At 55.2% G+C, this 115,343-nt stretch carries 93 protein-coding genes and 2 pseudogenes (1 of these 95 cut by a window edge); 44 read left to right on the top strand and 51 right to left on the bottom strand.

Annotated elements, in window-relative coordinates; translation table 11 throughout:
- Both AB5Y86_RS13960 and AB5Y86_RS13955 read right to left on the bottom strand, forming a co-directional pair.
- Nucleotides 1–708, bottom strand: partial view of a DUF58 domain-containing protein gene (locus AB5Y86_RS13960; RefSeq protein ID WP_368193086.1) — the 5' portion only. Its footprint begins 288 nt before the window's first position; only the first 708 of its 996 coding nucleotides appear in the window; the start codon lies at nt 706–708; its stop codon lies beyond the left edge, outside the window.
- Nucleotides 708–1,628 carry an AAA family ATPase gene (locus tag AB5Y86_RS13955; protein WP_368193118.1) on the bottom strand — a complete coding sequence of 307 codons (921 nt, stop codon included), beginning with the start codon at nt 1,626–1,628 and terminating at the stop codon, nt 708–710. Before AB5Y86_RS13955 ends, AB5Y86_RS13960 begins: the two co-directional genes overlap by 1 nt.
- A gap of 365 nt (nt 1,629–1,993) precedes the next feature.
- Here AB5Y86_RS13955 and AB5Y86_RS13950 point away from each other — a divergent pair, with 365 nt between their 5' ends.
- The 3 genes from AB5Y86_RS13950 (at nt 1,994) to dtpB (ending at nt 6,353) form a co-directional block, all read left to right on the top strand.
- The gene (locus AB5Y86_RS13950; protein WP_368193085.1) at nt 1,994–3,166 is read left to right on the top strand and encodes an MFS transporter; all 1,173 of its coding nucleotides are present in this window, start codon (nt 1,994–1,996) and stop codon (nt 3,164–3,166) included.
- 18 nt (nt 3,167–3,184) lie between these two features.
- Nucleotides 3,185–4,147 carry an HTH-type transcriptional regulator YidZ gene (gene yidZ / locus AB5Y86_RS13945; protein ID WP_139735835.1) on the top strand — a complete coding sequence of 321 codons (963 nt, stop codon included), beginning with the start codon at nt 3,185–3,187 and terminating at the stop codon, nt 4,145–4,147.
- A 700-nt stretch (nt 4,148–4,847) separates the two neighbouring features.
- Entirely contained in the window at nt 4,848–6,353 is a 1,506-nt protein-coding gene (gene dtpB, locus AB5Y86_RS13940; RefSeq protein ID WP_368193083.1) for a dipeptide/tripeptide permease DtpB, read from the top strand.
- Between the two features lie 57 nt (nt 6,354–6,410).
- Here the strand turns inward: dtpB and ruvX are convergent, their stop codons facing one another.
- The 7 genes from ruvX to metK all read right to left on the bottom strand — a co-directional run bounded on the left by ruvX (nt 6,411) and on the right by metK (nt 12,074).
- Nucleotides 6,411–6,833: a Holliday junction resolvase RuvX gene (gene ruvX / locus AB5Y86_RS13935; RefSeq protein ID WP_005343821.1), complete on the bottom strand. Its 423-nt coding sequence runs from the start codon at nt 6,831–6,833 to the stop codon at nt 6,411–6,413.
- A gap of 43 nt (nt 6,834–6,876) precedes the next feature.
- Entirely contained in the window at nt 6,877–7,431 is a 555-nt protein-coding gene (locus AB5Y86_RS13930; protein ID WP_005349793.1) for a YqgE/AlgH family protein, read from the bottom strand.
- Nucleotides 7,432–7,624: 193 nt separating this feature from the next.
- Nucleotides 7,625–8,575: a glutathione synthase gene (gene gshB / locus AB5Y86_RS13925; protein WP_302246420.1), complete on the bottom strand. Its 951-nt coding sequence runs from the start codon at nt 8,573–8,575 to the stop codon at nt 7,625–7,627.
- Between the two features lie 114 nt (nt 8,576–8,689).
- Entirely contained in the window at nt 8,690–9,421 is a 732-nt protein-coding gene (rsmE, locus tag AB5Y86_RS13920; RefSeq protein ID WP_069556423.1) for a 16S rRNA (uracil(1498)-N(3))-methyltransferase, read from the bottom strand.
- A gap of 127 nt (nt 9,422–9,548) precedes the next feature.
- Nucleotides 9,549–10,253, bottom strand: a complete 705-nt coding sequence (locus AB5Y86_RS13915) for an endonuclease (RefSeq protein WP_199427484.1) — start codon at nt 10,251–10,253, stop codon at nt 9,549–9,551.
- A 73-nt stretch (nt 10,254–10,326) separates the two neighbouring features.
- Nucleotides 10,327–10,854, bottom strand: a complete 528-nt coding sequence (locus AB5Y86_RS13910) for a SprT family zinc-dependent metalloprotease (protein ID WP_368193082.1) — start codon at nt 10,852–10,854, stop codon at nt 10,327–10,329.
- Nucleotides 10,855–10,922: 68 nt separating this feature from the next.
- The gene (gene metK, locus AB5Y86_RS13905; protein WP_005338519.1) at nt 10,923–12,074 is read right to left on the bottom strand and encodes a methionine adenosyltransferase; all 1,152 of its coding nucleotides are present in this window, start codon (nt 12,072–12,074) and stop codon (nt 10,923–10,925) included.
- 349 nt (nt 12,075–12,423) lie between these two features.
- Here metK and tkt point away from each other — a divergent pair, with 349 nt between their 5' ends.
- Nucleotides 12,424–14,415 carry a transketolase gene (tkt, locus tag AB5Y86_RS13900; protein WP_005338517.1) on the top strand — a complete coding sequence of 664 codons (1,992 nt, stop codon included), beginning with the start codon at nt 12,424–12,426 and terminating at the stop codon, nt 14,413–14,415.
- A 158-nt stretch (nt 14,416–14,573) separates the two neighbouring features.
- On the top strand, nt 14,574–15,707 hold the full coding sequence (locus AB5Y86_RS13895) for an FRG domain-containing protein (RefSeq protein ID WP_368193081.1): 1,134 nt from the start codon (nt 14,574–14,576) through the stop codon (nt 15,705–15,707).
- Nucleotides 15,708–15,786: 79 nt separating this feature from the next.
- Here AB5Y86_RS13895 and AB5Y86_RS13890 read toward each other — a convergent pair whose 3' ends face one another.
- Nucleotides 15,787–17,052 (bottom strand): RidA family protein, encoded by a 1,266-nt coding sequence (locus AB5Y86_RS13890; protein ID WP_368193080.1) that lies wholly within the window; start codon nt 17,050–17,052, stop codon nt 15,787–15,789.
- Between the two features lie 1,163 nt (nt 17,053–18,215).
- On the opposite strand from AB5Y86_RS13890, the gene AB5Y86_RS13885 reads away from it, so the two are divergent.
- Nucleotides 18,216–19,088 (top strand): hypothetical protein, encoded by an 873-nt coding sequence (locus tag AB5Y86_RS13885; protein ID WP_103251484.1) that lies wholly within the window; start codon nt 18,216–18,218, stop codon nt 19,086–19,088.
- A 22-nt stretch (nt 19,089–19,110) separates the two neighbouring features.
- On the opposite strand, the gene AB5Y86_RS13880 is transcribed toward AB5Y86_RS13885, so the two are convergent.
- Together AB5Y86_RS13880 and AB5Y86_RS13875 are read right to left on the bottom strand one after the other, a co-directional pair.
- The gene (locus AB5Y86_RS13880; RefSeq protein WP_103251485.1) at nt 19,111–20,232 is read right to left on the bottom strand and encodes an anhydro-N-acetylmuramic acid kinase; all 1,122 of its coding nucleotides are present in this window, start codon (nt 20,230–20,232) and stop codon (nt 19,111–19,113) included.
- Between the two features lie 313 nt (nt 20,233–20,545).
- Entirely contained in the window at nt 20,546–21,871 is a 1,326-nt protein-coding gene (locus AB5Y86_RS13875) for a peptidoglycan DD-metalloendopeptidase family protein (RefSeq protein WP_368193079.1), read from the bottom strand.
- Between the two features lie 109 nt (nt 21,872–21,980).
- Here AB5Y86_RS13875 and tyrS point away from each other — a divergent pair, with 109 nt between their 5' ends.
- Nucleotides 21,981–23,180, top strand: coding sequence for a tyrosine--tRNA ligase (gene tyrS / locus AB5Y86_RS13870; protein WP_368193078.1), 1,200 nt, complete (start codon nt 21,981–21,983; stop codon nt 23,178–23,180).
- A gap of 25 nt (nt 23,181–23,205) precedes the next feature.
- Here the strand turns inward: tyrS and AB5Y86_RS13865 are convergent, their stop codons facing one another.
- Nucleotides 23,206–24,141, bottom strand: a complete 936-nt coding sequence (locus tag AB5Y86_RS13865; protein WP_368193077.1) for a LysR family transcriptional regulator — start codon at nt 24,139–24,141, stop codon at nt 23,206–23,208.
- Between the two features lie 108 nt (nt 24,142–24,249).
- Here AB5Y86_RS13865 and budA point away from each other — a divergent pair, with 108 nt between their 5' ends.
- Together budA and alsS are read left to right on the top strand one after the other, a co-directional pair.
- Nucleotides 24,250–25,044 (top strand): acetolactate decarboxylase, encoded by a 795-nt coding sequence (budA, locus tag AB5Y86_RS13860; protein WP_005338506.1) that lies wholly within the window; start codon nt 24,250–24,252, stop codon nt 25,042–25,044.
- A gap of 18 nt (nt 25,045–25,062) precedes the next feature.
- Nucleotides 25,063–26,733, top strand: a complete 1,671-nt coding sequence (gene alsS, locus AB5Y86_RS13855) for an acetolactate synthase AlsS (RefSeq protein ID WP_368193076.1) — start codon at nt 25,063–25,065, stop codon at nt 26,731–26,733.
- 114 nt (nt 26,734–26,847) lie between these two features.
- On the opposite strand, the gene AB5Y86_RS13850 is transcribed toward alsS, so the two are convergent.
- Both AB5Y86_RS13850 and AB5Y86_RS13845 read right to left on the bottom strand, forming a co-directional pair.
- The gene (locus AB5Y86_RS13850) at nt 26,848–28,260 is read right to left on the bottom strand and encodes an MATE family efflux transporter (RefSeq protein WP_368193075.1); all 1,413 of its coding nucleotides are present in this window, start codon (nt 28,258–28,260) and stop codon (nt 26,848–26,850) included.
- Nucleotides 28,261–28,333: 73 nt separating this feature from the next.
- On the bottom strand, nt 28,334–29,272 hold the full coding sequence (locus AB5Y86_RS13845; RefSeq protein ID WP_368193116.1) for a LysR substrate-binding domain-containing protein: 939 nt from the start codon (nt 29,270–29,272) through the stop codon (nt 28,334–28,336).
- A gap of 498 nt (nt 29,273–29,770) precedes the next feature.
- Between AB5Y86_RS13845 and AB5Y86_RS13840 the strand changes: the two genes are divergently transcribed.
- Nucleotides 29,771–31,063 (top strand): HAAAP family serine/threonine permease, encoded by a 1,293-nt coding sequence (locus AB5Y86_RS13840; RefSeq protein ID WP_005338498.1) that lies wholly within the window; start codon nt 29,771–29,773, stop codon nt 31,061–31,063.
- Nucleotides 31,064–31,154: 91 nt separating this feature from the next.
- On the opposite strand, the gene AB5Y86_RS13835 is transcribed toward AB5Y86_RS13840, so the two are convergent.
- Both AB5Y86_RS13835 and AB5Y86_RS13830 read right to left on the bottom strand, forming a co-directional pair.
- Nucleotides 31,155–31,874 (bottom strand): ABC transporter substrate-binding protein, encoded by a 720-nt coding sequence (locus AB5Y86_RS13835; RefSeq protein ID WP_101530649.1) that lies wholly within the window; start codon nt 31,872–31,874, stop codon nt 31,155–31,157.
- Between the two features lie 91 nt (nt 31,875–31,965).
- Nucleotides 31,966–32,988, bottom strand: a complete 1,023-nt coding sequence (locus AB5Y86_RS13830; protein ID WP_201952162.1) for an MBL fold metallo-hydrolase — start codon at nt 32,986–32,988, stop codon at nt 31,966–31,968.
- Nucleotides 32,989–33,140: 152 nt separating this feature from the next.
- Between AB5Y86_RS13830 and AB5Y86_RS13825 the strand changes: the two genes are divergently transcribed.
- The 6 genes from AB5Y86_RS13825 to pdxY all read left to right on the top strand — a co-directional run bounded on the left by AB5Y86_RS13825 (nt 33,141) and on the right by pdxY (nt 42,609).
- The gene (locus AB5Y86_RS13825; protein ID WP_368193074.1) at nt 33,141–34,040 is read left to right on the top strand and encodes a LysR family transcriptional regulator; all 900 of its coding nucleotides are present in this window, start codon (nt 33,141–33,143) and stop codon (nt 34,038–34,040) included.
- An 88-nt stretch (nt 34,041–34,128) separates the two neighbouring features.
- The gene (gene yjeH, locus AB5Y86_RS13820; RefSeq protein WP_368193073.1) at nt 34,129–35,409 is read left to right on the top strand and encodes an L-methionine/branched-chain amino acid transporter; all 1,281 of its coding nucleotides are present in this window, start codon (nt 34,129–34,131) and stop codon (nt 35,407–35,409) included.
- A gap of 392 nt (nt 35,410–35,801) precedes the next feature.
- Nucleotides 35,802–37,355, top strand: coding sequence for a lysine decarboxylation/transport transcriptional activator CadC (gene cadC, locus AB5Y86_RS13815; protein WP_368193072.1), 1,554 nt, complete (start codon nt 35,802–35,804; stop codon nt 37,353–37,355).
- Nucleotides 37,356–38,110: 755 nt separating this feature from the next.
- Complete coding sequence (gene cadB, locus AB5Y86_RS13810; RefSeq protein ID WP_042657978.1) at nt 38,111–39,445, top strand: cadaverine/lysine antiporter; 1,335 nt, start codon at nt 38,111–38,113, stop codon at nt 39,443–39,445.
- A 77-nt stretch (nt 39,446–39,522) separates the two neighbouring features.
- A complete protein-coding gene (locus tag AB5Y86_RS13805) occupies nt 39,523–41,655 on the top strand; it encodes a lysine decarboxylase CadA (RefSeq protein ID WP_042079860.1) in 2,133 nt (710 codons plus the stop codon).
- Between the two features lie 93 nt (nt 41,656–41,748).
- The gene (pdxY, locus tag AB5Y86_RS13800; protein ID WP_368193071.1) at nt 41,749–42,609 is read left to right on the top strand and encodes a pyridoxal kinase PdxY; all 861 of its coding nucleotides are present in this window, start codon (nt 41,749–41,751) and stop codon (nt 42,607–42,609) included.
- Nucleotides 42,610–42,685: 76 nt separating this feature from the next.
- Here pdxY and AB5Y86_RS13795 read toward each other — a convergent pair whose 3' ends face one another.
- Nucleotides 42,686–43,129 carry a PliI family lysozyme inhibitor of I-type lysozyme gene (locus tag AB5Y86_RS13795; protein ID WP_101530656.1) on the bottom strand — a complete coding sequence of 148 codons (444 nt, stop codon included), beginning with the start codon at nt 43,127–43,129 and terminating at the stop codon, nt 42,686–42,688.
- Nucleotides 43,130–43,187: 58 nt separating this feature from the next.
- The gene (locus tag AB5Y86_RS13790) at nt 43,188–45,221 is read right to left on the bottom strand and encodes a M13 family metallopeptidase (RefSeq protein ID WP_368193070.1); all 2,034 of its coding nucleotides are present in this window, start codon (nt 45,219–45,221) and stop codon (nt 43,188–43,190) included.
- Nucleotides 45,222–45,401: 180 nt separating this feature from the next.
- On the opposite strand from AB5Y86_RS13790, the gene tilS reads away from it, so the two are divergent.
- Nucleotides 45,402–46,760, top strand: coding sequence for a tRNA lysidine(34) synthetase TilS (tilS, locus tag AB5Y86_RS13785; protein ID WP_368193069.1), 1,359 nt, complete (start codon nt 45,402–45,404; stop codon nt 46,758–46,760).
- 80 nt (nt 46,761–46,840) lie between these two features.
- Here the strand turns inward: tilS and AB5Y86_RS13780 are convergent, their stop codons facing one another.
- Nucleotides 46,841–47,743, bottom strand: a complete 903-nt coding sequence (locus tag AB5Y86_RS13780; RefSeq protein ID WP_005347848.1) for a GGDEF domain-containing protein — start codon at nt 47,741–47,743, stop codon at nt 46,841–46,843.
- Between the two features lie 118 nt (nt 47,744–47,861).
- Between AB5Y86_RS13780 and AB5Y86_RS13775 the strand changes: the two genes are divergently transcribed.
- Complete coding sequence (locus tag AB5Y86_RS13775) at nt 47,862–49,814, top strand: cation:proton antiporter (protein ID WP_368193068.1); 1,953 nt, start codon at nt 47,862–47,864, stop codon at nt 49,812–49,814.
- Between the two features lie 28 nt (nt 49,815–49,842).
- Here the strand turns inward: AB5Y86_RS13775 and AB5Y86_RS13770 are convergent, their stop codons facing one another.
- The 4 genes from AB5Y86_RS13770 to AB5Y86_RS13755 form a co-directional block, all read right to left on the bottom strand.
- Nucleotides 49,843–50,988: a patatin-like phospholipase family protein gene (locus AB5Y86_RS13770; RefSeq protein ID WP_368193067.1), complete on the bottom strand. Its 1,146-nt coding sequence runs from the start codon at nt 50,986–50,988 to the stop codon at nt 49,843–49,845.
- A 112-nt stretch (nt 50,989–51,100) separates the two neighbouring features.
- The gene (locus AB5Y86_RS13765) at nt 51,101–51,979 is read right to left on the bottom strand and encodes an alpha/beta hydrolase (RefSeq protein ID WP_368193066.1); all 879 of its coding nucleotides are present in this window, start codon (nt 51,977–51,979) and stop codon (nt 51,101–51,103) included.
- 82 nt (nt 51,980–52,061) lie between these two features.
- Entirely contained in the window at nt 52,062–52,658 is a 597-nt protein-coding gene (locus AB5Y86_RS13760; protein ID WP_127008187.1) for a TetR/AcrR family transcriptional regulator, read from the bottom strand.
- A 113-nt stretch (nt 52,659–52,771) separates the two neighbouring features.
- On the bottom strand, nt 52,772–53,416 hold the full coding sequence (locus AB5Y86_RS13755; protein ID WP_005338467.1) for a response regulator transcription factor: 645 nt from the start codon (nt 53,414–53,416) through the stop codon (nt 52,772–52,774).
- 171 nt (nt 53,417–53,587) lie between these two features.
- On the opposite strand from AB5Y86_RS13755, the gene AB5Y86_RS13750 reads away from it, so the two are divergent.
- Nucleotides 53,588–54,214 carry a glutathione S-transferase N-terminal domain-containing protein gene (locus tag AB5Y86_RS13750; RefSeq protein ID WP_368193065.1) on the top strand — a complete coding sequence of 209 codons (627 nt, stop codon included), beginning with the start codon at nt 53,588–53,590 and terminating at the stop codon, nt 54,212–54,214.
- A gap of 75 nt (nt 54,215–54,289) precedes the next feature.
- Here the strand turns inward: AB5Y86_RS13750 and AB5Y86_RS13745 are convergent, their stop codons facing one another.
- The 5 genes from AB5Y86_RS13745 to AB5Y86_RS13725 form a co-directional block, all read right to left on the bottom strand.
- Nucleotides 54,290–56,401, bottom strand: a complete 2,112-nt coding sequence (locus tag AB5Y86_RS13745; protein WP_368193064.1) for an alpha-amylase — start codon at nt 56,399–56,401, stop codon at nt 54,290–54,292.
- A 228-nt stretch (nt 56,402–56,629) separates the two neighbouring features.
- Nucleotides 56,630–57,796, bottom strand: coding sequence for a hypothetical protein (locus AB5Y86_RS13740; protein ID WP_005338464.1), 1,167 nt, complete (start codon nt 57,794–57,796; stop codon nt 56,630–56,632).
- A complete protein-coding gene (locus tag AB5Y86_RS13735; protein ID WP_005338463.1) occupies nt 57,796–58,167 on the bottom strand; it encodes a GtrA family protein in 372 nt (123 codons plus the stop codon). Before AB5Y86_RS13735 ends, AB5Y86_RS13740 begins: the two co-directional genes overlap by 1 nt.
- On the bottom strand, nt 58,164–59,183 hold the full coding sequence (locus AB5Y86_RS13730; RefSeq protein WP_100646553.1) for a glycosyltransferase family 2 protein: 1,020 nt from the start codon (nt 59,181–59,183) through the stop codon (nt 58,164–58,166). Before AB5Y86_RS13730 ends, AB5Y86_RS13735 begins: the two co-directional genes overlap by 4 nt.
- A 55-nt stretch (nt 59,184–59,238) precedes the next feature.
- On the bottom strand, nt 59,239–59,784 hold the full coding sequence (locus AB5Y86_RS13725; protein WP_368193063.1) for a hypothetical protein: 546 nt from the start codon (nt 59,782–59,784) through the stop codon (nt 59,239–59,241).
- Nucleotides 59,785–60,100: 316 nt separating this feature from the next.
- On the opposite strand from AB5Y86_RS13725, the gene AB5Y86_RS13720 reads away from it, so the two are divergent.
- From AB5Y86_RS13720 to AB5Y86_RS13705, 4 genes are all read left to right on the top strand, one after another.
- On the top strand, nt 60,101–60,865 hold the full coding sequence (locus AB5Y86_RS13720) for an ABC transporter substrate-binding protein (protein ID WP_129504524.1): 765 nt from the start codon (nt 60,101–60,103) through the stop codon (nt 60,863–60,865).
- Between the two features lie 92 nt (nt 60,866–60,957).
- Complete coding sequence (locus AB5Y86_RS13715; RefSeq protein WP_040066667.1) at nt 60,958–62,442, top strand: murein L,D-transpeptidase; 1,485 nt, start codon at nt 60,958–60,960, stop codon at nt 62,440–62,442.
- Between the two features lie 164 nt (nt 62,443–62,606).
- Nucleotides 62,607–63,152 (top strand): DUF882 domain-containing protein, encoded by a 546-nt coding sequence (locus AB5Y86_RS13710; protein WP_005338458.1) that lies wholly within the window; start codon nt 62,607–62,609, stop codon nt 63,150–63,152.
- A 47-nt stretch (nt 63,153–63,199) separates the two neighbouring features.
- Nucleotides 63,200–63,451 (top strand): DUF3862 domain-containing protein, encoded by a 252-nt coding sequence (locus AB5Y86_RS13705; RefSeq protein WP_150997073.1) that lies wholly within the window; start codon nt 63,200–63,202, stop codon nt 63,449–63,451.
- Between the two features lie 85 nt (nt 63,452–63,536).
- Here the strand turns inward: AB5Y86_RS13705 and AB5Y86_RS13700 are convergent, their stop codons facing one another.
- Together AB5Y86_RS13700 and cysZ are read right to left on the bottom strand one after the other, a co-directional pair.
- Nucleotides 63,537–64,151 (bottom strand): trimeric intracellular cation channel family protein, encoded by a 615-nt coding sequence (locus AB5Y86_RS13700; RefSeq protein WP_184232610.1) that lies wholly within the window; start codon nt 64,149–64,151, stop codon nt 63,537–63,539.
- A gap of 146 nt (nt 64,152–64,297) precedes the next feature.
- Nucleotides 64,298–65,062, bottom strand: coding sequence for a sulfate transporter CysZ (gene cysZ, locus AB5Y86_RS13695; protein ID WP_005338455.1), 765 nt, complete (start codon nt 65,060–65,062; stop codon nt 64,298–64,300).
- Between the two features lie 213 nt (nt 65,063–65,275).
- Here cysZ and AB5Y86_RS13690 point away from each other — a divergent pair, with 213 nt between their 5' ends.
- The 4 genes from AB5Y86_RS13690 to AB5Y86_RS13675 all read left to right on the top strand — a co-directional run bounded on the left by AB5Y86_RS13690 (nt 65,276) and on the right by AB5Y86_RS13675 (nt 73,155).
- Nucleotides 65,276–68,650: an AAA family ATPase gene (locus AB5Y86_RS13690; protein WP_368193062.1), complete on the top strand. Its 3,375-nt coding sequence runs from the start codon at nt 65,276–65,278 to the stop codon at nt 68,648–68,650.
- A 15-nt stretch (nt 68,651–68,665) separates the two neighbouring features.
- Entirely contained in the window at nt 68,666–69,835 is a 1,170-nt protein-coding gene (gene zipA, locus AB5Y86_RS13685; RefSeq protein WP_201952131.1) for a cell division protein ZipA, read from the top strand.
- A gap of 99 nt (nt 69,836–69,934) precedes the next feature.
- Complete coding sequence (ligA, locus tag AB5Y86_RS13680) at nt 69,935–71,137, top strand: NAD-dependent DNA ligase LigA (protein ID WP_368193061.1); 1,203 nt, start codon at nt 69,935–69,937, stop codon at nt 71,135–71,137.
- A 71-nt stretch (nt 71,138–71,208) separates the two neighbouring features.
- Nucleotides 71,209–73,155, top strand: coding sequence for a BRCT domain-containing protein (locus AB5Y86_RS13675; protein ID WP_323941349.1), 1,947 nt, complete (start codon nt 71,209–71,211; stop codon nt 73,153–73,155).
- 115 nt (nt 73,156–73,270) lie between these two features.
- On the opposite strand, the gene AB5Y86_RS13670 is transcribed toward AB5Y86_RS13675, so the two are convergent.
- Both AB5Y86_RS13670 and AB5Y86_RS13665 read right to left on the bottom strand, forming a co-directional pair.
- Nucleotides 73,271–73,981 (bottom strand): hypothetical protein, encoded by a 711-nt coding sequence (locus AB5Y86_RS13670; protein WP_368193060.1) that lies wholly within the window; start codon nt 73,979–73,981, stop codon nt 73,271–73,273.
- A gap of 33 nt (nt 73,982–74,014) precedes the next feature.
- Nucleotides 74,015–76,876, bottom strand: a complete 2,862-nt coding sequence (locus tag AB5Y86_RS13665; protein ID WP_323941351.1) for a UvrD-helicase domain-containing protein — start codon at nt 76,874–76,876, stop codon at nt 74,015–74,017.
- Nucleotides 76,877–77,324: 448 nt separating this feature from the next.
- Here AB5Y86_RS13665 and AB5Y86_RS13660 point away from each other — a divergent pair, with 448 nt between their 5' ends.
- From AB5Y86_RS13660 to AB5Y86_RS13650, 3 genes are all read left to right on the top strand, one after another.
- Nucleotides 77,325–78,755, top strand: a complete 1,431-nt coding sequence (locus AB5Y86_RS13660; protein WP_368193059.1) for a hypothetical protein — start codon at nt 77,325–77,327, stop codon at nt 78,753–78,755.
- A 450-nt stretch (nt 78,756–79,205) separates the two neighbouring features.
- On the top strand, nt 79,206–80,306 hold the full coding sequence (locus AB5Y86_RS13655; RefSeq protein WP_323941353.1) for a PIN domain-containing protein: 1,101 nt from the start codon (nt 79,206–79,208) through the stop codon (nt 80,304–80,306).
- A 1-nt stretch (nt 80,307) separates the two neighbouring features.
- Complete coding sequence (locus AB5Y86_RS13650; protein WP_368193058.1) at nt 80,308–81,267, top strand: bacteriophage abortive infection AbiH family protein; 960 nt, start codon at nt 80,308–80,310, stop codon at nt 81,265–81,267.
- A gap of 624 nt (nt 81,268–81,891) precedes the next feature.
- Here the strand turns inward: AB5Y86_RS13650 and AB5Y86_RS13645 are convergent.
- Nucleotides 81,892–82,344 carry an antitoxin Xre/MbcA/ParS toxin-binding domain-containing protein gene (locus AB5Y86_RS13645; RefSeq protein WP_368193114.1) on the bottom strand — a complete coding sequence of 151 codons (453 nt, stop codon included), beginning with the start codon at nt 82,342–82,344 and terminating at the stop codon, nt 81,892–81,894.
- A gap of 110 nt (nt 82,345–82,454) precedes the next feature.
- On the opposite strand from AB5Y86_RS13645, the gene AB5Y86_RS13640 reads away from it, so the two are divergent.
- The 3 genes from AB5Y86_RS13640 to AB5Y86_RS13630 all read left to right on the top strand — a co-directional run bounded on the left by AB5Y86_RS13640 (nt 82,455) and on the right by AB5Y86_RS13630 (nt 83,824).
- Nucleotides 82,455–82,646 carry a hypothetical protein gene (locus AB5Y86_RS13640; protein ID WP_033113929.1) on the top strand — a complete coding sequence of 64 codons (192 nt, stop codon included), beginning with the start codon at nt 82,455–82,457 and terminating at the stop codon, nt 82,644–82,646.
- Nucleotides 82,647–82,760: 114 nt separating this feature from the next.
- Nucleotides 82,761–83,060 (top strand): hypothetical protein, encoded by a 300-nt coding sequence (locus tag AB5Y86_RS13635; protein ID WP_323941357.1) that lies wholly within the window; start codon nt 82,761–82,763, stop codon nt 83,058–83,060.
- Nucleotides 83,061–83,413: 353 nt separating this feature from the next.
- The gene (locus AB5Y86_RS13630) at nt 83,414–83,824 is read left to right on the top strand and encodes an H-NS family nucleoid-associated regulatory protein (protein ID WP_241278963.1); all 411 of its coding nucleotides are present in this window, start codon (nt 83,414–83,416) and stop codon (nt 83,822–83,824) included.
- A gap of 84 nt (nt 83,825–83,908) precedes the next feature.
- Here AB5Y86_RS13630 and AB5Y86_RS13625 read toward each other — a convergent pair whose 3' ends face one another.
- The 3 genes from AB5Y86_RS13625 to AB5Y86_RS13615 are packed head-to-tail and all read right to left on the bottom strand — an operon-like array spanning nt 83,909 to nt 87,623.
- Nucleotides 83,909–85,891 (bottom strand): exonuclease SbcC, encoded by a 1,983-nt coding sequence (locus AB5Y86_RS13625; protein WP_150389435.1) that lies wholly within the window; start codon nt 85,889–85,891, stop codon nt 83,909–83,911.
- Complete coding sequence (locus tag AB5Y86_RS13620) at nt 85,891–86,400, bottom strand: ABC-three component system middle component 4 (RefSeq protein ID WP_150389436.1); 510 nt, start codon at nt 86,398–86,400, stop codon at nt 85,891–85,893. The genes AB5Y86_RS13625 and AB5Y86_RS13620 overlap by 1 nt, the downstream gene beginning before the upstream one ends.
- A complete protein-coding gene (locus tag AB5Y86_RS13615) occupies nt 86,400–87,623 on the bottom strand; it encodes an ABC-three component system protein (RefSeq protein WP_190973262.1) in 1,224 nt (407 codons plus the stop codon). The genes AB5Y86_RS13620 and AB5Y86_RS13615 overlap by 1 nt, the downstream gene beginning before the upstream one ends.
- Before the next feature lie 337 nt (nt 87,624–87,960).
- Between AB5Y86_RS13615 and AB5Y86_RS13610 the strand changes: the two genes are divergently transcribed.
- Nucleotides 87,961–88,221 (top strand): hypothetical protein, encoded by a 261-nt coding sequence (locus AB5Y86_RS13610; protein ID WP_150389438.1) that lies wholly within the window; start codon nt 87,961–87,963, stop codon nt 88,219–88,221.
- Between the two features lie 95 nt (nt 88,222–88,316).
- Here AB5Y86_RS13610 and AB5Y86_RS13605 read toward each other — a convergent pair whose 3' ends face one another.
- The 4 genes and pseudogenes from AB5Y86_RS13605 to AB5Y86_RS13590 form a co-directional block, all read right to left on the bottom strand.
- Entirely contained in the window at nt 88,317–89,156 is an 840-nt protein-coding gene (locus AB5Y86_RS13605; RefSeq protein WP_368193113.1) for a Fic family protein, read from the bottom strand.
- Nucleotides 89,157–89,222: 66 nt separating this feature from the next.
- Nucleotides 89,223–89,456, bottom strand: a pseudogene (locus AB5Y86_RS13600) (DUF4172 domain-containing protein); the annotation flags it as partial.
- A gap of 609 nt (nt 89,457–90,065) precedes the next feature.
- Nucleotides 90,066–91,169, bottom strand: coding sequence for a DUF3289 family protein (locus AB5Y86_RS13595; RefSeq protein ID WP_368193057.1), 1,104 nt, complete (start codon nt 91,167–91,169; stop codon nt 90,066–90,068).
- A gap of 240 nt (nt 91,170–91,409) precedes the next feature.
- Nucleotides 91,410–91,616 (bottom strand): helix-turn-helix domain-containing protein, encoded by a 207-nt coding sequence (locus AB5Y86_RS13590; protein WP_005895552.1) that lies wholly within the window; start codon nt 91,614–91,616, stop codon nt 91,410–91,412.
- A 280-nt stretch (nt 91,617–91,896) separates the two neighbouring features.
- Here AB5Y86_RS13590 and AB5Y86_RS13585 point away from each other — a divergent pair, with 280 nt between their 5' ends.
- Nucleotides 91,897–92,301, top strand: coding sequence for a hypothetical protein (locus AB5Y86_RS13585; RefSeq protein ID WP_323941362.1), 405 nt, complete (start codon nt 91,897–91,899; stop codon nt 92,299–92,301).
- A 149-nt stretch (nt 92,302–92,450) separates the two neighbouring features.
- Here AB5Y86_RS13585 and AB5Y86_RS13580 read toward each other — a convergent pair whose 3' ends face one another.
- Genes AB5Y86_RS13580 through AB5Y86_RS13565 form a run of 4 tightly spaced genes read right to left on the bottom strand, consistent with a single transcriptional unit; the run spans nt 92,451 to nt 98,840 of the window.
- Nucleotides 92,451–93,815, bottom strand: a complete 1,365-nt coding sequence (locus tag AB5Y86_RS13580; protein ID WP_323941363.1) for a tyrosine-type recombinase/integrase — start codon at nt 93,813–93,815, stop codon at nt 92,451–92,453.
- Nucleotides 93,815–94,345, bottom strand: a complete 531-nt coding sequence (locus AB5Y86_RS13575) for a hypothetical protein (protein ID WP_323941365.1) — start codon at nt 94,343–94,345, stop codon at nt 93,815–93,817. Before AB5Y86_RS13575 ends, AB5Y86_RS13580 begins: the two co-directional genes overlap by 1 nt.
- On the bottom strand, nt 94,338–96,371 hold the full coding sequence (locus AB5Y86_RS13570) for a hypothetical protein (protein WP_368193056.1): 2,034 nt from the start codon (nt 96,369–96,371) through the stop codon (nt 94,338–94,340). Before AB5Y86_RS13570 ends, AB5Y86_RS13575 begins: the two co-directional genes overlap by 8 nt.
- The gene (locus AB5Y86_RS13565; protein ID WP_368193055.1) at nt 96,372–98,840 is read right to left on the bottom strand and encodes a hypothetical protein; all 2,469 of its coding nucleotides are present in this window, start codon (nt 98,838–98,840) and stop codon (nt 96,372–96,374) included.
- A 245-nt stretch (nt 98,841–99,085) separates the two neighbouring features.
- Between AB5Y86_RS13565 and AB5Y86_RS13560 the strand changes: the two are divergent.
- Nucleotides 99,086–99,952, top strand: a pseudogene (locus AB5Y86_RS13560) (helix-hairpin-helix domain-containing protein); the annotation flags it as partial.
- Between the two features lie 82 nt (nt 99,953–100,034).
- On the opposite strand, the gene AB5Y86_RS13555 reads toward AB5Y86_RS13560, so the two are convergent.
- Nucleotides 100,035–101,009: an ABC transporter substrate binding protein gene (locus AB5Y86_RS13555; protein WP_335830557.1), complete on the bottom strand. Its 975-nt coding sequence runs from the start codon at nt 101,007–101,009 to the stop codon at nt 100,035–100,037.
- Between the two features lie 445 nt (nt 101,010–101,454).
- Between AB5Y86_RS13555 and nrdD the strand changes: the two genes are divergently transcribed.
- The 4 genes from nrdD (at nt 101,455) to AB5Y86_RS13535 (ending at nt 104,986) form a co-directional block, all read left to right on the top strand.
- A complete protein-coding gene (gene nrdD / locus AB5Y86_RS13550; protein ID WP_042079841.1) occupies nt 101,455–103,572 on the top strand; it encodes an anaerobic ribonucleoside-triphosphate reductase in 2,118 nt (705 codons plus the stop codon).
- A 100-nt stretch (nt 103,573–103,672) separates the two neighbouring features.
- The gene (gene nrdG, locus AB5Y86_RS13545) at nt 103,673–104,182 is read left to right on the top strand and encodes an anaerobic ribonucleoside-triphosphate reductase-activating protein (RefSeq protein ID WP_058056725.1); all 510 of its coding nucleotides are present in this window, start codon (nt 103,673–103,675) and stop codon (nt 104,180–104,182) included.
- A 64-nt stretch (nt 104,183–104,246) separates the two neighbouring features.
- A complete protein-coding gene (locus AB5Y86_RS13540) occupies nt 104,247–104,417 on the top strand; it encodes a YqaE/Pmp3 family membrane protein (RefSeq protein ID WP_005343870.1) in 171 nt (56 codons plus the stop codon).
- 176 nt (nt 104,418–104,593) lie between these two features.
- Nucleotides 104,594–104,986: a TonB family protein gene (locus AB5Y86_RS13535; RefSeq protein ID WP_005358848.1), complete on the top strand. Its 393-nt coding sequence runs from the start codon at nt 104,594–104,596 to the stop codon at nt 104,984–104,986.
- A 57-nt stretch (nt 104,987–105,043) separates the two neighbouring features.
- On the opposite strand, the gene AB5Y86_RS13530 is transcribed toward AB5Y86_RS13535, so the two are convergent.
- The 5 genes from AB5Y86_RS13530 to AB5Y86_RS13510 form a co-directional block, all read right to left on the bottom strand.
- Complete coding sequence (locus AB5Y86_RS13530) at nt 105,044–105,400, bottom strand: MliC family protein (protein WP_005349873.1); 357 nt, start codon at nt 105,398–105,400, stop codon at nt 105,044–105,046.
- 142 nt (nt 105,401–105,542) lie between these two features.
- The gene (locus AB5Y86_RS13525; protein ID WP_368193054.1) at nt 105,543–106,307 is read right to left on the bottom strand and encodes a substrate-binding periplasmic protein; all 765 of its coding nucleotides are present in this window, start codon (nt 106,305–106,307) and stop codon (nt 105,543–105,545) included.
- A gap of 166 nt (nt 106,308–106,473) precedes the next feature.
- Nucleotides 106,474–107,571, bottom strand: a complete 1,098-nt coding sequence (locus AB5Y86_RS13520) for a DUF2955 domain-containing protein (RefSeq protein ID WP_368193053.1) — start codon at nt 107,569–107,571, stop codon at nt 106,474–106,476.
- A complete protein-coding gene (locus AB5Y86_RS13515) occupies nt 107,561–108,616 on the bottom strand; it encodes an HlyD family secretion protein (protein WP_042079833.1) in 1,056 nt (351 codons plus the stop codon). The genes AB5Y86_RS13520 and AB5Y86_RS13515 overlap by 11 nt, the downstream gene beginning before the upstream one ends.
- A gap of 1 nt (nt 108,617) precedes the next feature.
- A complete protein-coding gene (locus AB5Y86_RS13510; RefSeq protein WP_005349886.1) occupies nt 108,618–109,130 on the bottom strand; it encodes a MarR family transcriptional regulator in 513 nt (170 codons plus the stop codon).
- A 987-nt stretch (nt 109,131–110,117) separates the two neighbouring features.
- Between AB5Y86_RS13510 and AB5Y86_RS13505 the strand changes: the two genes are divergently transcribed.
- Genes AB5Y86_RS13505 through AB5Y86_RS13490 form a run of 4 tightly spaced genes read left to right on the top strand, consistent with a single transcriptional unit; the run spans nt 110,118 to nt 115,293 of the window.
- The gene (locus AB5Y86_RS13505; RefSeq protein ID WP_368193052.1) at nt 110,118–111,434 is read left to right on the top strand and encodes a 2-hydroxycarboxylate transporter family protein; all 1,317 of its coding nucleotides are present in this window, start codon (nt 110,118–110,120) and stop codon (nt 111,432–111,434) included.
- 23 nt (nt 111,435–111,457) lie between these two features.
- Entirely contained in the window at nt 111,458–113,008 is a 1,551-nt protein-coding gene (locus AB5Y86_RS13500) for an NAD-dependent malic enzyme (RefSeq protein ID WP_368193051.1), read from the top strand.
- Nucleotides 113,009–113,025: 17 nt separating this feature from the next.
- Nucleotides 113,026–114,594, top strand: coding sequence for a sensor histidine kinase (locus tag AB5Y86_RS13495; protein WP_164537484.1), 1,569 nt, complete (start codon nt 113,026–113,028; stop codon nt 114,592–114,594).
- Between the two features lie 3 nt (nt 114,595–114,597).
- On the top strand, nt 114,598–115,293 hold the full coding sequence (locus AB5Y86_RS13490; protein ID WP_075115718.1) for a response regulator: 696 nt from the start codon (nt 114,598–114,600) through the stop codon (nt 115,291–115,293).
- The last annotated feature ends 50 nt before the right edge of the window (nt 115,294–115,343 follow it).

Here is a 115,343-nt window from a genome sequence, read left to right as displayed (position 1 = left end):
TTTCCAGGCGACCCGGCTCAGTGGCTCACCGGCCTGATGTGTCCGCAGGGTATCAAAGTCACCGAGAGTGGCTGGAGCGGGCTGGCCCTGAAGCCCTTCGCTTTGGGTCGCATGCTCCCCCCTTAACGCGCCGAATACCGGTTTGGGAGAGAGCCAGCCCTCCAGTTGCAAGTCCAGCAGGGACCAGCAGCGAAACAGACCGAGGGGGTAGCGGCTCTCGACCCGCAATCGACCAAGGGGCAGTGCCCCACGGTGCGAGCCCGATACTGGCAGGATAACTGAGCTGGGCACAGCGTCGGCCTGTGCCAGCCAGAGGGTGCCTTCGTTGAGGCTAAAGCTGAGTGCCTGCACCGGGCGCGGGCTCTGCACCAAGATACGGATAGGCAGCTGGCTACCCGCTTCCCCCAGCACCAGCGGGCCACCCAGCAGCTCCAGCCCCAGCAGATTGCGGTGGGTGAGCCACATGGCGGCCATAAACAGGCTGCCGAGGCAGTAGGCCACCAGCAGCACCAGATTGTTCTGGTAATTGGTGCCGAGCAGATAGATGGCGAGCAGCACCAGCAGATAGAGCAGCCCCATGTGGGTAGGGAGAATAAAGAGGCTGCGGGTAGCCAGCGTGATCTGGCGGGCCGGGGGAATGCGACGGTCGAGCCAGCGTCGTTGCCAGCGGGCTCGCCACTGCTGCCAACGGTCAAACAATTTGCTCATCAGGGATTGTCCGGATCGACCCTGGCCAGTAACCGCTGGCTCAGGGGACAGGCTTCGCCGTGCTGCACGCCAAAGCTGCCCCGCAGCCGATGCTCGGCCACATAGGGGAAGACTGCCTGCACATCCTCCACCGTGACGAAGCGCCGCCCCGCAACCAGCGCCCAGGCCCGGCTCACCGCCAGCAAGGTCTGGGCTGCACGGGGGGAGAGGGGCTGTGGCAGATCCCCATCAAAGCGGCTCTGGTGCACCAGCGCCAGCAGGTAGTCGAGGGTGGCATCGGAAACATGGATAGCATCACCTTCCGCTTGCAGGGCAGTCAGCTCGGCAGCATCCAGCATGGCGGGTAGTGGGCCGCTCGGCTGGTTGCCCCGCAGCAACTGGCGCTCCGCCTCTCGCGGTGGGAAACCCAGCGAGAGTCGCACGGCGAAGCGGTCGAGCTGGGACTCCGGCAGTGGATAGGTGCCCGCCTGATCCGCCGGATTCTGGGTGGCGATGACGAAAAACGGATCGGGGAGTGGGTGCGTGTGGCCCTCGATGCTCACCTTGCCCTCGGCCATCGCCTCCAGCAGGGCGCTCTGCACCTTGGGGCTGGCACGGTTGATCTCGTCCGCCAGCAGTACCTGTGTGAAGATGGGGCCGGGGTGAAAGCGAAATGTTTGCTGCTGGGGGTCAAAAATCTGCAGCCCCAGCAGGTCGGCGGGGAGCAGATCGGCGGTGAACTGCATCCGCCTGCATGCCAGCCCCAGCACCTGCGCCAGCGCGTGGGCCAGGGTGGTTTTGCCCATGCCGGGCAGATCCTCGATCAGCAGATGACCGCGCGCCAGCAGGGTCACCAGCGCGATTTTCAGTTGCAGCGGCTTGCCCAGAATGACTTGCTCCAGTGCTGCCAGCAGCCCGGCAATCTGCTCTTCTCTCTTCATTCCCTTCATACACATTCCCTGTATTGCGTCGCCCCTACAGCTTATACGCCCGTAAGGGCCAAGGCGGATAACAGACGGGCGGTAAAGTGCAGCGCAGGGATGGCTATGAGCGGGAGGTGACCCGGTTTATTGCGGCCTCTGGTCGATTCAATATGGCCGCTTAGGCACGCAACTTAATATGATATTTCCTGATTGGAATGTACCGATCGCTATCTCTTCACTAGGTAAGGGCGGTGGGCACCCATATAGTTGCCCCCATTGCGACGCACTGTGTTGCTACCTTTGTCACCACCTTGGCCCCGCCACTGTTCGCTTGTCGCTGTGATCTGGCAGGCATCGGCACGCCAATCAGTTATGGAGCATCCATGCCTGTATTCCTGTTGTGCACTTTTCTGATGATCATCCTCTATCCGGTCGGGATCGATCTCTATCTGGTCGCCGTGCCCCAGATTGCCGATACCCTGCAGGCGAGCGAGGCGCAGATCCACACCGCCTTCTCCATCTATCTGTTTGGCATGGCGGCCACCGTGCTGCTGGGCGGGATGATTGCCGATCGCTTCGGGCGGCGCTGGGTGGTGCTCGGAGGCGCGCTGATTTTTGTCCTTGCCTCGCTGGTGGCAGGCAGTGCGGAGGGGATCAGCCAGTTCTATTTCGGCCGTTTCTGGCAGGGAGTCGGGGCGGGGGCGCTCTATATCATGACCTTTACCGTGCTGCGGGACGTGCTGTGTCAGGAGCGGCTGGCGATGGCGCTCTCGATGATCAACGGGGTCATCTGCGTGATCCCGGTGCTGGCGCCGGTGCTCGGTTACCTCATCCTGTCACATTTTGATTGGCGCGGGATCTTCGTGGCGATGGCGCTGGTGGCGGCCGTTAGCGGTCTGGTGAACTTGCTTCTGCTCAAGGAGACCCGTCCGGCCCGGCAACCGGGGAGTGGCGCTGCGCTGCCCTTTGCCCTGCTGCGCTCCCCGCGCTTTATGCTGCTCTCCCTGCTGACCAGTGCCAGCGTGACCGCCATTCTGGTCTATGTCAGCGTCTCGCCGCTGATCCTGATGAAGGAGTTTGGCTTCACTACCGAGCAGTACTCCATCGTGATGATGGTGATGGCCGGCGTGAGTATGTCCACCTCCTTCCTGACGCCCCTGCTGTTGCGCTGGTTGGGCAAACAGAAAGTGCTGGCGGTGTCTCATCTCTCCTATCTGCTGGCGGCGTGCTCACTGTTCGGCAGCTGGCAGACGGGGGGCGATATCCATCTGCTGCTGCCGGGATTTGCACTGGTCTGTGTCGGTTTCTCCTGTGGGTTCGGGGTGGCGATGGGGGAGGCGCTCGATGGTTGTCAGCATAATGTGGCCTTTGCCAGCGCCGTGCTCTGCATCATGCAGATCAGCCTCTCCGGCCTCTATATCTGGCTGCTTGGTCAACTTGGCTTTACTCCGTCCGAGATGCTGATCTGCGCCCTGCTGCTGGCATTGCTCAGTTACCTGGCTGTCAAAGGGCTGTTACCATGGCTCGCGCTTCGTGAAGCGCGGTCGCAGGGCTGATGGAAGATGAGAGGGAATATGCGCAATCTGGGTGAACTCGATTTAAACCTGCTGGTGGTGTTCAAGTACCTGATGCAGGAGCGCAGTGTGGCAGGGGCGGCCAAAAAGCTCTGTGTCACTCCGTCGGCGGTGAGCAAGTCTCTGGCCAAATTGCGGGAGTGGTTTGACGATCCCCTGTTTGTGCGGGTGCGGCAGGGGTTGCAGCCGACCAACCTCTCCCTGACTCTGGAGGAGGAGCTGAAGGTCTGGTTCCAGCTCACTGACAGCATCACTTCGCTCAATAGCGAGGCGATCCCCGATGGTGCCCGCTTCACGCTGGTGATGGAGTCCCCCTTCTACATCAGCTTCCTGAGCGATCTGCCCATGACCATCTACCAGAAGTACCCCAACTCGGTGGTCAGGATGCTGGGGTGGGATCACCATTCCCTCAACGACATCGTCAATGGCGATGCGGATCTCGGCTTCTGCGCCCGCGAGACTCATGGCCGCTCCCGGGCCAAGGTCAACCGGTTGCCTTATTACATCGATCACGAGGTGCTGTTTACCGATCGCCCGGTGGTTTTTCTGCGCAAGGATCACCCCTTGCTCCAGCAGAAGTGGTCGCTGGAGAATTTTTTGGCCTGCCCCCAGATCAGCATGGTGTGGGAAGCGAACGATACCTGGGCTCTCGACAGTCTGCTGGAAGACGAGGGGCTGAAGCGGGAGGTGCCCATCATGGTCTCCAGCTTCGAGCAGGCTCTGCATATTGCCTCCCAGTCGAGCCACGAACTGATTGCGGTGGCCCCTTCCTACTGCGGTGGTTATGCCAGTCGGCATCACGGCAATCTGATCGCCATGCCGCTGCCGCTCCCCGAGAAGCTCTACGCCCAGCTGGAGATCGCCTTCATCTTGCTGTGGCACAAGCGGCACAATCAGGATGCCAAGGTGATGTGGCTGCGCAACGAGATCCGGCGACTCTACAACGATGAATCGCCACGCTAATGTGGCCGTGACGGTGCCCATCGATCAGCCGGAGCCATCTGCTCCGGCTTTTTGTTGTCGCATCGCCCGGATGAGTGGGCTTTGGCACGACTTAAGTGCCGAGATCGGGTTCAAACTGTATGCCATTCAACACTCTTTATGCACAGATTAGCCTTGGTTGCACGTCTCGAGTGAAGCTCTTTTCACGAAAAAAATTCATGTGGTTTCATTAGAAAACTTCACTGATGGTCACTTTTAAAGTGTGATCGACCATTAAGTTCCTGTATTTGCAGTGATATAGCATGACACCCCTTGGAATGGCGGGGTTAGATAGCGCCTGCGTAGGTGACTGCCATTAGAACGCGGCGTGAGCCAGCCCCACAGGTCGTCTGTGGCCGTGTCATGCCCCGGCTATCTAACCACCAGCCATGAGTGACGGAGCAGAGGGGAATAAGCAAAACCGGCTTGAGTGAAGGGATGCAGCAACGGTAGAACCCGGAGCCGGCAACTGTACTGGGAGACGCCACTCACCATCCCCCGATAACCCGTAATTGAAACCGGCTAGATGCAAGACACCTTTCATCGAACGGGGCGCGTGCACCCGAAAATAGCCAGATTGGCAGGCTGACTGTGCTCCCCGTTATGGCAATGGCGGGCAAAAAAATAGTGCGGCAGCCACCACCAGATTAATAAAAATAAATCTCAGCAAAGGCAGGTTGATATGCGTCCAGCAACAGCACCCACAGGGTTGTTACAACAACCCAAACCCTTCTTTATGATATTTTTCGTCGAACTCTGGGAGCGCTTCGGTTATTACGGCGTGCAGGGGATATTGGCGGTTTTCTTTGTACAGCAACTGGGTTTTTCCCAAGAGCAATCCTTTATTACCTTCGGTGCCTTCTCGGCGCTGGTATATGGTCTGATCTCGGTCGGTGGCTATGTCGGCGACCATGTGCTCGGCACCAAGCGCACCATGGTGCTGGGGGCCGTGGTGCTGGTGATAGGCTACTTTATGACCGGCCTCTCTATCTACAATCCCGACCTGATTTTCTATGCGCTGGGCACCATTGCAGTTGGTAACTGCCTGTTCAAGGCCAATCCGGCCAGCCTGCTTTCAAAATGCTACCAGCCAAAAGATCCGCGGCTGGATGGGGCGTTTACCCTGTTCTATATGTCGATCAATATCGGCTCCCTTATTTCCCTCTCGCTCGCTCCTGTGATTGCCGATCACTACGGCTATACCGTGACCTATAACCTGTGCGGGGTGGGGCTGATTATTGCGCTGCTCACCTTCTTTGCCTGTCGCAATATGGTCAAGGATATTGGCTCCGAGCCGGATCACCTGCAACTTAATTACAGCAAGCTGCTGCTGGTTATATTGGGCTCGATAGCCATGGTCTTCTTCTGCGCCTGGCTGATGCACCACGTGGTGATCGCCAACATGGTGCTGATGACGGTGACCATCGCCGTGGTGATCTTCTTCTTTCGCGAGGCGTTCAGGCTCGACAGCGTGGGCCGCAACAAGATGTATGTGGCCTTTGTGTTGATGCTGGAGGCGGTGCTCTTCTATGTGCTGTACGCCCAGATGCCGACGTCTCTGAACTTCTTTGCCATCAACAACATGCACCACGAAATGCTGGGCATGAGCGTCAACCCGGTCAGCTTCCAGGCGCTCAACCCCTTCTGGGTGGTGGTGGGTAGCCCGGTACTCGCGATGATCTATACCCGAATGGGCAGCAAGGGGCGGGATCTCACCATGCCGCTCAAGTTCACCCTCGGGATGTTCTTCTGCTCGCTGGGCTTTCTGACGGCGGCTGCATCCGGCTGGTGGTTTGCCGATGAGCAGGGGCTGACCTCCCCCTGGTTTATGGTGCTTATCTACCTGTTCCAGAGTCTGGGCGAACTGATGATCAGTGCGCTGGGACTGGCGATGGTCGCCGCGCTGGTGCCACAACGCCTGATGGGCTTCATTCTCGGAATGTGGTTCCTGACTCAGGCGATGGCGTCCCTGCTGGGTGGCTATGTGGCGACCTTTACCGCCGTGCCGCAAGGGATGACGGATCCGCTGCAAACTTTGCCCATTTACACCGGCGTGTTTGGCAAGATCGGGATGGCGACCTTGCTGATTGCGGTAGTGATGGGGCTGATGGTGCCCTGGCTCAACCGGATGATGAATGCGACGCCGACCGAGGCCGAAGGGCTGGTGGCGGGACAATCACAGGCGTAATGAGGGGATTGTGCGAGACAAGGCAAGGGCTGCGACCCTTGCCTTTTTGTTGATGGTCTAGTTGTACTGCTCTTCCATCCAGGCTTCGACGATCAACTGCGCCGAGACCCCATCCACACTGCCTTTTTCCAGCGCGCGATAGCCGCCTCGCTCAAACAGGCGGGCGCGGGCATCTGTGGTGGTGAGTCGCTCATCCTTGAACTCCACCGGTTTGCCGAAGCGGCCATGCAGCCGGTTGCCGAATTTGCGGGCGCGTACCGTGATCTCCTGATCTGTGCCATCCATGTTCAGCGGCAGGCCGACCACCAGCAGGTCTGGTTGCCACTCCTTGAGCAGCTTCTCAATCTCGTCCCAGTTGGGGATGCCGTCGTTGGCCTTGAGGGCGCGCAGAGGCTGGGCTGTGCCAGTCAGCTCCTGACCGATGGCGACGCCAATGCTCTTGGTGCCATAGTCAAAGCCCATGATGCTGCGTGATGACATAACTGATAAATCCTCGAAATAGAGAGCGGAGCGGGCCAGCCGATCAGCTGTGGCCGATGTCGCTGGAGAGGTGAACCGGGTTCACCCCTATGCTGGCGGCGGCTTGCTGCCAACGTTTGTGAATGGGGGTCTTGAACACCAGAGCCGGATTGGGGGGGATAACCAGCCAGGCGCCGTCCACCAGCTCCTGCTCCAGCTGCCCGGCGCTCCAGCCGGCATAACCAAGGGCCACCAGCCAATGGGCAGGGGCCTCGCTGGTACCCAGGGTTTCCAGAATATCCTTGGAGGTGGTCACCATCATCTCATCCCCCACCTGCAGGGTGGAGTTGAAACCGGGGCGGAAGCTGTGCAGCACGAAGCCGCGATCGGCGTGAACCGGCCCCCCTTGCAGTACCGGCTGCTTGAGCTCCGGGTTGTTGGGCGGATTGAGCTGGAGCTGGGTCAGCATGGTTTCCAGCGACATCTCGACCGGAATGTTGACGACCAGTCCCATGGCGCCCTCTTCGTTGTGCTCGCACAGATAGACCAGCGAACGCTCGAAGTAGGGATCCGTCAGGCTTGGCATGGCAAGCAGGAAGTGATTTTGCAGTGTTTGCATAGAGGCCAAATAGTGCAAAGGTATTTGAGGTCAATTATGGCAGTTGATCCCCATGGGAAAAACCGCTTTTTGGGCTGGGCGAGATCCCGCCCCTTTCCGGATTGCTTTGAAACAGAGAGGGTGGCGCCGGGCCACCCTCTCTGTTTTCTGGCTTGTCGGGGGCGGGTTACCCCTGAACTAGCCTGCCTGGCGATTATTTGCCCAGCCGACGCTCGATGGCATCCATCAGCATGCCGGTGATATGCACATCGAAGGCAGCTTCAATCTCGCGAATGCAGGTCGGGCTGGTGACGTTAATCTCGGTCAGGCGATCGCCGATGATGTCGAGACCGACGAAGATAAGGCCTTTCTCTTTCAACGTCGGGCCCACTGCACGGGCGATGGCCCAGTCCGCTTCGCTCAGGGGACGCGCTTCACCACGGCCACCGGCTGCCAGATTGCCACGGGTTTCGCCTTGCGCCGGAATACGGGCCAGACAGTAGGGAACCGGTTCACCGTCCACCACCAGTACCCGCTTGTCGCCATCCTTGATGGCGGGCAGATAGGTCTGCGCCATGCAGTACTGGCTGCCGTGGGCGGTCAGGGTCTCGATAATCACGCCGACGTTGGCGTCATCTTCTTTCATGCGGAAGATGGAGGCGCCGCCCATGCCATCCAAGGGCTTCAAGATCACGTCTTTGTGCTGGGCGTGGAAGGCGCGCAGCTTGTCGGCGCGGCGTGTCACCAGCGTGGTCGGGGTGTGTTCGGCAAACCAGGCGGTGTAGAGCTTCTCGTTAGCGTCGCGCAGGCTCTGCGGCTTGTTGACGATAAGGCAGCCCTCATCCTCGGCCCGCTCCAGCATGTAGGTGGCGTAGATAAATTCGGTATCGAACGGCGGATCCTTGCGCATCAGGATCACATCGAGGTTGGAGAGGGGCTGATCCACCACCTCGCCCAGCGAGTACCAGTCGGCATAGTCATATTTGACGGTGAGCGGGCGCATGGTGCCAAAGGCGCGACCGGCTTCCATGTAGAGATCCTTCATCTCCAGATAGAAGAGCTCATAGCCGCGCTTTTGCGCCTCTTCGAGCATGGCAAAGCTGGAATCTTTCTTGATGTTGATGGCCGAGATGGGGTCCATCACGATGCCGAGTTTAATGGTCATCCGCAGTTCCTTTTTAATGGCTCGATAGGGTTGTAGGGTCGATTAGCGCAGCGTAATCGGCCGCTTGCGGCTGCGTCGATGCAGCCATGAGGCTGATTGATGCGGCCGATAGTATCAAGCGAGATCGCCAAAGCGGCACTGCAGCGCAGTGATCGCAGTCAGGGCGGCAGTTTCGGTGCGCAGCACCCGCGGCCCCAACAGCATCTCTTTGAAATCTTCCTGCACGGTACGGGCGATCTCGTCGCTCGACAAGCCCCCTTCCGGGCCAATCAGCAGGCGCACGCCGTGCTCGGGAACGGGCAGGGTGTTGATGCTGTACTCGGCGCGCGGGTGCAGGTTGAGCTTGAGCTCCTTGGTCTCTTCCGCCAGCCAGGCGTCCAGCTCCATCGGCATGCGCACCTCTGGCACCACGTTGCGGCCGCACTGTTCGCAGGCGCTGATCACCACCTTCTGCCACTGCTCGCGCTTCTTCTCCAGCCGATCGGCCGGCAGCTTGACGCCGCAGCGCTCGGAGAAGAGCGGAGTGATGCAGGTGACGCCCAGCTCAACCGATTTCTGGATGGTGAAGTCCATCTTGTCGCCACGGCTGATCACCTGACCCAAGTGGATGGCCAGCGGTGACTCCACTGATTGGACGTCGCAGCGGTCGATGGTCACTTCCACCGACTTTTTGCCGACGCTGGCGATGGTGGCGGGGTATTGATTGCCATCGCCGTTGAACAGCTCGAGCTGCTGGCCCGGCTGCATGCGCAGTACCCGGCCGATATGGTTGGCGCCGTCTTCCGACAGGGCGATGGTCTGGCCAACTTGCAGGGTGGCCGGTTCATAGATACGTGGAATGCGCATGGCTGCTTGTCAGTCTCTTGCTTGGAAACCCTTCATATCCTGCTGCGAGGCGGCAAGCAATGCTCACGCGGCAGTGGGTAAGGGTTTCATGATAGGAGGGGCGATCCCCCTCCCTGGTCAAATGGGGTTATTGGCACTGCTTTTCAATAAAGGGATTGGTATTGCCCTGCAGCTTGCCGATGCGGCGGTTGCGCTCGCACTCCCAGCCATCTGCCGGGTACTGGCGATCCCAAGCTTCAAACAGTTTACGCTGTTGCGCTGCCAGACGCAGCCCATACTGCTGGCTCATGTAGAGGTAGGCGCGGGCAATCTGGCCCCGTACCGGCCCCTTGGGCGGCTGCACTCGACGATCCTTGAAATCCACCAGCATCTGGCACTGACCGTACTGATCCGGCTTGCCGTTCCAGTCGGAGAAGCGGTAGTTGGCCCGATCGCCATTCACCTCGCCGATGGCGGGGAAGAGGTTGTGCATGTCCCCCTCCATCTTGTTGAACTCGGGGCTCGCTTTTTCGCAGTTCTTGCGACCGCCATCCTGCCAGCACTGCAGCTGGTGGCCGAACTCCCAGGCCGGGACCACGTGTTCCCACTCGATGCGGGCGGCGCGCTTGGCCTGCTTGCGCGGCTCATAGCCGCAACTGGCCAGATCCGGGTTCATTTTCTTGCCCTGATAGTCGATGTCGCAGCCGCAGTAGAAGGTGGTGACCGCAGGCTGACTGCGATAGAGCTTCACCAGATCCTGCTTGGCTTCGCGAAAGGTCTGGGCGTGCAGGGGGGAGCTGAGCAGCGGCAAGCCGGCCAGCAGGGTCAGGGCGAGGGAGGAGATGAAACGCATGGGATTCCTTGCAAACGGGGTGATTGACGAACGATGGCGGGCACCCTACCACAGGGGCGCGACACAAGCTGGCTTACTGCTCTGGCTCCGGCCGTTCCCGCTCCAGCGGCTGCTTGCAGCGGCGGCAGTGGTAGCGGGCCTCGCCGCGCACCACCTTGTTGTGGCGGCGTATCGACAGTTGATACTGCTGGCAGTGACAGCGATAGGGCACGGTGCGCTGGGCCAGTACTGCCAGATCGAAGCTGTGGGTAGTTCTGGGCTCAAGGCCGAACACCTCCCGCATCACCGACTGCCACTGGCGGCCGTGGGGCAAGATCCGGCTTTTGCCGCGACCTTCACCCCACAGGGCGTGTACCAGCAGATGGGCCACCTCGTGGGGCACCACCTCATCCAGAAACGCCTGCTGGTTGGCCTGATAGAGGGCAGGGTTGAAGCGCAGCTCCCAGGTTTGCAGCCGCGCCGATCCCGCCGCCCGGCCCCGCATATTGCAGTAGATCCGCGGGCGGGGGAAGGTGCGGCCAAGGCGCGCCTCGGCCTGCATAAAGCAGGCTTCTACGCGTTGTTGCAGCAGGGCGACAAGCTGGGCAGGGGTGGCAGACATCAACATCTCGTCAGATAGCGGATAAGCAAAAGGGGAGCCAGGCTCCCCTTTTATCACAACAGCGAGCCTTACAGGCCAGCGGCGGAACGCAGCAGTTCGGCCTTGTCGGTCTGCTCCCACGGGAACTCGTCGCGACCGAAGTGACCGTAGGCGGCAGTGGCCTGGTAGATCGGGCGCTTCAGATCCAGCATTTCGATCAGACCATACGGGCGCAGTTCGAAGTGCTCGCGTACCAGCTTGACCAGCAGCTCCTCGGCGACCTTGGCAGTACCGAAGGTTTCGACGCTGATGGAGGTCGGCTCGGCCACGCCGATGGCGTAGGAGATCTGGATTTCACAGCGATCGGCCAGACCGGCGGCAACGATGTTTTTGGCAACGTAGCGTGCGGCGTAGGCAGCGGAGCGGTCAACCTTTGACGGATCCTTACCGGAGAAGGCGCCACCACCGTGACGGGCCATGCCGCCGTAGGTGTCGACGATGATCTTGCGACCGGTCAGACCGCAGTCACCCATCGGGCCGCCGATAACGAAACGGCCGGTCGGGTTGATGAAGTATTTGGTGTCCTTGTTGACCCACTCGGCCGGCAGCACCGGCTTGATGATCTCTTCGCGTACCGCTTCAACCAGATCTTTGTGGCTGATGGATTCGGCGTGCTGGGTAGACAGCACCACGGCATCCACACCGATGATCTTGCCTGCGTCGTCGTAGGCGAAGGTCAGCTGGCTCTTGGCATCCGGACGCAGCCACGGCAGGGTGCCGTTCTTGCGCACTTCAGCCTGACGCTTCACCAGCAGGTGAGAGTAGGTGATGGGGGCCGGCATCAGCACGTCGGTTTCGTTGGTGGCGTAGCCGAACATCAGGCCCTGGTCGCCAGCGCCCTGCTCCAGCGGATCGCTGCGGTCAACGCCCTGGTTGATATCCGGGGACTGCTTGCCGATGGCGTTCAGCACGGCGCAGGAGTCAGCGTCGAAGCCCATGTCGGAGTGGGTGTAGCCGATTTCACGTACGGTATCACGCACGATCTCTTCGATATCAACCCAGGCAGAGGTGGTTACTTCGCCGGCCACCATGACCATACCGGTCTTGACCAGGGTCTCGCAGGCAACACGGGCCTTGGTATCTTGCTTGAGGATGGCGTCCAGTACCGCATCGGAGATCTGGTCCGCAATCTTGTCGGGATGGCCTTCGGAGACCGACTCGGAAGTAAACAGCTTTGCCATGATAAGAGTCTCAGCTTGTCTGGGTTATCGCCACGGCAATAACCGGATGAATGGGATGGTGTAGAGGTATCTACATCTGGACGTCTATTTTAATTAGCGCCCCCCCCGATTGCCAGCACTATTTTGTCGCGCAGTGTCTAATGGGTCACAAGCGGTGCTCTCCTATCCCGAAAGGGATGGAAATCAAACGTTTTTCTCTGGTTGCTTTGGTCAATAGAGGGCAAGAAAAGCGATTGTCCTCCCAAAGCCACTTTATTCATCCAGATAATATTTGCACGCCGCGCGCCCTGCTGGGACAATAACGCGCCTTAATCTTGGCCATCAAATGAAGCAATCGCAGGAGATTCAGATGCCTTCTCGTAAAGAGCTTGCCAATGCCATTCGTGCATTGAGTATGGATGCCGTTCAAAAAGCCAACTCCGGTCACCCGGGCGCCCCCATGGGAATGGCGGATATCGCCGAAGTGCTGTGGCGTAGCCACCTCAGACATAACCCGAACAACCCCAAGTGGGCCGACCGCGACCGTTTCATTCTCTCCAACGGCCACGGCTCCATGCTGCTGTACTCCCTGCTGCACCTCTCCGGTTATGACCTCTCCATCGACGATCTGAAAAACTTCCGCCAACTGCACTCTCGCACCCCGGGTCACCCGGAGTACGGTTACGCGCCGGGCGTTGAAACCACCACTGGCCCGCTGGGTCAGGGCATCACCAACGCCGTTGGTATGGCGATCGCCGAAAAAGCCATGGCTGAGCAGTTCAACCAGCCGGGCCACGATATCGTTGACCACTACACCTATGCCTTTATGGGCGATGGCTGCCTGATGGAAGGTATCTCCCACGAAGCGTGCTCCCTGGCAGGTACCCTGCAACTGGGCAAACTGATCGCGTTCTGGGATGACAACGGTATCTCCATCGACGGTCACGTAGAAGGCTGGTTCACCGACGACACCGTCAAGCGCTTCGAAGCCTACGGCTGGCACGTAATCCCGGCTGTTGACGGTCACAGCCCGGAAGCCATCAATGCCGCCATCGAAGCCGCCAAGGCCGAGACCGGCAAGCCGACTCTGATCTGCTGCCGCACCATCATCGGTTACGGTTCTCCGAACAAATCCGGTTCTCACGACTGCCACGGCTCACCGCTGGGCAACGACGAGATCGCCGCTGCTCGTGCCTTCCTGAAGTGGGACCACGCTCCGTTCGTTATCCCGGCCGATATCGCTGCCGAGTGGAACGCTCAGGAGAAGGGTGCTGCACTGGAAGCCGACTGGGCTGCCAAGTTCGCCGCCTATGAAGCCGCTCACCCGACGCTGGCTGCCGAATTCAAGCGCCGTACCGCTGGCGAACTGCCGGCCAACTGGGCTGCCGAATCCGCCAAGATCATCGAAACCCTGCAAGCCAACCCGGCCAAGATTGCGACCCGTAAAGCGTCCCAGAACTCTCTGGAAGCGTTCGGCAAGCTGCTGCCGGAGTTCATGGGCGGCTCTGCTGACCTGGCGCCGTCCAACCTGACCATGTGGTCCGGCTCCAAGTCTCTGACCAACGACGATGCCTCCGGCAACTACATCCACTACGGTGTACGCGAGTTCGGCATGTCCGCCATCATGAACGGTATTGCCCTGCACGGTGGTTTCATCCCCTACGGCGCTACCTTCCTGATGTTCATGGAGTACGCCCGCAACGCCCTGCGCATGGCCGCCCTGATGAAGCAGCGCGCCATCTTCGTTTACACCCACGACTCCATCGGTCTGGGTGAAGATGGCCCGACTCACCAGCCGGTTGAGCAGATCGCCTCCCTGCGTCTGACTCCGAACATGAGCACCTGGCGTCCGTGTGATCAGGTTGAATCCGCCATCGCCTGGAAACACGCCATCGAGCGTACCGACGGCCCGACCTCGCTGATCTTCTCTCGTCAGAACCTGGCCCAGATGGATCGTACTGCCCAGCAGCTGGCTGATACCGCCAAGGGTGGCTACGTGCTGAAGGATTGCGCCGGTACTCCGGAGCTGATCCTGATCGCCACCGGTTCCGAAGTGGAACTGGCTGTTGCCGCCTATGAGCAGCTGACTGCCAAGGGCCGTGCCGTGCGCGTGGTCTCTCTGCCGTCTACCGACGTGTTCGACGCCCAGTCTGCCGAGTACAAAGAGTCCGTTCTGCCGTCCTCCGTCACCAAGCGTGTGGCCATCGAAGCCGGCATCGCTGACTACTGGTACAAGTACGTCGGTTTCGGCGGCAAGATCATCGGTATGACCACCTTTGGTGAGTCCGCACCGGCCGAGCTGCTGTTCAAGGAATTTGGCTTTACCGTGGAAAACGTGGTTGCGACCGCTGAATCCCTGTAATCGCTGATTGCTTGGTACTGAATTGAAAAGCGCCTCCCTTGGGAGGCGTTTTTTTTCGCTAACTAAAACATTCTCAATAGTTTATTTTATTTACATAATATAAAACTTGATTAATACAAATCTTGATTTTTGATTGATGTGTCATTAGCTTGAGGTTAATGTATTTTGATATTGCTTTTCAGGGGGGCGAGATGATAGGTCAGTGGATTGGTAAATATTCTGGAGATGTAGTTGGTGGAATAATATTATATATAGAAAAGAATGACTCAGGTTGTGAGGTGTTGGCTTATATATGTCCTCAAAAATCTGAAATTCCATCGTCTATTGCGTATTTTAGCGCTGAGAGTTTAGCTAATAATAACACTTATTTGGCAGATGTTTCACCAATTGATCCAAGGAACTATAATATAGTTCCTTGGGAATCAATAAAGAACTTGTACGATAAAGATATTTCTCATTCAAAAAAAGCTGATGTCTCAATGATAATTGATGGCGATAGAATGAAAATATCAGCAAAAACAGATATTGATGTTAATTTGACTGCAGAGTTGTCTTTGCAAAAAGTTACTGAAAAATCATTGATACAATCATCTGAGATGTCTTGGGAGCAATATAAAAGACACGTATCAGAGATATTAGATGATCAGATGGTTTTTCGTGGACAGAAACAGCCATGGCCATTGCAGACATCTTTCCATCGACGAGGAAGATATAGAACTGATTTATTTATATCAAAAGACATTCCAATACTACATCAAAGATTGTGTTCAATCACATCGCATTATTTCAACTTGGATGACCCGAAGCAAAATGGAGCATTCTTTAACTTATTGCAACACCATGGATATCCCACACCATTATTAGACTGGAGTTATTCCCCATTTGTGGCCGCTTTTTTTGCTTTTAGAGAATGGGTGAAAGGACATGAAAATAATGATGAGTGCATTAGGATATATATATTCAATAATAAATTATGGAGGCAGAGGCTAAGTCAGATTAATTATCTAAACCCTCCATTCCCTCACCTGTCAGCTACGGATTTTGCTGCCATAAATAATCCTAGGGTGATACCTCAACAAGCCCTTACTACAGTTACAAATGTGGTAAATATAGAGGCCTATATACTAAGTGTAGAAAAAAGTAATGGTGTTAAATTTCTTCATGCTATTGATATCCCTGTGAAGTATCGTGATGAGGCAATGCGTGAATTAAGATATATGGGGATCACTGCTGGTTCAATGTTTCCTGGAATTGATGGTGTATGTGAAGAAATGAAAGATAGGTTTTTTTGAGATATAAATCGGTAGTGTGATGCTGATTTATAAAGAGAGACCGGCCATCAGCCGGTCTCTTTTTTATTTACCGCAACACTTACACCTGCGGCGGGGTACTTTCGGCGTTGGACATCACCGCATCAATTTGCACCAGGGCGCCAGCGGGCAACTCGCTCACCCCGAATACGGTGCGGGCAGGCAGATAACCCGGGAAATATTTGGTGTAGATAGCGTTGACCGCATCCAGATCCGCGATATTGCCGAGCTGGATATTGACCTTGACGATATCGTCCATCACATGGCCGATGCTCTCCACAATCGCCTTGATATTGCTCAGGCACTGGGCGGTCTGCTCCTTGATGCAGCCAGCCAGGATCTTGCCAGTGGCGGGGTCAATCGGTAACTGCGCAGAGAGATGGTTGTAGTGGGAGAATGCGACGGTCTGGCAATGGAGCGGGCTGCGCGGTGCCTTGTCGGTATTGCGGGCACGGATCACCAGATTGTGGCGATCTTCCACCAGTTGCGGCGGGGTGCCGTCACCGTGGGAGATGACCGCATCAATCTGCACCCGCGCCCCCATGGGCAGGGCGGCGGCACTGACCACCGAGCGGGCGGGCAGATAGGCAACGGCGCGAGCGATGGCGGAGTCGGGGAAGAAGGTGGTGTAGACCTCGTTGACGGCTTCCAGATCGGCCAGATCGGTCAGATAGACGGTCACCTTGACGATATCGTCAAACGGCACGTCTATGCTCTCCAGCACCGCCTTGATATTGCGCAGGCACTGACCCGCCTGCTCCTTGATGCCACCGGTAACCAGTTGGCCCGAGGCCGCATCGACCGGCAGCTGGGCGCCGATATTGTTGTAGTGGGAGAAGGCCACTGTGTGGGTGGAGAGCGGATTGTGCGGCGCCTTGTCACTGTTGCGGGCCAGTTTAACCAGCGGACAAGGATCTTGCGGGAAGGTGCCTTCGCCGTTGGAGATGATGGCATCGATCTGCACCAGCGCGCCCAGTGGCAGGGCGGCGACGGCGAGGGTGGTGCGGGTCGGCAGATAGCCCGGGAAGAATTCGCGATAGACGGCGTTGACCGCCTCCAGATCCGCCATCTCTTTCAGGAAGATGGTCGCTTTGACCATATCGTCCATCACATGGCCGATGCTCTCGATGATCGCCTTGAGGTTGCTCAGGCACTGTCTGGCCTGCGCGGTGACATCGCCGCTAACCATCTTGCCGGTGGCGGGATCGACCGGTAGCTGGGCCGAGATATTGTTGTAATGAGAAAACGCCACCGTTTGGGTGCAGGGGCCCAGATCCTGGGGTGCATGGGGGGTATTTCTTGCCGACTTGATGATGGTGCCACTCATAGATATGCCTCTTTTTAATATTTGTTGTTCATTCAGGTACAGGTTTACCCCATCTTGTTGTGCGCCACGGCCACTGCGCCAGCGGCGGCATCCCCGGTTATTATTTGTGATCCACTCAATTACTGAGAGGAATAAGGGAGAAGAGGACAGGGTAGATATTTCAGACGCTGCGATTCTATGAGTGGCTATCAGGGGTTGCAAACCGCTGATTGCATTTCTATGAGATGGCTCAATGGGCGCAAATTTAATCATATTGCTATTCAATTCACCCGAAATAGGCGCCAATTTGTGTGCAAATGGTGCCAAACCGGCGGACAGCCTTGCCCTGACTGGGTTTGCTCTCCCCCTCTTCGGGATATTGGCGTGTGAATAAAGGGTTAATATTATGCGCCGATGTGCAAATAATGCATATTATGGTGCATGGATATCTGTTTTTAGCTCTTTTAAGGGGCTATGAAAATTCCCGTGAATATGCATGTCAACATTATTAAAGATACCTCTGGAATATAATTCACGGCTTTTGCATTCCTCTCTGTTAACGATTATTCCGGCATACTCGATGACGCCTTGCTGGCAGCCGGGATCTGTTATTAACGCCATAAAATGCTATGCCATGAATTTGCACGGCGGATCTGCCTCTGCTGCACAGGAGTGGGGAGCATGGCGTTGGCGTTGGCGTTGGCGTGACGGCGTGCGGGAGCTGTGGTGCTGGATAAGGAAGGGGGAGGTGGTGGCAATTCGCTTCTCTTCACGCCGGTTGCATCCCCCGATGTGTGGGGTTGCCCCGCGTCGTCGATTTTTCCACTTTTTTGCGGCTTTGTCTGATCTCCCTCTTATCTTTGGCTGGTTGTGATGATTGGGATGGTTTTCAGGGCTCGGGAACAGCTCAGGTGACTTCGCAGGAATAAAGTTCAATGTGCTGTTTTTAAAGGGAAATGCGTCAAAAAATGGATTTATCGACCACTTTTTATGGTTTCTTGATGAAACTGTTAATTAGTGGCGTGATTGCGAGTCAGGTCGCTTTTTTCAAACGCTATTAATCGTATGATTAATAAGGTGATCAAGGAGCCCTGACGGAGAGCATCGATGCACCGGCAGGCCATTGCCCAGGATTGGCAAACGAGATCGCGTCGCGATCATCATTACCTGACTGTGGAGGATTTATGCTGGGTTTCGTTCTGGGCGATATGTATTGTCAAACATCTGGGCAGCGGTTACCTCCTCGCCTGGGAAAGAGCTTTCCCATTCCTGCCGATTACCGACTGCGCGGCCGGGTATCCGCCGCCATCATGACCATCGAGAGCCTGCTCGATACCCCTTATCCGCAAAAGCAGTTTCGTGATCTGGTCTTTGGCGCCTTTATCGAGCGCCAGCGTCGGCTGTTTGGCGAACATGTGATTGTGGCCCGCATGGAAGGGGAGGAGGGGCTGGAGCTGTCGATTGATCTCTCGTTTGTCAGCACCGCCGTACCTGTGGGCCTCTTGGCCATCTCTGAAGAGCTGGCCCTCGCCACGGCGCCGCGTCCCAAGAAGAGCCATCCCCACTACGAGGTACTGTGCAAGGCGATCGACTGCATGGTGATGCTGATGTTTTATGGCAAGGTGATCCGCCAGCGGAATACGGTGTTGGAAAATATCGGCCATCAGTTTGGTTATCAGCCCGCGGCGACCCTGACGGCGCGCGTTGGCAAGGGTGGGGAGGATGATTACGACGCCTTCATGGTCAATATCATGACCTGTATTGCTCACTCCAATTCGCTCAAGGAGGCGCTGGAGAATGCCAGCCGGATGGGAATTCAGGAGCCTGCTTTCTTCTGCATCGTCGGGGCGATTGCCAGCACCCTGTGGGGCGTGCCCAGACTGTGGGCGTATCAGGCTTCACAGCTGATCCATCGCTCCCACCATCACTACATCCAGAATCTGCTTCGCTGTGAAACCCGTGCCGGGCGGCGCCATATCAATCTGGAGCCGCCAAAGCCCCCGCTGTTTGCACCGATCCGGCAACAGGTTGTGCGTCTGTTCAAGGGGGCACACTGATCCGCAGCCCCCTTGTCATCACTCAGGCGGGATAAAGTGCCCCCAGCACAGCCGGACGGCTGGCACCGGTGACGGCGGGCAGGTTGCCCGGCTTGCGGTGAACAAAGCACATGGCCAGCCAGGCAAAGGCTGCGCCTTCCACCCAGTCGGGGGCAAGGCCCAGCTCGGCGGTGCTGGCGATGCGCCATGCAGGCAGCAGGCTGGCCAGCTCCTTCAGCAAGGGGGCGTTATGGGCACCGCCGCCGCAGACAAACAGCTCGGCTTTCGGCTGGCTGGCACCGACTGATTCGGGCCGGGCGGGCAGTTGGCGGGCGATGCTGTGGCAGGTGAGCGCCTGCAGGGTGCGCTGCACATCCACGGGGGCGTATGAAGTCCCTGCCAGCTTTCCATCGAGCCAATCGAGGGTGAACATCTCCCGTCCGGTGCTCTTGGGGGCGGGGGCGGCGAAGTAGGGGTGAGCCAGCAGTTTCTCCAGCAAGGCAGGGATGGGCTTGCCGCTGGCGGCCCATTTGCCACCGGCGTCATAGTTGCCGCCGTGGGGCTGATGGCGGCGATACCAGCCATCGAGCAGGGTGTTGGCCGGGCCGGTATCAAAACCATATACCCCGCCCGGATTGCCCGGCAGCACCGAGATATTGGCGATGCCGCCGAGGTTCAGTACCACCCGCAGGGCGCCGGGCTTGGCAAACAGTGCTTGATGGAAGGCGGGCACCAGCGGCGCCCCCTGACCGCCGAGGGCCATATCCATGGTGCGAAAATCGGCAATAACGTCGATGCCGGTCAGGGCGGCCAGCAGGGCGGCATTGCCGATCTGCAGGGTAAAGCCGAGCTGGGGGCGATGGCGGATAGTCTGGCCGTGGCTGCCGATGGCGCGAATATCTTTGGGCTCAAGCCGCGCCTTGGCCAGCAGCGCGTGGGTGGCGGCGGCAAACTCTCGCACCACCAGATTATCGGCCACCCCCATGCGGTCGATTTCGTTGTCGCCCGGGGTGCAGAGGGCATGCAGCGTGCGGGCGGTCTCTTGCGGCCAGGGGTGACAAAGCGCCGCTTCGACCCGCAGTTCATCCCCGGCGATCATCACCAGCACGGCATCAATGCCGTCCATGCTGGTTCCCGACATCAGACCGATATAGCGCTCAGCCATGGTGTCTCCTTACATTGCTGTTCGAAAATACGGTGTGCAGAGAGGGTGAAGAGGGGAACGGCTTTCATCCCATGCCACATGGCGTGGTCTTTGACATCAGACCGATATAACGCTCAACCATGTTGCATCCTCAATGCGGACCGGAAAAAGAGTGAGAGAGACAGGATAGATAAGCCCTTGCTTCCGTGCCACATGCCGCTCCCGGTGTTCCATCTCATCTTATGTCCGAAAGTGGACTCATTTCAATCTGATTGGCTGGCGCGGGTTCAATAAAAGGGGCTGGCAGGGTCTTCACCCTGCCAGCCCAGATGACTTAGTTGCCGCGACTATCCCGCTTGTTCTGGGCCAGCTGCAGCTCGGGGTTGTCGAGCTTGGCCAGTTGCGGCATCGCCAGCTTTTTGAAATTGGCCAGCTCGCGTCCGCTCAGGGTCTCTGCCTGCGGGAGGGTGAGGGTGCGCGGGTTCTTGTGAATGCCGCCCACCACGAATTCGTAGTGCAGGTGCGGGCCGGTGACGCGGCCGGTGCCACCCAGAGTGCCGATGGTCTGTCCCTGCTTCACCCGCTGCCCCTTGTTGACGGTGCGCTTGGAGAGGTGCAGGTACTTGGTCACATAGTTGCCGGCATGCTTGATAAAGACGTAGTTGCCGTTGAACTGGTTGTAACCGGCAGCCACCACGCTGCCTGAGCCCGCTGCCATGATGGGGGTGCCCACCGGCGCCACATAGTCGATGCCGTTGTGGGGGCGGATCTTGCCGGTCACCGGATGGAGGCGGCGCGGGTTGAAGTTGGAGCTGATGTATTTGAAGTTGACCGGCGCACGCAGGAAGCTCTTGCGCATCGCCTTCCCTTTCGGGGTGTAGTAGTTGCCATCTTCATTGAGCACGGCGCGGTAGGCGGTGCCCTGGTTGACGAACTCCGCCGCCAGAATATCGCCAGAGGCGACCCGCTCGTCGTCGCGGAACTTGTCTTCATAGACCACCCGGAAGCTGTCCCCCGGCTGCAAGTCCTGGGCAAAGTCGATGTCCCAGCCGAAGATGGCGGCCAAGTCCATGATCTGATCTTCGGTCATCCCCGCATCCACCGCAGCGCCCCAGAAGCTGGAGCGGATCTCGCCTTTGCTCACCTGTTCGCGGGTGTCGAGGGCGATCTTGACGTTGCGAGCGACAAAGGTCTCCTCCTTGCGGCTCACCTTGAGTGCCTGCTCCAGACTGTGGGGGTAATAGAGGCTGTGCAACTGGCCATCTTCGGTCAGCTTGAAGGTGAGCTCCTGCCCCGGTTGCAGCATCCGCAGGGGATCGCTGCCCTCGAGCTGGTCGATCAGGTGCAGATCCGTGGTGCTCAGGCCAATGCGCTGGAAGATCACCCCCATGTTGTCGCCACGGCGCACCTTCACCTGCTTGGTGATATAGCGCGGCTTGGGCGGGGTAACGGGCTGGGCGGTCTCGGCTGGCAGCTCGTCGTTTAGCGCGTTGTCGTTGGCCGGTTCCCGCAGGGCAATTTCGTTGCCGTTTTCATCGACCCGTGTTGCTACTGCCTGTTCGCTTGGCCAGGCAGCCAGCATCATGATCATGATGCTCAAGATCAGCACCATCTTGCGGTGCCAGTGGGGGAGTGCGTTGAAGGCGTGCCAAATAACCATGAGAAGCAGATGAAGTCGGGCAGAATGGACGGATTTTACAGCCTTTCCAATTGGCCCGCCATTCCAGTAATATGTTTGGCCCTGTGGAATCGTGATGGAGAGTCAAAAAATGTCCCAGCTCGAGGTGGCGCTAGCCGAGATCAAGCGCGGAGCGGAAGAAATTCTGGTTGAAGAAGAACTTGTCGCCAAGTTGAAGGAAGGGCGCCCGCTGCGCATCAAGTTGGGCATGGACCCGACCGCCCCCGACATTCACCTGGGTCATACCGTGATCCTCAACAAGCTGAAGACCTTCCAGGATCTGGGCCATGAGATCATCCTGCTGATCGGTGACTTCACTGCCATGGTGGGTGACCCCTCCGGCAAGAACGCCACCCGTCCGCCGCTCTCCGAAGAGGCCATCAAGCACAACGCCCTCACCTATGCCGAGCAGGCGTTCAAGATCCTCGACCCCGCCAAGACCCGCATCGAGTACAACTCGACCTGGCTGAGCGAACTGGGGGCGACCGGCATGATCAAGCTGGCGGCCAAGCAGACCGTGGCCCGCATGATGGAGCGCGACGACTTCAAGAAGCGCTACACCGGCGGCCAATCCATCGCGATTCACGAATTCCTCTATCCGCTGCTGCAAGGCTATGACTCGGTCGCGCTGAAGGCGGACGTCGAGCTCGGCGGTACCGACCAGAAGTTCAACCTGCTGATGGGCCGCGAGCTGCAAAAAGATGCCGGCATGGCGACCCAGTGCGTGCTGATGATGCCGCTGCTGGTGGGTCTGGATGGCGTCAAGAAGATGTCCAAGTCCGCAGGCAACTACATCGGCGTTCACGACGCTCCGGGCGAGATGTTCGGCAAGATCATGTCCATCACCGACGATCTGATGTGGAACTACTACGAGCTGCTCTCCTTCCGTCCGCTGGCTGAAATCGAAGAGTTCAAGGCAGGCATCGCTGCCGGTACTCTCAATCCGCGCGACGTGAAGATCTGGCTGGCCAAAGAGATCATCGCCCGTTATCACGACGAAGCGGCGGCTGAAGCGGCCCACGAAGATTTCACCCAGCGTTTCTCCAAGAACGCCATTCCGGACGAAATGCCGGAAGTCGAGCTGGCTCTGGAAGGCGAAGGTCTGGCCATCGCCAACCTGCTGAAAGAGGCCGATCTGGTGGCCACCACCTCCGAAGCGCTGCGGATGATCAAGCAGGGCGCGGTCAAGGTGGATGGCGAGAAGCTGGAAGATGGCAAGGCACTCATCGGTGCCGGTACCGCCGTCTATCAGGTCGGCAAGCGCAAGTTTGCCCGCGTGACTGTCAAATAAGCCGTCGCATCAGGCAAGCCGGCCATCATGCCGGTTCAAGCTTGTTCAACAGGGCCTCCTTCGGGAGGCCCTGTCGTATCTGGGCGGCACGGATCTGGGCGATAAAGTGCCGCAGCACGGCACTGCCTGGGTGTGGCCGTGTCGCCAGACTGATGCTGGTCATCATGCCGTTGCCCTCAATGGGGTGATAACTGACCCCGAGCGGGCGCAGCGCCGCCACCGAGCTGGGCACCAGGGTCACGCCAAAGCCCGCCTGTACCATGCCGACGGTGGAGATCACCTGCGGGCATTCGGGCCCCAGTATCGGCTTGAACCCCGCCTCCCGGCAGAGACCCACGATGCCGTCATAGAGCCCGGGCCCGATGGCGTGGGGAAACAGAATAAAACTCTCGTCCTTCAGGCTGGCCAGTGGCAAGGGGCCCGGCTTGGCCTTGGGATGGCTGGTCGGCAGGGCGATCAGCAGCGGCTCCTGCTCGATAAGGTGGTGGGCAAAGCCCTCGCTACCGCGGCAGGGGAGCCGCAAGATGGCGGCATCCAGCCGATCGTTGCGCAGCGCCTCCACCAGTGCCGGCATGGTGCCCTCCTGCGGGCTGAGAGCTACCTCGGGGTAGCGCTCCCGGTAGTCGTGCAGCAGGGTCAGCACTGCGGGGTGGAGCACGGTGGAACCGGCGAAGCCGATCCGCAGCGCCCCCTGCTCGCCCCGAGCAATCCGCTTTACCTTCAGTTTTGCCGCATCGGCCAGCGCCAGGATCTGCGCCGCATCCCGATAGAGGCTCTCGCCCGCCTCGGTCAGCTCGACACTGCGGGTCAAACGGCGCAGCAGCGGGGTGCCCAGGGTCTCTTCCAGCTTGCGGATCTGCTGGCTCAGCGGTGGCTGGGCCATGTTGAGTGATTCGGCTGCGCGGGTGAAATTCTGCTTTTCAACAACGGCCATGAAGTAGCGGAGCGTACGAAGTTCCATATCGATTGAGTCTCAAAGTCATGGGATCAGCGTATTGGTGTTGAAATGTGAACCAAGTCACCATTGGATCCGAACGCTAACAGGATTCACGGTGGAGGTGAAACCCGAATGGAACACATTGCAACATCTGACAGTGCCGGGTGCAGCTGTGCCCTCGAAGTGAGCCAGCAGTTTTCCCGCTGGCGCAGGCAGCATGACGGTGGCGAGATCTACCAGAGTTCCCTGATGAGCGCCCTGCTGGCGGGGGTCTACGAAGGGGAGACCACCATGAGCGAGCTGCTGCGCCACGGCGACTTTGGCCTCGGTACCTTCAACCATCTCGATGGCGAGCTGATCGCCTTCGAGCGCCAGATCCACCAGTTGCGCTCCGATGGCTCGGCCCGGCCCGCCCGCGCCGATCAGAAGACCCCCTTTGCGGTGATGACCCATTTTCGCCCCTGTCTGGAGCGTCGCTTCGACCATCCCCTCAGCCGTGACGAGATCCACCAGTGGGTGGATCGGCTGGTGGGATCCGACAACGTCTTCGTCGCCCTGCGCCTCGACGGCCAGTTTGAGACGGCCAAGGTACGTACCGTGCCGCGTCAGGAGCCCCCTTATCGCCCCATGCTGGAAGCCATCGAACAGCAACCGCTGTTCCGCTTTGCCGCGGTGGCGGGAACCCTGGTGGGCTTTCGCTGCCCGCCGTTCGTGCAGGGGGTCAATGTGGCGGGCTTTCACGAACACATGATCACCGCCGATCGCAAGGGGGGCGGCCATCTGCTCGACTACACCATGGCCCACGGCACCCTGCGACTTTCAGTGGTGCGTCACCTCAATCTGGCCCTGCCATCGGATCCCGCTTTCCGGCAGGCCGACCTCAACCCTGCCGATCTCGATCGCGCCATTCAAGCCGCCGAAGGCTGATAGACAAGGAGCAATATCATGGAAAACAGACAGTGGAAGTGCGGTGCCGAGCTGGTGGTTCGTCATCTGGAGGCGCAAGGGGTCAAGCAGGTGTTCGGGATCCCGGGTGCCAAGATTGATCGGGTGTTCGATGCGCTGGAGGACTCTCCCATCGAGACCATAGTGGTGCGCCACGAGGCGAACGCCGCCTTTATGGCGGCCGCCGTGGGGCGCCTGACCGGCAAGGCGGGGGTGGCGCTGGTCACCTCGGGCCCCGGTTGCTCCAACCTTATTACCGGGCTGGCGACCGCCACCTCGGAGGGGGACCCCATGGTGGTGCTGGGCGGTGCGGTGCGCCGTGCCGATGGTCTCAAGCTCACCCACCAGAGCATGGATACGGTCAACCTCTGCCGTCCGGTCACCAAGTTCAGTGCCCAGGTCAACAGTGGGGCGGCAATCTCGGAAGTGATGGCCAACGCCTTTCGCGCCGCCGAGCTGGGACGGCCGGGGGCGGCGTTTGTCAGCCTGCCGATGGATATCATCAACAAGCCGGTACAGGGCAATGTGCTGGTGCCCCGCGAGGTGCCGGAGCCGGGCTGCGCCGATGAGCAGAATATGGATCAGGCATTGACCCTGCTGCGCAACGCCAAGAATCCGGTGGTGCTGCTCGGCCTGATGGCCAGCCGGCCGGAGAATGCCGAGGCGGTGCGCGCCTTCCTCGACAAGGCGCGGCTGCCGGTGACCGGTACCTATCAGGCTGCCGGGGTGGTGGACAGCTGCCACTTCGATGACTTTGCCGGACGGGTGGGGCTCTTTAACAACCAGCCGGGGGATCAGCTGCTGGCGGGGGCCGATCTGGTGATCTGCATCGGCTACAGCCCCATCGAGTACGACCCCGTGCTGTGGAATGGCGACCGGGAGCGGCGCATCCTCCATATCGACGTGCTGCCTGCCGATATCGACAGCAGCTACTGCCCGACCGCCGAGCTGGTGGGGTCGATCCGCGCCAACCTGTTGCAGCTGACCCGCATCATGGGCAATCCGAAAATCCGCCCCCCCGAGGTGGATCGGCTGCTGCAAGGGGTTCGCCAGCAGCGACTGCGACTGGCGATGCGGGCCGACGATCTGCACGGCAATCCGGTTCACCCCTTGCGTATCGTGCGCGAGCTGCAGGATCTGGTACGCGACGACATGACCCTCTGCGTCGACATGGGCAGCTTCCATATCTGGATTGCCCGCTACCTCTACAGCTTCCGCGCTCGTCAGGTGTTGATCTCCAATGGTCAGCAGACCATGGGGGTGGCACTGCCGTGGGCCATCGGTGCGGCGCTGGTGCGGCCGGGTGAGAAGGTGATCTCGGTATCGGGGGATGGCAGCTTTATGCAGTCGAGCATGGAGCTGGAGACGGCGGTGCGGCTCAAGAGCAATATCGTTCACATCATCTGGGTCGATAACGGCTACAACATGGTCGCGATGCAGGAGCAGCAGAAATATTGCCGCACCTCCGGCGTCTCTTTTGGTCCCATCGATTTCAAACGCTATGCCGAATCGTTCGGGGCGGCCGGTTTCGCGGTGCGCTCTGCCGACGAGCTGCGCGCAACCCTGCGGGCCGCGCTGGCGGTGGAGGGGCCAGCTGTGGTGGCCATTCCGGTGGATTACTCCGACAACCCGGGGCTGATGGCCCAGCTCAGGCCAGAAGTATTGGCATAGAGTGGGCAGCAGTGTTGGCCTGAATCCTTGTGTAAGGGCAGGCAGACCCGCCCATATAGCAAAAACCGGCATCAATGGATGCCGGTTTTTTATTGTTTTGCGGGATTGGTGGCCTTAACGGGCCAGCTGGACGGCGGCGCGTGCGCGGGCAGGTTGCGGGCGACGCTTGTTTTTTGGCGCGCAGGCCATCTTCAGGCGCAGCCACTCGCGCCACAGCAGCCAGCAGAGCGGCAGGGTGAGCAGCAGCACGGTGGCGGGCTGGGCCATCAGCACCCCATCACGACCCCACAGTTGCGGCAGCAGGAAGATGAGCGGCAGCAGCAACACGGTTTTGGCGATGGAGATGACCAGCGCCTGACGGGTACGCGCCATGGATTGCAGCAGCACGATGCCGAACATGATGATCCCCTCCAGCGGAATGGCGCCGAGGTTGAGGGTCAGGCTGCTGATGGCGGCGGCCAGCAGTTCGGGATCCTTGTCGCCGGTATAGAGCATGGCGACCTGTCCCGGCAGCAGCTGGATGGTGAGCCACACCAGCATGCCGTAGATAAAGGTGAACTTGAGCCCCATCTCCATCAGGTACTTGAGGTTGCGATGGCGCTTGGCCCCCGCCGCCTTGCTGATGAGCGGCTGAATGCCGAACGCCAGCCCCTGCAGAATGACGATAAAGACCGCCTCGGTGTAACCGGCCACGGTAAAACCCGCCAGATCCTTCACATTGCCATAGACCATCAGCTGGCTGTTGTGCAGCATCAAGAGCAGGCCGAGGTTGAACTGGGCAATCAGGCTCGGCAGACCGGTAAAGAGCAGGTGCGGCATGGCGGGGAGGTTGGGCACCAGATCCCGCCAGCGGAGGCGCAGCCGCGCCCAGGGGGTAAAGAAGTAGCCAAGGCCGATCAGGCTCACCGCACCCTCTGCCATCAGGGTGGCCTGCGCTGTACCGATCAGTCCCAGTCCCAGCAGACCCACCATGATGTAGTTGAGGATGATATTGAGCACGGCGCCGCTGCTCACCAGCACCATGGCCAGTTTCGGGCGACCATCGTTGCGCAGCAGATAGGGGACCGCCAGATTGCTGGCCAGCAGCAGGGTACCGCCGCCAATCCAGGTGAGGTAGTCGCTCGCCTGTTTCCAGGTCTCGGTGCCCTGTTCAATTCCCAGCCCCAGAAGGATATCGGTGTGGGTGTAATAGAGCAGCCCCGGCGCAACTACCCCGAGACCGGCCAGCAGCCAGAGGGCGTTGACCAGCGCCTGACGGGCCAGCTTGTCGTTTTTCGCCCCTTGCTGGAAGGAGATGGCGGTGGCCGCCCCCATGCTGATCATGGCGGCCAGGCCGATCAGCACCATGATGACCGGATAGACCAGGTTGATCCCGGCGAGGCCAGCGGCGCCGACATAGTGGCCGACGAAGATGCCGTCGATGAGGTAGTAGGCCCCCGAGACCAGCATGGCAAGAATGGAGGGGAGGGCGTAAGCCCAGAAGCGACGGGTCATGGCCCGTTGCCGCAGTGTTAAATAGGCAGACATATCTGTTCTCTCGGGGAGTTCGATTATCGAACAGCTAGTCTAGATTAATACTTATTTGGTGATAATCAGGTTTTCACTTGATGAATTGCTGAGTATTACTCATTAATCCGGGGTTTTGGTAGTGCGCCTTGAGCATGTCGATCAGGATGCGCAGGCCGCTGCCCAGCTGATGCCGACTGGGATAGAAGAGGTAGAAGCCGGCAAAGGTGGGGCACCAGGGCTCCAGCACGGTGAGCAGTTTCCCCTCCGCGACCTTCTGGCTCACCTCCTCTTCCAGACAGTAGGCGAGCCCCAGCCCCGCCTCGGCGGCGCCCAGATAGAGGGCAGGGGTGCTGGTGGTGAGCGGCCCGGTCACTTCGATCTCCAGCATGGTGCCGTCGGCGGCAAAGGCCCAGCGATAGTGGTGGTGCGGAGTGAGGCGATAGCCGATACAGGCGTGGCGGCTCAGCTCGCTCGGGTGCTCCGGCGTGCCATGCTCCGCCAGATAGGCCGGGGAGCCCACCACCAGATAACGCTGGGGCGGGCCGAGGGGGATGCCGATCATCTCCTTGGGCAGCAGATCGCCATAAAAGAGCGCGGCATCGTAGCCATCTTCAATCAGCCGGGGCATCAGCTCCTGCTCCACTACCTCCACCTGCATCCGCGGATAATGGGCCAGATAGTCGATCAGCACAGGTGCCAGCAGGCTGTCGATGGCGCCGCGGGGGGCGCAGAGTTTGAGTCGCCCCACCGGTTCATCGCTGTTGCGGGCCAGCTCGCAAAGCGCCTCTTCCAGGGTATTGAGGGTGGGGAGCAGCTGCTTGAGCAGCCGCTGGCCCGCTTCGGTCGGTACCACGGCGCGGGTACTGCGGTTGAGCAGCCGCACCCCCAGACGGGCTTCCAGCCCTTTCAGGCTGTGGCTGAGGGCGGAGGCGGAGACCCCGAGTTCGAGGGCTGCCTTGCTGAAACTGCGGTGACGGGCGACGGCGGCAAACACTGCCAGTTCGGCGAGATCGGTACGGGTAATGGTCATCATCAATCAACAAAAAGGCGTGAGTCACAAGGGTACGCCAAGGCCGTGCTGCACACAATCCGCGCTAAACGGGTTGCTTGTTGCAAATATGTAGCTGCTCGCAGGCCATTGATTCCAGTGAAACTAAGTTGAATTGTTAAAAAAAACTCACAATAAGGCGCTTTGAGTGTGATCTTGGTCGTCCGAAAGGCGACCAAAATCAAACTTTGGTTGATTAATTCAAAAAAACGCTGTGATTAATAAGGGCATTTAATTAAAGTCAGCCCATCAAGAGTGGCGCACGTTAATCGGTTGTTAAGTGAGACGGGCGCCGACCCTCAGGGTCAAAATCTCGCACTGTTGTTTGTTGCAATCCTGTTGTCACAAGGAGTGATGGCCAGGTTGCCGGGGGGCGAGAGGTTATTATCAAGGACGGACAGCAGGCGTTCCAGGGAGATGGAACCGGGCCAAGGCCCGACCAAACAAGAATCCCATTTTCCTAGATGACAGGAACAACGTATGTCTGACATGAATATTGCAGCTGATGGTCGTTTAGCCAGCAACACCTCCCGCGGCGTCAACAAGGCCGATGTGGTCTGGATGCTGGGTCTGTACGGTACCGCGATCGGTGCCGGTGTGCTCTTCCTGCCAATCAACGCCGGTGTAGGTGGCCTGTGGCCGCTGGTTGCCATGTTGATCCTGGCGCTGCCGCTGACTTTCTTTGCTCACCGTGGTCTGACCCGCTTCGTGCTGTCCGGCTCTACCCGTGATGGCGACATCACTGAAGTAGTAGAAGAGCACTTCGGCAAGACCGCAGGCAAATTCATCACCCTGCTCTACTTCTTTGCCATCTACCCGATCGTGCTGATGTATTCAGTCGCCATCACCAACACCGTCGAGAGCGTGATTGTTCACCAGCTGGGCATGTCTGCACCTCCCCGTGCCGTTCTGTCACTGGCTCTGATCCTCGGTCTGATGGCGGTTGTTCGTCTGGGCGGCCAGGTTATCGTCAAAGCGATGAGCGTGCTGGTATTCCCGTTCGTGCTCACCCTGATGGGTCTGGCGTTCTACCTGATCCCGCACTGGAACGGTGCCATCATCACTGAAGCTCCGGCCCTGTCCGACGCCTTCAACGGTGACTTCATCAAGACCCTGTGGCTGGCTATCCCGGTAATGGTGTTCTCCTTCAACCACTCCCCGATCATCTCCTCCTTCGCGGTGGACAACAAAGGTCGTTACGGTGAAGGTGCCGAGAAGAAGTGCAGCAACATCCTGCTGGGCGCCCACGTCATGATGGTAATGACCGTTATGTTCTTCGTATTCAGCTGCGTACTGAGCCTCTCCCCGGCTGACCTGGCTGCTGCCAAAGAACAGAACATCTCCATCCTGTCCTACCTGGCCAACCACTTCGATAACCCGGTTATCGGTACTGTGGCTCCGCTGATCGCCATGGTTGCCATCAGCAAATCCTTCCTGGGTCACTACCTGGGTGCGCAAGAGGGCATGAACGGCCTGATGGCCAAGGCGCTGCGCGAGAAGGGCAAGAACGTTGACACCAAGCAACTGAACAAAGTCACTGCCGTGTTCATGATCCTGACCACCTGGGCCATCGCCACCATCAACCCGAGCATCCTCGGCATGATTGAAGACCTGGGCGGCCCGATCATCGCGATGCTGCTGTTCCTGATGCCGATGTACGCCATCACCAAGGTTCCGGCCATGCGCAAATACGCTGGCAACATCAGCAACGGCTTCGTGACCATCATCGGCCTGATCGCCATGTCCGGTATCATCTACAAGCTGATTGCCTGATAACTCCGGTTACCAAGTTGAATGAAGAAGCCGCCTCGCAAGAGGCGGCTTTTTTTATGGCTGTTTGGGGCGGCGAGCGGATGCGGTATCGCTACTTCATCAGCTTCTTCACCTCGTCGCTGGCCAGCGCCTTGTTGAATTTGTCCCGCGCCTCTTTCCCCTTGGCGGAGTTGGTAAAGCAGACGTGGAGGGACTTGTCCTCGAGGATCTTGCCGTTGAAGCCGAGGTTGGCGGCAACGTCCTTGAGCTGGGGATCGCTCTCCAGCAGATAGGTCATCACATTCTGGTCGATGACCGCGAGATCGAGCCGACCGTTGCCGAGCTTGAGCAGGTTCTGGCTGTCCGAGCTGGTGGCGTCGGCCGAGAGTGCCTTGCTGGCCACTTTTTCGTCGAACTCGGTGGTATTCACATAGCCGGTGACGACACCAATTTTCTTGCCCTTGAGGTCATCAAGGGTCTGCCAGGTGACCGGCTGATCGGTTCGCTGGGCAAAGCCGAGGGGGCCGTTACCTATGGGGTCAGAGAAGAGGCAGCTGCTCTTGGGGTCGAGATACTCGGGGAAGTAGCCCAGCACCTCGGGGTTGTTGGTCGCCTCGTCCACGGCCCGCTGCCAGGGGTAGAACTTGATGGTCAGCGGATCGCCAGCCAGGGCAAAGGCTGCGGTCACCACCTGACTGCTCTTGCCCTGCTCAGGGAGGCTGGCGCTGGTGTAAGGGGGCCATTCAAGGCTGGTCAACACCGCCGACTGAGCGGCCGACATGCCGAACAAGGGAAGAGTGGCCAGGGCGAGGTGCTTCCATTTCAGGCTCATAGGGATAACTCCTTGTGGTCAAACACCCCTTAAAGATAGCCCCCGGTGTCGATTGCGGATGCCGGCCATGGCTGACCGGCATCCGTGCCAGCTATTTATTGTCGATATTCTCCGACTGCCAGAGGGCATAGCCCTTGCCGGAGGCCGTGGTAGGCAGATCAATCTGCATCAGGTCGTTGCCGATGACAAAGGGGCCCGAGTAGCGGGCGCGCAGATCTTGCGCCAGATCCTTCACCCTGATCTTGCCGTTGAGGCCGATATGGCTGAACACGGTCAGCGCCGGTTTGGCTTCGTTCATTACCCGGGCCGCCTGCTCGGGGGAGGCGAGGTGACCGGCGATCGCCTTGTAGCCGGGGTTGGCCTTCATCTGCTCGGCAGAGGTCATGGAGACGCAGTGCACCAGCAGATCGGCCCCTTTGGCCTGCTTCACCACTTCGGGGCTGTAGCGGGTATCGCCGGAGAGCACCACGCTGTGGCCGTGATAGTCGATGCGATAGCCGAATGATGGCTTGATGTTGACCCCGTGGTCGTTGTCAAAGGCGGTTACCTTGACCCCGTCCTGGTTGTAGACCACCCCGGCGGTGACCTCGTGGCTGTTGATCTCCACCCCATCCAGCGGCGTTCCCTCATCCTTGACCCGGGTGGCGATGTCGGTGGCGTAGGCCTGCTGCAAGCCACGGGCGAGAGCTGTGGTGCCTTTGGGGCCGTAGAGTTCCATCGGCGCGTGGCGCTGGCCATAGGCTGGTTGCAGCCAGCCGGTCAGCCAGAGATCCGCCAGCCCGTTGGTGTGGTCGGAGTGAAAGTGGGTGAGGAAGAAGGCGTTGACCCGGCCGATGGGGATATGCAGCTGCCACAGGCGAGTGGCGGAGTTGCGGCCAAAATCGAACACCAGCTTCTGGTTGCCCGCTTCGACCAGGGTGCTGTAACCGCCCCGGCTGATCTGGGGTACCGGAGTGCCGGTGCCGAGCAGGCTGACCCGAAAGATATCGTGCCGGGCTTGAGTTGCTGAGGCAGGGGCTTGATCGTGGTTGCTGATAAAGCTGCTCTCGGCGGCCTGACTGGCGCCGCTGGCCAGCAGACCGACCAGTAATGCGGCCAGATAGGTACTTTTCATGGGGATTTATCCTGTGGGGAAGGGACGGCATCACTGTATTGGTAACTAAAAGTTGAATAAATTGGCTAAAATCCATTTCTTACTAAACTTTTGGTTGTGAATTAGGACTCGGTAGCGGGTCGTGTTACTCAGGAACGAACAAAGGAGCGGTTGTGGACCGATTGACCAGCATGCGTATCTTCACCCGGGTGGTGGATCTCGGCTCCTACAGCGCGGTGGCGAGCGAAGAGGGGATCAGCGCCCAGATGGTGGGCAAGCATGTGCTGGGACTGGAGCAGTGGCTGGGGGGCAAGCTGTTTCACAAGACCACCCGCCAGCAGACTCTCACCGAGCTGGGCCAGCTGTTTTTGGCTCGCTGCCAGCGGGTGCTGGAGGAGCTGGCACTGACCGAGTCGCTCACCCAGAACCTGCTGGCCGAGCCGGCCGGACGGCTGCGCATCGCCGCTCCCCTCAGCTTTGGCCACCACCGGCTGGTGCCGCTGCTGCCCGCTTTTCTCGACCGCTACCCCAAGCTGGATCTGGATCTGCAGCTCACCCCGCGCTGGGTCGATCTGGTGGAGGAGGGGTTTGACGCCGCCATCCGCACCCTGCGCCCGCAGGATGAGGCACTCATTGCCCGTCCGCTGCTGACCCAGCACTACCGCCTCTGCGCGACCCCTGACTACCTCAATCGCCACGGCGTGCCCCGTCATCCGGCCGATCTAGTTCGCCACCAGTGTCTGCACGGCAACTGGGGGGAGCACGAGCGTTGGCAGTTTGTCGGCGAGGATGGTCAGAGCGAGGAGGTACGGGTCGCCTCGCGCCTGCGCATCAATCACTGGCCAGCCTTGTTGACGGCTGCGCTCTCGGGGGCTGGCATCACCTTGCAGCCAGCCGAACAGGTGCGTGAGCATATCGCTTCGGGGCGTCTGCTGCCGCTGCTTGGCCGCTATCAGAACCCGGCCAAGACCCTCTACTTCATCTATCCGGCGGCGCGGCGGCAGGTGCTCAAGATCACCCTGCTGGGGGATTTTCTGGCCGAATCCCTGCAAGCTGAGTCCGAGCCTGAATAAAAGGCTGCATATTCTCGCTGCCGTGCTTAACAAAGGGGCGGGGCAGGCCTAACATGGCGGGATGTTTTTTTAGTCAGGACAAAAGGATATGTCTGGGTTGAAAAAGGATCTCGGGCTCTGGCAGGGGATGGGGCTGCTCGCCACCTCGCTGCTTGGCACCGGGATCTTCGTGGTACCGGCGACCGCCGCCTCGCTGGCGGGCGGGGCCTCGCTCTGGGCCTGGTTGCTGCTGATTGCGCTGGTGCTGCCCATCGCCTTTACCTTCGCTCGCCTCGGTCGTCGCTATCCCCATGCGGGCGGCGCGCCGCACCTGATTGGCCTCGCCTTTGGCAACGGCGCCGAGCGCTTCTCCGCCTTCCTCTTTCTGGCGGTGCTGCCGGTGGGGCTGCCTGCCGCCCTGATGATTGCCGCCGGCTTCTGGCACGCCCTGTTCGAGATGGGGGAGTGGACCCTCTGGGCGATCCAACTGCTCACCCTGCTCGGGGTCTTTCTGCTGGGGCTGCGCGGGGCGCGATCTTCCGGCAACCTGCAACTGCTGATTGCGCTCGCCATTTTGGGGCTGACCCTGCTTATCTGGTTCAAGGGGGAGGTGAGCTGGCGCGATGCAGCCCGGCCGCTACCGAGCGTGGATGAGTGGCCCCCTATGGCCACTGCGCTGGCGGTGATGTTCTGGTGTTTCGTCGGGCTGGAAGCCTTCGCCCACATGGGGGAGGAGTTCAAGCGGCCGGAGCGGGACTACCCCATCGCCCTGCTCGGCGGGGTGCTGCTGGCGGGGCTTATCTACTGGGTGCACTCGCTGGTGGTGCTCAAATATGGCCTCTACGGCGATGAGGCGAAAAACGCCACCGCAATCCCCTCTCTGCTGGCGCTGCTGTTCGGCCCCACCGCCAAGTGGCTGGTGGCGGTGCTCGGCTACCTCTCCTGCTTTGCCAGCATAAACATCTACATTCAGGGCTTTGCCCGGCTGATCTGGAGCATGGCGCGGGAAGGCAAGTTGCCCCCCTCGCTGGCCGTGCTGACCGCGCGCGGCGCGCCGCTGCGGGCGCTCGGTCTGGTGCTCGCCATCTGTCTGCTCTGCATCACCCTGATCATCTGGTTGCGACTGCCGCTCGATGAGCTGATCCGCTACGCCAACGGCAACTTCGTGCTGGTCTACCTGCTCTGCATGGCGGCGGGCTGGCGTCTGCTCGGCGGGGTGGGCAAGGGGCTGGCGGGGGTGAGCGTACTGCTCTGCGCTCTGGTGCTGGTGGCGCTCGCCACTCAGGTGCTCTATGCGGTGGTGCTCAGTCTTGGCTACGGCGGCTTCTCGTTGTGGCGGCGTCATCTGCGCCGCAGTCGTCAGCAGGATGCGCTCCCGGTAGCGAAGTAACGTCTCCCCGATGGTCAAAGAAATGAGAAAGCCCTGATGTTCAGGGCTTTTTGATTCCGGCATATGGGATGTTCATATGAATACTAGTTGGCACGCTATTTGCCGAAAAGTGCGGTGTCGGATCAACTCAACGGCGATTTATAGCCAAAAAAAGTGGGATCCAGCTCCCGTTTTGCTTAAAGTGATCCCTTCCGATCCCGGTGGTCGGAATGCCCGCAAGGATGCCCTTCAGACGTAAACAGGATGGCCTGGCCAGACTGACTCTCAGAGATGTGATTGCTTCGGTTCTCTTTTTATCTGTCACCTGTGGTGATAGCGCCTTGTTCCGTTCAGTCAGCCCGGGTTTTGCGTCTCTCTCATCGTGCATTGTCACCATCTGCAGCGAGTGAATCATGAGCGAATCGGTTTTTGAGATCCACGACTGGACCCTGAGCGTTGACGACAACATGCTGTGTCGCCCCGACCGCGAGGTCTACCTCGAACCCAGACTGGTCAATCTGTTGCGGTTTCTGGCCCACAATGCCGGCACCGTGTTTGGCCGCGATGCCCTGATCAACGAGGTGTGGGATGGCGCCGAGGTGACCGATCAGGTGGTGACCCAGTCCATCTTCGAACTGCGCAAGATCCTCAAAGATGGTCGCACTGATGCGACCGACTATATCGTCACCGTGCCCAAGCGCGGCTACAAGCTGGTGGCACCGGTGCGGCCGCTGCAGGTGGTTTCAGTGGTGATGGCGGACGAGCAGCCCGCGCCCGCGGTCAATACCACTCTCTCCGACAACCCGACGCTCTCCGATCTGAGCCCGCCTGTTGCTGAGCAGGATGATGATGCACAGCCCAATGTTGCCCCTTTTCCCGCCGGGCCCCTGACCCGCGCCATCTCCACCCATGCCAAGGATGCCCGCAGCCGCTGGAAGATGGTGAGTTTCGATATCTTCGTTGCCATCGTGCTGATCGCCATTGTCAGCATGCTCAGCTACCAGCACACCAGCCCCCAGGTGCATGCCATGCTGGATCCCAATCTGCTGGTGTTCCGCTTTCACTCCGGCATGGATGACAACAACGAGAACGTTCGCCTCGCCGATGGCATTACCCGAGCCCTGATGGGGGAGGTGGCGGTGGCTACGCCGCTGCGGGTGCAGTACGGCGCCACCACTCTGATGGGGGGCATCATGCCCGGCAAGGAGCTGAGTGTACGGGTCACCCGCCAGCCGCGCGGCACCTATCTCGATCTGGAGTATCGCAATATCAACACCAACCGGGTGCTGTTCAGCCATCAATACCAGCTCAGTCGCCACAGTGTGCACGGCGTGTTGCAGGCGAGCAGCCAGGATCTGCTGCGCGCCCTCGACCAACCCGATGCCGAGCCGGGGATGGGCTGGCCGACCGATGATGCCTCCCTGATGGCGATGATGGAGGCGCAGTACTACATCAACAGCCGGGATCCGGTCGCCCTCAAGCGCGGCATCGATCTGCTGGAGCAGGCGCTGATTGCCCATCCGGATCAGCCGCTGCTGCTGGCGGAGCGCTATCTGGCGGGCGAGGCGCTGGCCACCCTGGCGGGCAAATCCGAGAGCGAGCGGCTGCAGGGGATTGGCACTCATCTCGCCAGCGTGGTGCAAAACAGCGGCGCCCTGCCAGCCCGGGTGTGGGAGGCGTTGACCCTGCAGGCGATCCTCAACGGCCAGCAACAGCAGGCCAACTATCTGCTGGAGAAGGCGGCGAGTCGCGGCCGCTCGGTGCTCTACTACATACTGCAGGGCAAGCTGGCGGAGCTGGATGGTCGCCCCGAGGCGGCGGGGGATGCCTACAGTCAGGCCTTCCTGATGGAGGCGACCGAGCAGACCTATCTGCTCTGCCAGCAGCTCGGTTTCTACAGCAATATGGAGAGCCTCACCCCGGCTCTGTTCAATGCGTTGGGTCAGAGCAAGGTGAAGCTCTTTTAACACCGCAGTTTGGTTTTCCCCCGGTCGGCGCGGTTGCCGACCCCATCCACAGGCTGCCTTCGGGCGGCCTGTGCGGTTTCTGCTTGTTTCAATCCTGCATGTTTGCCACCGGGGATGGTCGCTCTGGTGTGACCCGATTTATCCCCCCGCAGCTCCCCACTGTCTACATCTGCCTTTGTCTTGCCCGCGGCATTCGCGGCACTCGAGTTTGCCCGGCTTTTCGCCGTGTGCAGCTTGTGACATCTGCTGATTGTTGGCGGCGGGATAAGCTGTCTATCTCGACCCATTTCTCATTGCTTACCTGTTATCGCCATTGAGTTTTATCTCTGAGCCTGGATTGTGATGAGCCGAGCGAAGGGGAAAGCAGGAGGTGAGCGGCCACTCAGGGTGATAATCAGCAGGGCTTCCAAATGGCCGCAAGGGCAGGGGGGCGCAATGGGAGCTGCTTTATCCCGGGTTTATCTGGCCAAAAATATCAAGACGGCGAGATAAGGGGGTTATCAAGGGGCAAAAATGGGGCGGAAGGATATCAAGGTTTTATCAAGACGGCTGTGTGATGTGATGTCAATTTACTGTTTTTAAATGGTTTTTATCAAAAATAATGAGACAGCGAAAAAAGTTGGCTCATATTTTTATCCGTTAGCTGGTCTTTATGTTTTCCGGGGATGAGAGGCCTAGTCTGTGCCCATTCTTTGGCGGGGCGTTCCGCCAAATGTGTATGTGACGACCCGACCTTTTATAGAACCGGAGATCTTATGTCCCTAGATACGAGCAAGAAGATTGGCCTTATCGCCTGTACAGGTGTGGTGGCCGGCAACATGATGGGGAGTGGCATCGCGCTGCTGCCTTCGGCACTGGCCACCATCGGCTCCATCTCTGTCTTTAGCTGGGCAATCTGTCTGGTAGGCGCCATGGGCCTCGCCTTTGTCTTCGCCCGCCTTGCTACCAAGAACCCGCAAGAGGGTGGCCCCATTGCTTACGCTGGCGAGATCTCTCCGGTGTTCGGTTTCCAGACCGGTGTGCTCTATTACCACGCCAACTGGATCGGTAACCTGGCCATCGCCATTACCGGCGTCTCCTACCTCTCGGTGTTCTTCCCCATTCTCAATAGCCCAATTCCGGCCGCCGCAGCGACCATCGCTGCCGTCTGGATCTTCACCTTCGTCAACCTGCTGGGCGGTAGCTGGGTGAGCCGACTCTGTACTCTGGGTCTGGTGCTGATCCTGCTGCCGGTTGTCGGTACTGCGGTGATGGGTTGGGGTCATTTTGATGCCACCGTCTACAGCCAGAACTGGAACACCACCAGCGGCAGCGACCTGCATGCGGTCATCAGCGCCGTGCTGATCTGCCTCTGGTCCTTCGTCGGTGTTGAATCTGCCGCCGTCTCTTCCGGCATGGTGAAGAACCCCAAGCGCACCGTACCGCTCGCTACCATGCTGGGTACCGGTATCGCGGGTGTTATCTACATCCTCTCTACCCAGGTGATCAGCGGCATGTTCCCGGCAGGTGAAGTGGCTGCCTCCGGCGCCCCGTTTGCCATGGCCTCTTCCGCCATCTTCGGTAGCTGGTCTGCCCCGTTTGTCTCTGCCTTCACTGCGCTGGCCTGTTTCACCTCGCTGGGCTCCTGGATGATGCTGGTGGGCGAGGCGGGCAAGCGTGCCGCCAACGACGGCAACTTCCCGAAAATCTACGGCGAAGTGGACAAGAACGGCGTGGCCAAGAAGGGTCTGATCCTCGGCTCCCTCAAGATGACTGCCCTGATGATTGGCCTGACAGCCTTCACCTCCCGGTCCGCTCACGCTGCTGATCTCTTCAACGTGCTGACGACCGATGCGGTGCTGCTGACCATGCTGCCCTACTTCTACTCCAGCATTAATCTCATTCGCTTCGAGGGCATGACCTCCCGCAGCATCGGCGCGATGATCTTCTCCGGTGTGGCCTGTGTCTTCTGTCTGGTGGCCCTGATGGGTGCCAAGGGTTCCAACCTTACCGCTACCTTCGTGGTGTCGCTCATCATCCTGATGTTCTACGCCAAAAAACAGGGTCTGCGTCAGCACGACGCCCTGCTGAGCGAACAGCCCAGCAACTGATTCCCCCTTTTATCTTCCGAGCGCTCTTCACTCACCATCCCTGATGGAGAGCGCCCCTTTACGTGTGGAGCATTACGATGAATATCATTGCCATCCTCAACCACCTGGGCGTTTTCTTTAAAGAAGAACCCATTCGCCAGCTGCAAGCCTCCCTCGAGCGCAAGGGTTTCGAGGTTGTTTATCCGGTCGATGTGGCCGACCTGCTGAAACTGATCGAGAAGAACCCCCGCGTTTGCGGTGCCATCTTCGACTGGGACAAATACTCTCTGGGTCTGTGCAAGGAGATCCACGATCGCAACGAGAAGCTGCCGATCTTCGCCTTCGCCAACGACCAGTCCACCCTGGACATTCACCTGACCGACCTGCGTCTGAACGTGCACTTCTTCGAGTACCGTCTCGGCATGGCCGATGACATCGCCCTCAAGATGGGTCAAGCCACTCAGGAGTATCAGGACGCCATCCTGCCGCCGTTTACCAAGGCGCTGTTCAAGTACGTGGAAGAGGGTAAATACACCTTCTGTACTCCGGGTCACATGGGCGGTACCGCCTTCCAGATGAGCCCGGCCGGCAGCATCTTCTATGACTTCTACGGCCCGAACGCGTTCAAGGCTGACGTCTCCATCTCCATGCCGGAGCTGGGCTCCCTGCTGGATCACTCTGGTCCGCACAAGGAAGCCGAAGAGTACATCGCTCGTACCTTCAACGCCGATCGCTCCTATATCGTCACCAACGGCACCTCCACTGCCAACAAGATCGTCGGCATGTTCTCCGCGCCGGCTGGCAGCACTGTGCTGGTTGACCGCAACTGCCACAAGTCGCTCACTCACCTGATGATGATGAACGACGTGACGCCGATCTACTTCCGTCCGACCCGCAACGCCTACGGCATTCTGGGTGGTATCCCGCAGAGCGAATTCAGCCGCGACACCATCGCTGCCAAGGTTGCCGCGACACCGGGTGCCCAGGCTCCCCGTTACGCCGTCGTCACCAACTCCACCTATGATGGCCTGCTCTACAACACCGGCTTCATCAAGGAGAGTCTGGATACCCCTTACATCCACTTCGACAGTGCCTGGGTGCCTTACACCAACTTCAGCCCGATCTATGAAGGCAAGTGCGGCATGAGTGGCGAAGCGATGCCGGGCAAGGTGTTCTACGAAACCCAGTCCACCCACAAGCTGCTGGCAGCCTTCTCCCAGGCCTCGATGATCCACATCAAGGGTGACGTGGAGGAAGAGACCTTCAACGAAGCCTTCATGATGCACACCTCCACCTCGCCGCAGTACGGCATCGTGGCATCGACCGAGATCTCTGCCGCCATGATGCGTGGCAACACCGGCAAGCGTCTGATCAAGGACTCCATCGATCGCGCCATCTCCTTCCGCAAAGAGATCAAGCGTCTGCGTGATCAGAGCGAAGGCTGGTTCTTCGACGTATGGCAGCCGGACAACATCGACACCGTCGAGTGCTGGAAGCTGGATCCGAAAGATGACTGGCACGGCTTCAAGGACATCGATGACAACCACATGTACCTGGATCCGATCAAGGTCACCCTGCTGACCCCGGGTATGGGTCGTGACGGCCAACTGCTGGAGAAGGGCATTCCTGCTTCACTGGTCTCCAAGTTCCTGGACGAGCGCGGCATCGTGGTCGAGAAGACCGGCCCCTACAACATGCTGTTCCTCTTCTCCATCGGTATCGATCAGTCCAAGGCGATGCAGCTGCTGCGCGCCCTGACCGAGTTCAAGCGTGGCTATGACCTGAACCTGACCATCAAGAACATACTGCCGAGCCTCTATCGTGAAGACCCGAGCTTCTACGAAGGGATGCGCATTCAGGAGCTGGCCCAGAGCATCCACGATCTGACCTGCAAGTACCGTCTGCCGGAGCTGATGTTCAAGGCGTTCGACGTGCTGCCGGAGATGAAGATGACCCCGCACGCTGCATGGCAGCAAGAGCTGGCGGGCAATCTGGAAGAGGTGCCGTTGCGTGACATGGTTGACCGCATCAGCGCCAACATGATCCTGCCGTACCCGCCGGGAGTTCCGCTGGTACTGCCGGGCGAGATGGTGACCCAGGATTCTCTGCCGGTGCTCGAGTTCCTCGAGATGCTGTGCGAGATCGGTGCCCACTACCCGGGCTTCGAGACCGACATCCACGGCCTCTATCGCCAGGCCGATGGCAGCTACACCGTCAAGGTGCTGCGTTAATCGACAGTGACAACAGTCGAAAGTGACAACAACGGGCCGCAAGGCCCGTTTTTCCCTCCGGAATTCCTGTTCTTATTGCGTGAGTCGCCAACCATGAAGCGAGTGCTCTCCATTCAATCCCACGTAGTCTTTGGCTGTGCCGGCAACAGCGCCGCCGTTTTTCCCATGCGTCGCCTCGGGATCGAGGTGTGGCCGATGAACACGGTGCAGTTCTCCAACCACACCCAATACCGCGAAGGCTGGCAAGGGATGGTGATGCCCGGCGGCCATATCCGTCAGCTGGTAAACGGCCTGGCGGAGATCGGCGTGCTGGCCGAGTGCGATGCGATCTTGAGCGGCTACCTCGGCTCGGCCGAACAGGGTGAGGAGATCCTGGCGGCTGTGGCCAGACTCAAGGCGCTCAATCCGGCCGCCCTCTACTTTTGTGACCCCGTGATGGGTCACCCCGACAAGGGGTGCATAGTGGCACCCGGCGTCGCCGATTTTCTGAAAAACCGGGCACTCGCCTGCGCCGATATGCTGGCCCCCAATCTGCTGGAGCTGGAACAGCTCACCGGCCGCGATATCCGCAATGTGCCAGAGGCCATCGAGGCGTGCCAGCAGCTGTGCGCGCAAGGGGTCAAGCTGGTGATGGTCAAACATCTGGGCAAGGCAGGTTTTGCCATGGACCGCTTCGAGATGCTGCTGGTGTGCGAGGAGGGAACCTTTCATCTATCCCGCCCGCTCTACCCTTTTGCCCGCCACCCCATCGGGGTGGGGGATCTGCTGAGCGCCACCATGCTGGCCAATCTGCTGGCCGGTTGCACCCCGGTGGCGGCGTTCGAACTTACCAATGCCAGCGTGGATGCGGTACTGGCCCAGACCTGGCTGGCGGGGGCTTACGAGCTGCAACTGGTGGCGGCCCAGCACGAGATGGCGCTGCCGCAGGTCTCCATCCGGGCGACCCGCCTCTGAGCTGATTACGCGCACAGAAGAAACAACAAAGCCCTGATCATCAGGGCTTTTTATATTTCAGATTCCGGGAGAGGGCTTAGTCCTGCGGGCTTTTGAGCGCCTTGACCACATCCTCTTTGGGCTCCAGCTCCTTGACTTGGTTGAAGATCTCCAGCTCCCCTTGCGGGCTGACGGTGTAGGCATCGGCATCCTGATAGCTGCCGCTGCCAGCGCTCTCGATGATGACCACCAGCTCGGGCTGCTTGTCGCCATTCAAATCGACCAGTTTCAGCTCCCGGATAAAGCCGTTGCGAGCCATCACCTTGCCATCCTGAAACTCATCCAGTGGAAATTGGGCGTTCTGGCCCGAATAGAGCCGCACGTCATAGCTGCCGATGGAGGCGGGCTCACCCACCCCTTGCGCCACCCGGATCACCTGCCCGGAGGGGAGGGTCAGTTGCTTGCTAAATCCCTCTTCGGCTTGTGCTTGTGCCGCCAGCGGCAGGGTCAGCAGCCCTGCCATCATCAATGCTCTGTTCATCTTGCAACCTCTTGCTGTCTGTTGAGTGCAGGCTCCCAGGGAGCCCGCCGTGATGCTGTTACCAGATCTTCACCCGCTTCTGGGGCGGCAGATAGAGCTTGTCCCCCGGCTGGATGTTGAATGCTTCGTAGAAGGCGGGAATGTTCGGCACCACGCCGTTGACCCGGTACTCGGGCGGCGAGTGGGGGTCGGAGCGCAGCAGCATCTGCATCAGCTCTGGGCGATACATCCCCTTCCACACCTGCGCCCAGCCGAGGAAGAAGCGCTGTTCGCCGGTGAAGCCATTCAGCACCGGCGCCTCCTTGCCATCGAGCGACAGCTCGTAGGCTTTGTGGGCGATGGTGAGACCGCCCAGATCGCCGATGTTCTCACCCAGAGTGAACTGACCATTGACGAACTGGCCGTTGATGGGCTCGAAGCGGTTGTACTGGGCCACCAGACGGCTGGTGCGGAAGCGGAACTCCTTGAGATCCTGCGGCGTCCACCAGTCGCGCATCATGCCGTCGCCGTCGGATTTGGCCCCCTGATCATCAAAACCGTGGCCTATCTCGTGGCCAATGACCCCGCCGATGGCGCCGTAGTTGACCGCATCATCCGCCGTCATGTCGAAGAAGGGGGGCTGCAAGATGGCCGCCGGGAAGACGATCTCGTTGTTGCTCGGGTTGTAGTAGGCGTTCACCGTTTGCGGCGACATGTGCCACTCGTCCTGGTCGACCGGCTTGCCGAGGCGCGCCAGACTGTCTGCGTATTCAAAGGCTTGCGAGCGTTGCAGGTTGCCCACCAGATCATCCGGTTTGATGGCGATGGCGCTGTAATCCTTCCACTTGTCGGGGTAGCCGATCTTGGGGCGGAACTTGGCCAGCTTCTCGAGTGCCTGCGCCTTGGTCTCGGGCGACATCCAGTCGAGCTCCTTGATGCTCTGGCCGTAGGCGGTGCGCAGGTTCTCCACCAACTGCTCCATCCGCTCCTTGGCTGCTGGCGGGAAGTAGCGAGCCACATAGAGCTGGCCGACCGCTTCACCCAGATGATCGTTCAGGACCCCGAGCGCCCGCTCCCAGCTGGCGCGCTGCTTGGGCGTGCCGCTCAATGTGGTGCCGTAGAAGGCGAAGTTGGCGCGGTCGGTCTCGCTGTCGAGATAGGGGGCGTAGTCGGTCAGCAGTTGCCACTTGAGGTAGGCCTGCCAGTCGGCGATGGGGGTTTGGGCCATCACCTGATCCAACGCGCTCAGATAGGTCGGCTGACCGATAATGAGCTCCGGCTGGCCAGCAATGCCCGCGGCATTGAGATAAGCCTGCCAGTCGAGATGGGGGGCGAGCCGTGCCAGTTCGCTGGCGGGGCGTTTGTTGTAGTTCTTCTCCCGATCCCGCAGGGCGACGTTGTCCCACTGGATGGTGGCGAGCCGGGTTTCGAGGGCCAGAATCCGTTTGGCTTTGCCGCTCGGGTCAGACTCACCGAGGCGGCTCAGCATGGCGGCGATATGCTGTTGGTACTTCTGGCGCAGGGCCTGACTGTCGGGATCCTGCTTGAGGTAGTAGTCCCGATCCGGCAGCCCCAGTCCACCTTGATAGAGGTAGACCGCATAGCGGTCGGGGGACTTGGCATCGGCGTCGATCCAGATGCCGAACGGCGCGCCGCCGCCCATGCGGCCCGACTGGGCAAAGGCGCGGGCCAGCGCAGCCTGATCACCGATCCGGTCGATATCGGCCAGCGCCGGTGCCAGCGGGGTGAGCCCCTTGGCGTCGCGGCCAGCCTGATCCAGATAACTGGCGTAGAGATCGCGGATCTGCTGGGTCGGCGTCCCGGTGGCGGCCTCCTGCTTGGCCAGCCCCTCGACCAGTACCCGCACGTCGGCAAGGGATTTGTCCCGCAGCATGTAGAAGGCGCCATCGGCGGGGCGATCGTCGGGGATCTTGGCGGTGGCGAGCCACTTGCCATTGACGTAGCGGAAGAAGTCATCGCCGGGTTTGACCTGGGTGTCCATATTGGCCAGCGCCAGCCCGGAGTGTTTGGGGGAGTCTTGCGGTGCCTGACTGCAGCCAGCCAGCAGGGCCAGTCCAATCAGGCCGGCCAGTAAGCTTTTCTTATTGTTCATCTTGTTTGATTCCAATTCGGATTGTTTGCTTCCCTGCCCATCTTCCTTGCTCCAACAGATTGTGCGACCGCCTTGCGGCCAGCCTGGTGGAGAGGGCGGGCGAGCCTCACTCTAGCAGCAGGGTTGCAGCTTGATAAGCCCGACTCTGCTAAGATCGGCCGGTCCGTTTTGGGGAAGCCTATGATTTCTCATCTTTATTCTCGCTTTTGTCTGACTATGCCAGCGCCGGAAGGTTCCACCGGTCTGCTGGTGGCCTTCAGTGGCGGCCTCGACTCCACCCTGCTGCTGGTGCTGGCTGCGCAGTATGCTCGCGAGCACGGCCTGCCACTTCGCGCTCTGCACGTGCACCACGGCCTCAGTTCCCATGCTGATGAGTGGGTCGCTCATTGTGAAGCCGTGTGTCAGCAATTGGCGGTGGAACTGCTGGTCGAGCGGGTGACTCTGGCCCGCGGCAATGGTGAGAGTCTGGAGGCGCAGGCGCGCACCGCCCGTTACCAGCGGCTGACCGCCCGGATGCGGGAGGGGGAGTGGCTGCTCACCGCCCACCATCAGGACGATCAGCTGGAGACCCTGCTGCTGGCCCTCAAGCGCGGCGCCGGTCTGCGTGGCCTGGCGGGGATTTTGCCAAGCCAGCCCTTTGCCGGTGGCCTGTTGCTGCGGCCGCTGCTCGATATGAGTCGCGCCGAGCTGGCCGAGGCGGCGGCGAGCCTCCCCTTTGGCTGGGTGGAGGATGAGAGCAATCAGGATGTGAGCTATGACCGCAACTTTTTGCGCCAGACGCTTATCCCCCAGCTCAAGGCGCGCTGGCCCGCCATGGCCCAGACTGCGGCGCGCAGCATGGCCCTGTGCGCCGAGCAGGAGGCGCTGCTGGACGAACTGGCAGAGAGTGACTGGCAGCTGGCGGGCGAGGGGGAGGCGCTCCATATCGGCCCGCTGCACGCCCTTTCACCCACCCGACGCAACAACCTGCTGCGCTACTGGATCCGCCGTCAGGGGGGGGAGATGCCATCCCGTGAGCAGCTTGCCCTGCTGTGGCAGGAGGTAGCGCTGGCGCGCGGCGATGCCAATCCCCGGCTCAACTGGGGGCGCCAGAGCTGCCGCCGTTTTCAGAAGCGGCTCTATCTGGTGAGCCCTGATCTGCAACCTTGCCATCAGGTGTTGCCGGTCACAGTGGGTGAGCCGCTGACCCTGCCGGACGGGCTGGGTGAGCTGGTGGTACGCATGGCTGAGCACGGCGAGGGGCTGCTGCGTGCCCCCCGAGCGGACGAGCCGCTCTCGGTGCGTTTTCAGGTAGCGCCCGGGATCCCCCTCAAACCGGTGGGGCGAAGCGGCAGTCGGCGGATGAAGAAGCTGCTGCAGGAGTATGGTGTTCCCTCGTGGCAACGGGGACGCATTCCCATCCTCTACTATGGCGAGCAGGTGGCGGCGGTGGTGGGGCTCTTTGTCTGCGACGGTTTTATGGCACAGAGTGCCGGGCTGGTCTGTCACTGGCAGGAGAGCGGTGCAGCCCCCATCCTGCCTGAGCTGGATCTCCCCTGACTTGATCGGGGGTTAACTCCCCAAAAAAAGAAGCTCCGGTCACATGGCGCGCATGTGCCGGAGCAAAGAAGAGTTCGGGATTATTCGTTAGGGCTGGCCTTGCCTGCTTTCTTGCGGGCGTAGAGGTGACTGTCGGCCGCCTCGTACAGGCTCGGCACATCGACCCCGGATTGCCAGCTGGCGGCGCCAAGGCTGCATCCGACCGAGAAGGTGCTGAGCTCCTTGTTGGTCATCAACATATGCTGCAGTCGCAGCCATACCGGGCGCCACGCCTCGGGTTCGGCCGGTTGCAGCAGCAGGGCAAATTCATCTCCCCCGAGCCGGAAGGCTTGATCCGTGCTGCGGATGCACCCCTTGAGCAGCTGGGCGAAGCGGCTCAGCACCAGATCCCCCACCGGATGACCCCAGGTGTCATTGATCTGCTTGAAGCGATCGAGATCCAGCAGCACCAGCACCAGACCGTGGGGCTCGCGGCTGTGCTGCTCGATGGCGCGACCGATGGCCTCGTCAAAGTAGGAGCGGTTGCCAAGGCCGGTCAGGTGATCGAGCCGGACCAGCTGATCCAGTTTTTCCAGCCGCAGATAGAGGGGCAGCAGCAGGCAGAGCAGCTGATGGTATTGCATCAGTACCCGTTGCTGGCTGCCGCTCAGCGGATGTTCCAGCTCGTAGTGGAGCTGGCCGAGCAGCTGGCCATGCTGACCGCGCAGCTCGAACGGATAGTTGTGCAGGTTGAGGGTGGCCAGCGGCGGGTGCTGGATCAGCACATGGGGCTGGCCACAATCGAGGTAGAGACCGTGGATCCTGACAATTCTTGCCGCACGATCGGCAAAAGTTGTCAGCAGACCGCCGAGATCGCTCTGCCCCAACAACTGCTCGAGCAACTGGTTGCGTTCAACGCTGGGCAACGGCGTGAGCCGCTCCATCTGGCGAACCCACTGCTCGATGCCATGGCTAAAGCCATTAAGTGACGACGTATTTTCCATGGTCTTCCACCTGTAACACCTGACTACTGTCTCCTCCCTGCAATTGGCATGCCCAATATATCTTTCCTGCCCGCCAGATCGGCTGACTAAGCTTAAGTCGATAAAAGGAGAGGAAAATTTGTACACCGACCTGTTGATCCTGCTGTTCGCCGCCGTCCTGCTGGTGGCAACTTTCCGGCGCCTCGGCTTGCCGGTGATCCTTGCCTACCTGATTGCCGGCGTCTTGCTCGGCCCCCACGGGCTAGCGGTGATCACCGGCCAGTCGATCATGCAGACCATTGCCGAGCTGGGGATCGTCTTTCTGATGTTCTCGCTGGGGCTGGAGTTCTCCCTGCCGAAATTGCTGGCGATGCGGCGATTGGTGTTGGGGGTCGGGATGTTGCAGGTGCTGCTCACGTCACTGCTTTTCTTCGCCATCGGCTGGTGGTGGGGGCTGGGTCTGGCCCAGTCGCTGGTGGTGGCGGGGACGCTGGCGCTCTCCTCGACGGCGGTGGTGATCAAGCAGCTCGGCGAGCAGAAACAGCTCCATACCCGCCGCGCCCAGCTGGGGGTGAGCGTGCTGCTGTTTCAGGATCTGGCGGTGGTGCCCCTGCTGGTGATGATCCCGATCCTCGCCCAGCCGGAAGTGCAGGGGAGCGCCCTGGCCGCCGAGATCGCCTGGGCCACCCTCAAGGGGCTGTTTGCTCTCTTCACTCTGCTGGCGGTGGGCAAGTGGTTGCTGCCGCTGCTGTTTCACGAGGTGGCGCGAGCCCGCTCCGACGAGTTGTTCGTGCTGAGTGCCCTGTTGGTGGCGCTGCTGGCTGCCTACATGACCCATTCGCTCGGGCTGTCGATGGCGCTGGGGGCGTTTCTGGCGGGGATGATGCTGGGGGAGTCCCACTACCGTCATCAGCTTGAGGTAGACATCAAGCCCTTTCGCGATGTGCTGATGGGGCTCTTCTTTATCACCATCGGCATGGCCATGGAGTGGGAGCTGGTGGCGCGGGCTTGGTGGCAGGTACTGATCTGCGTGGTGCTGCTGGTGCTGTGCAAATCCCTGCTGGTACTGCTGGCCGGGCGGCTGATGGGGGAGCGCAAGCGCGATAGCATGGCCGCCGGCATCATGCTCAGTCAGGTGGGGGAGTTTGGCTTCGTGCTGCTGGCGCTGGCGCTCCACCACGGCTTGCTGGATCAACAACTGGTCTCCCTGCTGATCGGCATCGGCATCATCTCCATCGCCATGACCCCCTGGCTGGTGACTCAGGCCCATTCGCTGGCCCGCAGCCTGACCGACCCGGCGCTGCTGACCCGCTCCGAGGTGGCCCAGTCGGGCCTGAGCAAAAACCAGCACGTCATCATCGCCGGCTTTGGCCGGGCGGGGCAGACCTGTGCCCGCTTTCTCAAGATCGAGGAGATCCCCTTTCTGGCCCTAGACCTCGACCCCGAGCGGGTGAGCGAGGCCAAGCTGGCGGGGGAGCAGGTGGCCTTCGGCGACGCCAGCCGCCGCGATATTCTGCTAGCCGCCGGGCTGTTGCGGGCACGGCTGGTGATCATCACCTTCGATGACCGCAAGCGGGTGGAGGCGATGCTGGCGCTGATCCGCGAACTGGCGGGGGATCTCAAAGTGCTGGTGCGCACCCGGGATGACAGTTTTCTGGAGCAGTACAAGCAGGCGGGGGCGTTTGAGGTGATCCCTGAATCCCAGGAGGGGGCCCTGATGCTGGTCTCCCACCTGCTGCTCAATTGCGATATCCCCATCGGTCGGGTGATCCGCCGGATGGAGCTGGAGCGCAGCAGTCAGTATCGCTTCCTGCACGGCTTCTACTGGGGGGATCAGAGTGCCAGCAATCTGGAGGCGGATCAGCTGCTCGAACGCCTCCATCCACTGTTGCTGCACGATCAAGCGTGGGCGGTAGGCCGTGAAGTGCGCGAGTTGCCGCTTGATGAGGTGCGGATCAAGGAGGTGCAGCGCGGGGATCAGAGTCTGGAGCCCAGACCCGAGCTGGTGCTGGCGGCTGGCGATCGGCTGATCCTGTTTGGTTCCGTGGTGGCGATGGAGCAGGCTGAGCAGCGTTTGCTGGAGGGGCGCTGAGTCCCCTCGCACTCATCGGCTGCCCCCTTTATTCCCGCTCTTTTGGTAGCTCTTCGATATCGAGGAAGGCGACGACCCGCTCCCGCTCCCTCAGGGTGTCCTGATAGCCCAGCTTGATCAGCTGCTGACAATAACCCGGATAGAACATCAAAAAGCTGGCCAGACTGCTGGTCTCATCCCCCTTCACGCCCAACACCCGCAACAGGCGGCGCAACTTTAGCGGTAGTTTGCGCAGGTAGGCCAGTGCGATGGTGTCGAGATCCTGACTCGGTTTTAGCACGCAGGTCTCCACCCGTTTCAGCTTGAGGCGATTGCGCTCCCGCTCAGGGATTAGATCAAGAGTCTGGTTGATGCGCCATAGCCGCTCCAGATCGGAGTTGAGGGTGTCGGTAAAGACCGTATCGAGCAGATGGCTGGCGATATTGGAGCTGGTGAGATGGCCGTGGTGATGGGTCGGCGCCGAGTGCGCCGGCGGATCCAGGGTGATCAGCAGGATCCGCTCCGCACCCAGATGGATGGCGGGGCTGAGCGGGCTCAGCTGGTGGATGGATCCGTCGCCGTAGAACTTCTCACCGATCCGGGTGGCTGGAAAGACGAAGGGGAGCGCCGAGGAGGCGAGCAGGTGCTCCGATGTAAGCACGGTGCGTACCCCGCGCCGTCTGGCCCGCTCCCACGGATGGTGGTCGGCCCGCCCCTGAAAGAAGGTGGTGGAGAGGCCGTCATCGTAATCCGACGCCGTGATGGCCAGCGCTTCCAGACTGCCGTAGAGGATGTTGTCATCGATGCGGTGATAGTCGATGAGTTGATCCAGCAGGCGGTGCAGTGGCGCGTTGTCAAAGAGGTGAAAGGCGTGGTTGGTATGGGGATTGATCAGCCCCGCTGACCCCTCGTACATCAGCCGCCACAGCAGGCGACCGGGATGAAAATCGAAGATGTGGTGGGTCTCGAAACGGCGCCAGACCCACTCCAGCTTGCGCACCCCCAGATGGAAGCAGGAGGCGTAGCAGGCGAGCGCGGTGACATTGATAGCCCCCGCCGAGGTGCCGCAAAGGATGGGAAAAGGGATGCCGAGATTGCGCGGGTAGAGCTCCGCAATCGCCTTGAGGGCGCCGACCTGATAGGCGGCGCGAGCACCGCCACCGGTGAGCAACAACGCTGTATTGGGTCTGGCCATATGCTGGCGCCTTATCGTGTTCTGACAAGAATGTTCCCACTGACAAGTTAACTATAAGGCGCTGTATCAAATATAAAAACGGGCGCTCGCCCGTTTTTTTCATGGCCCCGTGTCAAAGGGCGCGGTGAGGATTTTCCGGCCGCGCCAGCTGATCGAAGGCGGCGAATACCGGGGCGCTGGCGAGGATACGACCGTGGCCCAGACCCCGGGTGCTCACCAGCCGGGTATGACCATCCTGACTGGCCCGCAAGGAATCGCCGTGCGGGGCAAACCTGTCCTCCTCGTCGTGCACTATCATCGCCGCGCCGCTGCGACTGGCGAGGCGACCCAGCGGATCGACCGTGCTCAAGGGGTGCTGGTACTCCTGCTCAATCTCCTTGACCACCGCATCGAACAGCCGGATGGAGTAGCCGGAGCGTGCCACCATGCCGTAGAGCTGGGGCACATAGTCGAGCACCGGCGAAATCAACAGCAGCGGCAGGGTATCGATACCCGCCTGACGGCTGGAGAGGGTGACGGCGCCTCCCATGCTGTGGGCGATGACCCCGTGCAGCGGGCCTGCTTCGCTGGCCAGCTTGGTCGCCAGCTCGTCGAAGGCGCGTACGAAGCGGGGCAGGTGGCCTGTGTTGCCTGCGCTCTGGCCGTGGGCCGGATGATCGTAGGCAATGGCGGTGAAACCCTGTGCGGCGATATGGCTCATCAGCGGATAGAACTGGCTGGCGCTGCCGGACCAGCCGTGCATCAGCAGCCACAGTGGTCCCTGACCGAGCCGATAGCTCATCAATACCCCTTCGCTGGTATGGACAGCCTGCTTCACCAGACTGGCAGGTTCGTGGCCACCCCGCTGGTTGCGCTGGGGGGTGAGCAGCAACTTGCTAGCGGTACGCTTGGCATGGGTGGGGGCGAGTCTGTGGTGCAACCGGGTGCCTATCCCCAGCAGCCATTTGCTCGGGCTGAAGCGGCGGGTGTTGAAGTAGATCTTGCTGCTCATGGTCATCCTGTGGTTTTTGTGTGCGAACGGTCGTGCTTTTTTGTTGGTTTTTAAAAATTCGTGTTGAACGGATGCCAAAACATCAGCGCCAGCTGCTCAGCAGAGCGTCCACTTCGGGCCAGAAGTGGCGGGCCGGATCCTGACACAGTTCGAGATCGTTGAACACCTGATCCGCCAGATAGAGGCCATAGAGGCGGTAAACGGCGCGCCAGGGATCCATCTCCTGTCGCCACTCGCCTGCGGCCTGACCCTGCACCACCTGACGGGCCAGATAGTCGAGCCAGAAGCGCACCAGTTGCCTAGCGGCTTGTTGTACAGGGCTCTTTTGCTCATGGCCATCCTGCACCGAGGTCCAGGCGTCGAGGAACATGCAGCGTCCGGCGAAGCAGTGGTTCCACGCCTGCCAGGCGCGCAGCAGGGCGATCAGCTTGTCGTGCTGGCTCTGGTGCTCCTGCTGACGTACCGGCTGGATCACCCGCAGCCGGAACACCTCGGCGGCGTACTCCAGCACGGCGATCTGCAGATTGTCGCGAGATTGAAAGTGGGCAAACAGGCCGCTTTTCGACATCTCGCAGGCGCTGGCCAGCGAGCCGATGGTCAGGCTCTCCAGCCCTTGCTGGCTCGCCTGCTCAAAGGCAGTCTGCAAAATGTTTTCCCGGGTCAGGCGCCCCTTGCTCATCACTCTCTCCTCGTTGGCGCTGGCAGCATAAAGTACGATCGTGCTAATTGTCGAGCAACAAATAGCCAGCATGGCTGGCTATCTCATCTGGACTGTGTCGCCGCGTTCGGGGCTCAGCTCTCCTTGATATCGAGCTGTTGCAGGGCGATAACCGCCTGAGTGCGGTTCTTGACGCCCAGTTTTCTGAAGATGGCGGTGATATGCGCCTTGATGGTGGCTTCGGAGACGTTGAGCTCCCAGGCGATCTGTTTGTTGAGGCTGCCGTCGCGCAGCATGATCAGCACCTTGTACTGCTGGGGGGTGAGGCTGGCCAGCTTGCTGGCGAAATCGGGGCCGTCTTCCGATTCAGGATGGAGCGAGATGCCTTCCGGCACCCAGTTATCCCCCCCGATCACCGTATTGAGGGCGTTGACCAGCTCCTTCATCGGCACCGACTTGGGAATGAAGCCGAGCGCTCCGAGCCGCAGCACCTGCTGGATGATGGCCGCATCTTCCGAGGCGGAGACCACCACGATGGGCAGGTCGGGATACTGGCCGCGCAGGTGGGCCAGCCCCTCGAAGCCATTGGCTCCCGGCATCTTGAGATCGAGCAGCAACAGGTCAACTTCGGGGTGCTCGCCGAGCAGGCTGGTCAGGCTGTCGATGGAGTCCGCTTCCAGCAATTGAGCGTCGTTGATGGCCATGTGCACCGCTTGGTAAAGGGCGCCCCGAAACAGGGGGTGGTCATCTGCGATGACGATGGTAAATTGGCTGTCCATATTTCGGTTAATGGCTCACATTGTTGCTAACTGATTGTTTTGAAAAATCAAACTAGCATCGCTCACCAAGAGGGTCAAACCCGCCGGTGCGCAAATGTGAAGCGACCATCGGATGTTTTGCCATCAAGGGCAGACAGGCCGGTCGCGGGCAACTCATGCAGGAGGCAACAGATGGGATCCTTGGTATTGGCGGTGGGCACCGGCTCCACCTGGGCGATGCGGGCGGCACTGGTGCTCGCCATGAGCGGGCTGACGTGGCAGGAGCAGGTGTTCGATCTGGAGGATGCCAAGTCGCTGGCGCGGCTCAAGCGGTTGGCACCGGCCGGTCTGGTGCCCTGGCTCGAACACGATGGCGTGCGGGTTCACGACTCGCTGGCCATCGCTGAATATGTTCACGAGCTCTGTCCCGACCGCCAGCTCTATCCCGTTTCGCTGGCCGAGCGGGCGCTGGCTCGCAGTCTCTGCGCCGAGTTGCACGCGGGATTTCGGCAGATCCGTTCTCTGCTCCCCTTCTTTCTTGGGGCGCCAACCTGTATCGATCCCCCGGTGGAGGCGGTCGGCGAGCTGGCTCGCTTGCAGGGGATCTGGTCGCAGGCGCGGGCCCCCTTCTACTTTGGCGAGGCGGGCATTGTCGATGCCTTCTATGCGGTGATGGCCTATCGGTTGGCCAGCTACGGCATCCTGTTGCCCGGTCAGGCCGGAGCCTATCAGCAGGCGCTGCTCTCTTGGCCCCTGTGGCAGGAGACCCTGCTCAAGGCGCGGTTGCAGTGGCCGGTGGCGGCGCGCCAGTCACAGTGAGCCTTGGCAGATAGATAAACGAGAGAGGGGAGCCAGTGGCTCCCCTCTCTGTTGCTGGTATATATGGCCCAAGAGTTACTTCTGCCGACCGGCAAAGACCACCACCACCTTGTCATCCCCCTTCTTCCGCACGAAGGCGTAGGGTGCATCCGAGAGTTTCTGGTGGCTGCCTGCCGCAATGGCCGGATGGGCGGCGCGGAACTGGCCCAGTTGCTGCCAGTGCTTGACCAGCTTAGCCTTGTCTCCGCTGGTCAGCTCCTGCCAGTTCATGTCCGAGCGCAGCGCCTGATCGAACACCCCGCCATCCTTGGCCAGCCCACGGCCGGACTCGTCGCCGTAGTAGAGCTGGATGCCGCCTGGCAGCAGCATAAAGCTGTTGGCGACCCGGCGCTGTAGCGGCACATCCTGATAGTCTCCAAAGAACAGCTTGGTGTCGTGGGAGCTGATGTAGCTCAGCACGTTGAACTCGGGATCCTGATTGATGCGGCTGGCGTAGCTGGCATAGGTGGGCTCGGCGCTGGCCATGCACTGGGCCTGTGACAGTGCGAACTCGCGCTGATAGTCGAAGTTGATCAGCGAATCGAAGCCGTTCTGATACCAGAAATCCTTGGCCACCCCGTGATCCCACACCTCTCCCACCATATAGAAGGGCAGATCGTCGAGGGCCTTGCCCGGGTTGTTGGTCTTCCACTCCTTGAGCGCAGCGGTGCCCGCCTGCTTGAGCTTGGCCCACACTTCGGGCTCCAGATGCTTGACGGTGTCGGCGCGGAAGCCGTCGATGCCAAAGCGGCGCACCCAGTCGGTGTGCCAGGCGATCAGATAGTCGCTCACGGTAGCGTCGGGTAGCGCCTTGGCGAGGGTATCCTTTTTCGCGGCCAGCAACGGCGGCAGCCCTACCGGTTTGGTCGATTCGGTGAGAAAGTCCGGCAGCCCCGCCACCGAGCCGGTGACATCGTCGGTGCCTGGCTGCGGGTAGCCGGGCAGACCGGCGCGCACCCAGTCACCGCTCCACCATTTGTTCCACGCGGGTGATTGATAGTCGATGAATTGGTTGTAGCCATGCCAGTTGAGGCCGCTGCTCGGTCGCCACTGGTTCCAGACGGTCGGCAGTTTGCCGCTGTTCTGGGTCAGTTCGGTGAGCCCGAGATCTTGCAGATCGGCGAGGGTGGCATAACCGGCGTGGTTCATCACCACGTCGAGGATGATCCGCATGCCGCGCTTGTGGGCCTCATCCACCAGGGTTTTCAGACTCTCTTCATCGCCGTAGTTGGGGTCAATCTTGGTGAAGTCGAGCGCCCAGTAGCCGTGGTAGGCGTAGAAGGGGAAATTGCCCTGCTCGCCGCCACCAATGAAGCCGTGAACCTGCTCCACCATGGGGGTGATCCAGATGGCGTTCATGCCGAGGCTCTTGATGTAGTCGAGCTTCTCGGTCAGCCCCTTGAAGTCACCGCCATGCCAGGTGGCTACCTCATCCTGTCCATCCTTCTGGCGGCCGAAGCTTTGGTCGTTGGCGGGGTCACCATTGTGGAAGCGATCGGTCAGCAGAAAATAGACGCTCGCCTGATCCCAGCTGAATGGTGCTGGCTTGGCTGCCTTGACCGGCTCGAGCAGCAGCAGGCCGCCGCTCTCTTTACTCGGGGTCAGGGTCAGTTTGCCTTGTTTGACCTCCGCCTCCTGTTTCGAGTAGGCATCCCTCAGTCGGGTACCCTCGGGCCAAACCCCTTTCAGGGATACCGTGACCGGGCCGCCATCCCAGCTGATGCAAGGCTCTTGTGGTGGCTGGCGTTTGAATTCGCTCTTCTTGGTCGCCCGCAGCACCTTGAGGCTGGGGGTATCCGGGTTGAAGGTGAACTGATACTCCCCGGCCAGCATCACCCGAAGGGTAAAGCTCTGATCCTTGCTGCATTTGTCCATGGGCTGGGCGGTGCCGAAGGGGAGCGGCTTGCTCTCGCTCGGGCCAAAGCTGGTACCGCAACTATTGTCTGCGTCGCTGATGCGGATCTGGTGGCTCCCCTTGGCAAGGGTGTGGGTCAGCTCCACCGTGCCCTTGTCCAGCACGATCGGGGTCGCCACCGGTTGACCATCCACATAGAGGCGAACCTCGGGGGCGGCCATCGCCTGTTGGATGAACAGAGGGGCGGCCAGCAGGGCGAGCCAGAGAGGGGATAAGTAATGAGCACGACGCATAAGCCATTCCTTGAGCAGGGCAGTTCGGACAAGGGCCCATTCTAGGAGCAGCAAAGCGCGCCTTGGATCGGCAAAATGCCGATTTGTGACATCAGTTCAAATGGTTACGTTTTCAAGCCGAGGAAAGTGTGACGGGGAGGTGGTGGGAATCTCTGTCGATATAAATAGCGCCCATAAAAAATGCCGGTCAGGTGACCGGCATTTGGCATTGCAGGTATCGTCGTCACATCAGACGGTGAAGAACTTGAAGTTGACGAAGGCCACCGCGATGAAGGAGGCCACCATGCCGCTGATGCAGAGCACCGCCGGGCGGATGGCTGGCCAGCGATGGGTCAGCAGAATGATGGCCAGCAGGGTCGGGTAGAGCCCGAACATGTAGCGCGGCATGGCGTTGAGGCCGGTCATCAGCGGGATGGTGCAGCAGATGAACATCAGGGTCGCTTCGGCCCAGCGCTTCTGGCTGAACAGGTAACCGTTCAGGCACCAGCCGAAGATCACCATGATGGAGAGGTAAGCCTTGCGGCCGCCCAGCTCGAAACCGCTCAGCCACCAGTCCAGCGGGCTGTCCATGTAGCGACCCCATGCCACCTGAATGTGTTTGAAGGCGAAGGCATCGCCGGTCAGGTGATAGAGGTAGACCATGTAGGCAAACAGGCCAAACGGGATCATCCAGAGGGTGAACACCACCTTGAAGGCGCGCTCGGTGAAGCGGAAAAATTCCCGCCAGCCGTAGGCTTGCAGCGCCAGGATCAGTACCGGGAAGACCATCATCACCCCCAGGTTGCGGGTGGCGGAGATACAGACCCCCAGCACGGCCACCATCAGCCACTGCTCCCGATAGGCGAACAGGAACATCCCCAGCATCAGCGCCATAAAGGTCGACTCGGTATAACCGGAGACGAAGTAGGCGGAGAAGGGGGAGAAGGCGAGCAGCCAGACGCCGAAGCGGGCGGTATCGTCCCCCAGCTTGAGCTGACGCAACACCAGCAGCATCAGCGGCAGGCTGGCGAAGAAGGAGATATTGGTAACAATGATGAGGCCGATCAGGCTCTCGACATTGAACAGGTTGGAGATGGCACCGGAGACCATCGGATAGAGCGGCATAAAGGCCCAGTTTGCCGCATTGCCCTTGCTCAGCCAACGCGGGTAGAGATCGTAGCCGTTCTCGATGATGCGCTGGAACCAGACGCAGTCAAACTGACAATAGGCCTGTAGCGGGCCAATGTCGGGGGAGCCATAGAGCTGGACACCGAAGTAACCCATGCCATACAGCGCCACCCGGCTCAGCATGAAGGCGGCGATGATCATCAGCCAGTCACGGCCGCTGATGCGCAGTGACGGGCGATAGGGGAGTGCAGCCCCGGTTAGCGGGGCAGTATTGGTCATATCATTCATCAGGCAAAAACCCAGACGCGAGAAAGAACGTAAGTGAGGACGGTAACGGTCAGGGTGGCGATGACCACCGGCAGCAGACCGGAGAGCCCCGCAAACAGCAGGCCGCTCAGGATCAGGTTACGCACCGCCAGCGAGAAGAGGGCGACCAGCAGAAACTTGCTGGCGGCTCCCTGCTTCTGGAAGGTGATGTAGCGGTGACCAAAGAAGGAGAACCAGAACGCGATGGCAAAAGCCAGCGTGGTAACCAGGTGCTCCGAGATGGTGGGCCAGGTATGAAACAGTGCGATGGAGGTGCCAAGGTCGACGAGGGTAGCCCCCCCGCCGACAAAACCGAAACGTACCAGCCGCCAGAATTCCTCGCGGGAGATCATTGCGGCGCCTGCTCCTGCAGCTCTTGCGGGTTGCTGTCAGCGCTCTGCGGTTTGGTCGCATCCTGCTTGGCATACTGGCCATAGACCCCTTCAATGAGGTAGACCGGGCGCTGTTTCACTTCCACGAACATGCGGCCGATGTACTCGCCGATGATGCCGAGCGACAGCAGCTGGATACCGCCGAGGAAAAGCACAACGGACATCAGGGAGGCGTAACCGGGCACGTCGATGCCGAAGAAAACCACCTGGGTCACGATCTTGAGGATGTAGAGGAAGGCGACGAAGGAGACGCCGACACCCACATAGCTCCAGACCCGCAGCGGCCAGCTGGAGAAGCTGAGCAGACCGTCGAGCGCGAAGTTCCACAGTTTCCAGTAGTTGAATTTGGTTTCACCGGCGTGACGGGCCGGGCGCTCGTAGGGGACGCCAACGGCACGGAAACCGGCCCAGGCAAACAGACCCTTCATGAAGCGGTTGCGCTCCGGCAGCAGTTTGATCGCCTCGACCACGCGACGGTCGATCAGGCGGAAGTCACCGGCGTTTTCCGGCAGCTTGGTGCTGGTGGAGAGGGCGTTGAAGAAGCGGTAGAAGCCACCGGCAGTCAGGCGCTTCATCGGGGTATCGGCGCTGCGATCGACGCGGATGCCGTAGACGGTGTCATAGTCACCGGTCTGCCACAGTTTGACGAACTCCAGGATCAGGGCGGGCGGGTCTTGCAGATCCACGTCCATCGGCACGATGGCATCCCCTTTGGCCTGATGCAGACCGGCGGTCAAGGCCGCTTCTTTACCGAAGTTGCGTGCCAGGTTGACCAGGGTCACGCGCGGATCGCGGGCGATGGCCTGCTCGACCACTTCACGGGTGCGGTCACGGCTGCCATCGTTGACGAATACAATTTCAAGCTGGTCTTTCAGCGGGGCCAGTTCGTTGTCTATCGCGTTGATGAAGGCATCGATGCTCTCTTCCTCGTTGTAAACGGGAACGACCAGAGAGAGTCGAAAATCTGGATGCGACATAAGAACGTCCTTATTTGGGATAGTTGTTTTTATAAAATGGTATTCGGGGCAAGGATCACTGGGCTACGGTCAAACGTACCGACTGCACATTGATGGGAGTAGGTGCCGAGAGCGCCAGAAAATTGGGGCGCTTGGGATCTGCCGTGAGCGAGTCGCCGGGCAGACTGAGGCGGATTTCGTTGATACCCGCTTTGGCCAGTTTCACCGTGGTGGTGAAGTCGTGACCCAGCGCCACTTTCAACAGGGCACCGGCTTCCGGACTATTGATGCGGGCCTGTACGGTAAGCTGATCCGGATTGGCTGCCTGCTTGGGCAGCACAAAGTAGAGACCGCCCTGACCGCTGAGCAGGGTACCTTCGTCGCTCGGCTTCTTGGCCCAGCCTTCGCTGGAGAGAAAGCGGCTCGGCTTGGTCAGATTGAGCTCGTTACCCAGCTGATAGGTCATGCTGGAGTTGTGTTCCCAGAAGCGGGTCTTGCCTTCCAGATAATAGAGTTTGTAGGCCAGGCTCACGTTGGGGTGAGCAGCCAGATAGAGGGTGTAAAGATAAAAACCGCTTAACGCCAGAATGGCAGTCAAAAAACCGAACTTTTTGTACGTCATATCACTCTCTATGCCTGACAGAATGGGTAGGCCGATGTCGCGCATATGCTAATCCAATTGCAAAAAAAGCATAGTGGATCACAAAAAAATATTTGGTCACATATTAACCCCTTTTTACCCCTGTTCCAAACGTTGCTGTTTCCCGGTTAAACAGGTCTGGCGGGGCGCCGGTTGCCAGTGGCGCTCCGGCAAGGTATTTGGCAAATAGACGTGCTTTGCTGCGTCATTTTCTAGCGGATGCGATAGTCATCTGGCCTCTATCGCCATTTTGCAGGGGGCGATTTATGATGACTCACTTATTCGTCAAGGATGACATATGAAGTGGATCTCTTGCTGTCTGTTGCTTGGATTATGGGCGCCAATGGCATTGGCCAGGGCCCTGTGTCCCGAGCCCATTCAGGTCGGTTACGATAACTGGCCCCCCTACCATTATTACGAAGCCGACTCACCGCAAGAGGTGCGCGGTTATGCCGCCGAGGTGCTGACGGCTGTGCTCACTTCCATGCACTGCAAGGTCAACTATGTGGAGCTGCCCTGGAAGCGGGTACTGCACGAAATGGAGCATGGCGAGATAGACATGGCGATGGAGGCGAATATCAATGATGAGCGCGCCCGTTATGCCTGGTTTTCCGACTCCTACAACCCGGGGCGCACCTTGCTGTGGATCCGCAAGGGCAGCCACTATCCCGAACAGGATCTGACGAGCTGGCTGGCCAGTGGTTACTCCCTCGGCGTTACCAAAGAGTACTTCTATGGTGAGGAAGTGATGTCGCTGCTCGCTCGCTATGCCAAACAGGTGAGTGCGGTGAGCGACCAGCAAAATTTTGAGAAGCTGGCCCGCGGCCGGATCGACGGTTTCCTCGGTGACATGCTGGCTACCCCCAGCGCCCTTAACAAGGAGGGGATGAGCGGTCTGTTCACCAGTCACCCCATGGTGGTATCTGAATCGCCGAGCTTCTTTATGTTGGGCAAGCGCAGCTTTTCGCCGCAGTTCTTGCAACAATTCAATCAGGCGTTGGCGCGGTTCAAGGAGACAGATGCGTATGACATTATCTGGCAGCGTTATGCCCCCGGGCGCTAGCAAAGTATTGGCCGTTCACGCATCATGAGCGGCCTGAGCATCGGGTCTGCTTGTCAGGCCCGACAGAGTGAACAAACCGTTTTGAGGTACCCATGGGGATGAAGTATTGGCTGGCCCTTGCCAATCTGGTGTGGCTGGGATGTTTGCCCGCTGGCGCGGTACATGCGACCGAAGCACAAGTTGTGGTGGCGGCCAGTGAAACTGGACACGACTGGTATCAGGGCAGTCAGGCCGAACAGGCCCGTGTCGAGCTGGAGCAGCAGTTGCAAGAGGCTGTGCTTGCCCAGCTGCATCCCGATTTTTTCACACTGTGGAAGCGCCTGCAGGCCACCCCTGCAGACAAGCGCGGTGCCATCTATGACGACATTTTTGCCAAGCTGAGCCGTTTCCAGCACGCCTGGCGGGGGATGGATCTGGTCTCTCGCGAGCAGATGAAGACCCTCAAGCTCGATTTGAACCGCCCTGTGGTGACCCAGCCCAGCGATGATGACCTGCTCACCCAGGTGAAATCCCTGCGACCTCAGGTGGCGGAATACGAGGCGGTGCGGGCCAAAGTGCACAAACTTCTGGCGATGCCGATGGCCAGCAAGTGGCCGACCCTCGATATGCCGACCCTGCGTGCCGGAGAGAGCTCCGCCGAGCTCGGCCAGATCCGCGCCATGCTCAACGAGCTGGGCGACAGCGCCCCGAGCCATGGTGATCAGATTTACGATGGTGATACCGAGCAGGCCATCAAACAGTTCCAGCGTCGTCACGGTCTCACCGCGGACGGCATTATCGGCCGTCAGACCCGCTCCTGGCTCAATACCGGCCCGCAAGTGCGCGCCAGCCTGCTGCTGCGTAACCTGTGGCGTCGCGATCTGGTGGATCAGCTCGCCGGTGGCCGCTACGTGCTGGTCAATATTCCCGACTACCGTCTGAGCGTGGTGGAGTCCGGCAACGAGGTATTCACCAGCCGGGTCATCGTCGGCAAGGAGCAGCGTGCCACTCCCATTCTGGCCAGCGAAATTCGCTCCATCGTGCTCAACCCCTCCTGGCATGTGCCGCGCTCCATCCTGAGCAAGGACATCCTGCCCAAGCTGGGTCGGGATCCCGCCTATCTGAGTCGCGAGCAGTTCGAGGTGATCGACAGCGAGGGCAATCCGGTCCAGTTCACCGAAGAGGGGTGGCATCAGGCGCTGGCCGCCGGTTTCCCCTATCGCCTGCGGCAAAAGCCGGGGGATCACAATGCCCTGGGGCGCTACAAATTCTATCTGCCCAACAATGACGCCATCTATCTGCACTCCACTCCGCGCAAGGCGCTGTTCGAGCAGGGGGCGCGCGCCTTCAGCTCGGGCTGCATCCGGGTGGAACATGCGGACGATCTGGCCGAACTGTTGCTGGCGGACTCCCGCTATCAGCCGGACAAGGTGGCCAATATCCTCAAGGAGAGCCAGACCAAATGGTTGCCGCTCACCACGCCGATCCCGGTCTTTACCGTCTACTGGAGCAGCTGGATCGACGAAAATGGTCGCCAGCAACTGCGTAACGACATCTACGGATTTGATCGGGTCAGCTTCCAGAGCCGCCTGCTGTGATCCCTGCCACAGAGTGAAAAGCCCGGCCTGTGCCGGGCTTTTCTATGGGCGATTGAGGTTTGACAGGGCGCCCCGCCGGAGGGTAGTTTCAAGCGCCTGTATCACATTCAATCAGTGATCTTATTCAACTATTTTCGCTTGAATCTGCGATGGACGAACCCCTTATGCTGGAACAAGAGATAAGTCGACGTCGCCTGTTGTTGGGAGCCGGTTGCCTGCTGGGCAGCTCGCTGATCTCCTTCCCTGCACTGGCCAGCCGCAGTACCACCGGGCGTGAACTCAGTTTCTTCAATCTCAATACCGGCGAGCGGGTGCGCGCCAGCTATTGGGAGAATGGCCACTATCTGAGCGACGGGTTGGCCGAGCTCAACCACATCTTCCGCGATTACCGGCGCAATGAAGTGTTCAACATCGACAAGAAGCTGTTTGATCAGTTGTTTCTGTTGCAGCACAAGCTGGGCCGGCGCAGCGAAATCCAGCTGATCTCCGGCTATCGCGCCCCGGCAACCAATCGTCAGAAGCGCCACAAGAGCCGCGGCGTGGCCAAGCACAGCTACCACACCCTTGGGCAGGCGGTGGATGTGCGGATCCCCGGCGTACAGCTGGCCCATCTGCGCAAGGCGGCGCTCCAGCTCAAGGTGGGTGGGGTTGGTTACTATCCCCGTGATAACTTCGTTCACCTCGATACCGGCCCGGTGCGCAGTTGGTAAAGGGGATGGCAAGCTGCCAAGCTCTTCCCACCAGAGAGGAGATAGCGATGAAAAAGATAGTGATTGGCGGCCTGATCGCCCTGTTGTTGACCGGTTGCAGCAAGCTCAACCGTGAAAATTACGACCAGTTGAAGATGGGGATGAGTTACGCCGAGGCCAGCGCCATTCTGGGCAAGGCGGAGCGTTGTGACGATGCGCTGGGCACCACCAGCTGCCTCTGGGGCGGGGAAGGGAAGAACATCAAGATCCGCTTTATCGCCGACAAGGCGACCTTCTTCAGCTCGGAAGGGATTAACTGAGTCGCAGACCGTCCATGAAAAAAGCGCCGCTCGGGCGCTTTTTTGTTGCTCGCAATCCAACCTGCCTCGCCAGAAGCTGGCGTACTCAGTGGGTCGCGTACTGGTAGTTGAAGGTGGGCAGACCCCACTTGAAGCGAACCGCCAGCAGCCGCAGTACAAAGCCGATCCCGATGGAACCGAACGCGGCCCAGTTGGTCGGCAAGCCCTGATCCAGCGCCAGACAGTAGAGGGCTGCAGTGATCAGCGAAATGGCCGCATAGAGCTCGCGACGGAACACCAGCGGAATGCGCTGGCAGAGCAGATCCCGCAGCACACCGCCAAAGACCCCGGTCACCACCGCCATGATGCAGGCAATACCGGCGCCGTGGCCCATATCCAGCGCCCGGGCCGCACCGAAGATGGAGAAGACCACCAGTCCCAGGGCATCAAGGGCCATGAACAGCTTGCCGAGATAGCGCATCAGGGGGGCGGAGACCACACCCGCCATCGCAGCTGCGGCAACCAGCAGCACATATTCCGGATGTTCAACCCAGAGCAGCGGATAGTGGCCGAGCAGCACATCGCGGATGGTGCCACCACCGATGGCCGTCGCCGAGGCGATGATCACCACACCAAACAGATCCATCCGTCGCCGACCCGCGGCCAGCGCGCCGGTCATCCCTTCGGCCACCAGGCCCACCAAGAAGAGTGCATGTAACATGAGATATCCCAGGGAACGAGAAAGGCCAGAATCCTACCAACTCGTGTTATATGGGACAAGCTATCGAATGCATGCATTAATTTAATTCATGCTAAATGCGAAAAAGGCACCGTTTCGGGTGCCTTTTTCTAATCAATGTTCAAGGGTTAGCGCCCCAACTGCTCCTGCCGGTAGTGATCGACCCACATGGCGGTGGCGCCACAGATGGCGACCGGCATCACGAAGAGGTTCACCACCGGAATGGCGGAGAAGAGGGTCACCAGAGCGCCGAAGCTGAGGCACTTGCCACGGCGTTGCTTCAAGGCGTCACGCATGGTGATGAAGTCGATCTTGTGGTTGTCGAACGGATAATCCACATACTGGATCGCCATCATCCAGGCGCTGAACAGGAACCAGAGCACAGGCGCCAGGGTCTGGCCTACCACAGGGATCAGAAACAGGATCAGGCAGCCGATGGCCTTGGGCAGGTAATACTTCAGCTTGGTCCATTCGCGGCCGAAGGTGCGTGGCACATCCTTGACGATATCCAGCATACCGCTGTCATTGGCGGGCTGGCCGGTGAGGATCTGCTCCACCTTCTCCGCCAGCAGGCCGTTGAAGGGGGCGGCTACCCAGTTGGCAACCGAGCTGAAGATAAAGGAGAAGACCACCAGTATGGTGATGAGGGCGATGGGCCACAGCAGATAGTCCAGCCAGTCGAGCCAGGCGGGGATCTGCTGATGGAGCCAGGCGAACAGGCCGTCCAGTTGCAGCAGCAGGGCATAGAAGGCCCCGGCAAACAGCACGAAGTTGACCAGCAGGGGGATCAGCACAAAGGTGCGGATGCCCGGTTGGCGAATGAGGGAAAAACCGCGCAGAAAGTAGTCTGCACCGCTGATTGAATCTTTGACCATATGGGGTGATTGGCTCATGTGAGCTCCATCTATGCATGGGAGAACTGCCAGCATATTACAAACAAGCCTTTGATTTGGTAAAGTCGCCGACTATTCCTTATTTCGTGCCGTGGCGACCAAAAATCGGGCATGAATGGGGATGATGCCTGCATATTACACACAAAGCCGGGTCTGGATTTGGTAAAATCGCTTGCCCGCCTCCTCTTTATTTAGCCACTGATACAGGTCGCCATGCGTCTGAAACTGATCAAACTCGCCGGCTTCAAGTCGTTCGTCGAGCCGACCCGCATCGAACTGTCGGCAGACATGACCGCCGTGGTGGGCCCCAATGGCTGTGGCAAATCCAACGTCATCGATGCGGTGCGCTGGGTACTGGGGGAGAGCTCCGCCCGCCATCTTCGCGGCGAGAACATGACCGATGTCATCTTCAACGGCTCCATCAATCGCAGTGCGCACGGGCGCGCCTCGGTGGAGCTGGTGTTCGACAATCCCCACAATCGGGTGCCCGGCGAGTTCGGCCGCTTTACCGAGATCTCGGTGCGCCGCGAAGTGTTGCGCGATGGCTCCAACCACTATCAGATCAACGGCCAGAAGTGCCGCCGTAAGGATGTGACCGACCTCTTCCTCGGCACCGGTCTTGGCCCTCGAAGCTACGCCATCATCGAGCAGGGCACCGTCAGCCGACTGGTGGAGTCGCGTCCGGCCGATCTCAAGCTCTTTATGGAAGAAGCCGCCGGGGTTTCCCGCTACAAGGAGCGGCGCCGCGAGACCGAGCAGCGCATTCGCCACACACAGGAGAACCTGGAGCGCCTCGGCGATATTCGCGGCGAGCTGGGTTCGCGCCTTGACCACCTCAAAGCCCAGGCCGAAACGGCCGAGCGCTACAAACAGCTCAAGAGTCGTTCGCGCGCAGCTCGCGCCGAGCTGATTGGCTCCGAGTTGTGGGCGCTGGAGACGCGCCTGGGCGATGCCAAAACCGAGTTGGCGCAGGCCGAGCAGGCGCTGGCGGCGCTCGATGCCAAGCGCACCGCAGATGAGGGGCGCCACGTCACCCTGTCGGTCGCCAGACAAGAGGCGCAAGCCGAGCAGGCGAGCCGTCAGCAACAGATTTTTCTCGGCGGGCAGGCCATCGCCCGTCTCGAGCAACAGCAACTGCACCAGAGTGAACTGGGGCGCGACTGGCAGGCTCGTGCAGAGGCGCTCGGTGAGCGGATCGCCACTCGCAAGGCGCAGCTTGCCAGCCAGCAGGATCAACTAACCGAAGGGGTATTACGCGCCGAGCAGGAGAGCGCCCGGCTGGAGCAGTGTGAGCAGTTGCTCACCGAGCAGCAGGAGGCCCGCCAGCACGCCAGCGAGCAGCTGGAGCAGGCCCGCTTGCGCCAGCAGCAGTGGCAACAACAGTTGGCCGGGTTGCAGGGGCAGCTCAATCAGACCCGTACCCGGTTGGGTGGTTTGCAGGAGCTGCAAGCCAAGACCCGGCTGGCCCGCCTCAAGCTGGAAGATGAACGCGCTGGCCCCCTCGGTACAGAGGCCGACGATCTGCAACCGGCCCTCGATGCGCTGAGTGGTGAGCTGGAGCTGACGCGGGCGGCCAATGGCGAGCTGACCGAGCAGCTGGCGCAGGCGGTCGACGCCCATGAACAACTCAAGCAGCAGCATGGCCAGCAGTTGAGCCTGCAGCGGGAGTTGGAGGCGCGGCTGGCGACCCTGGATCAGATCCTCGGCGAACAGATGGAGGGGGCGACCCTGGCCGACCGGTTGCAGGTTGCCCCCGAATGGGCACAGGCACTCGATAAAGTGCTGGGGCGCTGGCTCACCGCAACGCCGGCGGACGAGTGCAATCTGGCGCAAGAGGGGCTCTGGATTGGCCCGGCGCAACCGGCGGTTGCCGGTACGCTGGCGGCGCAACTGGGCGGTGAGCATATTCCTGCCTTCCTCAACGCCATCTGGCTGGTGGAGAGCCGGGAAGCCGCATTGGCCCGCCAGCCAAGCCTTGCGGCCGGTGAGTCGGTACTGACTCCTGCTGGCGACTGGCTGGGGCCAAACTGGGCAGATCTGGGGCAGGGCGCGGCGCTTGGCACCATGGCGCTGCTGGGTGAGCGTGAGCGGTTGCATACCGAGCAGGAGAGGGTTGCCGAGGGGCTGGCACAGCTGAGTGAGCAACTTGTCTCAGCCGATGCCCGGCGCGCCCAGATTGCCAGTGCGCAGGAGTTGTCGCAGCGAACCTTGCGCGAGCAAGAGCAGAAATGGCAACAACTGCGCGAAGCCTGGAGCCTCCAACAGGGTCAGCGGCAGGAGCGGTTGCAGCGGCTCGGTCAGCTCGGCGAAGAGCTGATCCGGCTCGATCAGGAGCAGGCCGAAGAGGCAGAGCGACTGGCCAGCGTCCGTGAACAACTGGAACTCGATGAGGCGCGCCTTGCCGAGTTGCAAGAGCAGGGGGAGCCGCTGACGCAAGGGTTGCAGGTTGCTCAGGAGCTGCTGACCCGCTGCGAGCGGGCGGTCGACGAGGCCCGTGTGCGCCGCGAGCAGCAACAAGCGACCTGCCAACGTTTGCAACTGGAGTTGGGCAATCTGCGCCAACTCATTACCCTGGGCGAAGAGGAGTTGGCGAGGCTCGGGCTGGAGCTGGCCGGGCTGAAAGGGCCGGATAGCGAGGCAGTGCCGGATCTGGCGCCCCTGCTGGCCGAGCAGCGCAATCTGGAGGCGCAGCAGCTCGCCTGCCATCAACGGCTTGCGGAGCTGGAGCGCCAGCTCGGTGAGCTGGAACAGGCCAGAAGTGCCGATCACAAGCAGCTGGTGACGTTGCAGGAGAAGCTGGCAACCCTGCGCCTTGAGCGCGAACGCAACCTCACCCGTCGACAGGGGTTGCACGAGCAGTTCGAAGAGCTGGGGGTTCGACTGGTAGATCTCGATCAGGCGGTGTTGATCGCCGCTGATCGCAGCAAGCTTCGGCAGGAGATCCAGACGCTGGAGGCGCAAGTAGAAGCGCTTGGCGCCATCAACCTGGCGGCGCTGGAGGAGTATGAAGAGGCGAAAACCCGGGCAACCTACCTTGAAAATCAGTGTCAGGATCTCGAGCAAGCGCTGGAAACCTTGAGCCAAGCCATTAAAAGAATTGATAAAGAGACACAAATACGGTTCCGGGACACTTTCGATAAGGTCAACGAAGATTTAAAATCCCTGTTTCCAAAAGTGTTCGGTGGGGGCAGTGCCTGGCTTGAGCTTACCTCCGATGATCTTTTGGAGGCCGGAGTGAGCATCATGGCGAGACCTCCGGGTAAGAAGAATGCTACCATTGCCCTGCTTTCCGGGGGGGAGAAGGCGTTAACCGCGCTTGCGCTGGTTTTTGCCATCTTCAGACTCAACCCAGCACCTTTTTGTCTGCTGGATGAGGTGGATGCACCGCTCGATGAAGTGAACGTCGGTCGCTTCTGTTCTCTTGTCAAAGAGATGTCGAGCACAGTACAGTTCGTTTACATCAGTCATAATAAGGTCTCCATGGAGATGGCTGAGCAGCTGGTTGGCGTCACGATGCAAGAGCCCGGGGTTTCTCGCATTGTGTCGGTCGATATCGGTGAAGCCGTCGCTTTGGCTGAGCAAAACTAGAAAGAGAAGCAGCTAATGCAGGAATTGCGTTACATCTTGGTTGCCCTGGGCGGTATTGCCATCGCGGCATTGCTCATTCACGGGTTGTGGAGCAACAAAAAGAATCGTCAGGCACCGATCAAAGAGAAACCGATTGGACGGATGGACTCCAAGTCGCGGGATCGTGATAACGACGCCTTCGACAGCGATGGCATCGGCCAGGTACGCGTGGTCAGTGGTGGCCGTCGTGCCGAGCCCAAGCTGCGCAGTGAAGAGAGCCGCCAGCCGGAACTCGGTCGTCGCCCTGCCGTCCCCGCCTTTGATGATGAAGATGACGAGGACGATCTGCCGCCGCCCGTAGTGCGCAAGCCTGCTGCCCGCCCGGTTCCGCCGCCTCCTGTCTATGAAGAGGAGGAAGCGTTCGACGAACCGCTGCCCGAGGAGATCGACGAGGCGCCCGCCACGCCGGTGCGCAAACCTGCTCAGGTCAATCGTCGTACCCCGGTCTACCGTTCCCGTCCCCAGCGCGAGCCCATGATGCAGTCGCTGGATGACGAGCCGCTGGTTGAGCCCGCCTATGCGACCGCCCCGACTTTTGGTGCCCGTGCAGAGACAGTCCGTACCGCCGACACCGTTCGTGCCGAACCGGTGCGTGCTCCCGAGCCGGAATATCAGCCGCAGCCCCGCCATGTGGCTCCTGAGCCTGTTTATGAAGAGCCGGCCTATGTGGCACCTGCTCCTGTGGTGGAAGAGCCGCGCATGGCGCCCCAGCCGGTCGAGAAGATCTGGCAGGATGTCTATGTCATCAACCTGATGGGCCGTCCGGGTCACGACTTGCAAGGTGCGACCCTGCTCTCATCCCTGATGGCGCTGGGCTTCAAGTTTGGCGAGATGGATATTTTCCACCGTCACGAAGATCCCAACGGCAAGGGTGAAGTGCTCTTCTCCATGATCAACATGGTCAAGCCGGGTACCTTCAACCCGTACCGGATGGAGCAGTTCACCACGCCGGGTGTCTCTCTGTTCATGCAACTGCCGCTGCGCAGCAATGCCGCGTTTGCCTTCGAGGATATGCTGCAGGCTGCCGATCAGCTGGCCAGCGATCTCGATGCCATGCTGACAGATATGGATCGCAGCCCGCTGAGCGACGAGACCATTGCCCGTTACCGTCACGAGCTGGCTGCCTACGAGGCCAGTCGCGACTAATACGCCATGCGGGTCGAGTGAAGAAAAAGTGCGGTACCCAGGTACCGCATTTTTGTTTCTACCCCGGCCGTATGTTCAATCACACTTCGAGACTTTTTCATGAGCGATATCCTCTCCCGCCACCGTCAATTGTGTGAACTGCTTACCGAATATGGTCACCAGTACTATGTGCTGGATAACCCCACAGTGCCGGATGCCGAATACGATCGCCTGATGCGCGAACTGATTGCGCTGGAAGCCGAGCATCCTGAGCTGAAAACCCCGGCTTCCCCGAGCCTGCGGGTCGGAGGCCAGCCGCTGACGGCGTTCAGTCAGGTGCGCCACGAGATCCCCATGCTCAGTCTAGATAACGTCTTTAGCAGCGAAGAGTTGCAGGCGTTCGAACAACGGATGAGCGATCGCCTCAAGCGTGACGTGCGTTTCACCTTCTGCTGCGAGCCCAAGCTCGATGGTCTGGCGGTGAGCCTGCTCTATGTAAATGGTCAGCTGGTGCAGGCGGCCACCCGGGGCGATGGCGCCACCGGTGAGGAGATCACCGAGAATGTGCGCACCATCAAGGCCATTCCGCTCGCGCTGCGTGGCACTGGCTGGCCAGAGCGGCTGGAAGTGCGTGGCGAAGTCTTTATGCCCAAGGCCGGTTTCGAGGCGATGAACGCCAAGGCGCTGGCCGCAGGCGAGAAGGTGTTCGTCAACCCGCGCAACGCCGCCGCCGGCAGCCTGCGTCAGCTCGATTCACGCATCACCGCCAGCCGTCCCCTGAGCTTTTACGCCTATGGCGTGGGGGTGGGGGGCGAGCAACTGGGCGACTCCCACTTCGGTCGTCTCAACCAGCTCAAAGCGTGGGGGCTGCCGCTCAGTCCCGAGGTAAAGCTCAAAGAGGGGGCCGCCGGTTGTCAGTCGTTCCACGACGACATTCTGGCCCGCCGTGGCGAGCTCCCTTACGAGATCGACGGCGTGGTCTACAAGGTGGATGCCATCGCCCTGCAAGAGGAGCTGGGCTTTGTGGCCCGTGCCCCGCGCTGGGCGACCGCCCACAAGTTCCCGGCGCAGGAAGAGATGACAGAGCTTGAGAACGTCGAGTTTCAGGTCGGCCGCACCGGCGCCGTGACCCCGGTCGCCAAGCTCAAACCTGTGTTTGTCGGCGGCGTGACTGTCTCCAACGCCACTTTGCACAACGCTGACGAGATCGAGCGCCTCGGCGTGATGATTGGCGATACCGTGATCGTGCGCCGGGCGGGGGACGTGGGTGTCACCTTAGTAGCTGATGTTTCACATAGACAGCACCACGCTATACTGGTCTAGTCTTCATAGTCTCCACTCTTGAGAGCAAGAGTTGCATTTAGAGGCACATAATAAATTTTTGGTATCAAAATATGAATGAATTTAAATTTAACGAAAAACAGCTTTCTGCAATTAATAAATTAGGCAAAAAAATAAAGAGAAAAAAAATTGAACAGGCAATTCTTAATAACTCTTTCAATGAACTTGATAATGATGAGCAAGAGATATTTCTAGAAGTTGCTAATGCTTGCTACCGAGTAGGCTTCCCTGTTATTGATGACTCAGAATATGATGTCTTCTATAACCAGTTTTCTAAAAAAGAACCAGCTAGTTCATTTGTTAATTCTGTAGAGCCAGAAGTGCTTCATCTGGGGAAAACTGTACCATTACCTCAGAAAATGTTATCAACAGATAAAGCATATTCCAAAGAAGAGATTCAAAAATGGCTTGAGAGAATTATTAATTCTGCAAATGAATTAAATATAGATGCAAAAAGTATAAGTGTACGCGTTACACCAAAGTTAGATGGCTATGCAGCCTACGATGATGGTGAGCGTTTGTATACTCGTGGTGATGGCGTTAAAGGTCAGGATATCTCAAGAGCATTTGAGCGAGGGCTTCAAGTTGCACAGAGCGGTGCACGAGGGCTTGGTGCTGGAGAAATCGTTATCGATAAAAAATATTTTGAAGAGAATCTAAGCCAGCACTTCGAAAACTCACGCAATATTCAAGCCGCAATAATTGCTGAAAAGAATGTAGATCCATTGGTTCAGCAGGCAATCAATGATGGGGCATGTGTTTTTTACCCATTTGTCCTACTTAAAAATTGGACTGGGCATTATGAGCAGTTGATGACTGACTTCGAGGACATTATTGATAGCATTTGGAATGCGGTTGATTATGATGTAGACGGAGTGATCCTGGAAGCAGTAGATCCCAGAATTAAAGAAAACATGGGCGCTACGCGGAAATTTCATCGGTGGCAGATTGCATTCAAAGTAAATGCTGAGTCCGCAGATGTGGAGGTTCTTGAGGTTACGCCTCAAACGTCAAGAACTGGAAGAGTTTCACCAGTTGCAGAGTTGGTGCCAACTAAGATTAGTGGTGCCACGATTAGTAGAGTGACAGTTCATCATTACAATATGGTCAAAACGAATGGTATTGGCAAAGGAGCTATTGTTCAGGTCGTTCGGAGTGGCTTGGTTATCCCTAAAATTGAAAAAGTAATTAAGCGGGTTGAACCACAAATCCCAACAAACTGTCCAAGTTGCCAGTCTCATCTAGTTTGGGAAGCAGATCACTTAATTTGTCAAAACAAAAGTGACTGTCCTGCTCAGACTGAGAATACATTGATTCATTTCTTTAAAACATTAGGTAACAATGATGGGTTTGGGCCGAAGGTTATAGAGAAGTTTACCAATAAAGGAATTAAGCACATACATGAAATATATGAGCTTAAAGCACATCATTTTTCTGGCTATGGCTTTGCAGAAAAAACAGCAAAAAAATTATTTGAACAGCTCCAGCTCAGTCGTAATGTAGAAATTGAGGATTGGCGCTTTCTATCGGCTTTTGGTGTAAGTCGCCTGGGTGGTGGTAATTGTGAGAAACTTCTTCGTCATTATTCTCTGACAGAAATATTTGATCTGTCTGCCGAGGATATCGGTAAGCTTGATGGTTTTGCACAACAGAGTTCAGAAGCGATTTTGGAAGGGTTGGCTAGCATTAAAGATGAGTTCTTTAAGGTCTACTCACTCGGTTTCAACTTGAGTATTACTCCCAAAGCATCCGATGATAGCCAGATTTCCACTCCTATTGCTGGGGCCACTATCGTTTTCACTGGCACTATGATTAAAGGCACTCGCTCCGACATGGAAAAACAGGCAAAGGCTTTAGGTGCTAAAGTTGCAAAATCAGTAACAGGTCAGACTACGTACCTTGTTACGGGAACAAAGGTCGGTGAAACAAAGATAAATAGTGCAAAAGAGAAAGGCGTTAAAGTTATCACAGAAGATGAGTATCTAGATTTAATTAGTTAAGTTTTGGGGTGTTAAAACTACTTATAATCTGGTGCAGAAGTAATAAATCCTGCACCAGATTATAAAACTTTTTGATATGAAAAATTCCAATTAATGTGAGATATGGCGGCTATCATCAAAACCTTTTTCTAAAGGGTTCATCAAAGCAGATGGCTCTTGCAATTTCACTTCTCATTTCTGTCTTCTCCTGCTCGTTCAAACTAACCAAGTTATGAGAAAACTCATTAAAAAACAGCACAGGCTTAAATAAATATTGTGTTGAGTCAAGAAATTCATGATTCACTCGCATCGAGAGATACTCAAGTTTATCAACGAACCTATTGTAAACCCAGCCACTTCTATGGCCTTTATTCCTGGCAGCCTCTGCAAGAACCTCTATCTCTCGCGTCAAGAATGAGTTAACCAGCTCAGCCTGGGCAGGAACATTTGCACACAATGTTTTAAATGAATCAACCCACCACCGCTTAAACGGAATAGAGGAAAATGCACAACTACCGCCAAGCCAGGTTGACCGATACCCAATCTCTAAATTTCGAGTCGCCTTGTTTGAAGACAAAGGGAAAAATTTTTCAATACTATCGAGTCGTGAGCAGAGACTGAAGCCTGCTGTCCCCTCTGCTTCGTATACCTCACCAGTGTTGTAGCTGCCGATATGGTGGTATAGAACCGTACCAAAGGGGGCACTGCGTTGGTCTTCTACTAACTGGTATAAAGCAAAAGACCTACAATCTCCCAGATCCCACCCAACCTTTAAATCTTCACACAGGCTAGCATTGGTAGAAAACGTACTATTGAATTCATTTATGATTTCGGAATACGTATCCATATGTCCCCCTACCTTAACTCACGTAATTAGTTATCATAAGCCTGCCTTGACCTTGATGGTAACCTTGCACTGGTCATCCTTAATCCCATAACCAGTACATCCCCAAAAGTCACCATACTGACCATTACGGATTTTCATTGGTCGTCCGCACTCAGGGCATATTTTAATTTTGCAACCACAAAGAGAATTATTGCAAACACTCTCATTCCTTGTATCAATTGATGGTGAGTGGCATTTTTCACACACTCTAGCCTTTCCTACAGGACAGCCAAAACCTGTGCTACAAGCATAGAAATCACTATACGGCCCCTTGACCAACCTTAGATAGCCATCTGTACAGTATGGGCACTTGAACCTTTTTTTTGATTCCTCACTGAATGCTTTTGAAACAACATTTATCTTGTATTTTGGCGAGAGTAACTCCGTCACAAAATCGGATGGTGCTGTAGGATTGGCAATAATGTAGACTTTCTTCCTTGCTCGGGTAATGCCTACATACAGTAGACGCCTTTCCTCAGAATGAGGATATGGGTCTAGAGATGGCAGCAGAGATTCAACTATAAGGTTGTCTTTATTTTCATTAGGGAATCCCATCTTTCCTTGAAAGAAGCCGATTAAAATTACATAGTCTGCCTCTAACCCCTTAGATTTATGAAAGCTCCAGAAGTTAACATTGCGCAAACTATTAGTCTGTTTTAATGCACTCTTAGCCTCATTTAAAAGATAGTTATAACGAGCAATAACTGCAATGCTTCCAGTCGCATCATTCTCTCTAATCTTTTGAACAACCTCAGCGACTCTTTTATTCAAACCTCCTTTTTCTGGGGATTTGTCATCAAGCAGATAAATCTGTGAATCTTCAACCACAGTATGCGTTTCTATATACTTTTTATACTGTTCAGGATTTTCCATAATGAACTGACCAGCAGTATCGGCAATGCTATTGTTATAGCGGAAGGTCTTTTGTAGTTTAGTAAGCGTGTAGCTACCAACGATTTCACCAAAGCGAGTTGTTAGCTCTAACTTTCCACCATTAAATCGATAAATAGACTGCCAATCATCACCAACGACAGTTAGTGATGGCTGTGGCCCATTATTAATGATGGTCTGAATGAACTCCATTCGAGCTGTTGATATATCCTGGAACTCATCAACCAGTATGTATCGCCATTCAGGAATATATTTTCCAGCATTCACCTCCTGAATCGCTCTGATTATCATGTCATCAAAGTCAATTGCATTCTGTTCTCTGAGCTCACTGATATATGCATTATGAAGCAAATCCAAAATTTCTGAGAGCTTCTTGGAATGATGCACACCAGTAGCATCGAACCTACTCTGTATGGGCTCTTTCGTGAGGCGTTCAACTCGAATTGATTGGAGGGCTTTTGTCAAAAGTTCACCCCAGCCTGTGATATGACCCATATCACGCAGCTTGCTGAACAATTCATCAGGAGATAATGGATTAAGAATGACACCATTATCTAACAGCTTTTTCTTGAGGTTTTCCAGTAAAACACCCTCTATCCATTCATAATGGAATGTCTCAATTAAAACAGTTTCACATTCATTATGAAGCATTCTTTTATTATTAATGGACTGATTATAAGAAACACGATCTATATCTGGCCTGGTTCTTCCATGACGGTCTATACCAAAATGCTCAATATAAAGTTCAGGTTCTATGATTTTAAAGTCTGGGCGATAGTCAAAACCAATATCAATACGCCGTTTGGTCACATATGGAGACTCATACTTATACTCAACACCATTCTCATAGAGGAAATTTGCTATAAGGAGTTCCTGATAGCCCTTAACGAGATCACTATTGAGGGTTCTAAATTCGTTGTCCCTGATATACGCTTCATATTCTGATTTTGACTTAAAATCAAAAGGGTTAACGGGTTCTGGGAACATGTTTATAAAGTCATAAATTCTATCGATATCTGATGATAAATATTCTTCAAGCCATGAGGTGACCCATAGTTTTAGCTTTACGTCATCCTCAGTAAAAATAGATATGTTGGTATCAACGTTTGAATTACGTAGAATCATCCTGCCTAACGCATGGAAAGTAGCAATCTCTGGAGTCGATTCTAGCTCAATATTAGACTTCTTAGCTTTATCTTCGAGCCGTTCACTTAGTTCGCCCGCAGCAGTCTTATTATATGCAAGAACCAAGATCTCCGATGGCTTCGCTAATCCTCGGTCTATCAAATCGAGGGTCTTAGCAACCATGACGGATGTTTTTCCAGTACCAGCTGCTGCAAGTACCATATTCCTATCATTTGAACGTAATACGCCTAAACGCTGTTCATTAGTTAATGGATTTGATTCTACTACATCAAAGAACTCTTTTCTTTTTATAAGTTGATACTCTTCGTGCTGCTCGCGTATGTAGTCAATATTAAGAGGATGGTATGATATTAGGTTTTTTACCTTCTCTATTAGTTCAGGATTTAAATATCTTTCCCATTGTTCGCTCTGGGCCTCATAGTCGCGGCTCAATGACATACATATCTGAGCAAGATTGATTACCCAAGAATCTCTTGGGTACTCTTCAAAAGCAAGACTATTAAACTCAGTAACTTTCTGCTCTATTGTTGTTGTAATGTGTTTTGCTATTAAAGTATTTAGCGACTCAACGAAGCTATCTGAATCAGCGCATCTAATAAATTTGTGTTTCTTAGTCTTACTTCCAATTTTGTAGGTAAGTATTCCGCCTAGGAGTTTTCGTTCAAAAGTTGCAAAACTCCTGAAATCGGATGCAGAGTCATTTTCTAAAATAGTATCTTTTTTTGAGGATACTAAATTATCTCCCTGCACAACAATAGTATCTGAGCCAAGGATTTTCCCAATGAAGTTAAATGAGAGCTTGGCTATGGAATCATTCATTAACAACTCTCTAATTAATGCGTCATGCGACTTATTTACTTGCCCACAAGTTGTGGTGCCAAATGAGTTATATCGTAACAGATTACAGGCGTTGTTTGGTCACAAACCTATGAGTAGAGAAAACTAGATGAGAGGGCGATCACACCGAGCTGAATCTAAGTTGTGGTTTGGGCCTGTGAAGCCAACTGGCTGCACACCAGGCTAAACCTCTTACTTCTCACCACTCGAAGTAAAGCTCTATCTGCTCACAGCAAGTGATGAAGATTGCAACTGATGCTGACTATCGCAGTTACCTCTCACGCACCTACGAAGGCCAAGACCAAGCGTATAGCTCAGCGAACCCTGTTGCTCGGCTTACGCAAAAAAATAGATGTGGTATTTATGATGTATATACAACATTTATTATTTCCACCATGATATGTGCATCGTCACTTAGGAGCTCATTCATATGGGAAGAACATCGTTTGTCATCAATCCTGAAAGACTGAGAGGTCTGCGCGTTGAATCAGGTCTGACCCAACAAATGTTGATGAGTAAGGCTTACAAGATTTTGGGGCGCTCTCCAGAGGCCGCTCCAAAAACCCTCATTGGTCATTACCAGCGAGTAGAAAAGAACGGACATACCAGCAAGGCTTTGGCTGATGCTCTAGCTCAAGCGCTTGAAACAACTGTAGAGGTACTACAAGGAAAAGATACTCCTGAGCCATATCACTATATAGATAAATTAGTCAAACAACTAAAAGCACAGCTGGAACTCGGCAATAACCTAGCGCTTAACACTGAGTTCTCTGAGTGGCAAAGAAAATATAATAGTGAATGTCCCGATATAGACGAAGACATCCATGGTTTTGCAAAAGATCTTGGCATCCAAATAGAACTGGCTCAATTGATTGGACAACCTGACGAGTTAATAAAACTTCGAGATATTACAGGTTGGAGTAGCGAGCAAATTCTAAATCCTGCTAATGTACATGGTCACTGGTTTATCCGTAAGACTGTAATGGACTCAATAAGTACAAGTTTGGAGTATGGCCTTAGTGAGATTATGTGGGAGGTACAAGATGTCATCAAGAAGGTGAGTCATTACTATACAGAGGATATGCATATCAGTATTAAGCATGCATATCCATGGATACATGTAGATCTTATCCACCCTAGAATGAGTGACTTCCATAAAACCACTTTCATTTTTTCAAGGACGTTACCTAAGCCTGATGGATTAAAATGGGTGTCACCTAGTGAAGCAGATAAATGGATGTTGTCTGAGCTAGACCGAATAGCATTTGATGAAGCAAATTTTGTAACCTTAAATGATGGTTTTAATTATCCATCAGACATAACAAATTTAAGACTGAAAATCATTGAGATAACTGATCATGCTAAGAGCAGGATTGCATATTCCGAAGATTGGTTTACTGACCAAGAAGATTCGGTATTTAACAGGTTTATAGTTAGTGGTAGATCTCATGCCTGGATAGTTAATAAGCTTACTAGTGGTCTAGCAGAGGGATTGCGTACTCATCTTCATCAACTACCTGAGGTCTCATGGAAGGTCAGTGCGAATAATGGAAGAATTAATTTAACCTGTGACACGTGGAGGTTATCTGCGGAAAAACGTAGAAAACTTGGCTTTTACAATCTAAGTTACACTATTTCGTTAGTTGAACTAATGCCTGATGGTAGCTATCGAGCTGCACCGTGGTCTAAAAAAGGCATAGAAGATGCAGCTAATAATATAACAAGACAATTACAGTGGGTATGGGCATCAGAAGATTTTGCTTCTGATGATGAGCAGATAATCCTTCACTTTCAGGAAATAACCAAGTTTGGAGAAACAGTTGTAGATTTAACTAACTCATCCTCGCTGGAGGAATCATGAAATATTCAGCGTCTAAAGAAGTAGATGATATAGTGCGGAAATATATCAGACGAAACTGGAGATATAAACGAGGTAAAAAACATGGTCTGCTATATCCCCCAAAATGTGGCTTATTCATCGTAGTGCCTGGATCACCCAGTGATACCCTTGCAGGGTGCATTTTTAATCAAGAGATAAGGCGACTAGAAAGGCGTGTACAGATCTAGTTATCACCTGACACTGGCCTTAAACCGGTGTCTTGTTTGTGTGCCCTTCCTTTGGTATCAAGTTGAAGCCGTATGCAACATCGGAAGTAACCATAATAATTTAAAGTAATTCCTCATCACACCTTGCTAATTTGTTACTTGTCCAAAACTTGGCAATGAATTAATATGCATCTAGTTTTTAGAAATTGATTGTTTTGTTAATTTGTTTTTTGGCAATTTACCGCATGTATTCAAGGTATTTACTATGGAATTAAAGACAAGGCTAGTTTTTATAGATACAAGTGCTTTTGAAAAGAAAAACTATCAATTTGGACAATATGCACTTGGTCGTCTTCAAGAACTAATTGAGGATGAGAAAATTCACTTGCTCATTACTGATGTGACAAGAAAAGAGATCGACTCTCATCTTAAACGAAAATCTGAAGAAGCAGCTTCTATGATAAGTAAGATGCAAAGAGATGGGATGTTCCTAAGAAACACTCCCGACCTTGACTGTCATGGAATCTTTACCAAGGTTAAAGGTGAGGATATTTATACTGTTGTCAGTAAGAAATTTGATGATTTTGTCGAAAGTGGCTACGTTGAAACAATAAATGTAAGCATTGTTAACCCTCAACTTGTATTTGATGCTTACTTCAACAACCTCCCACCTTTTGGCAAAGAGTCAAAAAAACACGAGTTTCCTGATGCATTTGCGCTAGAGGCTATTAAACAGGTGAGCTTGGCTAGAGGGAATGCCGTCTATATCGTTAGTGACGACGGCGATATGAAATCCTTCTGTGAGAAAGAGGATAACTTCATTCATCTTGAAAAAGTAGATGACCTAATTGACTTAATTGTGCGAAGCGACAAAGCGTACAAAGAGCCAGCCGAATTTGCTGATGAAGTTTTCGAACAACTCCTAGAACAAATCAAAGTGGATGCCCTGCAAGCTATAAAAGATGGCGAGTTCAACTATGAACATGCAGACCCTTTCGATGATATTATCAATTCTATAGAAATCAACTCACTGAGTATTGAAAAGAAAAGCTTGCAGAATGTCGATGCCGAGGGCGCTGAATACGAAGTAGAGTTTGAGGTGGTTGTTACGGCAGAGTACCAATTTTCAGATTATGACCGTTCACCTTGGGATCCTGAAGACAAGCAATATGTATTCATCTTGAGTAATGAGTCAATCGTAAAACACAAAGAAACATATACTGCTCACCTAACACTTGCCTATCCAGATGGGTTGAAAGCTAACGCACACATTGAAGAGCTTTACTTCCAAGACACATATTTTGAACTGACTGATGGTGACTCAGAAGTCATTAGCTTCAAAGAACTAGATATTAATGGTGAATAACATGAAGCTGTATGTAATAGGTAATGGATTTGATGTTCATCATGGCCTTGACACTAGGTATACATCTTTTGGACTTTATCTCAAAAAGAACTATAGGGAAACTTATGAACTATTGCTCGACTATTACGGGTTTGCTGATTTAGACCCAGATTGTCCAGCAACAATATCAGACCCTTTATGGTCTGAATTTGAAACAAGTATGTCACTGCTTGATAAAGACTCTGTTTTGGAAGCAAACATGGATGCAATGCCAAACTATTCCTCAGATGACTTTAGAGACCGAGACAGATACACGCTTTTAATTGAAATGGAGAGAATACTTGGTCTTCTGACCACTGAACTGTATAAAGCATTCAAAGAGTTCATTTTGGCTGTGCAGTTTCCTATGTTTGATCATGGCCGTTCAGTAAATATTGATAGGGACGCTCTCTACCTCACATTCAACTACACAGATACACTTTCTCAATACTACGCAGTTCCCGATGAGAACACATTATTTATTCACGGAAAAGCCAATACACATGTTGATGAGTTAATTCTCGGTCATGGTGTTGACCCTGATAATTTCAAAGAGAAACCTGCTGAACCACCATCAGGATTGAGTGATGAAGACTTAGAGCGTTGGATGGATTATCAATCTGATCAATATGACTATTCATTCGAGCTTGGTAAAAATGCTATTAATCAGTATTTCTCCGCCACTTTCAAGAGCACAGTTCAAGTCATAAAAAATAATGAAGACTTCTTTGCAAAGCTTGGCAACATTGATGAGGTATATGTTCTCGGTCACTCATTAGCTGACGTAGATTTACCCTACTTCAAGAAGTTGGTTCAATCAGTCAGACCTGATGCTAAATGGGTTGTGACTTTTTATGATCCTGATGATGAGAAGAAACACGGTGACACTCTAAAAGGATTTGGAATAGCTAACGTTGCTGTTGTCAGAATGGAACAGATCTAAAAAAAATTCTGAAAATATTATTAACGAATTCGATGGATTCCAATTTTTTTTGTACAGGTCTAGTCTAGTTATCACCTGACACTGGTCTCAAACCGGTGTCTTGTTTAGGCTACTTTCGTGCGCAAAAGGTATTTGAGCAAAAGAGCTTATAGATGGAGAGGATATTCAGATTTACAAAGCTAAACACGATATTAAGAAACTAATTTACGAGTGTAAATCAATAACCACTATTGATTACACCATATAGCGTGAATCCCGTATGATTGATGTATGCACAAGTGAAAGTAGTTTCATTTTACTATTCCTTGCCTTCGGCAATAATACAACCAGATACTGTATGGGGCTGTTTTTGTTATAGTTTACAATAGGAGTGTTTTGATTTGGCAATAAGCGGAGTTATTGATGAGATAATGGCAGTGGGTGTATAAAACTGGTTTATCTTCGCTGCGTAGCAGCGGAATAATAGTGAGCCGCTCAAATTTGATTCAAGCTCTCATAATTAGTAAATGGACAGTTTCCCGAATTTTTCAAGTGGGGGGTGTGGAAAAATTCTGAAAATCATTCTGTTAGATGGAAGTTTAACCAACTGAGCTGGTTTTATCCTCACAGTCCCCGGCTTATTGCTTATATGCAAACCCCATGCTGAATCCGTCCCACCAGATCGATAACAGCCTGAACCCCCATTGGTGTAGCCAACAACTTAGCTGGGGCTACACCACCTAGCCCCCAGGCTGTGCGGTTTAACCAAGACAGTGTCTTGACGGTATCGTTCCTGTGAAAGGCGAGAACCACATCGAGAGCCTGTGCAACTCCGTATACCCTGGCACCCTGCGATATTGATAGGGGGGCTGTAATCCGCAGCTTGCGGGCCAGTGTACTCCGGCTAATACCAGCCCACTGGCAAACCATCCCCACATCAGTCTTCATCAATTCAGCGAGCCGATAGAGTATGTCCGGTGCTACGCCAGCCACGATCCATTGATGTGCTCCTAGTGGGTCACGAGGAATACCAAGACCTTCTAGGAGCTGGTTCGGAGTAGCTGCGTCACTACTAGGATGATAGGTTGTATAGGGCATCATGTAGCATTCCTCATTGTACAAACACGACCTCTCATGAGCTATCCTACCCCAAACTGCCATGTTGAGTGGAACATTAACACAGAATGCCCCTGCATTGAGGAGGACTGATGACCGAGTTGGTCTGTACTGAACCAGGTTTAGGCATTGAGCTGGGGACTACTTTTCAGGTTCTATCGGAGAACGGCTCTGAATGGGAAATCCTGTTGGGTAATGAATACCGAAGGGTCAACAAACGCAGCGGGCGCGTTACAGGTTGGAAAACACCTCCAAAATTTGAGTGCAAAGACATCCAAAAATAACAAATGAGAGTTCAATGCTGGTTATGCCAGTGATAAATAGCCAGCCCAGGTTACTCCCACATCAAAAGCAGAAGATATTATAGTTTTCATAAAGCCTTAAATAAGGAGCTTAGCATGCTCGTAAAAGAAATTGTGCCAACAGAGCAAGTTGTCGATGTCCTCTGTGATGTCTGTGGTCGTAGTACAAAAACAACTGTTGGAACCAACCAATACGGCTCGTTATCGGCGGATTTTGGCTATGGTTCCCGTCACGATGGTGAACGTTATAAGGTGCATCTGTGTGAAATGTGCTTTTTCGGTACACTCGCAACAGTGAGGGAGATGCATCGCGGGGATCATATGTTTGACGATGACTATGAGGCCGCAGACCCAAATACATTTGGGCGTGATTATTCTAATAGGGAGATAATCTGAATAGTATGCCCCTATATTCGAGGTTGTGTGGAGAGAACTATTTCCTATCATCGACTCATTCTGTGAGCCAATGATATTCTCCAATCGGCTCATTTCGTGAGCCGATCAAGATCGTTCATCGGCTCATCTGGTGAGGTGGTCTCAACGCTCACTACCACCTAGATTTAATTTTTGGTTACATAGTTTCATTGCAGGTTGGAGCTAGGCCACTAAACAGCTCCGAACGCGATTTCGCTCACGTCTTTTTGAATAATGCTACTTCTACAATCGTCTTGGTGCCAAAAACAGTGGTGCTAATGCTGGGGTTGAGAGATAATTTCATTGATATAAAAGTGTGATACATGAGGATAAAAATGAACGATTTTTTGAAAACTTTGTTGAATATCCGTAGTCTGCGAGCTGCATTGCGTGAGTTGTCATTTGAGCAACTGGTCGAAGTTAAAGAAAAATTGGATGAGGTTTTTGCTGAGCGTGAGCAGCAAGAAACCAAATTGAGAGAGGAATCTGCCGAGCGCCTGCAAAAATTGGCTGAGTTCACCGAGATGTTGAAAGAAGCAGGCATCGATCCGAGCGAGCTGGTTGGCACTGCGGCTCCAGCGAAAGCTGATGGTTCAGCCAACAAAGCCAAACGCGCTCCTCGTCCTGCCAAATACAAGTATAACGAGGACGGTCAGGAGAAAACCTGGACTGGCCAAGGTCGTATGCCCAAGGCCATCGCAGAAGCTGTTGCGAGTGGTCGAGCATTGGAAGAGTTTTTGATCTAGTGCAGAGAGCCCATGCCTATGTGGCATGGGCTCAATGTAGAAGTGATTATGTTATCCTAATAGTGTGCTTTACAAGTAAGAAGGTTAATTCACTGCATCATCAATAAAGCCAACAGGCAGTCCATCTGCTCTTTCTGAGCTGAAATGTGCAACAACAAAATTCGATATTTTATCTAAGATATGATCAGGAACATCATTATCTACAAGTATGAATTGACATACTCGATCCTTCAGAAAATAATCATTCGATAGATTTATAATATACTCATAGATATTTTTATATTTTTCAGGATCTGATACAGCCTCTCTAACATCATCCTCTTCTGACGTGCCATCTATGTTTGATTTTCCTTTCTGAGTTTTTCCTAAATATTTACCAACGGTGTCGATCATTAAAAATGAAGGGTAACTCATATCTGAGTTAAGCGCTTCTTTCATCAGTGAACATAAATAACCAATACCAACTATAGTACGTAGGCCACCCGAGGTTATGTTCGAATACTCGATATTACGAACTTTCGGTAAATACTTTCCTTTGGTATAACCAATACCTGTCGGGTTTTTAATTTTCACATAGAGCAAATATTCTTTTAAGTGATCTGACAAGGTGGAAAAGACATCCTCCATTGATGGGGCTGAGGCCTTCAAAATATCTAGCTTATCATTTAGCTCCTTTAAACTTAACTCTAGTGATTCTATCGTGGTTGTCAGTAAATTATGTTGATTTCTAATTTTTAATCGGTTAACAAGCTCTTTCCTGTGCTGTTTGAGCTCTCCTAGCTTGGATACAAAAGTATCTCTCTCGGCTAGATATGGTGTTGATAGTTCTATTGTCTGCTTATCAAGTAGCACCCTAGCTTCGATTTCAGCCTCTGATAAATCTTTAAGCTTAGCTTGATCCATTTCCCATTGGCGTTTGGCTTCACCTATTATTAATTCAGAGTTTTTAACTCGGCGGTTAAGTGCATTTATTTCATAATTTATTTTATCTATAGAAACCATATCAAAGCGTTGTGCTGCAAAACCAACGTTAAGATTATTATCACATATCGGGCATAAGGTGATTCCTTCTGGTATATCACCAATCGATTTTCTTGCAGATACAGATGCCCTGAACTTTGCAATATCAATTAGATAGTCATTTTTAAGTCTAGTGAACCGCTCCACTTTAGTTTGGTTCTCTTGTTGCCTTTGTATGAGAGATCTTTTATCCAATGTGATCTGAGTTATAGTTGAATGAAGTGCTCGATAGAGATCATTGTCAGATGTTAATCTAGTATTGAGATTAAGGATCTGCCTCTCAATTTCTAGAATTTTTTGATCTACATTATCAACCAGAGAGTCCAGAGTTGACATGCTCCCAAAATCAGATTCTCGCAAGAACTCTGAGACCGATTTAAACTTCCTATCTAATTCATTTCTCCGTAGTGTTCGAGTCGAAATATTTTGCTGAACATCTGAAATCTGGCTATCCAGAGCATTAAATATATATTTGAACACCTCGGCATTTTTAGTTTGGAGTGCATAGTTTTCAGGTTGTAAAAATATTTTACTTCCTAAGTCATCTTGATCTACATAACAGAACTTGAATAAATCACGAAAGCTAAGGCGTGCTAACTTCGAATCATCTTTTGTTGGAGATTCCTTTATTTTTACATTGTTGTAGCCAAGAGCAGTGAAAAGAAACTCAGAATAGAATTCCATATCATTATACTGACTGCTTGAACTAAAACTTGGGTTATATTTTCTCGCAGCATATTGCTCAATCAGATCAACGGCGCATGGATAGACCTCTATTGGTATTAATGCATCAAAAAGATCTCTTTTTATAGTATATCTTTGCGAGTTTAAAGTTACATCGAGTAGGCAATAGCGACCTGATGATTCAATCTCAGGATATAAAGAGAAAGTCTTCGCTCCCAAAAGATAGTCTATTAAGTTTAGTATGCTTGATTTACCCGTCGCTGAGTCACCATATATAATATTTACTCCTTCGTGAAAATTTACAGAGTAATTTTTTTGCACACCGATGACAACTAATTGATTTATGAGTATGCTGCTAGCCATTATAAATAGTCCCGTTTTAAAATGCTTTGTAGAGCAGAGTTGAATTCTGTATCACTGATGCTTATAACGCGAGTAAGTTTCTCACAGAATAGTTTAATTTCAATGAAATGCTCTTCTTTCAATTCATCGAAAACATTTATTCCTTTGGTCGTCAAAGTATAAAAAAATCCTTTGCTTTCTTTATATGTGACATCAATAAGTTTCTTGGAAATCAAGACGGCTAAAAGCGATTTTAGTAATGAGCGATCAAACAATGGTTCTAAGTTTGGTGATATAGATGAAATAGAAAAAGAGTCAATTTCTGACAATCTAATATTGCCTTTACCTGTTTTATTTAAAAATAAGTTCAATACAACGGGGTTTTTTACAAGAAAATAAAAAGCATGAAGCTTTTCATTATTAAGTTTGAGAGTGTTCCTGCTTGTCTTAGAGAGAGTACCAATGATTATTATCATAATGCCTATGTTAACATAGGCATCATCATCAGCGTTCATGAATAGAAGAGACATTATGCTGACTCCTTTTTATTTAGGTCTCGTTCTTGTGACCACCAAATATCAGAGTCTGGCCTATTTGCAAGTTGATGAAGCATACCTTTTTTATGATATGACTGTAGAGTTGGAATCATACTTTTAAGTAAAGCTGAATCTTGCTCTGTTATCTTTGTGTGAACTTGTGATAATAAAATACCTGGATTTATGGCAGGATCTGCTAGGTATCTATCATAACTATCTTTATATAACTGACGAATATTGTCATACAACTTTTCAAATTGTTTTCTATCGTGTGATGACTTAAACAATCTAGTGGCATACTCGGCATTGAAAAATAGTTCTATCGCATGATCTTTTGTTGCATTCGCGATATTGGCAATAATTAATTTAATGACAAACATTTCATCATTAAAGTCTTCAGTAAATAATGGTTTTTGATATCCAACTTCTTCTAGAGTCATATATCTATGTGCCTCTTCAATAAACTGCACAACAGCGAGATACACGATGGAAGAAGTTGTCTCGGGTTTTGAAATGGAGTTATGATCCTCAGTGACAGGTATTATGTCTTTTTCAATTTTATCTATTGCTACTGCACTGTATTTTGTCACGATAGAATCATAACTACCATAGAAGTACTTCGTCGCTGGCTTATATTCTAGATCAACCCATCTCTGATTGAGAGTGTTGATAAACGAATTCACTGGATTAAGATTGTCTATTTGTAAGTTACTACTAATTAAACCACCAAAAACAGACAGCTCTGCACCTTGATGTGGCACCGCTAAAGAAATAAATAACTTTATTTTAGTGTGACCTACTTCTCTTATCTCATTAGAAATAAGAGACTTTGTGATTAATCCTCCCATGCTATGAGCTATAACATATATGTTCTCATATTGAGATAACGTAATCCTTAAATGGCTGCTTAGCGTTTTAGCTAGTTCGTCTATATCTAAGTTTTTTTCTTTTCGGTGTGTTGTGTTGTTTAAAATTGATTTAAACCATCGAAATTTTTCAGTTGTTTTAGCAAATAAATCCAACAAAGTACTGAAATAGCTATATGAAGCCACATCAAAATGTTGCCCAACATACGGGTTTTCTAATAACATTTGTGGAAATAAAAAACCGTTTTTATTCTGCCATGTGTTATTTACATCGCCTGTAAAGCCATGGACAAATAGAATTAAATTTTTATTGTGAACATTGGTTTTATAAAAAATAAAATTGTTATCCATGTTAAATGCCTTTTCCATAAACTAAAGTTACTGCTGTTAAAATAAATTTGCTCCAGAGGTAATCACAGCGAGCTTATAGTCAGACTCTCATCATTAACATACATATGCAAGAGTTCACACAGACAACCATATGATTTGTATCAATAATGTGGTAAAACTTGTGTTGCATCGCATTTTTAGAAGACCAATCCTACACTCTGTAGAGACCATACGGATGGTGTATAGAGATTTGTTGGATGCTGGAGCTTAGATGCCGTGGACGTTCATTTAGAAATGATACATTACTTTTTTGAATGTTAAGCTTTATGCAGAGTAAATCGAAAGGGAACATTAAGAAATGAGTAGAACGTTAGAAGAAATTTTAAAGTCTGAGTCATCGACTGTTGTCCACAAAGCTCGAAAAATGGCAGATGAGCAATTAATTAAAATTCAGCTTTGTAGACTGCTTTCTCATCTGGACATGGATGCTGTTTTTGAAATAGACACCGATATAGTAAATGGTTTATTAGCTATTAAGCAGTTAGTTGAAAGCTGTGATGGTCGTTTGAATTTATTTGTCCATATGCCTGACGGCACTCATCATGGCGTAAAAATTTAATTTATGAACTTCATCAGTTCGTAAATCGAAGCTTTAATTCACCAGATGAAATCAACTCTTCCAGGGGTCCGAACAAGTTAACAGATAGAGTCTTTTCAGACTCCCACAGTGGAGCCAATATCGCCCCAACGGATCTGATAGCGTGTATTGCGTCCGCCACCAGGTAATTTCTCAATGCACCCCCTATCCACCAGTTGCGCAAGATGGCGTGTAGCGGTCGCTTTGCTTACTCCGGCCACTTTTTGATACTGGCTTGCATTGATGCCATTTTCAAAACCCTGTTCGCCGCCATCCAGTAAACGATTCAGCACTTTGGTTTGCTCTGGACTCAGATCGTCATTACAGTGCCGCAACCAGAAAAATGTCTTGGCGAGAGAACGATCAATAACCTGTAATGCCAGCTCTATGGAGTAATCCAGTGTGTCGAGAAACCAACAAAGCCAGGATGTGATATCCAGCGTGCCCTTCTGTGCTGACCCCAGTGTCCGATAGTAGTCTGCCCGCCGTTCTAGAATGGCAACTGACATGGCATACAGCCGGATGCTGTGGCTGTCAGCCTGTGACAGCGCGAGATCGGTCAGTGCCCGCGTGAGCCGCCCATTACCATCATCAACGGGATGCAGGGTCACGAACCAGAAATGGATGATTGCTGCACGAAGAAGGGGATCCATCGTGGGGTCATGCTGAGTCTGGTTAAACCAGGGGATGAACTCGGCCAGTTGATCGTCCAGAGCGGCTCTGGGTGGAGCCTCAAAATGCACGGTAGGGCGATCAACACGCCCAGAGACAACCTGCATCGGCTCATCTCCTCGCAACTGCCCTACGTTCATTGGCTGCACCGACCATTCGTTGGCGGGGAACAGCCAACGATGCCATTGGTAAAGCCGCTCAATCGTCAACGGCTGTCCATGATTGTCGATGGCATCCAGCATCATGGCCGCGAGCCCCTCTGAGCGCTCTGATACTGGATATGACTGAGTTTGTGAACACCCTAACCGCCTAGCCAGGGAAGAGCGCACGGATTGGGCATTGAGACGCTCACCCTCAATAGCGGATGAGGAGATGATGTTAGCCAGTAACGTATCCAACGTTTGGTCGGAGTTCCCCAATCTGGAATGACTACCTATTAGAATTCCCAACCTGCGTTGCACCTGCCGTAATCTGGGCAATATCTCGCTATCCTGCCAACGAAAATGGGGCCAATCTGCTTGTTGCCAAATCCAAAATGGTTCCATTATTTCCTCATCCAACGTGCTAGGGTCTCAATAATGAGCCGACCCAGCCCATCATTCAGCTCAATGTTTGAGCCGAATATAACACATGCAGCAGACCAGCAGAGCTGGTAATGAGGATGGAGATACAGGCTGAAAATCTCAGACCGGAGCTAATGAAAAACTGGAAGTATTGTTGCTGTGTGGCGCTACAGCAACCAGTAGATAGACAAGGTGGGAACTCATTGTCGTTTCGAATAGATCTTGTGAGCTTGCTGCTTACGCTGCATGAAGCCACGCCCAAGAAAAGGCCGTCTGGTCTGCTCATTCATGTGCTTGATGATACTCACTAATATTGGGATGCCAGTCTAAGCCACCAAAAGAGAAGAATTGAACCACCGAGTAGATTGCCTGCCAGGTATTTCCAAGAGCGGTCTGACAAGAATAAAATCGCCCCCAGTATCGTTATCAGGCCCCAGAGATAGGGCATGAGCAGTACATATAGGCCAGTCAGTGAGTATTCATCGTTAAACCAGTCATAGACAGGCTGAATGAACAGGATCGATGCATTCAAGAGGTGATAGAGCATGAACAACACGAATACCCATGTTCTCTCTGTCTTCACTGCTGCGCTCACTTTAGTTCCCCTTGGAATGGATAGCTGAGTTCAATGACGGTCAAAAATGGTTTGTAGGCAAAGCGCTTGTAGTGTTGAAGAACAAACCAGCTTCTGAAACCGGACGCCAGGCCGTAGAACTTTACCCTTCCGGTCGTGGGGTCAGGGCCAATGTCAGGATAATCGAGACCGAAGTGGTCATATAGCGTTACTTTGATCGTGCCCTTGTAGAAATCGCCAAACTTTTCATATGTCGTGATTTCCGCCTTGCCTGCCCAGACATCGTTCACCGCAATTGTGAGGCCCTGCACCTTATCTACCGCAGAGTTGAAGATGGGTAACCGAAAGCCGGAGGTCTTGCTGTATTGCTGCATCAAGTCACTCAGAACAAGCTTATTCACATCACCATCAACTTCGGCCAGCTTTGCCTTCACTTCCTTGATAAGGGTATCTGAGAACTTGATCGTGGTCGGGTGAGCTCGCGCTGCTCTCGTCAACGCTTGGTTCCGATATTCACCCCCCTCGGATTTCTCGAACTTGGCGATCATTGCCAGAATGTTCATCTTCAAGTCGCCAGTTGCAAACAATGTAGCCATGTTGCGGAAGCTACTAAAGAACACCTTGGGGTCAGTCTTTTCGAGATCACCAATAAAGCCGTCATCTCCCATCTTCCCTACAAACATGGGGATAGCCTTGACCTGCTCTGCCGTCATCGTGCCATAGGTCATATCTTCGGCGGGGCTGCCATCAACGTTCTTACCTGGCTCGCGCTTCGACTTGTAGATGAGCACAGGCACACGATAGGTTGTGGCTGACGTTGTATCGGTTTTTGGCTTGAGAGCAGGAGGAATGGTTTCTGCCTTAGGGCGCTCTTTCTCTGCCGAACCAAACCACATTGTTGGCTTGGCCTGGGCATATGCCGACTTGATGGCCTGCTCAAACCTGGGCGTCCCCCTCACCGAGATTTGGTCTCCCTGAATAGTACAGCAAGCAAACACATCAGATTGCATCCCCAATACGACCTTTGAACCATCATCAAGGCTTCCTGCCACAGGGCCTAGAATGCGCTTGAACTCGTCCTTGGTGAGTTGGCTGATGTCTCTGAGGTCTGGTTTCTGCATGTATAGAGGGCTCGATGAAGAGTAGTAAGAGGATCACTTTATCATCAATGCGCCAATCGAGACCATGTAGGCATTTTCTGAAAACGGCAGTTTGTGACGCTTTCTATCGATGGACGCGGGGGATTAATAGCTAATAGACAAATGCTAAGGATGGCAATGATGCTAATTGCCATCACTGTGAATAATTATAGGGAAATTTAGTTTTATCTGGGTGAAGAGAAAATTATTTGGCAAATATATCTATGGCAGCAAGTCGCGAATGTCACACCCCATTACCCTGGCAAGACGATAAGCCTTTTCCAGGGTGACATTGACCTCACCACGCTCAATTCGTCCTACGTAGCTTCTATCAATTTCGGCCGCATATGCGAGTGCATCTTGCGACACGCCCAATTGAAGCCGTCTATCACGTACAGCATCACCAAATTTTTTTGCTAGCTCTTGCATGTCTCGCCTCTCACTGGCGAGCACTATCTCTGGTTGTCTGGCTAACGACCACGGATTATAATCCGCAATCAAGTTTAGATTTCCACTAAATGTTTTCGTTCGAGGCTGAGTATTACTTATGAGCTCCCAGACTGTGTGGTTACCAACCGCGCTCTACACCGCACTCATTCGATTGCAGATGGATGATTTCACTACAACGGAGTGCTTGAACGCAGTCTTTGGTGACTCAGAGTACAATCAGGCCCATAAGAGGCGATACGGCCTCGTTTATCGTAATCTGATGAAGCTGGTTGACGCGGGTTTCTTGGAACGGAGAAATGTTGATGATGTGCGATTGTATCCAAGTTACGTTAAAACCCCCCTGTTTGATGAGGTGAACTTTCAAGAAGAACCGAGTGACCTAGAGGTTAAGAAGGTTAAGAAGGTTCGGGAACACAAAGGCGGGGCGAACGATGCTCTCTTAGATGAGTTAAAAACGAAGGCAAATATCTACCGCATCGAAATTCAGGAGTGCCAGGCAGCAATTGCTGAATACAATAAGTTGCAAGCAGACTACCCTGCTCTGGATATGGCTATTGAGCATGCTCTCAGGGATAGATATCAGGAATATAGCGACTTACGTGGCAGGTTGGCTGCCGTGGAGGAGGTGATGAGGGCTTTGGGGAGCACCGAGTTGGCCCGCTAATGTTACCTCTCATACATCTAAATTGATTTCAACTGTCTAGATAACCCTGCTGGCTAAAAGCAGCTCAGCTCCCTTGCCTGTTTTTTTGCACAAGCAAGCTTCTTTAATGCGAGGCTTGTTTGTTGCACAAGCAAGCTTGCTTCAATATGCTAATTTTTTTCAAAAAATGGGCTTAAACTATCCAGTGAGTGAACAAGTTCTTCAAGAGCCTGTTTATCACCTATTTGTTCCTGACGTAACAGTTTTACAGTTGTTAGCATTTTTTGGACTCTTATTCTCAATGGGGTTGCCTCATTCTCTAAACCGAGAGTGTCACCACTATCTTCTCTATTATACTCTGTAGCTAAGTGGATATAGTGAGAAAGCGTTTGGTTGGATGCATGTAGCGTAACTTTTCTGCACGCAGTGCTAGCCACGCTCAAAATGTTGGAGAAACTCCCCGATGCAGTTAACTTTTTTATTTCCCTTGCGATTAACAGCGTAATAAATCTGTGACGAAAGGAGTGATTTGTTAGATGGCTTAGCTGGTGTCTGTACTTACTCGTGTTTATTACTTTTTTCGTATAATTTTTTAAGTATGCAGCTGTTAGTGCTTTTCCTGTCCTTGAGTCAACGAAAATAGCATCATGGTCAAGAGACTTGAAGGTTGCCTCTATTAACTGAACGTGCCAGAGTAGAATTTGTAAGTCCTCACTCGTGGTTTGCACCTGTCGAAATTTACCGCTATATTTTCCCTTGCTGACAGGAATGTTTCTGATGACTATTTTTTGATTGGGGGTAAATAATGACTTGGCAGCATCTTTTATCATGGAGCGCTTTATTTGATGAACTTCACTAATCCTAGAACCTGTGATATTTAATGCCGTAGTTAAGGCTTGCCATCTAGAAGTAAGAAATTCGGATAATTGAGGATGGTAGTTTGAGGTTTCAATGGCTTCATACCACATTAATAATTCATGGTCTCGTACATATTCCATATCATATGAAATATGAATCAATCCACTAAATGAGTCATGGTGGTTATACTTTGTTTCGAAGGTTCCTTTCTTGTACGTTTTGATAGAGTAATGAACTTTAAACTGCTTTTCAGGATCTTTTTGATTCGTAGATAAATTCCAATCAGCATTCCGGTTGGTTAGGAATATTATATAGTTTAAAGCTGTTTTTCCATGGGATAAGAGCGTGTCATCATTTATATCTCTTTCCTTTAGATGGGAAATAAAACTATACAAAGTGCTATCATTGATATTATTTAGCTCTATATCTAGTTCTTCAAGAAAGGAACAAAAGAGGTTTAGACTATAAGCCTTCTTGATAACGGTGGATGCTGATAACTTGACATTATAAGATCGCGCACCGCCACCTATCTCTGTTAAATATGCATTTGCGGCCCAGTCAAACGATCCTCCTTTTTTCAGAATCATGGGGAGTGGCAATTCACGACTACCTCCAATTTTCCTGCTTGTTGCGAGAAATCTGAGATTAGTGTTTTTAGCTATAACTACCTTTGACATTATTTTACCTCCCATGCTCTATTTTTCCCGAGGATATTTGCCTGTTCGATAATCAACCGTCTATAGACATCATCAATTTGCTTGTCCTCTCTCCACTCATCTAAAAGTTGCATATATGCTCTGTACACCTCAGCAAGGGCAACACGTAACTCTTCATTTTCTTCTTTAATCTGGTTAACCTCTTCCCAGGTTAATCCTGATTTTAAATTCTCATTACCGAGAGTGGGCTTATTTGAGAGCAGCCTTTTATTTGCTTTGGCAATGGAGTCAATTAATGTCGCTAGTTCTTTAGCGTTATGCTCCTTATGAGCTGTATTCCATGAATACTTAATGATACCAAGTTCTGGATCCTCCCACTGATGAACAGATGTCTCTGATATTGTCTCTGTTTTAATTTCTAATGATTTTGGAATGTCGTCATAATTATTTATCTGACTTAATAGCATAGATTTAGTCAGCATAGCCTGGGTTATAACATTCTTTTTGTCGATGACGCTTTGTGATGTCTCGCCCTTTTTAAACTTAGCCATCCGTTTCACCATCATTATTTTTAAAATAAAAGAAAACTTCATTGTTATCAATTTTATAGAAGCGAACTACTTGACCTGTTCTATTTTTGTGTTCTGTGATTAGGTCATGAACCAAGCCCTCTAGTACAGTATAAATAGTAGATGACTTTCTGGCTCGATTAACAATATCTTGAATAGTGTTATCGCCATGGATAATCTTGTTTAGAGTCGCACCGATCCTTGCTATTGTATTCTCAGCCTCTTCAATCCACTCATCATTGGGAGATATTTCTGCATAATAGAATGTTTGATCTAAGTTTGAATGCCCCATAAACCATGACAGTTCCTCAAGACCTTGGTCATCTGAAAAGTTGAAATATAAGACAGCAAAAAAGCGTCTAAATTGATGAGTTGTACAATACCATCTTTTCCCATCGATAAGTGGGGAGTTACACCAATCCTGGAACATATCTAAGCAGAATTTTATGTAGTCAAAACCTAAAGGTGTTTTGAGATAATCACCTGCACCATCATCCAATCTACCAGATGATATAGCTCTGTAGCTGATTGAGTTACTAAACAAATAGAGTTCATTTTCATCGGCAACCAAACTTCGTCGATCTTCAATCAAGCATGCTAAAGAAGAAAATTGTAATCCGTAATCATATATTAGGTCTGGAATCGGTCTGTGCACATCCTCTAGCTCATATCGTTCAGAGCTTTTGGGGATTTTTAATATGATATCGTAAAATTCATCTATAGGAGATTGAACAAAACAGTTTCTTTTCAATGTACGTAATGAGGTTGTACGAGCAGCAACAAAACTACAAATTGCAATCCACATTGCAGCAATATATAGCCTTACTGCTAAGCCTAAGGATATACTATAATCGGCGTTATCAAAGGATATTGTTTTTAGTTCATCTTTAGTGCGTTCCCATGATGTGATTTTTAAATCTTTTAATTTTTCAGGCATCAGTGTGTTATTAAACGCAAGTGTTCTAATTTCAGAGTTATAGCGAGCATATGCGGTCGTATTTGCAACATTTAGATTTTTAATTATATCCCTTTCAGTCTTGTAAATGTTTTCAATGAATACGTTCAGAGGTTTACCATACTCCCTAAGAAATCCAAGTGCAGATGAAATTGTATGAAGTGCAACATGAACAGGAATTAATGCAGTTTTTTCCTTGGCGATTAGTATATCAAATATCTCTCTTCCACTCTTGAATAGAGTCATAGGGCTATGTTGAAATTGATACTTCTGTGCAGCTCTAGAACTATATAAAGCCTCGATGGATGATATCGCATTACTTATAATACTTTCGGTCGGCAGAAGTATCTCGTCTAACTCTAATGGCTTTTCACATGCATTCTTGTATTTCCGCTTGTAGCTATTCTCTGGTTCTTTTTCTGCACTAAATTTATCATCTTCATTTAAGTATTTGTTTACTTTGTCTTTAAGGCTGAGAAATTCTCGCTTAGTGAGAAAAATACATGCTTTTATGTGGTTCCAATCAATGTCCTTGATACTGTTGTATTTTTCAGTAATTATTTCTATAGTTTTTTCAAAAACTTGTGCATTAACCCCATATGCTAATAAGAAACCCTTTAGGTCATCGTATTTAATTTCACCTAAGGTGCGAATAAAAGGCTCACCATCAATAATTCTCCGTTCGTTCGTATGGTATATGAGATGTATAGCAGTCTTAACAATGGTTTTAACAGTGTTGGAACTTGTTATTTTACCATTTATATCTAAGTATAAAATACTATGTTGAATATCGGTCAGTAATGATTGATTTACCTTATCTCCCAGGCGCTCATTTGGTGCCGTCTCCATGGTTTCAAAATTTAAACTATGACTTCTAATGTTATTGTTATCATAAAACCTACGCTCAATACCATTTGAGGCTAACAACCATTGGCGATCGTTTGCTGATTCATTCAGCATCCATCTTGGTCTAGGATATGTTGAGTCAGCAGCCATAGCTTGAATTTTTTCTGGGTCTACCAATTCTTTTATTGGTGATATTTTTCTGTTCATTTATGAACTCTCTTGCTCTATTGACTTATGAGCATTTCGCAACATGATTTTTAAAGGTGTATTAGAGGTGGACACCATATTTATAACATCTGAGCATAATTTCTTTAGGTGCTCATCCTCTCCTTCTTTAGCATAAACAATCGCTAACTTTAGATTTTTTTCTGAAACACAGAAATATACTGATTGTTCACGTTCATCATTACTAGGTTTTACTGTCAGGCTATTGAACAATTCCCCGCCCATTTCAGGGTTAGAAAATGCACTTGCAAGCTGAGCCTTGAATTTACTCTCGCTGAGGTGGACTGATTCGAAGGGGGGGGAATTATTAGCTATAGCCATAAACAATAATATTCTTTGGAATGAACGGATCTTCACCCTGTAAATTAACTCTGTTAGATACTTTGGTATGTATCTATTTAAAGTTGTTTTAACAGTATTGCCAAAATATGTCGCGGTGCGCAGTGCATCACCATGTGACTGTAGGTAGATTAGTATTCCTTTAGATACTCTTACTTTTTTTAAGGTTGCATCATTAATTACATCTATATTGCTTTCACTTGTAACATGGTTTCGAATCTGCTTGAAGCCACGTTGAAAATCATCAGCTCTACACTTTGATATTCCTCTAATTGTCATGCATAGCCACAGGTTGTGATCAAGCGCAACATTACGCGCATTTTCAGTCATTTCCATAGCCATTTTAAGACAAATGGATGCGTCAATATCTTGAGCTTTAACTTTAGCTATAGGAGTTAAATCACCAATTGCTTTTCTAGTTCGTGCATATCTAGCCCGTGGTTTTATTGTCCTGACTCTAACACTACCGTCATCATCTACCTGCATAAACTCTACTCCATAACTAGTAGCAAATGCTTTCATGGTGTAGAGAGAGTAAGGATTAATACCCAGCTCTTCTGTAATGATAATCTGCATAGCTGATGCTGTAATGATAGTTAGACCTAGGTATTGCAACGCATCTTCTTGAAGAATAACCTCGTTTGTTTCATTTCCTTTTGTGCCTTGGATTAACTTATGATAGTTTTGAGTGAAATATGCAACAGTGTTTTCTAACCTTAGAGCGTTGTGTTGACTGAATGAGTTATTTTTAGCTCGTGCAGATTGAGTATTACTTTGAGTTTCTTTCCCATAGTTGCTTATAGCGATTAAACTTGGAGCGTCACAAAATTTTTTGTATGACTCATAAACAATGTTTTTTGCGTATGATAAGAGCGCTTGAATATTGTTTTTAATTTCTTTCTCTATCTGTTCTAGAAAAGATTTTGAATCAATGACATGTTCCAATAAGTCTTCTTCATATATGTTGGTTTTTGAAATTATTGGATTGTCATCTCTTATTTTTTCTGTATTAGTATCCCTGCGTAAGTTGTTTGGAAGATCAATGCTATTTGGTAATAAACCATGTTTAATTAAGACGGAGATACAGTTTTTAACATGTTGAAATTTCATATACGCAGTGTTTCTTTGAAGGCGGTTAAGCAAATCTCCCCTAAAGGTAGACAGTTCACCCTGTATTAAGTTGGGTTGTTGATACCACTTACTACTTATTGATGATATGTGTTTAAGAAATGCTCCAATAGGCTCTCTATGATGTTTTACAATCTTGAATGAATTTACGTGTTCTTTGACTCGTTGTGCAATGTCAGGAGGGCAGGTAGAAGACAATATGTCATTGAACTCATCATCGGAGCCTTGTTTTTTTGTCGCTTGGCTTAAAAATGATGACGGTAACACTTTACTTTTGCATAAGGCATACTGAGCTTCATCCTTCTTTTTGAGAATTGGCGTTATAGCGGAAAGAATATTCCCTTGAAAATAGTTACTGTCAACTAAATATTTAAATAAATTTGAATATGTGAAAAGCAATAAATTAAAGACCTGTAAGGATTTTGTGTAAGTCGTAGTGTGCGCAATAATATAACTAAGAGTTTCCGTTAGTTCTGATAAATTCCTTTCGTTGAATATGCTCTTTAAAGGGATTATATATCTGGCTAGGTTTATTGATAGCACTTGTTGATGTGGTAAATTGCATGAGTATAAGAATAAGGAAATTAGATCATATATATCATGATTGAGGTGAGGGCGAATTGTTTCTAGATGAGTAGGTAGCCCAGGATAAATTTTTCCATCCGTGCTAGATGGTAGTTTAATGTCAAAGTTGAAGCGTTCTAATTGATGGGAGGGGAGACTCTGCGCTCTGTAATTTTGAAATATATCCTCTGTGATTGTTCTTTCTAGCGTTGACTCTAGTTTATTAAGAGGCTGCCCTGAAAATGCTTCATTTTTCTTCATGAAAAGAATGAATTTTTTCAATGCAAGAATATAGTTATTAGCAACCCTAAAATTATACTTGTGGCTTGCAATAACGCAATATAGTTCTATGAACTCATTAATGTGAATGGTGTTTTTTGAGTTCAACGCATCTCCATAACCCGTAACGGATACCAACATGACTCGTAGTAGCCTATTGGCGTACTCATTTGATGCTGTGCTGTTGAACGTTTTAAGCCATAAAATAATTTCATCGCTAAGATGCGTCCCCAAGTGTGTGTAGATAGCCTCGATTCGCTTGCTCGACACGATGAATACTGCCCTAGTTGAAAGTTTCACATAGAAAGCGTAGTCCTTTTTTGGCTCTGCAAGCCCGAAAATGCTGATTTTTTCTAAATGAAATGAAAAGTGTGAGGTGACACTTAGACGTGATCCCGCAGATCGTGGCCGTGGTGGAGGCGCTGCGCCCAAGCGATGCCCGTGCGATCGGCTTCCCGACCGAGTGTCCTGTCTGTGGCTCTGCGGTCGAGCGGTTGGAAGGGGAAGCGGTTGCCCGCTGCTCCGGTGGCCTGTTCTGCGAGGCGCAGCGTAAGGAGGCGATCAAGCACTTCGCCGCCCGTCGCGCCATGGATGTGGACGGCCTTGGCGACAAGATTGTCGAGCAGCTGGTAGACAAGGGACTGGTGAAGACTCCCGCCGATCTGTTTAGCCTCAATGCCATCCAGCTGGCCGGTCTTGAGCGGATGGGGCAAAAATCGGCCCTCAATCTGGTAGCCGCCATCGATGCTGCGCGCAGTACCACTTTGCCGCGTTTCCTGTTTGCCCTGGGGATCCGCGAAGTGGGGGAGGCGACTGCGCTCAACCTTGCCAACCACTTCCTCACCTTGGATGCACTGCGCGCCGCTTCGGTGGAGCAGCTGCTCGAAGTGGCCGATGTGGGCGATGTGGTGGCCAAGCATGTCTACTACTTCCTGCGTCAGCCCCACAACGTGGAGGTGTTGGAGGCTCTGCTGGCTGCCGGCATCCACTGGCCGGCTATCGAGAAGAAAGAGGCCGCGGAGCAACCCTTTGCCGGCAAGACCTTCGTGCTGACCGGCACCCTGACCACCTTGTCGCGCAACGACGCCAAGGCGGCATTGCAGGCGCTGGGAGCCAAGGTGGCGGGTTCGGTATCTGCCAAGACCGATGTGCTGGTCGCGGGGGAAGCGGCCGGTTCCAAGCTGACCAAGGCGCAGGAGCTCGGCATTACCATCTGGACCGAAGAGGAGCTGCAACAGGCGTTGCAGGGCTGATAGCCCTCACCAAGCCTGCTAACCGCAGCACCCGATAAAAGAGAACCCGGCATGGCCGGGTTCTCTTTTTTTGTTTCGGCGGTCACTCACGCCAGAGGATCTTGTGGCGCCATTTGTCGGGCACGGTGAGCTGCCAGCGGGCCAGCTCGCTCTTGCTGAAGACATATTCGCCGCGCAGGGCCGCGCGCGGGGAGATGGTACGGGGCAGGGTGCCCGCCAGAATGGTATTGATGAGGCTGGCTGCCTGTATCCCCTGATCGTGGCCGTCCAACACCAGCCCACCGATGGCCATCCCCTTGCCGACGGTAAACTCCCAGAAACAGAAGATCGGCACCGGCGTGTTGGCGCTGGTCCACTCCAGCACCGTCTTTTCGCTCACATGCTTGCCATTGTCATCGACCAGCGTGTGGTAGAGGCCGAGGAAGATTGCCTGATAGCCGTTCTTCTTGGCGTTGAGCACCGCCTCCTGCCAGAGGCTGTAATCCCCCATCAGCTGGCTGTTGATCCGGGTCTGACCGACCCGCAGCTCGGTCTGGGTCTTGAATTCATCCTCGATGGCGGTGAGGGCCACATTGCTGGAATCAAACAGTACTAGCGCCTTGTCGAGCCCTCCCATCATCTGGCTTATTTCGCTGATATTGCGCTTGAGCAAGGGGCGCTCCAGCACGCCGGTGATCTTGATGTGGCCGACAAAGCCCTTGAGGCGGGGGTTCTCGTTCATGCCGAGAAACACCACCGGGGTGCCCAGCGAGGCGATCTCGTTGGCCAGATAGTTGATGGCGTTGTCATCCCCCAGTACCACCAGATCCGGTTTGCTCTTCAGATAAAAGGCGATGGCTTGCTGGGCGATCTCGTCGAACTTCTCCCGTGGATGGCGTTTGGTATCCATATAGAAGTGGGTGATCTTGTGCTCCCCCTGCAAGCCATCGAGCAGCCCTTTGTTGTAGCTTTGGTCCCACAGGTATTCGGGATGGTAGCTGCTGATCACCAGAATGTTGGCAGCCCAGAGCGGCAGTGAGAGGGTGGATAACAGTAGCAACAGCAGAGAGGTGCGCATGGGTTGTCCCTTGTCGAGGGGGAGAGAGTTCTTGTTCAGTATGGGCGGTTTTGGTTGGCGCTGTCATCTCGAAACCGGTGCGGTGGGGGGCGATTTTTTTTCGGGTGGGCGGATCGGACGCCAGCCCGCACCCTGCTTGAGGTTGGATTTGAATGGGGCTCTTTTAGGTTGGTCGTGAACTGTCCCGCTCGCTGAAAAACCTGTTCTGGATCAAGAAATGAGGCTTCGCTTTGGTGCCTAATAGACACCACATATAGGGACGCATTCGTTTTTAATCCCTATATGTTGTGTTATTAAGCTGTGTATAAGCTGTTCCTCTCCTATCTTCAGCCCAGGCTTGTCAAGCCTCGGCTGAATTTATTTGCGTCCAGGACGAGATGCCGGGAGGGGGGCCCAACAAGGGTGAGCCAGAGGCAAATGCCTGGCCTTTTAACGGGGAAAATCCATGAAACCGGTTGTGATCAAACGTGACGGATGTCGCGCACCATTCAATGCCCAGCTGATTGCAGAGGCGGTCAGCCGAGCGGCGGAAGCGGTCAATCAGGCCAATCCGGCACTCGCCTCCCGCATTGCCAATGCCGTGAGTCAGGAGCTGGAAGGGCGTGGTGAAGTTGATATTCACGAGATCCAGAACCGGGTCGAAAACCACCTGATGGCTTCCGACGACAAGGCCATCGCCCGTGCCTATATCGAATATCGCCACGACAGGGATCAGGCTCGCGAGGCGCGCGGCCGTCTGGCGCAGGAGATCCGCGGTCTGGTTGAGCAGACCAATGCCGCCCTGCTCAACGAGAATGCCAACAAAGACTCCAAGGTGATCCCGACCCAGCGCGACTTGCTGGCCGGTATCGTCGCCAAGCACTATGCCACCAGCCACATGCTGCCCCGTGATGTGGTTCAGGCTCATGAGAGCGGTGATCTGCATTTCCACGATCTCGACTACTCGCCTTTCTTCCCGATGTTCAACTGCATGTTGATCGATCTGAAAGGGATGCTGACCCACGGCTTCAAGATGGGCAATGCGGAGATCGATACCCCGAAATCCATCAGCACCGCCACGGCCGTGACCGCCCAGATCATCGCCCAGGTGGCGAGCCACATCTATGGTGGCACCACCATCAACCGCATCGACGAAGTGCTGGCTCCCTATGTGACCATCAGCTGGCAGAAACACCGTGAAGTGGCCGAAGAGTGGGGCATTGCCGACGTAGAAGCCTACGCCATGGCCCGCACCGAGAAAGAGTGCTACGACGCCTTCCAGTCGTTGGAATATGAAGTCAACACCCTGCACACCGCCAACGGTCAGACGCCCTTCGTCACCTTCGGCTTTGGCTTGGGAGACAGCTGGGAGTCGCGGATGATCCAGCGCGCCATCCTCAGCAACCGTATCGCTGGCCTTGGCAAGAACAAGAAGACCGCCGTGTTCCCGAAACTGGTGTTCGCCATCAAGGATGGCCTCAACCACAAGCAGGGCGATCCCAACTACGACATCAAGCAGCTGGCGCTGGAGTGTGCCTCCAAGCGGATGTATCCGGACATCCTCAACTACGACCAGGTCGTGAAAGTGACCGGCTCCTTCAAGACCCCCATGGGTTGCCGCTCCTTCCTCGGTGCCTACGAGGAGAATGGCGAGCTGATCCACGAAGGTCGCAACAACCTGGGTGTGGTGAGCCTCAACCTGCCGCGCATTGCGCTGAAATCCCGTGACGAAGCGGACTTCTGGGATCGTCTCGATGCCTCCCTGCGGGTCGCCAAGAAGGCGCTGATGTACCGCATCACCCGTCTGGATGGCGTCAAGGCGCGGGTCGCACCGATCCTCTATATGGAAGGGGCTTGCGGCGTGCGCCTCAAGGCGGACGACAACGTCAGCGAGATCTTCAAGAACGGTCGAGCCTCCATTTCCCTCGGTTATATCGGGGTTCACGAGACCATCAACGCCCTGTTTGGTGACAAGGTGCACCTGTTTGACAGCGCCGAGCTGCAACAGAAGGCCATCGCCATCATCGCCCGTCTCAGGGCAGCCATCGATGAGTGGAAAGAGGAGACTGGCTACGGTTTCAGCCTCTACTCCACCCCGAGCGAGAACCTCTGCACCCGTTTCTGCCGCATCGATGCCAAGGAGTTTGGCGTAGTATCCGGTGTGACCGACAAGGGTTACTACACCAACAGCTTCCACCTCGATGTGGAGAAGCAGGTCAACCCGTACGACAAGCTGGACTTCGAGGCGCCCTATCCGCCCATCGCCAGCGGCGGCTTCATCTGCTACGGCGAGTACCCCAACATCCAGCACAATCTGGAAGCGCTGGAGAACGTCTGGGATTACAGCTATGACAAGGTGCCTTACTACGGTACCAACACCCCCATCGACGAGTGCTACGACTGCGGCTTTACCGGCGAATTCGAGTGCACCTCCAAGGGCTTTACCTGCCCGCGCTGCGGTAACCATGACCCGGCCAAGGTGTCGGTGACCCGCCGTGTCTGCGGCTACCTCGGCAGCCCGGATGCACGCCCCTTCAATGCGGGCAAGCAGGAAGAAGTAAAGCGCCGCGTCAAACATATGTAAGCGCACAGGCGATGAAGAGCTGGCCCCTGACTCAAGGGGCCATTTTCATTGGAGGGCGGCAGTTATGCCGCTGTCCCGTGAACGAGGCAGGAAACAAGCGATGCACTACCACCAATACTACCCGGTCGATGTGATCAACGGCCCCGGCACCCGTGCCACCCTGTTTGTCTCGGGCTGCGAGCATCAGTGCCCGGGTTGCTACAACCAGAGCACCTGGCGGCTCGATGGCGGCAAGCCGTTCGATGAGGCGATGAGCGATCGCGTCATTGCGGATCTCAACGACAGCCGCATCAAACGGCGAGGTCTGTCGCTCTCCGGCGGCGATCCGCTCCACCCGGCCAACGTGCCCCACGTGCTGGCGCTGGTGAAACGGGTGCGCGCCGAGTGTCCGGGCAAGGATATCTGGTGCTGGACCGGTTATCTGCTCGGCGAACTGTCAGAGGCCCAGCGCGAGCTGGTGGCCTTGCTGGATGTGCTGGTGGATGGCAAGTTTGAAAAGACGTTGGCAGACCCGGGCCTGCTCTGGCGTGGCAGCAGCAATCAGCAGATCCACGATCTCAATGCCTGGCGTGATGCCGGTGAGCGAATTCCCTGTCTGGTTTGCAGTTGAAGTCCGGGATGTTTATGGTTAGCCCATTCCAATCCTGACGACATTTTTGAAAAGGAGAGCCGAGATGAACAATCTGCTCAAGATCCTGCTAGCCATTTTCTTGCCCCCGGTGTGCGCGTTTATCCAGGTGGGCTTTAGCTTGCACTTTTTAATCAACATAGTGCTGACCCTGCTGGGCGGTCTGCCGGGCATGGTCCATGCGCTCTGGCTGGTGGTGAGCGACAAGCGCGGCTGATGCCAGCGGATGGTTAGTGAGCTTGTTGACGATAAAAGGGCCAACCTCTCGGGGTTGGCCCTTTTGTTCATGTTCATACGAATACTTTTTCGTTAGGATGGGTGACTGACCAAGCGGGCCGCGTTGAGCGGCCCGCAGTCCGGCAACAAGCACCGGCAGAGAACAAGGAGCGTTACATGAAGTGGAAAGTCGCAGTATGGTCAGGTCTGGCAGTGACACTGTTGCTGGGGTGCTCATCCCGTCAGGAGGTGGCGCACGAGCGCGCTCCGATCGCTATCCCTCTCGAGCAGTTGTCCAGCTACTGGGTTCAGGAGAAGCAGTGGTCATGGCTTGGCAATGACGAGCCAGCCCTGCCGGCCAAACCGGTCAAGGGGTATGTGGAAGTACGCTATCAAATCGACGCCAGCGGCACGCCGGTCAAGCCGGAAGTGGTGGCGGCCGAGCCCCCCGGCGAACTGGAGCAGAGCGCGCTGGCGACCCTCTCGCGGATCCGCTACAGCCCGGCAGAGGGCAACCCGGATGCCATTCCGGTCGAGGTGACCAACCGCTTCGAGATCGAGATCAACTGATCCCCCACCACTCTGATGCCAGAGTAAAGAGAGACCCCGGCCAGGCCGGGGTCACGTTTATTGCTGTTTGCAGTCGTTGTAGGCGGTCTGCCACTCGCCATCCTGATCCCGAAGCTCGACAAAGCCCTCATCCCCCTTGTTCCACCAAACGGCCTCATGTTCGTCTGTATAGCGGGCACCGGAGGCCGAGACGGCTTGGGGCAGGGTGTAATCCTTGCCGTCCGGCAGTGACAGCTTGATAAAGTTGAGGCTCTCGTCGGAGAGGGAGAAGTAGCGCACCTGCACCTTCTTGCCCTGCTCGCACTGATAACTGACCGGTTCGCCACCAGTGACTGAGAGGGTATTGCCCTGATTGCAGCCGGCGAGCAGGCCGAGGGCCAGCGCACCAGCGGCCATCATATGTACCTTATTCATGATTACAGCTCCATTGGTGTCATACGGGCGTGAGCCTAACAGGTTGCCGTTATTGTGCAATCCGCACGGCCATTCGGTGCGTCGCTCGCTGTCCGGCATACCGCGCGAGTATGAGGGGGCGCTATCAGGAAGGCATCGTCAATCAGTAGAGGCCAAGTCTGGTTTCAAACTGGCGGATCAGCGTCTCATAGATGCCGTTGTTCTTGATCTTCTGCAGCCCCTGTTCGAACTGTTTGGCCAGCGCTTCCCCTTGCGGGTGGTGGCGGGAGAAGGCGAGCCAGAAGCCATCGGTGGAGATTTTACCGACCTTGACCACCTTGCCGGTCAGCTGTTTCTGCTGGATCTTCAGGTAGCCCGGCATGCCGTTCATCAGGATGTAGTCGACCCGGCCACGTACCAGCATCTCGAGGATCTGGGCATCGGATTTGGCCTGAAAGCGGGTGATTCTGGGGTTCTCCATAAAATCGGTGGGGTAGGTGTAGCCGAGGGTGATGCCCACCCGCTTGCCCTCCAGCGAGGTGAGCTTGAGATCCCGTTGCGGCTCGCTGGCGAGGGCGAAGATGGCAAGATCCTCCTCGAACATGGGGGTATCGTGCCAGTGGTACTGGTAGCGGTTCTCTTCGGTGATAGTGGCGTTGAAGCACCCCGCAAGTTTGCCGCTTTTCGCATCGTGCATGCAGCGGGCGAAGGGGAGGGTGCGAAAGACAATCTCGATCCCTTCGGCGGCGAACACCGCCTTGACCAGCTCAGGCGCCAGTCCGTGGGGCTGGTCATCCTCATTGTCCTTGTCGCGCTCGCAGTAGGGGGCCCAGTCATCTTCGGCACCAATGACAAGCGGGGTGGCCCCGAGCGGGCTGGTAGCCAACAGTACCAGACAAACCAGCCATTTTTTTAACAACGGAACCATAGGTACACCTCATCGACAGCAGCCTTACAAGCATAGCCGTACTTCTGAGCTGTGGCGGCGGGGGGGATGGCAAGGGAGGCACACGAGGGAGAGAAAAAAGCCCCGGCAGGCGACGGGGCGAAAGAGAGCTCATCCATGGGCTGACAACAGTGCTTACAACAGGAAATCAATAACCGAAGCGGGTCGCCTCGAAGCGGTTGAGCAACCGGTGGACGAGGTAGCAGGCCAGCAGGGTGACCACGATGGCAAACAGTATGCTGCTCACCCGGTAGAGGGCGCTGAACACCAGATCGTTGCCCGGAGTGAGGTATTGGCCAAACAGGATGCCGAGGGTGGTGAGGGCGCCAAAGCCGACCCCGGAGCCGCCTGCCTCCTTGACATGGGCATGGCTGAACAACATGGCGCCGAGCCACAGCAGCGGAGCGACCAGCAACAGTTGCCCTGACCAGTCATAGAGCACCAGCTGGCCGAGCAAGCCGAAGGTGACCCCCAGCAAGGTACCCATCGCCCGTTTACGGGCATAACTCAGCGCACCGTTCCAGTGCATGGGGAACAGCACCAGCAGGGTCGTGGCCTGGGCAGACATGGAGTCGCGCAGGTCAAACACCTGAAATACCAGAAACGACAGGGTGGCCACCGTGGCACCCAGCAGGGCTTCATGGCGCATCCGGTGCGGCGCCTTGGGGGCCGAGGCGGGCTTGGGTCTGGCCTCCACATCCGGGATCAGCATGGTCATCAGGTAAGCGATCAGCACCGACAGCACGCTCGCCCAGATATTGTTGAGGATCAGGTCGTTGAGGTCGGTCTGCGGATAGCTGGCAAAGTGCAGCATGATGCTGAGGCTCAGCACCCCGTTGGCCCCGAACAGAAACAGGCTGCCCCGCGACATGGCGGCGAAACGGTAGAGAAACAGCAGAAAGGCGATGGGGGTCATCAGCGCCGGATGGCTGCCAAACAGCCCCCCCAGCAGCCCGACCTCCACCCCACAGACCACCGCCGCCGCGATCAGCTGGCGCGCGGCATGGCCATTCATCACCGGCACCATCCCCAGCAGCAGCACCGGCGTGACCGTATAGAAGACCCCGTAATTCCAGCCAAACAGCTTGCAGAGCAGAAAGCCCGTAGTGCAGCCAAAGGCGATGCGCAGGCACTGGCGCAGCTCGTTGCCGGTGAGGGGCCGATACCAGAGGTGGGTGGCAGCAACACCGGCGGGGTGTGCTGCGGCGGTATTGGCCGACGGGTGAGTGGCGTGGTTAGTAGACATAATGGAGCAGGCTGAGCAGATGGATCTGGCCCCGTGCCAGCATGGCGGTCAGGGCATTGTCCGGCAGCAGTTGTACCGTGGCCCGCGCCCCGGCTGGCAGATGATCGGGGAGCTGGTCCAGCTCGAGGTGCAGCCGCATCCGCTGGGCATCCCGTACCCAGCGATCCGACTCCACCGGTGCGGCCAGTCGACCGTTGGCATCAAATTGACCGGCACTCACCCCGGCATCCAGACTGCTTACGCGGGCAGGATAGAGCTGACCCGGCTCGCCATCGAAGGCGACCAGTGCGCGGGTTTGCTCGCCAACATGGCGCAGGCTCTTCTCCCGAAAATCGGCAATGACGTCCACCTGTTCTGACACCAGCGCCAGCAGCGGGCTGCCGGCGCTGGCGATACTGCCCGGCTTGAGCTGCAGGTTGGTGATGGTGCCATCCTGATCCGCGTGGACCTGGCTGTAAGAGAGGGCCAGCTGCGCTTGCGCCAGCTTGTTGCGGGCCTGGCGCAGCAACAGATTGTCCTCACCGGTTACGCCACGACTAGCCTTGATCTGGGCCAGTTTGGCCTGACTGGCACGCAGGTTGGCCTGGGCGCTGCGCAGGGCGCTGTCAGCTTCATCTTTTTGTTGCAGCGAAACCATATGACGTTGGTAGAGCGCATCGATCCGCTCAGCCTCGCGCCACTTCTGGCTGGCCAGGGTCTCCTTGGCGTTGATCTCGGCAACGGCAGCTGTCAGGGCGGCATCCAGTTCACTGTTCTGCTGCTCTGCCTGCGCCAGCGCAAGGCGGGCCTGCTCCACCGCCAGTTCAAAAGGGGCCGGATCCAGCCTGAACAGCAGATCCCCCTTCTTGACCTGCTGGTTGTTGTGAACGGCGACCTCGATCACCTTGCCGCTCACCTGGGGGGCCAGCTTGGTGACCACCCGGGTCGCCATCGCCTGAGGGGTGAGGGGCATCAGCAGGTCGGCTATCAGAAAATAGGCAAACAGGGTGGCAAAGCCAGCCATGGACCATTTGATCCAGCGGGTAAATTGTTGATCCGGGGTCATCTTATTCTCTCTCTGTGTCGGTCTCGGGAGGGCTTGTATCGCCTCCGGCTTGTCGGTCGTGGTGTTGTTCAATTTTGCTGAGGGCGTTGGCCGAGATCCGCTGCACCGTGGCTTCAAACAGCTGCAGGGTCTGCTCGTCGATGCCCCCCAGCAGCTCCCGGCGGATATTCATGATGCGGTCGGCGATCTGATCGAGCAGGGTCTGGCCTGCCGGGGTCACGCAGACGATGCGGGCCCGCTTGTCCTGACTGCAGCAGTGGCGCTCAATCAGTCCCTGCTCTTCCAGCTGGCCCAGGGTGCGCATCAGGGATGGGAGCTCTATCTCGAGGGCTTCGGCCAGGGTCTTCTGGCTGACATGGTTCCCCATGCGGGAGAGTTTCCACAGCGCGGTCCAGCGGGGATGGGTGAGGCCAAGGGGAGCCAGCTCCAGGTCGGCGGCAGTACGCCATAGCCGGTGCATCCGCGCTATCTGCTCGGCGAGCGACAGCTCGCGCAACCTTTCCAGATCCGTCATCTTCTCATCCTCAATGTACTTAGCCTGCTAAGTATTATGCTTGTTTAGCAGGCTAAGTAAATAGTGTGATGCGGATCATGTTTCTGGTCGGATCTTTCGTTGGTGAGGGCGAGCAGCATTCGAGCCCCTGATATTATTCTCGGGGCTGATCCACTCGAGGCTCTCTTGCCGATTCGGATATTGCGCCGTGAATGGAGGATATCCGGTGGTTATTTTCATGAAATTTTCAGCTTCAGTGAGCAGCTCTTTTTTTATCCGCTAATATTGATGGGGTTATAAAACAAGGGGGAAACGGGTTGTGGATGGATATGACAGTGGATGTGTGTATCTGGCAATTGAAGCGCTGTTGAGTGATGGAGAATATGGTGCAGAGTCACACCATGGCGTAAATCGGGAAGGCGCAATCAGAAGTACCGATATCAGTCATGATTTTGACCCCGCCAATATTCCATTGCTGTTGGCAGAATAGACCTGACCGTGTGTGATCCTTGTGAGTTCAAGCCAGTGCTCTGGTATTCGCTGGCTTGGCTCATCACTATTTCAATCTCCCCTTTTTGCATCTTTCTCCTCACCCTTTTTCATCGTACGTGCTTCCTGCACGCCGACTCAAACCCTGATGTGGCAAGCCGTGGCACTCGCGTCATGGCGATGACATTGCCCGCTGCTTCTCACTCACAGGATCTGTGGCGATAAATGGTCGCAGAGCTTGTCATCTGGCTCTGTTATTTCCCCGAAGGGGGAGAGATCATCGCATCGTTATTACTGCTGATCATCCCAATATCCGCCATTGGGCTCGCTCGTTTTATCGCCCTATTTCCTGACTTGGTCGGGTATCGGATGTCTGGTGTTCTATTGTGCTGCGCACGTTGGCGACACCATGATGTTTAAGTTTTTAATGTTTTTATATGGCTTTGCAGTCTGGCTAACCGACAGGAGTGAGGGGGATCAATAAAGTAGTGGCCACAATCACACGCAGAGTACATAACAATGAAAAACCTCTCACCCCTACAAACCACACAAGAAAAGGCCGCCTTTATGGGCGGCCAACAAATTGCCGGTATGCCGCTCTTTATATTTCTGGGGTTGGCGACCTGCGTTCTCTTTTCCGGCTGGAATGGCTCGTTGCCGCTCGGCATGGTCGGTGCGCTGGCACTGATGTTTGTGCTGGGCACCCTGCTGACCGAGCTGGGTGAGCGGATCATGCCGATCCGTGAATATCTGGGGGGCGGCACCATCCTCGCCATCTTCGGCGGCGCCGCCCTGTTCGAATATCAGCTGCTGCCGGTGCAGGCAGGGCAGGTCATCACCAACTTCATGAAGGAGGGGGGCTTTCTCAACTTCTTTATCGCCAGTCTGGTGACTGGCTCCGTGTTTGGCATGAGCGGCGCTTTGCTGAAAAATGCCGCCATGCGTTACCTGCCGGTCATTCTTGGTGGCGTCGCACTGGCACTGCTGAGCGTGGGGTTGGTCGGCTCCCTGATGGGGTATGGCTTCAAGAATGCGGTGCTGCTGATCGGCCTGCCCATCATGGGCGGTGGCATGGGCGCCGGTGCGGTGCCCTTGGTGGAGATCCTCTCCGGCCCGATGCAGATGTCCAGTGCGGATCTCTTGTCGCGCATGGTACCGGCGGTGGTGATCGCCAACACCCTGGCGATTCTGGTGGGCTCCCTGCTGGCGCGGCTCGGTCGCCGTTATCCCTCCCTGACCGGCAACGGCAAGCTGATGGTCAAAGAGAATAGCCAGAGCATTGCTGACGAGCAGGCCGAAGCGCCGACCCTGCAGAGTCTGGGTATGGGGCTTTTTATCAGCTCCAGCATGTTTGTGCTGGGCTCCCTGCTTGGCAACTTTATCCCCATGCACCCCTTCGCCCTGATGATTTTGGCGGTCGCTTTTATCAAGGTGAGCGGCCTGCTGCCCCGCCGTTATGAGCAGGCGGCGGCCGACTGGTATCAGTTTGTGGTGAGCAACCTCACTCCCTCCCTGCTGGTGGGGATCGGCGTCGCCTATACCAGTATTCCGGAGCTGATCAGTGCCTTCTCCATCAGCTACTTCGTGCTGGTCATGGTCACCGTGATCGGTGGCGCCCTCGGTGCGGCGCTGGTTGGCAAGCTGATCGGCTTCTATCCCATCGAGGCGGCCATCACCGGCGGACTCTGCATGGCCAACATGGGCGGCACCGGCGACGTAGCCGTGCTCTCGGCGGCCCAGCGGATGAAGTTGATGCCCTTTGCCCAGATCTCCTCTCGTCTCGGCGGCGCCGTGATGCTGATCCTGGCTACTGCTCTTATCTCCCTGTTCGCCTGATACCGGATTGAGGAACAAACAAAATGAACGACATCATGATGGGCACCAGCCTGCCCTATGCCGAGCGCAAGCGTCAGGGCGTGCGGGGTCGCATGCCCCACAAGGAGGAGTCCCTCTCCCAGCAGCGGCGCCGGATCTACCGATTGGTCAGCGCCATGCAGAGTCCGTTTGACCAGCATTTGCTGCTGCGCCAGTTGCAGGAGGACAACCCGGTGCTGTTCTACGATCTGGTGCGCCACCATCTGCCGGAGCTGCTGCCGATCATCTACACCCCGGTGGTGGGAGAGGCGTGCCAGCGCCACAGCGATCTCTATCTGCGCAGTCACGGTCTCTATCTCTCCTGGCATGACAGGGACGATCTCGACGACATCCTCGAGTCGGTAGAGCAGGAGGTGGACGTGATCGTCATCTCCGACGGTGAGCGGGTGCTAGGGCTCGGCGATCTCGGTATCGGCGGCATGGGGATCTGTATCGGCAAGCTGGCGCTTTACTCCGCCGCGGGTGGCATCAACCCGGCCCGTACCCTGCCGCTCTGCGTCGATGTGGGCACCAACAACCCCGAGCTGCTGGAGGATGACTCCTACCTCGGCTGGCAATCCCCGCGCATCGACGGCGAGAGCTATTACCACTTCATGGACAAGGTGGTGGCCGCCATTCGCAAGCGCTGGCCGCAGGTGGTGCTGCAGTTTGAAGACTTTGCTGGCAAGCATGCCGCCAACTTGCTGACCCGTTATCGCGATGAGCTCTGCATGTTCAACGACGATATTCAGGGCACGGCGGCAGTGGCTTCTGCCTGCGTGCTGGCCGGGTTGCAGCAGGCGGGTACCGCCCTGTGCGATGCCCCGGTACTGATCGTCGGCGCGGGTTCTGCCGGTTGCGGCATCGCCGCCATGCTGGCCCAGCTGGCGGGGAGTCACGACGGCGTCTGGCTGTTTGATCAGGACGGAGTGGTCTGCAGCGATCGTCCCAACTTGACTCGTGCCCAACAGCCGTGTGCCCGCGCCGTTGAGGAGGGGAGTAGTTCGCTGCTGGAGACCATCCGTCAGGTGCGCCCGGCGGTGCTGATCGGGGTAAGCGGTCAGGGCGGCCTCTTTACTGGCGAGGTGTTGCAGGCGATGGGGGAGGTGTGCGATCAGCCGGTGATCCTGCCACTCTCCAACCCGACCCGCAGTGCCGAGGCCACCCCCGAGCAGGTGTGGGGCGCCACAGATGGCCGCGCCCTGCTGGCCACCGGCAGCCCCTTTGCGCCGGTGACGGTGGCTGGGGAGCGGCGGGTGGTCTCCCAGTGCAACAACGTCTATGTCTTTCCGGGGATTGGTCTCGGGGCCTGCGCCGTCAAGGCGCGCCGCATCAGCGATGGCATGTTGCTGGCCGCGGTGCGGGCGGTCGGCGCCTATCCGCTGGTAGCGGGCCGGCTGTTGCCCCCCATCGAGCAGGTGGGAGAGGTGGCCCGCGCCGTCGCCAGAGCGGTGGCACTCAGTGCCCGCGAGGAAGGATTGGCCGATTTTGTCGGCGATCCGGCACCTTTGATTGACCAGACCTGGTGGCATCCGCACTATTGGGCTGCGTCCTGACGTTTTAAGGTATGTGCATGAAACTTCGCCACCAGTTGGTCACCCTCTCTCTTGGGCTCTCCCTGCTGCTGATCCTCATTCTGGGCAGCCTGCTGGCCCTCTTTATCCGTCATCTGCTGGAGAGCAATCTGCAGGATAAGGGGAGCGATCTGGCACGGGTCATGGCGGCGGATACCCGGGTGGTCGAGGCTCTGCGTCAGGGCAGTGATCCTACCCTGCGCGACTATGTGGAGGCCGTCTGCAACCGCACCGACGCCACCTATATGGTGGTGACCGACGAGCATGGTCGCCGCCTCAGCCACCCCAACCCCGAGCTGGTGGGGCAGAAGTTCCGCGGCGAGGATATCTGGCCCGCGTTGCAGGAGCGGCGCAGCTACTGCTCCAAGGATCGGGGCACCATGGGGCCGGCGATCCGCTGCTTCTCCCCGGTGGTGGGCGGAGATGGGCGTGTCATGGGGGCCGTGGTGGTGGGCTACCTGATGCAGCAGGTGGAGGGCATCTATATGGAGCGGGTGGCCCTGCTCATCTGCGCCATCGTTGCTGTGCTGGGGTGCGGCCTGCTGTTGGCTCTCTGGGTGCAATACCTGCTGCGCAAGACCCTGCTCGATCTGGAGCCGGAGGCGATCGTGCGCCGCTTTACCCTGCAGGATCTGGTGCTTGAGCACATCACCGAAGGGGTCATCGCCCTCGATGGCCGCGGCAATATCAACATGATCAACAGCACCGCCAGCTATCAGCTGCGGCTGCCGGTTACCGGGCGCCATGCCCTGCAGGGGCAGTCGCTGGCGGAGCTGGTGCCACCCCTTGCCCCCTGTCTGGAGCAGGAGGCGGGGGAAGTGAGCTTCACCATTCAGGGGGAGTCCTTCGTCGGCCGCTGGCAGGCGGTGCAGGGCAAGGCACCGGGGCGGCTGCTGATCTTCAGCCGTCCGGAGGTGGCAGCCAGTCTGGGGGTACAGGTGACCCACCTGCGCCAGTATGCCGAGATGCTGCGGATGCAGAGCCACGAGTTTGCCAACAAGCTGAGCAGCCTCTCCGGCCTGTTGCAGCTGGGCCATGTGGATCAGGCGGTGGAGCTGATCCAGCAGGAGAACGAAGCGTGCCAGACCATGCTGCAGGAGCTGCTGCGGCTGATCGACAACAAGCCGGTGGCGGGGCTTATTCTCGGCAAGTTCAGCCGGGCTCGCGAGCTGGGGGTGACCCTGGAACTCGATCCCGATTCGGCGCTGGCGGAGTATCCGGCCTCGGTCTCGGCCGATCTCATTACCCTCATTGGCAACCTGCTGGACAACGGCCTGCAGGCGGCCTGGCGCAACCGCCAGCAGCGGCCGCCGCGGGTGCTGCTGTCCCTGTGCGATGTGGGGCGGCGACTGGTGATCGAAGTGGAGGATAGCGGTGAGGGGGTCGACGAGGAGCTGGCCGATCACCTGTTCGATTACGGGGTGAGTCGCCAGAGCGGCGATCACGGGGTGGGTCTGTTCCTGGTCAAGGAGACCGTGGGTCGGCACGAGGGTGTGATAGAATGGCGGCGAACCGCCGAGCAGACCACCCTGTTTGGTATCTACTTGAATAAAAACCAATTAATGTGAGCCATGGACCCAATAATCACGCTTGTTATTGAAGATGACGATCGGATCGGTGCCATCTTGTCAGAACTGGTGGCGGCGACACCCGGTTTCTCTCTGCTGGGGCGGGCCGGTACCCTGGCCCAGGCCGATGCCATGATGGCCGGTGTGGTGCCCCAACTGCTGCTGGTGGATGTCTCCCTGCCCGATGGCTCCGGCCTTGAGTGGGTGAGCCGCCTGCGCAGCCACAACCGCGAAGCCTACGTCATCATGGTGACTGCCTCGCGGGATGTGGAGACCATCCAGCAGGCCCTCAATCTGGGGGTTCATGACTACGTCATCAAACCATTGCGGCTGTTTCGCATCCAGCAGAGTCTGGATGAGATCCTGCAACTGCACAGCCGCCTCTGCGAGCGGGGTCGGCTGGAGCAGGAAGATCTCGACAAGCTGCTGGGCAAGGGAGGGCGCTCCCAGATCAAGGAGATGCGCGTCACTCCCAAGGGGATCGACAGCATCACCCTGCGTCAGGTGCTGGATCTGCTGGCGGGCGAGCCGGAGAGCGTCTTCTCCACCGATACGGTGGCGCTGCGACTCTCCCTCAGCCGCACCACGGCGCGCCGCTATCTGGAGTATCTGGAGTCGGAAGATCGGGTGGATGTAGATCTCAACTACGGTCAGCGGGGGCGACCGGAGCGGCGCTACCGCTGGCGCCGGGCCGGTTGAGATGCGCACTGGTGTACATTGCAGAAACAACAAGGGAGCCATAGGCTCCC

This window comes from Aeromonas sp. s8 (genome assembly GCF_040907785.1).
In the GTDB taxonomy this organism is placed as follows: Bacteria; Pseudomonadota; Gammaproteobacteria; order Enterobacterales; family Aeromonadaceae; genus Aeromonas; species Aeromonas veronii.
Note: the sequence above shows the minus strand (reverse complement) of the source record. Positions and strands in the feature narration are given on the sequence as shown.

Excerpts from the sequence above, each read along its gene's own strand:
- AB5Y86_RS13955 (WP_368193118.1), bottom strand. The coding sequence starts at position 1,628 with ATGAAGAGAGAAGAGCAGATTGCCGGGCTGCTGGCAGCACTGGAGCAA.
- AB5Y86_RS13950 (WP_368193085.1), top strand. The coding sequence starts at position 1,994 with ATGCCTGTATTCCTGTTGTGCACTTTTCTGATGATCATCCTCTATCCG.
- yidZ (WP_139735835.1), top strand. The coding sequence starts at position 3,185 with ATGCGCAATCTGGGTGAACTCGATTTAAACCTGCTGGTGGTGTTCAAG.
- dtpB (WP_368193083.1), top strand. The coding sequence starts at position 4,848 with ATGCGTCCAGCAACAGCACCCACAGGGTTGTTACAACAACCCAAACCC.
- ruvX (WP_005343821.1), bottom strand. The coding sequence starts at position 6,833 with ATGTCATCACGCAGCATCATGGGCTTTGACTATGGCACCAAGAGCATT.
- AB5Y86_RS13930 (WP_005349793.1), bottom strand. The coding sequence starts at position 7,431 with ATGCAAACACTGCAAAATCACTTCCTGCTTGCCATGCCAAGCCTGACG.
- gshB (WP_302246420.1), bottom strand. The coding sequence starts at position 8,575 with ATGACCATTAAACTCGGCATCGTGATGGACCCCATCTCGGCCATCAAC.
- rsmE (WP_069556423.1), bottom strand. The coding sequence starts at position 9,421 with ATGCGCATTCCACGTATCTATGAACCGGCCACCCTGCAAGTTGGCCAG.
- AB5Y86_RS13915 (WP_199427484.1), bottom strand. The coding sequence starts at position 10,253 with ATGCGTTTCATCTCCTCCCTCGCCCTGACCCTGCTGGCCGGCTTGCCG.
- AB5Y86_RS13910 (WP_368193082.1), bottom strand. The coding sequence starts at position 10,854 with ATGTCTGCCACCCCTGCCCAGCTTGTCGCCCTGCTGCAACAACGCGTA.
- metK (WP_005338519.1), bottom strand. The coding sequence starts at position 12,074 with ATGGCAAAGCTGTTTACTTCCGAGTCGGTCTCCGAAGGCCATCCCGAC.
- tkt (WP_005338517.1), top strand. The coding sequence starts at position 12,424 with ATGCCTTCTCGTAAAGAGCTTGCCAATGCCATTCGTGCATTGAGTATG.
- AB5Y86_RS13895 (WP_368193081.1), top strand. The coding sequence starts at position 14,574 with ATGTATTTTGATATTGCTTTTCAGGGGGGCGAGATGATAGGTCAGTGG.
- AB5Y86_RS13890 (WP_368193080.1), bottom strand. The coding sequence starts at position 17,052 with ATGAGTGGCACCATCATCAAGTCGGCAAGAAATACCCCCCATGCACCC.
- AB5Y86_RS13885 (WP_103251484.1), top strand. The coding sequence starts at position 18,216 with ATGCTGGGTTTCGTTCTGGGCGATATGTATTGTCAAACATCTGGGCAG.
- AB5Y86_RS13880 (WP_103251485.1), bottom strand. The coding sequence starts at position 20,232 with ATGGCTGAGCGCTATATCGGTCTGATGTCGGGAACCAGCATGGACGGC.
- AB5Y86_RS13875 (WP_368193079.1), bottom strand. The coding sequence starts at position 21,871 with ATGGTTATTTGGCACGCCTTCAACGCACTCCCCCACTGGCACCGCAAG.
- tyrS (WP_368193078.1), top strand. The coding sequence starts at position 21,981 with ATGTCCCAGCTCGAGGTGGCGCTAGCCGAGATCAAGCGCGGAGCGGAA.
- AB5Y86_RS13865 (WP_368193077.1), bottom strand. The coding sequence starts at position 24,141 with ATGGAACTTCGTACGCTCCGCTACTTCATGGCCGTTGTTGAAAAGCAG.
- budA (WP_005338506.1), top strand. The coding sequence starts at position 24,250 with ATGGAACACATTGCAACATCTGACAGTGCCGGGTGCAGCTGTGCCCTC.
- alsS (WP_368193076.1), top strand. The coding sequence starts at position 25,063 with ATGGAAAACAGACAGTGGAAGTGCGGTGCCGAGCTGGTGGTTCGTCAT.
- AB5Y86_RS13850 (WP_368193075.1), bottom strand. The coding sequence starts at position 28,260 with ATGTCTGCCTATTTAACACTGCGGCAACGGGCCATGACCCGTCGCTTC.
- AB5Y86_RS13845 (WP_368193116.1), bottom strand. The coding sequence starts at position 29,272 with ATGACCATTACCCGTACCGATCTCGCCGAACTGGCAGTGTTTGCCGCC.
- AB5Y86_RS13840 (WP_005338498.1), top strand. The coding sequence starts at position 29,771 with ATGTCTGACATGAATATTGCAGCTGATGGTCGTTTAGCCAGCAACACC.
- AB5Y86_RS13835 (WP_101530649.1), bottom strand. The coding sequence starts at position 31,874 with ATGAGCCTGAAATGGAAGCACCTCGCCCTGGCCACTCTTCCCTTGTTC.
- AB5Y86_RS13830 (WP_201952162.1), bottom strand. The coding sequence starts at position 32,988 with ATGAAAAGTACCTATCTGGCCGCATTACTGGTCGGTCTGCTGGCCAGC.
- yjeH (WP_368193073.1), top strand. The coding sequence starts at position 34,129 with ATGTCTGGGTTGAAAAAGGATCTCGGGCTCTGGCAGGGGATGGGGCTG.
- cadC (WP_368193072.1), top strand. The coding sequence starts at position 35,802 with ATGAGCGAATCGGTTTTTGAGATCCACGACTGGACCCTGAGCGTTGAC.
- cadB (WP_042657978.1), top strand. The coding sequence starts at position 38,111 with ATGTCCCTAGATACGAGCAAGAAGATTGGCCTTATCGCCTGTACAGGT.
- AB5Y86_RS13805 (WP_042079860.1), top strand. The coding sequence starts at position 39,523 with ATGAATATCATTGCCATCCTCAACCACCTGGGCGTTTTCTTTAAAGAA.
- pdxY (WP_368193071.1), top strand. The coding sequence starts at position 41,749 with ATGAAGCGAGTGCTCTCCATTCAATCCCACGTAGTCTTTGGCTGTGCC.
- AB5Y86_RS13795 (WP_101530656.1), bottom strand. The coding sequence starts at position 43,129 with ATGAACAGAGCATTGATGATGGCAGGGCTGCTGACCCTGCCGCTGGCG.
- AB5Y86_RS13790 (WP_368193070.1), bottom strand. The coding sequence starts at position 45,221 with ATGAACAATAAGAAAAGCTTACTGGCCGGCCTGATTGGACTGGCCCTG.
- tilS (WP_368193069.1), top strand. The coding sequence starts at position 45,402 with ATGATTTCTCATCTTTATTCTCGCTTTTGTCTGACTATGCCAGCGCCG.
- AB5Y86_RS13780 (WP_005347848.1), bottom strand. The coding sequence starts at position 47,743 with ATGGAAAATACGTCGTCACTTAATGGCTTTAGCCATGGCATCGAGCAG.
- AB5Y86_RS13770 (WP_368193067.1), bottom strand. The coding sequence starts at position 50,988 with ATGGCCAGACCCAATACAGCGTTGTTGCTCACCGGTGGCGGTGCTCGC.
- AB5Y86_RS13765 (WP_368193066.1), bottom strand. The coding sequence starts at position 51,979 with ATGAGCAGCAAGATCTACTTCAACACCCGCCGCTTCAGCCCGAGCAAA.
- AB5Y86_RS13760 (WP_127008187.1), bottom strand. The coding sequence starts at position 52,658 with ATGAGCAAGGGGCGCCTGACCCGGGAAAACATTTTGCAGACTGCCTTT.
- AB5Y86_RS13755 (WP_005338467.1), bottom strand. The coding sequence starts at position 53,416 with ATGGACAGCCAATTTACCATCGTCATCGCAGATGACCACCCCCTGTTT.
- AB5Y86_RS13750 (WP_368193065.1), top strand. The coding sequence starts at position 53,588 with ATGGGATCCTTGGTATTGGCGGTGGGCACCGGCTCCACCTGGGCGATG.
- AB5Y86_RS13745 (WP_368193064.1), bottom strand. The coding sequence starts at position 56,401 with ATGCGTCGTGCTCATTACTTATCCCCTCTCTGGCTCGCCCTGCTGGCC.
- AB5Y86_RS13740 (WP_005338464.1), bottom strand. The coding sequence starts at position 57,796 with ATGAATGATATGACCAATACTGCCCCGCTAACCGGGGCTGCACTCCCC.
- AB5Y86_RS13735 (WP_005338463.1), bottom strand. The coding sequence starts at position 58,167 with ATGATCTCCCGCGAGGAATTCTGGCGGCTGGTACGTTTCGGTTTTGTC.
- AB5Y86_RS13730 (WP_100646553.1), bottom strand. The coding sequence starts at position 59,183 with ATGTCGCATCCAGATTTTCGACTCTCTCTGGTCGTTCCCGTTTACAAC.
- AB5Y86_RS13725 (WP_368193063.1), bottom strand. The coding sequence starts at position 59,784 with ATGACGTACAAAAAGTTCGGTTTTTTGACTGCCATTCTGGCGTTAAGC.
- AB5Y86_RS13720 (WP_129504524.1), top strand. The coding sequence starts at position 60,101 with ATGAAGTGGATCTCTTGCTGTCTGTTGCTTGGATTATGGGCGCCAATG.
- AB5Y86_RS13715 (WP_040066667.1), top strand. The coding sequence starts at position 60,958 with ATGGGGATGAAGTATTGGCTGGCCCTTGCCAATCTGGTGTGGCTGGGA.
- AB5Y86_RS13710 (WP_005338458.1), top strand. The coding sequence starts at position 62,607 with ATGCTGGAACAAGAGATAAGTCGACGTCGCCTGTTGTTGGGAGCCGGT.
- AB5Y86_RS13705 (WP_150997073.1), top strand. The coding sequence starts at position 63,200 with ATGAAAAAGATAGTGATTGGCGGCCTGATCGCCCTGTTGTTGACCGGT.
- AB5Y86_RS13700 (WP_184232610.1), bottom strand. The coding sequence starts at position 64,151 with ATGTTACATGCACTCTTCTTGGTGGGCCTGGTGGCCGAAGGGATGACC.
- cysZ (WP_005338455.1), bottom strand. The coding sequence starts at position 65,062 with ATGAGCCAATCACCCCATATGGTCAAAGATTCAATCAGCGGTGCAGAC.
- AB5Y86_RS13690 (WP_368193062.1), top strand. The coding sequence starts at position 65,276 with ATGCGTCTGAAACTGATCAAACTCGCCGGCTTCAAGTCGTTCGTCGAG.
- zipA (WP_201952131.1), top strand. The coding sequence starts at position 68,666 with ATGCAGGAATTGCGTTACATCTTGGTTGCCCTGGGCGGTATTGCCATC.
- ligA (WP_368193061.1), top strand. The coding sequence starts at position 69,935 with ATGAGCGATATCCTCTCCCGCCACCGTCAATTGTGTGAACTGCTTACC.
- AB5Y86_RS13675 (WP_323941349.1), top strand. The coding sequence starts at position 71,209 with ATGAATGAATTTAAATTTAACGAAAAACAGCTTTCTGCAATTAATAAA.
- AB5Y86_RS13670 (WP_368193060.1), bottom strand. The coding sequence starts at position 73,981 with ATGGATACGTATTCCGAAATCATAAATGAATTCAATAGTACGTTTTCT.
- AB5Y86_RS13665 (WP_323941351.1), bottom strand. The coding sequence starts at position 76,876 with ATGAATGATTCCATAGCCAAGCTCTCATTTAACTTCATTGGGAAAATC.
- AB5Y86_RS13660 (WP_368193059.1), top strand. The coding sequence starts at position 77,325 with ATGGGAAGAACATCGTTTGTCATCAATCCTGAAAGACTGAGAGGTCTG.
- AB5Y86_RS13655 (WP_323941353.1), top strand. The coding sequence starts at position 79,206 with ATGGAATTAAAGACAAGGCTAGTTTTTATAGATACAAGTGCTTTTGAA.
- AB5Y86_RS13650 (WP_368193058.1), top strand. The coding sequence starts at position 80,308 with ATGAAGCTGTATGTAATAGGTAATGGATTTGATGTTCATCATGGCCTT.
- AB5Y86_RS13645 (WP_368193114.1), bottom strand. The coding sequence starts at position 82,344 with ATGCCCTATACAACCTATCATCCTAGTAGTGACGCAGCTACTCCGAAC.
- AB5Y86_RS13640 (WP_033113929.1), top strand. The coding sequence starts at position 82,455 with ATGACCGAGTTGGTCTGTACTGAACCAGGTTTAGGCATTGAGCTGGGG.
- AB5Y86_RS13635 (WP_323941357.1), top strand. The coding sequence starts at position 82,761 with ATGCTCGTAAAAGAAATTGTGCCAACAGAGCAAGTTGTCGATGTCCTC.
- AB5Y86_RS13630 (WP_241278963.1), top strand. The coding sequence starts at position 83,414 with ATGAACGATTTTTTGAAAACTTTGTTGAATATCCGTAGTCTGCGAGCT.
- AB5Y86_RS13625 (WP_150389435.1), bottom strand. The coding sequence starts at position 85,891 with ATGGCTAGCAGCATACTCATAAATCAATTAGTTGTCATCGGTGTGCAA.
- AB5Y86_RS13620 (WP_150389436.1), bottom strand. The coding sequence starts at position 86,400 with ATGTCTCTTCTATTCATGAACGCTGATGATGATGCCTATGTTAACATA.
- AB5Y86_RS13615 (WP_190973262.1), bottom strand. The coding sequence starts at position 87,623 with ATGGATAACAATTTTATTTTTTATAAAACCAATGTTCACAATAAAAAT.
- AB5Y86_RS13610 (WP_150389438.1), top strand. The coding sequence starts at position 87,961 with ATGAGTAGAACGTTAGAAGAAATTTTAAAGTCTGAGTCATCGACTGTT.
- AB5Y86_RS13605 (WP_368193113.1), bottom strand. The coding sequence starts at position 89,156 with ATGATGCTGGATGCCATCGACAATCATGGACAGCCGTTGACGATTGAG.
- AB5Y86_RS13595 (WP_368193057.1), bottom strand. The coding sequence starts at position 91,169 with ATGCAGAAACCAGACCTCAGAGACATCAGCCAACTCACCAAGGACGAG.
- AB5Y86_RS13590 (WP_005895552.1), bottom strand. The coding sequence starts at position 91,616 with ATGCAAGAGCTAGCAAAAAAATTTGGTGATGCTGTACGTGATAGACGG.
- AB5Y86_RS13585 (WP_323941362.1), top strand. The coding sequence starts at position 91,897 with ATGAAGCTGGTTGACGCGGGTTTCTTGGAACGGAGAAATGTTGATGAT.
- AB5Y86_RS13580 (WP_323941363.1), bottom strand. The coding sequence starts at position 93,815 with ATGTCAAAGGTAGTTATAGCTAAAAACACTAATCTCAGATTTCTCGCA.
- AB5Y86_RS13575 (WP_323941365.1), bottom strand. The coding sequence starts at position 94,345 with ATGGCTAAGTTTAAAAAGGGCGAGACATCACAAAGCGTCATCGACAAA.
- AB5Y86_RS13570 (WP_368193056.1), bottom strand. The coding sequence starts at position 96,371 with ATGAACAGAAAAATATCACCAATAAAAGAATTGGTAGACCCAGAAAAA.
- AB5Y86_RS13565 (WP_368193055.1), bottom strand. The coding sequence starts at position 98,840 with ATGTTGGTATCCGTTACGGGTTATGGAGATGCGTTGAACTCAAAAAAC.
- AB5Y86_RS13555 (WP_335830557.1), bottom strand. The coding sequence starts at position 101,009 with ATGCGCACCTCTCTGCTGTTGCTACTGTTATCCACCCTCTCACTGCCG.
- nrdD (WP_042079841.1), top strand. The coding sequence starts at position 101,455 with ATGAAACCGGTTGTGATCAAACGTGACGGATGTCGCGCACCATTCAAT.
- nrdG (WP_058056725.1), top strand. The coding sequence starts at position 103,673 with ATGCACTACCACCAATACTACCCGGTCGATGTGATCAACGGCCCCGGC.
- AB5Y86_RS13540 (WP_005343870.1), top strand. The coding sequence starts at position 104,247 with ATGAACAATCTGCTCAAGATCCTGCTAGCCATTTTCTTGCCCCCGGTG.
- AB5Y86_RS13535 (WP_005358848.1), top strand. The coding sequence starts at position 104,594 with ATGAAGTGGAAAGTCGCAGTATGGTCAGGTCTGGCAGTGACACTGTTG.
- AB5Y86_RS13530 (WP_005349873.1), bottom strand. The coding sequence starts at position 105,400 with ATGAATAAGGTACATATGATGGCCGCTGGTGCGCTGGCCCTCGGCCTG.
- AB5Y86_RS13525 (WP_368193054.1), bottom strand. The coding sequence starts at position 106,307 with ATGGTTCCGTTGTTAAAAAAATGGCTGGTTTGTCTGGTACTGTTGGCT.
- AB5Y86_RS13520 (WP_368193053.1), bottom strand. The coding sequence starts at position 107,571 with ATGTCTACTAACCACGCCACTCACCCGTCGGCCAATACCGCCGCAGCA.
- AB5Y86_RS13515 (WP_042079833.1), bottom strand. The coding sequence starts at position 108,616 with ATGACCCCGGATCAACAATTTACCCGCTGGATCAAATGGTCCATGGCT.
- AB5Y86_RS13510 (WP_005349886.1), bottom strand. The coding sequence starts at position 109,130 with ATGACGGATCTGGAAAGGTTGCGCGAGCTGTCGCTCGCCGAGCAGATA.
- AB5Y86_RS13505 (WP_368193052.1), top strand. The coding sequence starts at position 110,118 with ATGAAAAACCTCTCACCCCTACAAACCACACAAGAAAAGGCCGCCTTT.
- AB5Y86_RS13500 (WP_368193051.1), top strand. The coding sequence starts at position 111,458 with ATGAACGACATCATGATGGGCACCAGCCTGCCCTATGCCGAGCGCAAG.
- AB5Y86_RS13495 (WP_164537484.1), top strand. The coding sequence starts at position 113,026 with ATGAAACTTCGCCACCAGTTGGTCACCCTCTCTCTTGGGCTCTCCCTG.
- AB5Y86_RS13490 (WP_075115718.1), top strand. The coding sequence starts at position 114,598 with ATGGACCCAATAATCACGCTTGTTATTGAAGATGACGATCGGATCGGT.